Here is a 112,988-nt window from a genome sequence, read left to right as displayed (position 1 = left end):
TGTTGCGCCTCGTTGCCACGGGCAATACCCCAACCGGCACCACCCCCGAGACTACCCGCAACGGACTCTCCGCCCCGCGCCTTGTGGACATCAATGGAGACGGCCGGCCCGATGTGGTCTACGCAGGTGACATCCAGGGCAATCTGTGGAAATTTCTCATCGCCAGCGGTGCCTCCTCCCGCTGGGGCGTGGCCTTCGACGGCCGGCCGCTGTACACAGCCTGGGGTGGCAGTTCTCCATCGGCCACTCGCAACCTGCGTCAAGCCATCACCGCCCCTCCTTCCGTACGCGCCAATGACCGGCGCAGGGCCAGCAAAAATGCCAAAGAAGGGCGCGAGCGCTTGACGGCAGGCGGCATGCTGGTGGCATTCGGTACCGGACGCCACATCACGCGGCAGGATTCTGGCAACACAGCGGTCCAGAGCATCTATTCCATCCTCGACAGCACCCGCTACAGGCTGCTCGCGGACGGCAGAGTGCAAGCTTGCCTCGATGGCAAGGATTCGGACTGCAGGCAGCCTGACGGACAGCGAGCGGCACCCGTTTCAGGCATCGGAGAACTGGCCAGGCGCTCGGTGAACCATCAGCCGGCAGGGGCGGCCGGCCAAGGCTTCTGGCGCGTTGACTCCACGACCGACCTCGACTGGACGCGGCACAAAGGCTGGTACATGGACCTGCCCCTGCCGGGCGAGCGCTTGCTCAAGCCAATGGGCTTCCACGACGGCAGCAACATCCTCGCGATCTACAGCCAGATACCTGCCGGATCCCCCAGGCGCCCCGGCGAAAGCGCAAGCCCGCCCGACGCCTGCAATGCGAGCGAGGAGCGCCAATTCCTGACATTCATGAACATCATGGATGGCAAGCGACCCGGCGTTCCGTTGATGGACAGCAACGGCGATGGGGTCTACGGCACGGCAGATGAGGAGGTCTCGCGCGCAAGCGTCGCCAGGGGATCCCAGGCCCTGCTCCACAAAGGCCATCACGCCATCGGCTACGACGCCGAAGGCCGCCGCAATGTACTCGCCCGCATGCCGGAGCAATCCCTGCGCCCCAGCTGGCGCCAAATGAAATGAGGCACCACATGCGCCGCCCTCGATCCCCAGGATTCACGCTCATCGAACTCATGATCGTCGTGGCCGTCATCGTCATCCTCGGCACGGTCGCCGTCCCGAGCTACAACGAGTACATCCGCGCAGTCCACCGCGCCGACGCCCGCGCCGGCCTGCTCCAGGCCCAGCAATGGCTGGAGCGCGCCGCCACCGCCAACGGCACCTACCCCACCGAGCTGCCTGCAGACCTGACCTGGGCCCACGACTCCAGCAAGCGCTACACCATCGACTTCCTGTCAACCAGCGGCCACGACGACGACACCTATACCCTGATCGCCACACGCCGCGGCTCCCAGTTCGGTGACCGATGTGGCGATTTCACGCTGACCCATACGGGCGAGCGTGATGCGCTCGGCCTGGGTGTGAATACCACTGCGGTGGAGTGCTGGGGGCGGTAGTCTTACAAGTTCAGAGTGCCAGCTTCTTGACCTGTTGCTGCGCATCCGCGACACAAGGATCCAAGGAGATCCGAGCAAGTGCGTCTAACTGGGAGATTTACGCCCCTTCACTCCCTCTCGCTCAGCAATCGGCAAGTGACTGCCAGACGAACTGAGCGGAGGTTTACAAAGCGCACCACTCATCCCGCTGCCTGAGCCATCCATCCGGAATGAACTCCCAACGCGCATCCAGAAATCTAGGATGCGCCAATGTACGCTGCCCCTCCCACATCCAGCCTGTCCAGCCAACAACTAAGGCTGGCCACACGTGGCTTCACCACAATCGAACTGATGGTTGTGATCGCCATCATCACCATACTGGCTGCGTTGGCAGCACCCAGCTTTCGGCCACTCATCGAACGATGGCGTGTACGCGCAGCGACCGAAGACCTTCAGTCCATCCTCTATTACGCACGCTCAGAAGCCATCAAGCGCGGTGGAAAGATCGTCCTCAAAAAGATCGCCAGTGGCAATGGCTGCACCGCGGCCGACGCCAATACACAGTGGGGTTGCGGCTGGACTGTCTTTATCGATGCCAACAACAACGCCACCCAGGACTCCGGTGAACTGACGCTTCAGACATCTTCTGCCCCTACCAAGCTGGAAATCAATCTCGCAAGCAGCAACGGATATATCACGGTGGACCGTTGGGGCCAGCTTGCCAGCGCCGGAAGCAGCAGTTTCAATTTCCGCCTCTTCCCCCAAGGCTCAAATGCCACCAACTCGGCCGCTGCAACGCTTTGCGTGGCAGCAGGAGGAATGATCCGCCGATTGAATACGGGGGATGGCACATGCTGAATCCCAAAAAATCCTTCTTTCAATCCCGCGTTGCCAAAATCGGGCTACCTCCTTTGCTTTCCATGAATATCCATCATGGCTTGCAGATCTGCGATGCAGCACCAGTACCAAGAACCACCATGAAAACAATACGTGCGGCCAATATTCAATCCGGCATCAGCCTGATCGAATCTCTTGTTGCCATTGTCGTGATGTCGTTGGGAATTCTTGGGATTCTCGGCTTGCAACTGCGAAATCTCGCAGATACCCAAACCAGCCTCAACCGCGCCCAAGCCATTCGACTGATAGAGGATTTGAGCGAGAAAATTCAAGCCAACCCTAATGGACTGGGCAGTCTGAGTGCATATGAAAGCACCTGGAATGACACACCTACAGGCACGTGCGCAACAGACGGATGCACCTTGTCGGAGATGGGTGCCTACGACGTCAAACAATGGAAAGAGGCTGTCAAAGCAACTCTCCCCAAGGGAGACGCGGCCATTTTTATCAGCGCGGTAGACAGCGCCGCTGAAAACCGCCGACAACTGGGTGTAATGGTTGCCTGGAAGGCCAATGAAAAGGAACACAAGGCAGCCGATGGAAGCAACGATGAAAAATATACCGAGCCATTTGCACCAGCCAATACAGGGAGTGCCCGCATAAGCTGCCCAGATGGGTTGATATGCCACCTCCAATATATTCAACCTAACCAGCGCTGCACCCCCTTCCCCATGGGATCGTTAAATGGCAACGTACCCGTTTATTGCCCAGGCTGAATCCAGAAACTAAAGAGATAGTTCATGAGAACAAATACACACCACTCAACCAGAAAATTAGCTCCTCCGTTGCTTCAGGCGGGAGCTACACTTCTTGAGCTGTTGGTAGGCATCACCATAGGACTCTTGACGGTGGCAGTAGGCATCGGTGCCTTGATGATTTCTCGGGGTGTCTCAGGAACAGTCAGCGATGCCAGTAACATGCAGCAGCAAGCCGCTTATGCCTTTCGGGTAATTGGCTCACAGGTTCGCCAAGCGGGCACCATTCAACTGAGCCTTGATGCCACTGCATTCACACCTTCAGAGACGTCCTACGCCATGCTGCCCGTAGCATTCGACCCCCCAGATCCTGCTGGACAACGCCCGATGTTTAGCAGAGGAGAGAAAATGCTTAAAGGCATTGACACCCCCAGCAGCAGCGAGTATGCCTTGAGCATTGGATATCAAAATTATCAAGAACAAATAACACCTCCTCCCCCTGCAACGGCTCTGGTTTCCGGGAATCAGTTGCGAGACTGCCTTGGTGAAAACAAGGGCGTGTCATCAAACTATGTTATAGAGAGCAAATTTCGAATATCTAGCGATAACGAGCTTGTCTGCGAAGGTGTCGGCGGCACTGCAAAACCAATAATCCGCAATGTCAAAGACATGAAGATTCGCTATCTCATACAGGAACCTACCAGTGCAAAAACTGGGTTTCCCAAAACCATATATGCCAATGCCTCCACAGCCTCTTCATCGCCTAACGGTTGGCGCGATGTATATGCAATCGAAGTCTGCCTGGAGTTGGAAGGCACAGAAACCCTAGATACAGCGGGAGCCAACTACACGAAATGCGATGGCAGCTCTGTTTCTCGAGGGAATCGCCTGCGTATGGTCTTCAAAAACACTTTTCAAATTCGTAGCCAAGGCCAGGTGCAATCATGAATGGCACGCCCCATCCTCACCATTCACCCTCCGGTCTTCTTCGAAGGTCCAGGCAGCAGGGCATCTCGCTATACGTCATCATCGTGCTGGTTCTTCTATCCATGCTTTTGGCTTTGTGGGCATCGCGAACCACATTACTTAACGAAATGATTGTCGGCAATGATGCAGATTACCGTCGAGCCTTCGAGGCAGCACAAGCCATGCTGCAAGATGCAGAAATGGATATACGCGGCGTCAACACTGACGGCTCCTTCTGTGTCCCAGACTCTTCCAAAGGAGATATTTGTCGCAGAACAACTTCCGCGTATTTCGACATAGAGACAAAGGATCTCCCTAAGCTCATTAATTTCCTGGATACCCAGGATTCAAAATGCTACAAAGGCATCTGCCAGAAGTTCAAAGATCCACAGGATTTTTGGCATGACCCTGACCGCATTGCTCAGATGACTGCAGCAGATGTTGGCGCACGCTATGGACAGTTTACGGGAGCAAAAACTGGCGACGCAGGAAACCCGATACTCAACATCACAGCCACTCCAAGCGATATGAAGCAAAGGCGTGGAGCCTGGTATTGGGTTGAAGTCCTTCCCTATGTAGACCCCAACATTTCCCTGCTAGGTGGGGTTCCACCTGGCTCCAACGTGGAAACATTTTCACCCTCCCGAAAGAAAAGATGGGTATATCGCATTACGGCATTGGCCAGGGGACTAAAACCAGGAACAGAGGTTGTACTCCAATCTGCCCTTTCCCTCAGCTTGGCCGAATAAATAGACGGAGAAAATCATGAAACGTCCTTCATTTCCACAGCAAGCCCTCGTCTGCGCCTTGATCTCCGCATTCACGAATCCATCAGCATTTTCCGCAGAGATCCCGCTTGCACAGTACCCTGCAGGTTCGGCACACAAAATGCCCATACCGAACGTGGTGTTGTCGGTTGATGATTCGGGAAGTATGGCCTGGAATGATGCGGGAGGCAGTGCAACGAGCAGTCAGCCGTCACGCATCTCTTCACTGAAGAACGGTCTGAAAAATGTCCTGATCAATACCAGCAAGTATGACAACCAGTTTCGTCTGGCATGGCAGTCAATGTGGCGATGCAATGATATCCCCAGCAGCCAGTCAGGATGCGATGGCAAGAATGCCATGGCAGTTTTCTCCGGCACGCACAAAACAAATTTTTCCACATGGGTGGACTCCATATCCGCCAGTGGTGGCACACCATCTCATACGATGATGTGGAATGCAGGTCAATATATGAAGACCACTGGCAAGGATAGCCCGTGGAATGCGACTCCTGGCGTGGCCGATAGCAGGCCCATTTCATGCCGCAGGGCATACCACGTCTTCATGACCGATGGTGGCTGGAACAGTTATCTGCCAAGCACCAGCTTTGATGCATTCGACTTTCAAACCAAGATGATCAGCACCCATGCGGAGGCCATTGGAAATTCAGATGGAACAAGCAAGGCACTTCCACAGCCGGATGCATCGAAATATGGTCCCACACTGACCTATAGCACGACAAGCGACCAGACCAAGATATATAGAGACAACTATGGTGGGGGCACGAAAAAACAAACCATCAGCAGAAAAGACTATTATTACGCATACCCTACTCTTGCCGACATGGCTTTTCATTATTGGTCGACTGATTTACAACCCAACATCGGGAACCAAATACCCTTTGAGCCCAAAAAATCGACGGATGAGACATTCAAGATGGGCAACAAATCTGTGACCATCAAACCAGAATGGAATCCCAAGAATGATCCGGCAACATGGCAGCACCTTGTCACCCATACGATTGGGTATGGTGCACGCGCCAGCAATTGGGACAACAGTGGAAGCAATCCTATTTTCACGAATGGCATGTACGGAGACGGCTTCACAGAAGCCATCTTAGGCACCAAGACGTGGACGGATGCTACCGACACTGATTACGACGGCAGTTACACCAGCGGAAGTCGCCGCGGCCAAGCCATTACCGATTATGTCCGCCCTGAAGAGCTATGGCACATGGCAATTAACAGTCGTGGGAAATTCTTCCCCGTACAGACCGGTGCCGACCTGGAAAAGGCATTTGACGAAATTTTCACATCGATTGTCGCGGACAATACAAGTCCGCTGACAGGCTTCACCAGTGCTTCAAGCTCCATCAGCCGCAACAATACGGAATCCTTCCAATCAGGCTACGTTGCTGCCGAGGATCTCAACTCAAACAAGAACCGCTGGAGCGGCTTTGTCGCATCCGAGAAAATCTCTATCGTCGTAGATCCACAGAATCCTCAGAAAATTACTTGGACCACGGCCCCAAACCCATCATGGGGTACCAATCCAAACAAAACAGCTCCTAACAATCACATGACCACTGCTGACAAGCTTGATGCCTTGTCCCCGGCAGACATTACCTCTCGACTGATCCTGTCCCACGATGGAAGCGCCGGGATATCTTTTGAGTGGGGAACGACAACACCACTGAGCACCGCACAACAAGCACTCCTTAATCTCACGCCCAGCGATGGTCGCGGCAAAGACAGAGTCAACTATATTCGCGGAGATCGCAGTAAGGAAGAGAATCAGACTAATGGCGTTTTTCGCCAGAGAAAGTCCCGCCAAGCAGACATTGTTAACTCCAACATCTGGTACGCAGGCCCTCCATCGCTAAGCTACAGTGCGAATAGCTATATCAGCTATGTCGGCGTGCAGAGCAAGCGCATCCCAATGCTTTATGTAGGTGGCAATGATGGCATGTTGCATGGTTTCTCCGCAATTGATGGCTCTGAAAAAATAGCCTACGTTCCACGCGGAGTCATCAAGAACCTTCCAGAGTTCTCCAATACTGGATACACTCACAGATATTATGTGGATGGATCGCCTTTTACAGGTGATGTCAATCTTGGGACGCAGAATTCCGCCAATTGGGCCACCTACCTAACCGGCACACTGGGTGCCGGAGGAAAGGGTTATTTTGTTCTTGATGTCACAAAACCAGGAACCACCGACGGGTTGATTTCCTCGAACTTTACAAAGACCAATGCCAGCACCCTGGTTGTCATGGACAAAACAGATGCCGTTGACGACGATATTGGTCATATTTTCGGAACCCCGGTGGTTGATGAGGCGAACCCTCAAAGAGCATTGCAAATCACGCAAACTAACAATGGGCGCTGGGCAGTCATCATGGGCAACGGCTACAACAGCATCAATGAAAGGCCTGTTCTGCTGATTCAATATCTGGACGGCAACAAGGAACTCCAGAAAATCTCTGCCGTCCCAGTCACCAATCCCAAGAATGTGGAAGCAGATCAGAATGGTCTATCCACTCCACAGTTCCTTGACGTCAATGGAGATAGCATTCCGGATATCGTCTATGCAGGAGATCTGCGTGGAAATCTCTGGAAATTCGACATCTCCAGCAATAATGCTTCCAATTGGGGCGTCGCCTTCGATGGTCAGCCATTATTCACTGCCACCTATTCCACGGGGGTGACCGGCAGTGCCACAAGCCGGCAACCGATCACCACGCCACCAGTGCTACGCCCGAACAGACAGGTAGGCGGACTGATGGTTGCCTTTGGGACGGGCCGCAGTCTGACTGAAGGTGATCGCACGGACACCGACTCCAAGCAGACCGTCTATTCCGTTCTTGACAACACGCGCTATAAAATAAGCTTGACGGGAGAAAATAAAGGCAAGGTAGTCTCACAAACCTCAGATCCCACCCCTGCAACCGTATCCCGCTCCCAGCTAATGAGTCAAATGATCGAAGGCGTCAAGAAAAGTGGAGAAGGATCAAGCGCCAGCCGTGATTTCTGGGCGGTCACTGAAAATCGCGCCATTTTTGACTGCCAAGGAAAATCAAATTGCACTGCGGTCAAAGGATGGTATTTCGACCTACCAGAAGCTGGAGAGCGTGTCCTCAGGGCCATTGAGTTCTTTGACGGAAGCAGTGTTCTCGAAATCATGAGTGAAGTACCGGCATCTGGAGGCGCTACAGCTGGTTCTGAAGAAAGTTGTGAACCGACACCAAAGGCCGCGAAGCCTTTTCGCACCCTGCTCACAATTGATCAAGGAGCACGCCCACGGACACAGATTCTCGACCAAAATGGAGATGGTCTCTACAACTCCGGTGACAAATATGCCAACCGCATGACGGCAGATACCAAAGAACTTCGCTTCAGTACAAAGACACTGCAGATCCGTAAGGGCAGCAGCAGTGGTGGTGGTGGTGGTGGTGGTGGTGGTGGCTGCGGCACCAATTGCGATTCTTTAGCAAAAATCCCAGAGTTGCTGCTGCGCCCCAACTGGCGACAACTCAATTAATGAAGATTGATGAAAATAAAATCATGAAAACAAGATACGGTGGATTTACACTGATCGAATTGATGATTGTGGTCGCCGTGGTAGGCATACTTTCAGCCATCGCCATGCCGAGCTACAACGAGTACATCCGACGCGGGCATCGAGCAGAAGCCAGGGCGGGCCTATTGCAGGCGGCACAATGGTTGGAGCGTGCAGCCACCTCCAATGGAACCTACCCACTTACTGCCGCGTTCCCCGCTTCCTTGAAGACGGTTCCTTCCAGCCGCTACGACATTTCATTGAATTCAACAGATGGAAGTACTTTTACGCTGACAGCCACACCCAAGGGAGCCCAAGCCAACGACAAGTGCGGCAACTACACCTTGACGCAAAGCGGCCTGCGTGGAGCCAACGGAGCCACGACAGGCACCATCGTTACCGACTGCTGGGGCAAGTGAGCACCGGGTAGATGCCAATCCGCCAGGCGCTGATCGAGCCCAGGCTTGTTACCATCCCAGGCACCATGACAAACACCGTGCCACACATGCACCAAGCGCTTGGGCTCGCCGCCCAGGCGCTTTTTCTTTCCTCCCCCAATCCGCGCGTAGGCTGCGTACTGGTGGCACCTGATGGCCGGGTCGTTGGCCAGGGGTTCACCCAGCAGGCTGGTGGCCCACATGCCGAAGTGATGGCGCTGCGCGATGCCGCAGCACAGGGCGAGGATGTGCGCGGAGCAACCGCCTATGTGACGCTGGAGCCTTGCTCGCACCAGGGCCGTACAGGTCCCTGCTGCGATGCCCTGATCGCTGCAGGCGTTGCCAAGGTGGTAGGCGCACTCACCGATCCCAATCCCCAGGTAGCTGGCCAAGGTTTTGCGCGGATGAGTGCTGCAGGTGTACAGGTGGAGGTGGGACCAGGTGCAGCCGAATCGCGCGAACTGAACATCGGCTTCTTCAGCCGCATGCTGCGCGGCATACCGTGGGTGCGCATGAAGGCCGCCAGTTCCCTTGACGGCGCAACCGCATTGCACAACGGTGTCAGCCAATGGATCACCTCGCCCGAGGCACGTGCCGACGGCCATGCCTGGCGCGCGAGGGCCTGCACCCTGCTGACGGGCATAGGCACGGTGCTGGAAGACGATCCGCGTCTGAACGTGCGTGAAGTGCCTACCCAGCGCCAACCGCGCATCGCGGTGGTGGATAGCCGGCTGGACACGCCGCTCACCGCCCAGGTACTGAAGACGCCCGGCGGCTGCCTTATCTACACCAGCAGTCAGGATACTTTGCGGTCCGAAGATTTGCAGGCGGCTGGCGCGACGATCATCCACATGCCCAACGCGCACGGCAAGGTGGACTTGGCCGCCATGCTGCGTGACCTGGCCGCGCGCGGTACGAACGAGCTGCATGTGGAAGCAGGCTTCAAGCTCAATGGCTCGCTGATACGCGAAGGGCTGGTCGATGAACTGCTGCTGTACCTGGCCCCCAAGCTGCTGGGCACGGGTGGCATGGGCATTGCCAGTTTCGGGCCGCTGGACGCGCTGTCCGAGGCCCTTGCGCTGGAGTTGCACGATGTGCAGCGTATAGGGCCGGATCTGCGCGTTGTTGCTCGTGTTGAAGGGCGCGCCAGCTTCTGACGCGGACAGCAGCTTCCTGGACCAGCGGCTGGCGCAGCCGTCCGACACCCGATTGACCGATCCTTGGGCCAAATCTTCGAATCATGTCCGGCGCTCGCAACCTACAGCCTCTTCCATCCGTCAGCCTCTTCCGAGGCCTGCGGACCACGCTTGTCCTGCTGGTGTCCGCCGTGGTCTGCGGCTGCGCCAGCAGCTTGCCCTCTCAGGTCGATCGCCCCGTCACTGCCGCCTTGGAAGCTCCGCAAAGCACGCCATTGGGCTCTTTGGTGCAGCAATTGCGGCCAGCCAGCGTCAGGCCTCAAACCTCTGCCTTCACCCTCCTGTCCGGCGCCCAGGCCGCCTACGGCGCACGGCTGGCCCTGGTCGAGGGTGCGCAGCAGACGCTGGACCTGCAGTACTACGCCATCCATGCCGACGAGAGCACGCAGCGCCTGCTGCGCGGCGTGGTGGAGGCGGCGCGGCGTGGCGTGCGGGTGCGGGTGTTGCTGGACGACTTCCACAGCACGGGGGCGAATGCGCAGGTCATGCGGCTGGCCTTTGTGCCGGGCATAGAGATGCGCATGTTCAACCCGCTGGCGGGCGCACGCAGTTCCGTGCTGGGGCGGGCCTATACGCTGTTGACGGATTTCCAGCGGGCGCAGCAGCGCATGCACAACAAGCTCTTCATTGCCGACAACGCCATGGGCGTGATCGGGGGACGCAATCTGGGCGATGCGTATTTCGACGCGGACAGCGCCAGCAATTTCGTGGACCTCGACGTGCTGGCTGCGGGGCCGGTGGTCGGCGATCTGTCACGCAGCTTCGACAGCTATTGGAACAACCCGCGCGCCTATCCGGTTCAGTCGCTCATCAGTCTCAAGGAGCTCAAGCAGCTGCGCGAGCGCTTTGCCGATGATGGCGATCAGGCGCAGGACGAGGACCCTACGCCTGCCGTTGCCGCCAAAGAGGCAAAGACGGCTGAGCAGGCCGCCGCACACAGCCGCATCATCTGGGACCAGCAGCCCATGGATTTGCGTAAGGCGCCATGGACCTGGGCCTCGGCCGCCGTGCTGGTGGACCAGCCGGCCAAGATCCCACTGGACAGGGATGACAGCCCGAGCACCAGCGCGGACGCGTCTGCGCCAGCCACACCCGCCCCGAACAGCCCGCAGGCCAAGCCTGCTGGCACGCTGTCCATGGGCCAGCCAACTCCGGCCTTGCGCCAGGCGGCGCGCCCGGTGCTGGAGGCCGATTCGGTAGTGGACGGCCTGCTGGCCCTGGTCCGCAAGACGCGGCGCGATCTGCTGGTGGTCTCGCCCTATTTCGTGCCCGGTCCGGACATGATGGAGGCGTTTCGCGGCGCGCGGCAACGCGGGGTGCGCGTGCGCATCCTGACCAATTCACTGGCCTCCAATGACGCGCCCCTGGCCCATGCCGGCTATGCGCGCCACCGCAAGGCGCTGCTGGAGATGGGCGTTGAACTCTATGAGATGCGCAGCACAGCGGCCAGTGTCCGCTCTGCGTTTGGCTCGGGCAGCAGTGGCGGTGGAGGTCCTTCAGGCGCCACGGGTGCCTCGCGCGCCATGCTGCACTCCAAGCTGCTGGTGGTGGATGGTCACCTGGTGGCAGTCGGCTCGATGAATCTGGACCTGCGCTCGCAACTGCAGAACACCGAGATCGCCCTGCTCATCGCCAGCCGCGAGTTCGGCCGGCTGGCCACGCAAAGTATTGACGAGGGCCTGCAGGACGGCAGCTGGCGCGTGGAGATCGACAAGGATGGAGGACTGGTCTGGCGCGCCTCGGAAGCCAGCGACCGCGCCGACGAGCACAGCGAGCCCGATGCCAGCTGGGGCCTGCGCCTGATGCTCAAGCTCCTGGGCCCGCTGGCGCCGGACCACCTGCTGTAGGCGGGCGACAGCGCTACAACCCCGCCCACTCCTGGCGCCGAGCCAGCGCCTGGACCCAGAGGGTGATCTCGCGCTGATCGGTCTGGGTGCGCACCTCCTGATAGGCCTGCTCGGCCTCGGGAAAGCGGCGGCGCAGCAGGTTCAGCCATTGCTTGAGACGGCCTGCGCGCTGGCGCGGCTCCAGGTCCTCGCAGACCATGTCCCAGAAGCGCTGAACCTGGGGCACGAGGTCGCTCCAGTACACCTCGGCGGCCGGGGTCTGCTCACCTTCAACGGCGGCGCGAATGGCCAGCGCCAGGCCCGGGTCGGCAACGATTCCCCGCCCCAGCATCAGGTCGCTGCAACCCGATTGCTCGCGGCAGCGCAGCGCCTCCTGCACCGTCCATATCTCGCCGTTGGCCACCACGGGCACGGTCACGGATTCGCGGATGCGCGGGATCATCTCCCAGTAGGCGGGCGGGCGGTAGCCATCGAGCTTGGTGCGGGCATGAACGACGATTTCGCAGGCACCGCCGGCCTGCATGGCCTGGGCGCATTCGGTCATCAGGGCGGTGTCATTGAAACCCAGCCGCATCTTGGCCGACACGGGCATGGCCGCTGGCACGGCGGCACGCACGGCGCCCACCACGCGCGCAATCTGTTCCGGGTCCTGCAGCAGCGCAGCGCCGCCGCCGTGGCGGTTGACGACCTTGGCCGGGCAGCCGAAGTTCAGGTCGATGCCCTCCGGCCCCAGGCGCGCCAGATTGGCCGCGTTGGCCGCCATGCTGTCCGGGTCCGATCCCAGCAACTGGGCCCGCACGGGCACCCCCGCCAGCGTCCGGCTGCCATTGTTCAATTCCGGCATGGTGCGCAGGAATACCTTGTCGGGCAGCAGCGTCCCCGTGACGCGGATGAACTCAGAGACGCAGCGGTCCGCACCGCCCACGCGCGTGAGCACATCGCGCAGCACGAAATCAAGCAAGCCCTCCATGGGCGCCAGCAACAGTCTCATCAGCTGTGTTCCGGGGCCTGCAGCCCCGTCTTCCTGTTACAGATCAAACAATATTCCTGCGGCCCGTATTGGCCGCCTGCCCCTTCGAATCGCCCCTCATCAAGGCGGCGGCAGGCGATTGTGCCCTTGCCGCAGCAAGTTGCACCGGACCAGTTGTCATGGCTTTTTCACGCCACGGTCATTCATGTAACGTGCAATCGGGGCTTGTCGGACTCCCCTGCCCCAACCATGCTGCTGCAAAAAACCGCCAAGGCCCTTGAAGAGTTGCAGCCCGGCCGGCGCAGCCTGCCGCTGCGCGAGCGCTCGGTGCTGCTGATGGCCGATGGCCGCACCGAGGAGCAGCTGCAGCAGGTGCTGGGTGCCCAGGCCAGGGAGCTGGTACAGCAGCTGATAGACAGCGGCCATCTGCAGCGCCTGGCCGGCAATGCCATCGAAACATCGCCCCAGCCGCGGCCCCCCGCGATGGCGCCAGCCGCTGCCAGGGAACCCGCTTCACCAGGCCCTGCCGCCACGCTGAATCTGGCCGGCACACGCATGTATCTGTTCGACCTGTGCGAGCGCATGTTCGCCAACCGCCATGAGGACAAGGCCCAGGTGCTGCGCCATCTGCTGCGCGAAGCGCGCGACCTGGCGGCTCTGCAGGCCGCCGCCTTACAGCTGCTGCAGACCGTGCAGGAGCATGCCGGCAACGAGCGCGCGGATGCGCTGCGCGAGCGGCTGCAGCATCTGCTGCCCCAGGAGGCAAACGAGTCAATGGCAGCGCAAGGCGCCTGACCGGGATGAAAGCGTGGGTGCCGGCGATCAGCGAGGCGCCAGGCGCCACAGCGAGGTGACTTCGGCAGCGCGTGCGGCGTGCAGCGGATCGGCAGCGTCCGCAGCCTTCCCATGGCGTGGGCGGATGTCCTCTCGGCCCAGGACCTGCAGGCCAGCGGCCTCGATCCACTCTAGCAATTGCTCGCGCGAGCGCAGTTGCAGATGCTCGGCCAGATCCGACAGGATCAGCCAGCCTTCGCCGCCCGGCAGCAGATGCGCTGCAAGGCCTTGCACAAAGCCGCGCAGCATGCGGCTGCCTTCGTCGTAGACGGCCTGCTCCAGCAGGGAGCTGGCCTTGCCCGGCAACCACGGTGGATTGCAGACCACCAGGGCGGCCCGGCCTTCGGGGAACAGGTCTGCCTTGCGCAGGCTCACGCGCTGCGCCAATCCCAGTCGCTGCAGGTTGTCCTGCGCACAGGCCAGGGCCCGGTCGCTCAGGTCGGTGGCCACCACCTGCCGCACGCCACGGTACAGCAAGAGAGCGGAAAGCACACCCGTGCCCGTGCCGATATCCCAGACCGCGGCATCGGCCTGCTGGGCTGCGGCCGGCAGGGGCGCCTGCGCCACCAGATCCAGGTACTCGCCGCGCACCGGGGAGAACACGCCGTAGTGCGGATGAATGCTGAACTCCGGCATGCCCGGCACAGCCAGGGCCACGCCCTTCTTGCGCCACTCATGCGCGCCCAGCGCGCCCAGCAGTTCACGCAAGGGAACGATGACGCTGCGCGCACCCTGATCGGCGGGAATGTCGCCCCAGGCCTCGCGGCAGGCCTCGCTCCAGTCCGGGGCGCGGCGCAGGGCGCAATGCCAGCTGGCATCGAGCTCGATCATCACGCTGGACAGAATGCGTGCCCGCTGCGCCAGCGCCTGGCGGTGCAGGTGGAAGGCATGGGGAAAGACAGGCTTGGCGTCTTCCTTGCCGGCCCGCCGATGGCGAGCCTTGGCGGACGTCTCACGTGCAGGCTTGTCCAGGCGGCGGCCCAGCGCCGACAGCAATTGCCTGGCATTCTGGAAATCGCCACGCCACAGCATCGCCTGGCCTTCGCAGGCCAGGCGGTAGGCGCTGTCGGCAGACAGGCTGTCGTCGGCGATGACGATGCGGCGCGGTGCGGTCATGGTGCTGTCCGCGCGCCACAGCGCTGCCTGCGTGGCCTCGTTCTCCTGCCATTGCAGCAGGGACCAGTTCTGGGAAGAGGACAAGGCCTGCTGCTCCGTGAGTGATTTAGGGGGAAAGCGGGTCGGAGACCCGATCAGTTCAGTGCGCGCTTGAGCCGCACTTCCTCGATCTTGAGACCACCCACCTGGGCCGTCTTGGCGGTGGACATTTCGCGCTTGAAGCCGGCGAGCTCGTGAAAGCGCAGCGCGCGTTCATTGCGCAGCGGCACCCACGACGTGACATTGGTGCAGCCTTCTTCAAGCAGGCCGTCGCGTGCGGCGTCCCACAGGGCCACGCCCACACCCTGATTCCAGTGGGTAGGTGCAGCATAGATGGCCCAGATTTCACCGGTGGTCTGGCGCGACTTCTCATCGCGCGAGCGGTCGAAGCCGACGAAGCCGACGATCTTGTCGCCATCGATGGCGACCTGAACCTGGGGCTCGCAAAATTCAATGGCTTCGCGCCAATAGGCCTGGCGTTTTTCTACCGACGACATGCTCTTGAGCTGGTCATCGGGAACCAGACCTCGGTAAGCCTCCATGGCGGAAGCAGTATGGATCTGGGCAATCGCTTTTGCATCGCGGAGAGTGGCTGGACGAACCTGGATACTAGACATGGAAAAACCGAAACGAAAACAGGTGAAAATAGAAGGGCGTGATTTTCACCGGAATCGCGCTTTTTGCGTGCATCGAGCCCCTTAGCCATGCACGCAAGTACGGCTGTGCTCGTTTTCTTGCCCTCGGCTATCGGATGTGCTATGTGCTCTTCAAAAAAGAGCAGCTAGTGCATGCAACACAAGGCTCGCCAAGGAATCAGTTGACAATTCCTCACGATGCAGGCATGCCCAGCAGCACGCCCGATCGAGCCCTTGCTCACAGCCAGCGGCGCATCAGTTCCATGATGCGATCGAACTTCGCACCATAGGGCGGATACAGCATGGCGGCCCCTGACCAGCGCGACTGCACGAACACCGCCTTCTGATGGCTCAGCCGCGCAAAGCCCTGCTCCGAATGATAGGCACCCCAACCGCTGTCGCCCACGCCACCGAAGGGCAGGTTCTCGTGCGCGAAGTGCAGCAGGGTGTCATTGACCGTCACCCCGCCGCTGATGGTGCGTGACAGCACCGCATCACGCACCTTCTCGTCGCGGCCGAACCAGTACAGCGCCAGCGGCCTGGGCCCGGCGTTGATGGCCGAGACCACGTCGTCCAGCCTGTCGTAGCTGATCACGGGCAGGATGGGGCCGAAGATCTCCTCCTGCATGAGCTGCATCTGGCTGGTGGCATTGAAGACCAGGGCCGGTGCCATCTGGCGCTCCACGGCATCACCCCAGGCCATGTCCGCCCCCTCCTGGCTGGCGCCGCCGTCCTCCATCCATTCGACATGGGCGCCCATGCCCTGGGCCTGGCGCAGCATCTGCCGCAGGCGGGCCAGGTGGCGCTTGGTGAGGATGGCGGCATAGTCCGGGTTGCCGGCAAAGCGCGGGAACAGCCGCTGCGCGGCGGCGCGAAAGGCCTCGGCGAATTCGGCCTCCTGTCCACGCGGCAGCAGCACGTAGTCGGGGGCAATGCAGGTCTGGCCTGCGTTGACGAGCTTGCCATGTGCGATCTTGAGCGCCGCCTCCTTCAGGTCGCAGTCGGTGGAGACGATGCAGGGCGACTTGCCGCCCAGCTCCAGCGTGGTCGGCGTCAGGTGCGCTGCGGCCGCCTGGGCCACGCGCCGGCCCACGGCCGTCGATCCGGTGAACAGCAGATGGTCGAAGTGCAGGCCCGAAAACTGCGTGGCCACGCTCACATCGCCTTCGATCACGGCGAACTCCTCGGGCGCAAAGAACTGCCCCACCAGCGCGGCCAGTTGCGCCGACGTGTGCGGCGTGAGTTCGCTGGGCTTGAGCATGACGCGGTTGCCCGCTGCCAGGGCCGTGATGGCAGGCCCCAGCGCCAGCTGCACCGGATAGTTCCACGGAGAGATCACCCCCACCACGCCCAGCGGCTGGCGCTCTATCCACCCACGGCCCGGCATGAGCATCAGCGGCGTGCGCACCCGCTGGCGCCCCGACCAGCGCGCCAGATGGCGCAGCGTGTGCTTGAGCAGGTTGCGCAGCACGAACAGCTCCACCATCTCGGTCAACCGTGGCGAGCGCATGCCGAAGTCGGCCTGCACTGCGGCAGCCAGCACGGGGCCGTGCTCGTCCAGCAGCTTTTGCATGCGCAGCAGCCTCTCGCGGCGCACCAGCAGCGGCACGTCCACCTGCGCCCGGCTGGCCTGGTACTGAAGTTCGAAGACGCGATGAAGATCCATCTGGGTCATAGGGCTCAATGGTAAGAAGACGCGGCAGACGCTCTCGTGCTGCACAGGCCGCCTGCGGGTTGGCTGGATACGGCGGCAAGCAGCCAGAACGGCTCGGAGAAAAAAAAGGGAGCCTTGCACGGGCTCCCGAGGGTTACAGACTATACGGGCCGATATGCGCGGCCTGGGCGCGAAGATGCGCAGGCCGCGTAAAGGCTGCAGCAAGACGCTTCAGGGCTCGCGCACTTCACGGGGCTGAACGTCGGTCACCTCGCCCGCTCCCGGCAGCACGCCTGCGCCTGCACCTGCGCGACGGCCACCGCCTTCAGCCGCGCCGTAGGCGCGCTGCGGGCGCTGGGCCATCCACTCGGAGCCGGAGCGGTAGACGGTCTGCCAGCCAGCCCGCGGGCTCATGCGCATGGCCCAGGGCATGACCGGCTGGCCGGTGAGCCTGGCCCACAGCGCCCGCACGGCCCAGACCAGGGCCAGCAGCGCTGCTGCGGTGAGCAGGCTGACAAAGAAGACCAGGCCCACAAGCATCAGCAGGATGCGAACGGCCCAGCGGGTCAGGGTGGCGACGAAATCGTTCAAAGCAAAGCCTTTCTTGGCTGGCCCGGTGCGTCAGGCGGAGTCTGCCGCATCGAACCGGAATACGCCCGGTTCCTGTACCGGGTCCACATGCACCGCAATCGTGCTCTTGGGCGGGAAGCGCCCTTCGAGCAGCAGTTTCGACAACGGATTCTCGATCCGCTGCTGTATCGCGCGCTTGAGCGGCCGTGCCCCGAAAACGGGATCGAAGCCCACCTTGGCCAGTTCGGCCAGTGCCTGGTCGGACACCTGCAGCGCAAGGTCCATTTTCTCCAAACGCCGTTCCAGCAGCTTGAGCTGAATCCTTGCGATCGACTCGATATTCTTCGCGTCGAGCGCGTGGAACACCACGGTCTCGTCGATACGGTTGAGGAATTCGGGTCGGAAATGGTTCTTGAGTTCCCCCCAGACCGCGTCTTTCACATCATCGTAATCCTCGCCGACCATGGCCTGGATCAGCAAAGAGCCTATGTTGCTCGTCATCACGATGACCGTATTCTTGAAGTCCACGGTGCGGCCCTGGCCGTCGGTCAGCCGGCCGTCGTCCAGTACCTGCAGCAGCACGTTGAAGACGTCGGGATGGGCCTTCTCCACCTCGTCGAGCAGCAGCACGCTGTAGGGCTTGCGGCGAACGGCCTCGGTCAGGTAGCCGCCTTCCTCGTAGCCCACATAGCCGGGCGGCGCGCCGATCAGGCGGGCCACGGAATGCTTTTCCATGAACTCGCTCATGTCGATGCGCACCAGATGGTCTTCGCTGTCGAACAGGAAGCCGGCCAGCGCCTTGCACAGTTCCGTCTTGCCAACGCCCGTGGGGCCCAGGAACAGGAAGGAACCGGTGGGCCGGTTGGGATCGGACAGGCCCGAGCGCGAACGGCGGATGGCGTTGGCCACGGCCGAGATGGCCTCGTCCTGGCCGACGACGCGGTCATGCAGCCGGTCTTCCATGCGCAGCAGCTTGTCCTTCTCGCCCTGCATCATCTTGGCCACGGGAATGCCCGTGGCACGGCTGACCACCTCGGCAATCTCCTCGGCGCCCACATGGGTGCGCAGCAATCTGTGGGCGGGCGCACCGCCCTGCCCTTGCTCGCTGGCCTGGGCTTCATTGAGCTGCTTTTCCAGCGAGGGCAGCTTGCCGTACTGCAGCTCGGCCACCTTGTTGAAGTCGCCCTTGCGCTTGAGCTCGTCGATCTGGATACGGATCTGGTCGATCTCCTTGCGGATCTGCTCGGAGCCCTGGGCGCTGGCCTTCTCGCTCTTCCACACGTCTTCGAGGTCGGCGTACTCGCGCTCCAGGCTGCCGAGTTCCTCCTCGATCAGTTGCAGGCGCTTTTGCGAGGCCTCGTCCTTTTCCTTCTTCATGGCCTCGCGCTCGATCTTGAGCTGGATCATGCGGCGCTCGAGCTTGTCCATGACCTCGGGCTTGGAGTCGATCTCGATCTTGATCTTGGCCGCAGCCTCGTCGATCAGGTCGATGGCCTTGTCGGGCAGAAAGCGGTCGGTGATGTAGCGGTGGCTCAGCTCGGCCGCGGCCACAATGGCCGGGTCGGTGATGTCCACGCCGTGGTGGGCCTCGTAGCGCACCTGCAGGCCGCGCAGGATGGCGATGGTGTCCTCGACCGAGGGCTCCTCGACCAGCACCTTCTGGAAGCGCCGCTCCAGCGCCGCATCCTTTTCGATGTACTTGCGGTATTCATCGAGCGTGGTCGCGCCGATGCAGTGCAGCTCGCCGCGCGCCAGCGCAGGCTTGAGCATGTTGCCCGCATCCATGGCGCCATCGGCCTTGCCGGCGCCGACCATGGTGTGGATCTCGTCGATGAACAGGATGATGCGCCCCTCTTCCTGGGCCACTTCCTTGAGCACGGACTTCAGGCGTTCCTCGAAGTCGCCGCGGTACTTGGCGCCGGCCAGCAGGCCCGCCATGTCCAGCGACAGCACGCGCTTGTTCTTGAGGCTTTCGGGCACCTCGCCGGCCACGATGCGCTGGGCCAGGCCCTCGACAATGGCGGTCTTGCCCACGCCGGGCTCGCCGATGAGCACGGGGTTGTTCTTGCTGCGGCGCTGCAGCACCTGGATGGAGCGGCGGATTTCGTCGTCGCGGCCGATCACCGGATCCAGCTTGCCGATGCGCGCGCGCTCGGTCAGGTCCAGGGTGTATTTCTTGAGGGCCTCTCGCTGGCCTTCGCCTTCGGCGCTGTCCATGGTCTGGCCGCCGCGCACGGCGTTGATGGCCGACTCCAGGCTGGAGCGCGTCACGCCGCTTTCCTTGAGCAGTTGGCCCGCACGCGTGGAGGCGCCGCTGCTGTCGGTCAGCGCCAGCAGGAACAGCTCGCTGGCAATGAACTGGTCGCCGCGCTTGAGGGCTTCCTTCTCGGTCGCCTGCAGCAGCCGGCCCAGCTCGGAGCCGACCTGCACCTGGTCCTGGTGCTGCACGCGCGGCAGATCGGCCAGGGCCTTCTCGGCCGCGGCCTGCAGCTGGCCCACGTTGGCGCCGGCGCGCTGCAAGAGCGAGCGCGGACCGTCGTCCTGGCGCAGCAGCGCCACGAGCAGGTGCAGGGGTTCGATATTGGATTGGTCACCGCCCAGGGCCAGCGTTTGCGCGTCGGCCAGGGCTTCCTGGAACTTGGTTGTCAGTTTGTCGATTCGCATGGTGTTTCTTTTCGCTCCTGAAACAGGGTCATTGCGATTTATCTGATACCGGCAGGGCAAATTTCAAGCCATGCCCGGCCCGCAAGGACAGACGCTTGCGCCAGATCAAGGCCGGCGAGGCCGGCCATCCTTCTCAAGCATTGCGCTGAAAGATCGAGAACTGCGTAGGCGTAACGCCCAAATGCGCCCGGAAGCTGCGCACCAGGTGGCTGGCGCTGGAAAAGCCGCAATCCAGCGCCAGCTCGGCCAGCGGCGGCACGTTGCGCGCAGACAGGGCGCGCCGTGCCCGGGCCAGGCGCTGCTGCAGCACCCATTCGTGCACCGTGCAGCCCATGCTCTGGCGGAACATGCGTGCGAAATGGAATTCCGAAAGGCAGGCCTGTCTCGCCAGTGCCGGCAGCGACACGGCCTTGGAGTCATGCAGATGCGCCTCGATATGGGCAAGCACCCTGCGCCGCACGGCCGCAGAGAGCCCGCCCAGCGGCCGCTGCAGCGCCTGCACCTGGCGCGGCGTGGCGGACTGCAGCACCAGCCGGTCCACCAGTTGCTGGCCAATGGCATCGGCCGCCAGTTGCTGCTGCGGGTCCTGCCAGTCCAGTTGCATCAGCGCACGGGCACCGGCGTGGAAGGCCTGATCGTCCCCGTAGATCTGCGCACGCAAGGTGCGCGAGCGGGGCTCGGCATCCAGCATGCGGACCACGCGCCCCGCCCAAGCCAGGTCGGACACATACAGGTGTAGGAACTGCACGGGCGATCGCACCAGCCAGTGCGATTCGTCCTCTGGCGTGAAGATGCAGATGCGCCCCGGCGCCCCCATGGCCTCGGGCCGCGCCTTGAGTTGCGAGCCCTCGCCGCCGGCCAGGTAGACCGACAAGGTGTGGTGGCCTGGCTGGCAGTAGCGCACCTCGTCGTCCACATTGGCCCAGACGGCCAGCTCCACCCCCTCGCTCAGGCGCACGCGCCGCTGCAGCCTGGCCTTGGAGCGTGACAGCACCTGGCACAGGTGGCTGGATGGCAGCTCGGGCAGCGGCGTGGGCGTCATGGCAGCGATTGTGGTCCCGCGGCCATACCGACGCATGGCGCCAGGCCATCAAACCGCAGGAATCTGCCATGCCCGCCCAGCCTGCGGCGCCATCATCACCGGCCATGACTGCCACCCTCTATGCCCTGGTCGTGTTGATCTGGGGTTCGACCTGGATCGCCCTGAAGCTGCAGCTGGGCGCCGTGCCCGTGGAGCTGTCCATTGCCTACCGCTTTGCGCTGGCCGCCGTGCTGATGTTCGCCTGGCTGGCCTGGTCGCGCCAGCTGCGCGTGCCCCGCGGCCCGGCGCTGCCGCGCGTGCTGGCCCAGGGCCTGTGCCTGTTCAGCTTCAACTTCGTGTGCTTCATGCATGCCAGCGAGACGCTGGCCAGCGGCCTGGCCGCCGTGGTGTTCTCCAGCGCCAATCTCTGGAACGCGCTGCTGGCGCGCATCATCCACGGCCGCAGGCTCGCGCGCCATGTGCTGGCCGGCAGCCTCTTCGGCCTTGCAGGCCTGGTGGCGCTGTTCTGGCCCGAGCTGCGCGCAGGCCGGCATGCCAGCCTGCCCGGCCTGGCCTGGGCGGTGCTGGGCACGCTGTGCTTTTCCTGCGGGAACATGCTGTCGGCCTCGCTGCAGTCCATGGGCTGGCGGCCCGCACAGACCAATGCCTGGGGCATGCTGGCCGGCACGCTGCTGCTGACCGGCTATGCGCTGGTGGCAGGCCTGCCCTGGCGCTTCGATGCCAGCTGGACCTATGTGGGCTCCTGGCTGTACCTGGCCATTCCGGGCTCGGTGATCGCGTTCACGGCCTACCTGACCCTGGTCGGACGCCTGGGCCCCGAGAAGGCGGCGTATGCGACGGTGCTGTTCCCCATCGTTGCGCTCAGTATCTCGGCCCTTTTTGAAGGCTATGTGTGGACGCCGCTGGCCGTGGGTGGCCTGCTGCTGGTGATGTTCGGCAACCTGCTGGTGTTCCGGCCGCCGCAATGGTTGCGGGGTGCCGCACTGCGCAGGGCCTGAAGCGTCAGCTCACTGGCGCCAGCGCGCCAGCGCCTCTTCGTCGCTGACGCGCGCGTCCACCCAGCGCGCGCCCTCGGGCGTCTGTTCCTTCTTCCAGAAAGGCGCCAGCGACTTGAGGTAGTCCATGATGTATTCGCAGGCCTGGAAGGCCATGCCCCGGTGCGATGCGGTGACGGCCACGAGCACGATCTGGTCCATGGGCTGCAGCGGGCCGATGCGGTGGATGACGCGCGCGCCATGGATGCCGAAGCGCTGCACGGCCTCGTCGATGATGGCCTCGATGGATTTCTCGGTCATGCCCGGATAGTGCTCCAGCTCCATGCTGGCCACGGTGGCGCCCTCGTTGCGGTCGCGCACGGTGCCTATGAAGCTGCAGACCGCCCCCACGCGGGCGTCGCCGGAGCGCAGGGCGGCGAGTTCGGCCGATACGTCGAAATCCTCGGTCTGGATGGATACACGGGCTGCTTGCATGCCCGCATTGTCGCAGGGCGGCGGCGCGCCAGAAGGCGATGAACGCGGTAGCATTGCCCTCCCCCGCCCCCAGCGCTTTTTTGCTGCGGCGGGCCACGCATGGCCACACTCACGATCACCACCCCCGAATACACGCTCTATCCCTCGCCGCGCAACGAGCAGCGCGTGGTCTACGAGCACCAGCTGTTCGTGCCCCATCCCTACACCATCATCCACCTGCCCGACTACGGCTTTCGCGGCAAGGCCACGCTGTTTGCAGCCCACCGGCTGGGCGACGGCAAGATGGGCCAGTTGGTGAGCTGCGAGCTGGCCGAAGACATCGCACGCTTCGAACGCCTGTTCGAACCCGATTGAGGCGCGCCATGGACGACACCAGCCAGATACAGCCGCCGCCGAGCTTTGCCGCCCTGTATGCCGACCGGCACGGCCGGCTCAAGGCATCCATTGCAGACGTGGTCGGGCGCTATGAACTGTGCGAGGACCTGGCCAGCCACCTGGTCGAGCAGGCACAGACGCTTTACCACTCGGGCAATTCTTCGGAGCAAGGCGTGCTGCTGGGCATGCACGCCGGCCTGGCTGCCGAAGGCTCCATCGTCAGCCCCGGCGAGGCACGCTGGATCGTGCAGCGCCTGGCCGAGCTGCTGGAGTGGCAGGCACCGCTGCTGCCCGATGCATCAACCCCTCCCGGCGCCGAAGGCGCAGCCTGAAGGTCACCACCGAGGCGCTCAGGCGCGCTACACTGCGCGCCATGCCTGCAATCTTTGACTTCCCCACATGCCACGGTGATGCCGTGCGCCTGTGCCTGGGCAAAGCCTGCAAACCCCAGCTCGTCTGACCGGAGCTGAGGTTCCGTCCAGATGAGCGACGGAACCGGCCCGGCAGCCTCCATCTCCCCTTCCCGCATCCCTTCAGGCGCCTGCCTTTCCGCCCTCGGTCTGGCCGGTGGCTGCGTCCGGTCGTTCATTGTTTGAATCACCCGAAGGGATCTTCCATGTCTTTGCCATCCACCACCTCGCCGCAAGCCCGATTCCAGGGGCTGTGGCTTCCGCTGGTCACGCCCTTTCTTCCTGGAGATGAGGCGGCGGTGGACCACGGGGCGCTGCGCGCCCTGGTGCAGCACTACAACGCCAGCGGCATCGCCGGCTACGTGGCCTGCGGCTCGACCGCCGAGGCCGCCGCGCTGAGCGAAGCGGAGCACGATGCCGCCCTGTCCACCATCCTCTCAGCGGCCCAGGGCATGCCCGTGGTCATGGGCGTTTCGGACTGCCACCTGGGGCATGCGCTGGCCCGCGTTCAGGCACTGAACGCCCTGCCGCTGGCCGGCATTCTGGTGCCCGCGCCGCATTACATACGCCCGTCGCAGGCAGGCCTGCTGCAGTGGTTCACGGCGATTGCCGAGCGCAGCGCCCATCCGGTCATCGTCTACGACATTCCCTACCGCACCGGCGTGGTGCTGGAGCTGGCCACGCTGCGTGCGCTGGCCGCCCATGAGCGCATCGTGGCCATCAAGGATTGCGGGGGCGATGCCGCCAAGACCCAGGCACTGATCGCCGATGGGCAACTGCAGGTGCTGGCCGGCGAAGACGCGCAGATCTTTTCCACGCTGGCCCTGGGCGGCGCGGGAGCGATTGCTGCCAGCGCGCACGCGCATACAGGGCACTTCGTCGAGCTGATGCAATGCCTGGAGCGCGGCGACCTGCCCGCTGCCCGTGCGATGTGGCAGCCGCTGCAGCCGCACATCGCCGCCTGCTTTGCCGAGCCCAACCCCGCCCCCATCAAGGCCTTGCTGGCGCAGCAGGGCCGAATGCGGGCAACGCTGCGGGCGCCCATGCAGCCGGCATCGGCCGCGCTGGCGCAGCGGCTGGCCGGGATTCAGCTGCCGCTGCTGCCGTCCGCAGACGGTGTTGCCGAACGCAGGTCGGCGTAGCGGTTCAGGATGCGCTGCACCTGACCGTGCGTCCACTCGCCGCCCCGGGCCGCGGCAACGCCGCGCGCATTGAGTTCGGCGGCCATGGCGCGGTGCGTCAGGCCGCGCGCCTGCAGTTCGGCGAACAGCGCCTCATGCTGCTGGGCAAAGGCATCGGCCGTGGATTTGCGCTTTTCCACGGTGGCGCGCAGGTTGTCTGCGCCTGCGCGGCCCAGTTGCACGCCGCGCGCCTTGGCTTCGGACAGGGCCTTGCGCGTGCGTGCGCTGATGGCCTGGTCCACGGGCTTGTCGGTGGTCATTTGGGTCAACCTCCGGTCACGGGGGGGAAGAAAGCCACCTCGTCCCCCTGCCGAATGGCGGCACCGGCATCGCACAGGACCTGGTTCAGCGCCATGCGCACGGCCTTGCCAGGGGCCAGCGCTTCGGTGGCGGCACCGCCACGCGCAATCAGTTCCTCACGCAGCGCGCCCACGGTGGCGGCCTCGGTGGACAGGGTTTCGCTGCCCGTGCCCAGGGCTTCGCGGATGGAGGCGAAATAGCGCACGGTGATGGTGATGGCGGTGGGGACGGCCTGGCTCATGACAGCAGCTCCGAAAAGGCGATGAAGCGCACCCGGTCGCCCGGCGCTATGGCCTGGCCTGGCGGGTTGTCCACCACGCCATCGCCCCAGGCTGCCGAGGTCAGCACGCCCGAACTCTGGTTGCGGAACAGCTCCAGGCCACCGCCCTCGTTGTAGCGCACGCGCAGGAATTCGCGGCGCTTGTCCCCGCGAGGCCAATGGAAGTCGGCGCGCACCTCGACCGAGCGCGGCAGCGCCTGCTGCACGCCCTGCAGGCGCAGCACGAAGGGGCGCACCAGCAAAAGGAAGGTGACGAAGCTGGAGACCGGGTTGCCGGGCAGGCCGATGAAGTGGGCAAAGCCTTCGCCCTCGCGGTTCACGCGGCCATAGGCGAAGGGCTTGCCGGGCTTGACGGCGATCTGCCAGAGGTCGAGCTGGCCCAGCGCCTGCACGGCGGGCTTGACATGGTCTTCCTCGCCGACCGACACCCCGCCGCTGGTCAGGATCAGGTCATGCGCGCGGGCCGCCTCGCGCAAAGCATCCACAGTGGCCTCGCGCCGGTCGGGGACGATGCCGAAGTCGGTGACCTCGCAGCCCATGCGCTGCAGCAGGGCGCGAAGGAAGAATCGGTTGCTGTTGTAGATGCTGCCGGGCGGCATCTGCTCGGGCGCCACGGTGCCCGGCATGACCAGCTCGTCGCCCGTGGAGAACAGGGCCACGCGCGGCTTGCGTGCCACGCGCAAAGAGGCCAGGCCGATGCTGGCGGCCAGGCCCAGCTCGGCCGGCGACAGGCGCGTGCCGGCCGCGATGACGGTGGCGCCGCGCCGGATGTCTTCGCCCGAGCGGCGTATCCATTGCCCGGCCTCGGGCCGCGCCTTGATGCGCACGCGACCGTCTTCCAGGACTTCGCAGTCTTCCTGCATGACGATGGCATCGGCACCTTCGGGCACCGGAGCCCCCGTGAAGATGCGCGCCCCCGTGCCCACGGCCAGCGGCTGGCCCACGGCGCCTGCGGGGATGCGCTGCGAGACGGGCAGCTCGGCATTGCCCTGCGTGCATTCGGCGCTGCGCACGGCGTAGCCGTCCATGGCGCTGTTGTCCTGGGGCGGCACCTGCAGCGGCGAGACGGCGTCGACCCGCAGCACGCGGCCATCGGCGTCAAAGCAGTCCACGGTGTCATCGCCAGCCAGCGGCAGTGCCTGGGCCAGCAGTTCGGCCAGCGCTTCATCGAGGGGCTTGAGCGGGGCTCGCATGGTTTTTCTCCTAGTCTTGGCCGCTGTCAGGTGCACGGTAGCGCAGGCGCTCCCCCTGATCCAGCAGCCATTGCAGTATCTGCGCTGGCGCGTTGAGGTCCAGCACGGGCTGGCGCGGCGGCTCGGGCAGGCGGGCCGGCGCATCGGTTGCCACGGCCAGCACATGGGGATCGTGCGGGAACAAAGGCGCCTGGGTCTTGCCGGCGCTGGTGCGCTCGGGCTGCTCGCGCCAGATTTCTATCTTGGGCAGGTCGGCGTGCTTGAAACCTTCTACCAGCACCCAGTCCACGAGGGGGTCCAGCTCGGCCAGCATGTCGTGCACCGACAGCTCCGTGGGCCGGGGGAATTCGCGCATCAGCGCCAGACGGCGATCGGAAGCCAGCACCACCTCATAGGCACCCGCCTTGCGGTGGCGCCAGCTGTCCTTGCCCTCGTGATCGACATCGAAATGGTGGTGGGCATGCTTGACCACCGAAACGCTGAGCCCCTGCGCACGCATCAGCGTGATCAGGGGCTCCACCAGGCTGGTCTTGCCCGAGCCGGAGTAGCCGGCGAAGCCGATGACCTTCATCGCCATGCACTCCAGCTGCGGACCTGCGGACAGCCCGGCCGTGGCATCAGTCGCAATGCCGGGCGATGTAGGCCTTGACCTGCTCGGCGTCGGCCGGCAAGTCGGTCACGCGCTTGGGCAGGTCCTCGATGCCTTCGAACTTGGCCGGGCGATCGGGCAGGCGGCCCAGGGCCTCCTCGATGGTGGCGGCGAACTTGATGGGCAGTGCCGTCTCCAGCACGATCATGGGCACGCCGGCCTGCAGCTGCTCGCGCGCCACCTTGACGCCGTCGGCCGTGTGCGTGTCGATCATGGTGCCGAAGCGCTCGAAGGTATCGCGGATGGTGGCCAGGCGGTCGGCATGCGTGCTCTTGCCGCTGACGAAGCCGTAGCGGGCAGCAGCTTCCTGGAACAGCGGGTTGCCGCCCAGGTCGAAGCGGCCCTGGCGTGCCACGCCCTCGGCGAACAATTCGCGCGTGGCCTGTCCATCGCGACCCAGCAGGTCGAACACGAAGCGCTCGAAGTTGCTGGCCTTGGAGATGTCCATCGAGGGGCTCGATGTCTCGTAGGTGTGCTCGCTGCCGCGCACCACGTAGGCGCCCGTGCGGAAGAACTCGTCGAGCACATCGTTCTCGTTGGTTGCCACCACCAGGCGCGCTATCGGCAGGCCCATCTGGCGCGCCACGTGGCCGGCGCAGATGTTGCCGAAGTTGCCACTGGGCACCGTGAAGCTGACCTTCTGGTCATTGCCCTGCGTGGCCTGCAGGTAGCCGGCGAAGTAGTAGACGACCTGGGCCAGCAGGCGGGCCCAGTTGATCGAGTTGACCGTGCCGATCTTGTACTTCGCCTTGAAGGCGTGGTCGTTGGAGACGGCCTTGACGATGTCCTGGCAGTCGTCGAACACGCCTTCGATGGCGATGTTGTGGATGTTGGCATCCTGCAGGCTGAACATCTGGGCCTGCTGGAAGGGGCTCATGCGGCCGCGCGGGCTGGTCATGAACACGCGCACGCCCTTTTTGCCGCGCATGGCGTACTCGGCGGCGCTGCCGGTGTCGCCGCTGGTGGCGCCCAGGATGTTCAGCTCCTCGCTACGGCGGCCCAGTTCGTACTCGAACAGGTTGCCCAGCAGCTGCATGGCCATATCCTTGAAGGCCAGCGTGGGGCCGTTGGACAGGGCTTCGAGCCACAGGCCGTCTTCCAGCGGGCGCAGCGGCGTGATCTCGGCCGTGCCGAACACCTGCTGCGTATAGGTCTTGGCGCACAGGGCGCGCAGATCCTCGGCCGGAATGTCGTCGATGTACAGGCTCAGGATCTCGAAGGCCAGGGCCGCGTAGCCCTGCTCCTTGTAGATGCTGCGCAGCTCGCCCAGGCGGGCGGCATCGATCTGCGGATAGCGCTCGGGCAGGTACAGCCCGCCATCGGGCGCCAGGCCCTCGAGCAGGATGTCGCAAAAGCGCTTGCGGTCCGCGTGGCCGCGCGTGGAAAGATAAAGCATGTCGCTTCCTCGTCAGTATTCTGTGAGACGGGGCGCGGCCGATGCCAGGGATGCCGAGCAAGGGCCGCCCCGCAGCGAGGGCGTCGTCCCCCTCCCGCGTGCGAGAGAGGGGGAAGCGGCGCAGCCGCTCAGGGGGTGTCTTAGTTCAACTCTTCCTTGCGGATGCGGTTGATAGGGGCCAGCACCGTGGGCAACTGCTGGATCTGCGCCAGGGCAGCATCCATGTCGCCTTCGCGCGTGGCGTGGGTCAGGATGATCAGGTCGGTCTGCGGCACGCCCTGGCTGCCTTCGCTGTCGCCGCTCACCTCGCCAGCCTCGCGCTGCAGCAGGGCATCGATGCTGATGCCGGCACCGGCGAGGATGCTGGTGATCTTGGCCAGCACACCGGCTTCGTCGGCCACGCGGATGCGCAGGTAGTAGCTGGTGACCACCTCGCTCATGGGCAGCACGGGCAGCTCGCCACCTGCGGCGACCAGCGTGTTCGACTGGAAGGCCAGCGGGGGCACGCGGTGCTCGGGGTCGGCCGTGTGCAGGCGGGCAATGTCCACCAGGTCGGCAATCACGGCGCTGGCCGTGGGCTCGGAGCCCGCGCCCTTGCCGTAGTACAGCGTCGTGCCCACGGCGTCGCCATGGACGACGACGGCGTTCATCGCGCCTTCCACGTTGGCGATCAGGCGCTTGGTCGGCACCAGGCTGGGGTGCACGCGCAGCTCGATGCCCTTGTCCGTGCGCTTGGTGATGCCCAGCAGCTTGATGCGGTAGCCCAGTTGCTCGGCGTACTTGATGTCGGCCGCAGACAGCTTGGTAATGCCTTCCACATGCGCCTTGTCGAACTGCACGGGAATGCCGAAGGCGATGGCGCTCATCAGCGTGACCTTGTGGGCGGCGTCCACGCCTTCGATGTCGAAGGTCGGATCGGCTTCGGCATAGCCCAGGCGCTGGGCCTCCTTGAGCACCACGTCGAAGTCCAGGCCCTTGTCGCGCATCTCGGACAGGATGAAGTTGGTCGTGCCGTTGATGATGCCGGCCACCCACTGGATCTGGTTGGCCGTCAGGCCTTCGCGCAGCGCCTTGATGATGGGGATGCCACCGGCCACGGCCGCTTCGTAGGCCACCATCACGCCCTTCTCGGCGGCGGCCTTGAAGATTTCGCTGCCATGCACGGCCAGCAGGGCCTTGTTGGCCGTGACCACATGCTTGCCGGCGGCAATGGCCTCCAGCACCAGGGCCTTGGCAATGCCGTAGCCGCCGATCAGCTCGATCACCACGTCGATCTCGGGGTTGGCGATGATCTCGCGCGCATCGCCGACCACCTTGGCCGTGTCGCCCACGACGGAGCGTGCGCGTTCCGTATCCAGGTCGGCCACCATGGCAATCTCAATACCGCGGCCCGCGCGGCGGCGGATCTCTTCCTGGTTGCGCTGCAGCACGTTGAAGGTGCCGCTGCCCACGGTGCCAATGCCCAGAAGGCCTACTTGGATCGGTTTCATAAACTACTTGCCAGTCAAAAAATGCTGCGGCGCCCAGAGGGTGCGCGCCGGCAGCCGGTAAAAAGCGATGGTCGGCGCAAGGCCCTCTCCCCCGCCGGCCCCCGCACAGTTCAGCCGCGGTCCGTGCCGTGGCGCTTGCGGTATTTCTCGAGGAACACGGCCAGGCGGCGGATGGCCTCGCGCAGGTCGGTGTCGTGCGGCAGGAAGACGATGCGGAAATGGTCGGGGTGCGGCCAGTTGAAGCCTGTTCCCTGCACCAGCATGACCTTGGTCTCCTGCAGCACTTCCAGGAAGAACGCCTGGTCATCCTTGATCGGGTAGATCTCGGGGTCCAGGCGCGGGAACATGTACAGCGCGGCCTGCGGCTTGACGCAGCTCACGCCGGGGATTTCGGTGATCAGTTGGTAGGCCAGGTCGCGCTGCACGCGCAGCCGGCCGCCTTCCTGCACCAACTCGTCGATGCTCTGGTGTCCGCCCAGCGCCGTCTGCACGGCCCATTGGCCAGGCACATTGGCGCACAGGCGCATGTTGGAGAGCATGTTCAGGCCCTCGATATAGTCCTTGGCCGCCTTCTTGTCGCCCGAGACCACCATCCAGCCGGCGCGGTAGCCGCAGCTGCGATAGGCCTTGGACAGCGAGTTGAAGGTCAGCGTCAGCACATCGGTGGACAGGCTGGCCAGCGGCGTATGCACGACGTCGTCGTAGAGCACCTTGTCATAGACCTCGTCGGCGAAGATCACCAGGCCATGCTCGCGGGCCAGCGCCACGATGCTTTGCAGCAGCTGCTTGCTGTACAGGGCACCTGTCGGATTGTTGGGGTTGATGACGACGATGCCCTTGGTGCGCGGCGTGATCTTGGCGCGGATGTCGTCCAGGTCGGGCATCCAGCCGTTGGACTCGTCGCACATATAGTGCACGGGCGTGCCGCCGGACAGGCTGGTCACGGCGGTCCACAGCGGATAGTCGGGCGCCGGCAGCAGCATCTCGTCGCCGTCGTCCAGCAGCGCGTTCGTGGCCAGGCTGATCAGCTCGGATGCGCCATTGCCCAGGTAGATATCGTCCAGCGTCACGCCCAGGATGCCCTGGCGCTGGGTTTCGTGCATCACGGCCTTGCGCGCCGCGAAGATGCCCTTGCTGTCCGAGTAGCCTGCCGAATTGGGCAGGTTGCGGATCATGTCCTGCTGCACTTCCTCAGGAGCGTCGAAGCCGAACACGGCCAGATTGCCGATATTGAGCTTGATGATCTTCTGGCCGTCCTCTTCCATCTTCTTGGCCGCGTCCATGATGGGCCCGCGGATGTCATAACAGACGTTGGCTAGTTTTGCGGATTTGAGAACGGTTTTCATGCTGAGAATATGAAAGTGGCCGGCGCGGGCTTGCGGCCTTCATGCACGCCAAAGTGCCCCATGCACCCTGGTGAAACCTATAATTTGACCACAGTTCCGCAATGCAGCATCGCCCTGGCCCCGACCCATGTGGCGGCCACCCCCATCGCGCAGACCGCGCCACCCTCATCCATGAAATTCCACGCCGACAAATCCGAAGCACAGAGCATCACGGGCTATGGCCCCGGCTGGGTCGCCGTGGACCGGGAAAAGTTCGAACACAGCCTGCTTGTCGGCGCCAAAGGCCTGCGCCAGGCCTGGGACTGCGCCCGCTTCGAAGACCTGACGCCTGAGCATTTCGAGGCCCTGTCCCAGCTGGATGCAGAGGTCATCATCCTGGGCAGCGGCCAGCGCAACCGCTTCCCGCCAGCGGCCTGGCTGCGCCCGCTCATGGCCCGACGCATCGGCCTGGAAAGCATGGATACGCAGGCCGCGTGTCGCACCTACAACATCCTTGCCAGCGAAGGCCGTAACGTCGTCGCGGCCCTACTCTTGGAGTAGACTCCTGCCCCCCTGATTGGGAGAAATTCCGTTTTCAGGGTAAAATTGCAGGTTGCGGTTGGGGGCATTTCCGATAAAAGCAAAAACACAAACACGGCCCTCGGCATTTCAACGACTACACCCGAGAGATATAAGCGCATGGCGATCGTTGTCAACAAACCCCTTCCCGAATTTGAAGCCAACGCTACCGGCGGGATCAAGGTGACCAACACCTCCCACACGGGCCAGATTCTGATCCTGTATTTCTACCCCAAGGACAATACGCCTGGCTGCACCACCGAAGCCATGCAGTTCCGCGACAAGTACAAGGACTTCGTGAAAGCTGGCGCCACCGTGTTTGGCGTCTCGCGCGACAACATGAAGTCGCACGACGACTTCAAGGAAAAGCTGGAACTGCCGTTCGAGCTGATCGCCGATACGGAAGAGAAGATGTGCCACATGTTCGGCGTGGTCAAGAACAAGATCATGTACGGCAAGAAGGTGAAGGGCATCGAGCGCTCCACCTTCCTGGTCGGAGCCGATGGCCTGCTGGTGCAGGAATGGCGCGGCCTGAAGGTTCCCGGCCACGTTGACGAGGTCCTCAAGGCTGTCAAGACCCTGAAGGCATTGAAGCAGGCTGCCTGATAGCAACAATCCGACAGGTGACAGAGTGTCGGCCGACATATTCAGGCCGTCCGCCTATGCATAATGGGGCAATGCCTCTTAGCAAAGACGCTTTTCCCTGTCACCCCTCCAAAGCCGCCTCGGTTTCCAGGCGGCTTTGTGCTTTTTGATCCTTGTTGAGGAACGGTTCGTCCACCATGCCCCTGCCCCCCGCACCCGGCCGCCGTGCCGCCAAGCTCTCCCCCGAAGCCTTTCTTCCCGTGCGCGGTGCCCAGCACGCAGACCCCCTGCCCGCTGACGATCTTCCCGATGCAGTCGAGGCCGTAGCTGCCGCCGCGCCACGCAAGCGCAAACCGGCCCCGGCCCCGGCCTCCGCCTCCAACACCACAGCCGCAAAGCCCGCACCGGCGCGCGGCCGCAACACCAAGGCCGCATCACCGGCTCCTGCACCCGCGACTGCAGCCCCGGCCCATCGGCAGCGCCGCGCAACCGACAATTCCAACGCAACGGCAGCGCCGTCCAGCGCCCGGTCGGCCAACAGGTCGGCCACGGAAGCCAAGCCGGCAGCACTGCTGGCAGCGCCGGTTCGCCCACGCCGCACGCGCACAGGCCCGAAGACGCTGTTCGTGCTCGACACCAACGTGCTGCTGCACGACCCGACCAGCCTGTTCCGCTTCGAGGAGCACGACATCTTCCTGCCCATGGTGGTGCTGGAAGAGCTCGACGGCCACAAGAAGGGCATGACCGAAGTGGCGCGCAACGGCCGCCAGGTCAGCCGCACGCTGGATTCACTGGTCGCCTCCCAGCCCTCCGAGACGCTGGACAAGGGCCTGCCGCTGAATGCCACGGGCCAGCGCAGCGCCACCGGCATGCTGTATTTCCAGACGGAACCGCTGGAGACCTCGTTGCCCGACAGCCTGCCCCAAGGCAAGGCGGACAACCAGATCCTGGGCGTGGTCGCCGCGCTGCGCAAGAAGTTCAGCGAGCGTGAAGTCGTGCTGGTGTCCAAGGACATCAACATGCGCGTCAAGGCACGCGCCCTGGGCCTTGCGGCCGAGGACTACCAGAACGACAAGGTACTGGACGACGGCGACCTGCTGTACGCAGGCGCCCTGGCCCTGCCCCAGGACTTCTGGGCCAAGGCCGGCAAGAACGTCGAAAGCTGGCAGGAAGGCGCCATCACCTACTACCGCATCAGCGGCGCCATCGTCGACCAGCTGATGATCAACCAGTTCGTCTACCACGAGGCACCGGGCGAGCCCAGCCTGTTCATGCGCGTGACCGAGATCCGCGACAAGACGGCCGTGCTCAAGACGCTCAAGGACTTCGGCAATCCCAAGTACGCCGTCTGGGGCGTCACGGCGCGCAACCGCGAACAGAACTTCGCGATGAACCTGTTGATGAACCCGGACATCGACCTGGTCACGCTGACCGGCACGGCCGGCACGGGCAAGACCCTGCTGGCCCTGGCCGCCGGCCTGTCCCAGGTGCTGGACGACCGCCGCTACACCGAGATCATCATGACGCGCGCCACGGTCAGCGTGGGCGAGGATATCGGCTTCCTGCCCGGCACCGAAGAAGAGAAGATGGGCCCCTGGATGGGCGCCCTCGACGACAACCTCGAATTCCTGGCCAAGGGCGATGGCGGCAATGCCGGCGAATGGGGCCGCGCCGCCACCAACGAGCTGATCCGCAGCCGCATCAAGATCAAGAGCATGAACTTCATGCGCGGCCGCACCTTCCTGAACAAGTACGTCATCATCGACGAGGCCCAGAACCTGACGCCCAAGCAGATGAAGACCCTGATCACGCGCGCCGGCCCCGGCACCAAGATCATCTGCATGGGCAATCTGGCGCAGATCGACACGCCCTACCTGACCGAGGGATCGTCGGGACTGACCTACGCCGTGGACCGCTTCAAGGGCTGGCCCCACAGCGGCCACATCACGCTGGCGCGCGGCGAACGCTCGCGCCTGGCCGACTTCGCCAGCGAGGTGCTGTAAGCCATGGCGATCAGCTGGATCACGGCGCTGAAGCTGGTGCCCTGGGGCGATGTCATCGAGGCCACCCCCCAGGTCGTCAAGGCAGCCAAGAGCCTGCTGCGCAAAAAGGATGCGGAGCAGGCGGTCGGCGAGCCGCCGGCTGCAGCAGCCGGCGAGCCGCTGGCAGCTCCGCGCTCGGCTGGCGAACAGGCTCTGCTGCTGATCCAGGCCCAGGAAGCCCGCATCACGCAGCTGGAGCAGTCACAGCGCCAGTCGCTGGAACTGATCGAGAAGCTGGCCGAGCAGAATGCCCAGATCGTGGCCACCGTGGGTGCGCTGCGCACGGGCGCCCAGCGGCTGGCCTGGGCCTGCGCCATCCTCGGAGCCTGCGTGGCAGGCCTGCTGATCCATGCCTGGCGTACATAGACCGCCCACTGCAAAAAAACCAAACGGCCCCTCGGGGCCGTTTTTCATGGAAAGCCTGAAAGCCAAGCGCTGCAATCAGTACTCGTCGCCACCACCGTAGCCCACGGCCAGGTTCTCGAAGCGCGTCTGGTTTTTCTGGAAGAACAGCTTGACCGTGCCGGTCGGGCCGTTACGCTGCTTGCCGATGATGACTTCGGCAATGTTGGGCTCCTTGCTGTCCTTGTTGTAGTAGTCATCGCGGTAGATGAACATGATGATGTCGGCATCCTGCTCGATGGCGCCCGATTCGCGCAGGTCGGACATCATGGGGCGCTTGTCGGTGCGCTGCTCCACCGAACGGTTGAGCTGGGACAGGGCAATCACCGGGCACTGCAACTCCTTGGCCAGCATCTTCAAGCCTCGCGAAATCTCGCCCAGCTCGGTCGCACGGTTGTCGGAACTGGCGGCCGAACCCGAGCCGCTCATCAGCTGCAGATAGTCGACCACGATCAGGCCCAGCTTGCCGCAGGTACGCGCCAGGCGCCGCGCATTGGCGCGCAGCTCCGTGGGGGACAGGCCCGGTGTCTCGTCGATGTGCAGGGACACCGTGCGCAGCCGCTCGATGGCTTCCGTCAGGCGCGGCCACTCGTCATCGTTGAGCTTGCCCGTGCGCAGATTGCCCTGGTTGACGCGGCCGATGGAGCCGACGATACGCACCGCCAGCTGGGCCGCGCCCATTTCCATGGAGAAAATGGCGACCGGCAGGCCTTCGTTGAGCGCCACGTGCTCGGCGATATTCACCGCAAACGAGGTCTTGCCCATCGAGGGGCGTGCGGCCAGCACCACCAGGTCGCCAGCCTGCAGGCCACTGGTCATGCGGTCCAGATCGACGAAGCCCGTTGGCACGCCGGTCACGTCCATGGGGTTGTCGGCCATCTCCTGGACACGATCCAGCAGGTCCACCACCAGCGTGTCGAGCGACTGGAAGCCCTGCTTGTTGCGCGCCCCCTCCTCGCCGATGGCCAGGATCTTCTGCTCGGCCTCGTCAAGGATGCGGTCCACCGTCTTGCCCTGCGGATTGAAGGCATTGGTGGCGATGTCATCACTGGCCGTCACCAGCTTGCGCAGGATGGAGCGCTCGCGCACGATCTCCGCGTAGCGCCGGATGTTGGTGGCACTGGGCACGTACTGCGCCAGCTGGTTCAGGTACAGCAGGCCGCCAATTTCCTCGGCCTTGCCCATGCCCTGCAAATGCTCGTACACCGTGATCACGTCGGCCGGCTTGCTGGCATTGATCAGCTTGCCGATGGCCTCGTAAATCAGCTTGTGCTCATGGCGGTAGAAATCACCATCCACCAGCAGATCGCCCACGCGGTCCCAGGCACTGTTGTCCAGAAGCAGGCCACCCAGCACGCTGGACTCGGACTCCATCGAATGCGGCGGCACGCGCAACTGCGCGACCTGCTGGTCGCCAGCGGGCAGCAGCGGTGCGAACGCATCATCAAGATCGAGCGGGGGCATTACGGACGACATGGAATTCCTGGAGATGAGCCCGCCATCGTAGCGGCTGGCAAAAGGCCGCGCCACCCGGCGTCATCACCCGGGCGCGGCAAAGCAAAAAGCCGCCCGAAGGCGGCTTTTTGGTGATACGGGACAAGCCCCGGATCAGGAGTGGTCGCCGTAGACCGACACCGACACTTCGACGCTGACGTCGGTGTGCAGTGCCACGACCACGGTGGCGTCGCCCACGGTCTTGATGGGACCGTTGACCAGGCGAACTTGCGACTTGGCAACGGCGAAACCGGCCTTGGTCAGTTCTTCGGCGATGTCGGCATTGGTCACCGAACCGAACAGGCGGCCGTCAACGCCAGCCTTCTGGGTCAGCTTGACGTTCACGCCGTTGAGCTTTTCGCCCAGTTGCTGGGCAGCAGCCAGCTTTTCAGCCGCTTGCTTTTCCAGTTCGGCGCGCTTGGCTTCGAACTCAGCCTTGGCGGAAGCCGTGGCGCGACGGGCAGCGCCCGTGGGGATCAGGAAGTTGCGGGCGTAGCCGTCCTTGACCTTGACGATATCGCCGAGGCCACCGAGGTTCACAACCTTGTCGAGCAGAATGACTTGCATGGGTTGTATTCCTTAGATCTTGTGCTGGTCAGAGTAAGGAACCAGAGCCAGGAAGCGGGCGCGCTTGATGGCAGTGTTCAACTGACGCTGGTAGATGGCGCGCGTGCCGGTCAGGCGAGCGGGGACGATCTTGCCGTTTTCACCGATGAAGTCACGCAGGGTGTCCACATCCTTGTAGTCGATTTCTTCGACGCCGGCGACGGTGAAGCGGCAGAAGCGCTTGCGCTTGAACAGCAGCGACTGCGTGTTGCGCTTGGGGCGCTTGTCCTTGTTGAATTTCTTGAACGTGGCCATTTCTGGACCTCTTGAAAATTAGTTTTGTTGAATGTCCTGGATGTGAAGAACCAGCAATTTGCCGTTGCGGGGCGTTGCCAGGAAGCCTTGGAACTTCCACTGGCTGCCGAGCGCCTGGCGGGCCAGCTTTTCAGCCAGCGCGCCAAAGGCCACCGCCTTGACAGATGCCGTCACGCTGCGCTCGCTTCCTGCCTCTTTCTGCCGCGACGCATGCTCGAGTCGCAGTTCAAGGGCTGGCAGCCCTGCCGGCGTGTAGCGCAGTGCTTGAAGCTCTGCGATGGCGGCCGTCAGTACAACGTGGTTCTCCACTCCTTCAGGTTCTGACAGGGCTGGGCTCAGGCCTGTTCGGTCTGGCTGGCCTTGCGGGCCTCTTCACGCTCGACGGTCTTCATCATCGAGGAAGGAGCCGTATCGGCCTTCTTCTTCTGAACCGTCAGGTGACGCAGCACGGCATCGTTGAACTTGAAGGCATGCTCCAGCTCAGCCATCACAGCCTGGTCGGCTTCGATGTTCAGGCACAGGTAGTGGGCCTTGGCGAGCTTGTTGATCATGTAAGCCAGTTGGCGACGGCCCCAGTCTTCTTCGCGATGGACCTTGCCACCGCCAGCGGTGATCATGCCCTTGTAGCGTTCCAGCATGGCGGGAACCTGCTCGCTCTGATCCGGGTGGATCAACAAAACGATTTCGTAATGACGCATATCGACTCCTTTTGGGAAAACGCCGCCCACTGCGTCTTGTAGCGGTGCGGCAAGGCAAAGCATTGGATTCTAGCGCAGCCCTCTTCCATCTGTACACTTCGCACTGCCCGAGACCCCGGATCTGTGTGGGGCTTTTGCCCCGTCGCCCGGCTTTTGCCCTCACCGTGTACCTCTGCCGCGCGGATGCACATGCACAAAGCCCTTGAAAATACACCGATCCGCTCGCATCTCGATTCAAGATCGTGCAATCGCCTGGCCTCCAGTCTGGCGACCGCTTTGTTTTGTAGCTGAAGTCTCTATCCATGTCTGAACAAAACTCCAACCCCTTGCAAGACGCAGCCCCGGAAGAAATCGAAGCCGCCATGGCGGCCAATGCAGCCGACGAGCTGCAGCGCCTGCAGGCCGAGCTGGCCGAACTCAAGGCCAAGAGCGCCGAGCTGGCAGACCAGTTCCTGCGCGCCAAGGCCGAGGCCGAGAATGTGCGCCGCCGCGCAGAAGACGAAGTCTCCAAGGCGCGCAAATTCGGCATCGAGAGCTTTGCCGAAAGCCTTCTGCCTGTCTGCGACAGCCTGGATGCCGCCCTGGCCATTCAACAGGCCACGCCGGAACAGCTGCGCGAAGGCGCCGACGCCACGCTGCGCCAGCTGACCTCGGCCCTTGAGCGCAACAAGGTCGTGACCATCAATCCGGCTGCCGGCGAGAAATTCGACCCCAACCTGCACCAGGCGATCAGCATGGTGCCTGCACAGCAGGAAGCCAACACCGTGGTGTCGGTGCTGCAAAAGGGCTACCTGATCGCCGACCGCATCCTGCGCCCGGCCCTCGTGACCGTGGCCCAGCCCCAGTAAGCGGGCACTCACGGCAGCACTGACAAAAAAGGGGACAAGCCCCTTGAAGCTGCGCGAGCCGGCCACAAGTTAGCAGTCATTCAAACATTTCACAGAACGCGGAGAGAACTCAAAATGGGAAAAATCATCGGTATTGACCTGGGCACCACCAATAGCTGCGTGGCCATCATGGACGGCAACACCACGCGCGTGATCGAGAACAGCGAAGGTGCGCGCACCACGCCGTCGATCATTGCGTACCAGGAAGACGGCGAGATCCTCGTCGGCGCTTCGGCCAAGCGCCAGGCGGTCACCAACCCCCGCAACACCATCTATGCCGCCAAGCGCCTGATCGGCCGCAAGTTCGACGAGAAGGAAGTGCAAAAGGACATCGACCTGATGCCCTACACCATCTCGCGCGCCGACAACGGCGACGCCTGGGTGGAAGTGCGCGGCCAGAAGCTGGCCCCGCCGCAGATTTCCGCCGAAGTGCTGCGCAAGATGAAGAAGACCGCCGAGGACTACCTGGGCGAGCCCGTGACCGAGGCCGTGATCACCGTGCCCGCTTACTTCAACGACGCCCAGCGCCAGGCCACCAAGGACGCCGGCCGCATCGCCGGCCTGGAAGTCAAGCGCATCATCAACGAACCCACGGCGGCGGCCCTGGCCTTCGGCCTGGACAAGACCGACAAGGGCGACCGCAAGATCGCCGTGTATGACCTGGGCGGCGGCACCTTCGACGTGTCCATCATCGAAATCGCCGATGTGGACGGCGAAAAGCAGTTCGAAGTGCTGTCGACCAACGGCGACACCTTCCTGGGCGGCGAAGACTTCGACCAGCGCATCATCGACTACATCATCACCGAGTTCAAGAAGGAACAGGGCGTCGATCTGTCCAAGGACGTGCTGGCGCTGCAGCGCCTGAAGGAAGCCGCCGAGAAGGCCAAGATCGAGCTGTCGAACTCGGCCCAGACTGACATCAACCTGCCCTACATCACGGCCGATGCCTCGGGTCCCAAGCACCTGAACATCAAGCTGACCCGCGCCAAGCTGGAAAGCCTGGTCGAGGACCTGATCGAGCGCACCATTGCGCCCTGCCGCACGGCCATCAAGGACGCAGGCGTGTCCGTGTCCGACATCGATGACGTCATCCTGGTCGGCGGCATGACCCGCATGCCCAAGGTGCAGGAAAAGGTCAAGGAATTCTTCGGCAAGGATCCCCGCAAGGACGTGAACCCCGACGAAGCCGTGGCCGTGGGCGCCGCCGTGCAGGGCCAGGTTCTGTCGGGTGACCGCAAGGACGTGCTGCTGCTGGACGTGACACCGCTGTCGCTGGGCATCGAGACGCTGGGTGGCGTGATGACCAAGATGATCACCAAGAACACCACCATCCCGACGAAGTTCGCACAGACCTTCTCGACGGCCGACGACAACCAGCCTGCCGTGACGATCAAGGTGTTCCAGGGCGAGCGCGAAATGGCTTCGGGCAACAAGATGCTGGGCGAGTTCAACCTCGAAGGCATCCCGCCGGCCGCGCGTGGCGTGCCCCAGATCGAAGTGGCCTTTGACATCGACGCCAACGGCATCCTGAACGTGTCCGCCAAGGACAAGGCATCGGGCAAGGAAAACAAGATCACCATCAAGGCGAACTCCGGCCTGTCCGAGGAAGAGATCCAGAAAATGGTCAAGGACGCCGAGCTGAACGCCGCCGACGACAAGAAGAAGCTGGAACTGGTCCAGGCCCGCAACCAGGGCGAAGCTGCCGTGCACAGCGTCAAGAAGAGCCTGGGCGAGCATGGCGACAAGCTCGACGCTGGCGAGAAGACCGCCATCGAGAGCGCCGTCAAGGACCTGGAAGAAGCGCTCAAGGGCGAGGACAAGGACGCCATCGACGCCAAGACCACGGCGCTGATGACGGTCAGCCAGAAGCTCGGCGAGAAGATGTACGCCGATGCACAGGCAGCGGGCGCCCCCGAGGCAGCCGCCGCCGCAGCAGCCGCCGGTGCTGCAGGCGCCTCGGCCGGTGCTGCAGCCGCTGACGACAACGTCGTCGACGCCGAAGTCAAGGAAGTCAAGAAGGACTGAACCCAGCGCGTGGTCCCTTGACGACCGCTTGCCGCCGCGCTCGGCCCTGCCAAGGGGCTGACGCGGCGTTCCTGTTCTCACTGACTGGCTAGCAAACACCATGTCCAAACGCGATTTTTACGAGGTCCTCGGCGTTGCCAAGAACGCCTCGGACGACGACATCAAGAAGGCTTATCGCAAGCTGGCGATGAAGTACCACCCTGACCGCAACCAGGGGGATGCCGCACGCGAGGCGGAAGAGAAATTCAAGGAGGCCAAGGAGGCCTACGAGATGCTCTCCGACAGCAACAAACGCGCGGCCTACGATCAGTACGGCCACGCAGGCGTGGACCCCAACCGCGGCATGGGCGGCGGCGCAGAAGGCTTTGGCGGCTTTGCCGAGGCCTTTGGCGACATCTTCGGCGACATGTTCAACCAGGGCGGGCGGCGCGGCGGTGCAGGTGGCGGCCGCCAGGTCTACCGTGGCAACGACCTCAGCTATGCCATGGAGATCACGCTGGAAGAGGCTGCCCACGGCAAGGATGCGCAGATACGCATCCCCAGCTGGGACAGCTGCGACACCTGCCACGGCAGCGGCGCCAAGCCCGGCACCAGCGCCAAGACCTGCACCACCTGCAACGGCATGGGCAGCGTGCAGATGCGCCAGGGCTTCTTCAGCGTGCAGCAGACCTGCCCGCACTGCAGAGGCACCGGCAAGATCATTCCCGAACCCTGCACCAGCTGCGGCGGCCAGGGCAAGGTCAAGCGCCAGAAGACGCTGGAAGTGAAGATTCCCGCAGGCATCGACGACGGCATGCGCATCCGCTCCTCGGGCAATGGCGAACCCGGCACCAATGGCGGGCCTGCAGGCGATCTCTACATCGAGATCCGCATCAAGGACCACGACATCTTCGAGCGCGATGGCGACGATCTGCACTGCAACGTGCCCGTGAGCTTCATCACGGCAGCGCTGGGTGGCGAGATCGAGGTGCCCACCCTCTCGGGCAAGGCGGCCATCGACATCCCCGAAGGCACCCAGGCCGGCAAGCAGTTCCGCCTGCGCGGCAAGGGCATCAAGGGCGTGCGCTCCAGCTACCCCGGTGACCTGTACTGCCACATCGTGGTCGAGACGCCCGTCAAGCTGACCGAGTACCAGCGCAAGCTGCTGCGCGAGCTGGAGGAATCGCTCAAGAAGGGCGGCGCCAAGCATTCGCCCAGCGGCGAGAGCTGGACCGACAGGCTCAAGAGCTTCTTCAGCTGATGCAGCACTGAGCCCCCCAAAAAAAACGCCTCTTCCGAGGCGTTTTTCATTGGTGCATCCTCAACAGGGCTCAGGGAGCGGGTTTGGCCTTCCAGGCCGCCGCCTGCCGCTCCGCACGTGCGCGCTCTGCCGCGCTCAGCGGCTGGGCCATGCTGTCGCGCTTGGCCGCCAGAGAGCTGTCCTTGCCCGCTGCCAGCAGCATCCAGAAATAGGCCTGCGACGGGCTGCGCTCCACGCCCTTGCCCGAGGAATAGAGGCTGGCCAGATTGGACTGCGCCAGCGCGTCGCCCTGCTGGGCGGCACGCTCCAGCCAGCGCGCGGCCTGCTTGTCGCTGGCAGGCACGCCCTGGCCATTGGCATACAGAACGCCCAGGTTGGACTGGGCTGCGGCACTGCCCTGCTCGGCCGCCTTCTCCAGCCAGTGTGCGGCCTGCGCCATGTCGCGATCGACCACGCCACCCTCGGCATAGAGCATGCCGGCGTTGAATTGCGCATCGACATGGCCCTGGCCTGCCGCCGCCACAAACCAGCGCAGCGCCTGCGCCACATCCTCGGCCACGCCCCGGCCCGTGGCATACATCACGCCCAGGCTGTACTGGCCGGCCGCCTCCCCCTGTTCGGCCGAGCGCTGGAACCATTGCACGGCCTGGACGGGATCCTTGGCGGCTCCGCGCCCCTCGGCCAGCATCAGGCCCAGGTTGTTCTGTGCCACGGCGTCACCCTGCTCGGCCGCCTTGCGATACCACTGCACGGCCTGCGCATCGTCGCGCACCACGCCACGGCCATTGGCGTACATCAAACCCAGGTCGGACTGAGCCGGCGCATAGCCTTGCTGGGCCGATTTCTCATACCACCGGGCAGCAGTCTCCGCATCCAGGGCAACGCCCTGGCCGCGCTTGTACAGCGAGCCCAGCGCGTACTGGGCGCTGGCCTCGCCCTGCTCGGCATGCTGCTGCAGCGCTGCAAGCTCGGCAGCGCTCAGGCCGGACTCACCCTTGGACGCGCCGCCACCTGCGGCTGCAGCTGCAGCCCCCGCTGCGGCAGCGCCGCCCACCACGCCTGCAGCGGCGGCCGCCTTGGCAGGTGCGCTGCGGGTGGTGGCAGGTGCCGGCTTGCCCTTGGATTTGACGGCGGTCTTGCCTGTCGGCCTCGCAGCTGCCTTGGCCGCAGGCTTGGCGGGGGCCTTCGCGCCGCTCTTGGCCGTGTTCTTCGCCGGTGGCTGCGGCTTGGCAGACGCCGGGACGGCCATGCAGGACAGGGCTGCGGCCAGCAGCAATGACAGGCCTGCAGGCAGGGCTCGCAGGCCCGTCGGGTATCGATCGTTCATATGCTCTTATTTTTGCAGCAATCCATGCAGGCGACTGGCGCAAAGATTGACAAATTCTTTCAGTATGCAACCGGCGTTCCGGCGGGCATGGTTGCCCGCAGCCATCGCCACGAGGCATGACCCCCATCTCCATGAAATCGCACGACATCACCAAAGACATCGCGCTTGAAGATGACAGATCGATGACTTGTGCGAGAAAATCCATTCAACTTCTCCTAATGAGAAGCCTGAACCCCACCACATGAAGAATTCAGAGCGCAGTTTTGCACGGCGCATAGACCTTACCTCCTTGCAGCTGTTCGTGGCTGTCTGCGAACTTGGCAGCATCGGACGAGCGGCAGAGCGCGAGTTCATCGCCGCTTCGGCGGTGAGCAAGCGCCTGTCCGACCTCGAGGCCACCGTGGACACGGCCCTGCTGTATCGCCACAGCCGTGGCGTGACACTCACTCCTGCCGGCGAAAGCCTGCTGCACCACGCGCGCAACGTGCTGTATGGCCTGGAGCGCATGCAGGGCGAGCTGTCCGAGTACGCCGATGGCGTGCGCGGCCATGTACGCATCCACGCCAATATGTCGGCCATCGTGCAGTTCCTGCCGGAAGACCTGGGCGTCTTCGCGCGCAAGCATGGCCAGGTCAAGATCGACCTGCAGGAGCAGCTCAGCCCCGCCGTGCTGGCGGCGGTGCAGGAAGGCACGGCCGACATCGGCATCTGCTCCATGGCATACATGCCGCTGGGCAATGGCCAGGCCACTCCCGCGCTGCAGCACCGCCCCTACCGCGAGGACCGGCTGGTCGTCGTGGTGCCCGAGCAGCACGCGCTGGCGCACAGCGACAGCGTGGCCTTTGCCGATGTGCTCGAATGGGACATCGTCAGCCTGCAGGCCGGCTCCTCCATCAGCCTGGCCATGCGTGCGGCTGCGGCCCAGGCCGGGCATGCGCTGCACCAGCGCATCCAGGTCACCAGCCTGGATGCCATGTGCCGCATGATCGACAACGGCCTGGGCGTGGGACTGATCCCCGACCGCGCCTTCGAGCTCATGCACGGCGTGGGCCATCTGCGCGCCCTGGAGCTCAGCGACGACTGGGCACGGCGCGAGCTGAGCATCGTGGCGCGCGACTTCGACGCGCTACCCGTTACGGCCCGCCTGCTGGTCGAGCACCTGAGCCCGCCGGCCAGCGCATCCTGAAGGCCCCTTGGCCCCCGGATGCACATCCAAGAATTTCCCCACGACACCAACCATTCGAGAACGCCATGGGACGCACCCTCTACGACAAGATCTTCGACGAGCATGTCATCCACACCGAGGATGACGGCACCGCCGTCCTCTACATCGACCGCCACCTGGTGCACGAAGTCACCAGCCCCCAGGCCTTCGAAGGCCTGCGCATGGCCGGCCGCAAGCTGTGGCGCATCAGCTCCGTGGTGGCCACGGCCGACCACAACACACCCACCGACGGCTGGGAGCGCGGCTATGACGGCATTGCCGACCCCATCAGCAAGGAACAGATCACCACGCTGAACACCAACATCGGCGAGTTCGGCTCTGCGGCCTTCTTTCCCTTCATGGACAAGGGCCAGGGCATCGTCCACGTCATGGGTCCCGAGCAAGGCGCCACCCTGCCCGGCATGACCGTGGTCTGCGGCGACAGCCACACGTCCACGCATGGCGCCTTCGGCGCACTGGCCCACGGCATCGGCACCTCCGAAGTCGAGCACGTGATGGCCACCCAGACCCTGCTGGCCAAGAAGGCCAAGAACATGCTGATCAACGTCAGCGGCAAGGCGGCGCCCGGCATCACGGCCAAGGACATCGTGCTGGCCATCATCGGCAAGATCGGCACGGCCGGCGGCACGGGCTACACCATCGAGTTCGCAGGCGAGGCCATCCGCGACCTGAGCATGGAAGGCCGCATGACGGTCTGCAACATGGCCATCGAAGGCGGCGCACGCGCCGGCCTGGTGGCCGTGGACGATAAGACCATCCAGTACGTCAAGGGCCGCCCTCTGGCCCCCACCGGTGCCGAATGGGACGCCGCCGTCTCCTACTGGAAGACGCTGCACTCCGATGCCGATGCGAAGTTCGACCGCGTGGTCGAGCTGCAGGCCAGCGAGATCGTGCCGCAGGTCACCTGGGGCACCTCGCCCGAAATGGTGCTGGGCGTGGATGCCCGCGTGCCCGATCCCGACAAGGAAAAGGATGCCAGCAAGCGCGGAGCCATCGAGCGCGCGCTGACCTACATGGCGCTGGAACCCGGCAAGGCCATCGACGACATCTTCGTGGACAAGGTCTTCATCGGCTCGTGCACCAACAGCCGCATCGAAGACATGCGCGAAGCCGCCGCCGTGGTCAAGAAGCTGGGCCAGAAGGTGGCACGCAACATCAAGCTGGCCATGGTGGTGCCCGGATCGGGCCTGGTCAAGGAGCAGGCCGAGCGCGAAGGCCTGGACCAGATCTTCAAGGCGGCAGGCTTTGAATGGCGCGAACCCGGCTGCTCCATGTGCCTGGCCATGAACGCCGACCGCCTGGAGCCCGGCGAGCGCTGCGCCTCCACCAGCAACCGCAACTTCGAAGGCCGCCAGGGCGCGGGCGGACGCACCCACCTGGTGAGCCCCGCCATGGCCGCTGCCGCGGCCATCCACGGCCACTTCGTGGACATCCGCAGATTCTCCTGAACCCGCAACTGCCCCGCCAGCACACCATGAAGCCTTCCTTCTCGATCCTCCTGATCGGCCTGGCCTTCACCCTGGCCGCCTGCAATACCGTCAAGGGCATTGGCCAGGACGTGCAAAGCGCGGGCAGCGCCATCGAACGCGCCGCCCGCTGAACCCTGAATTCGATACTGCCATGCAACAATTCACCGTGCACAAGGGCCTTGTCGCCCCCATGGACCGCGAAAACGTCGACACCGACGCCATCATTCCCAAGCAGTTCCTCAAGTCGATCAAGAAGACCGGCTTCGGTGTGAACCTGTTCGACGAGTGGCGCTACCTGGACCATGGCGAACCCGGCCAGGACCCGGCCTCGCGCAAGCCCAACCCCGACTTCGTGCTCAATCAGCCGCGCTATGCGGGCGCCTCCATCCTGGTCGCACGCAAGAACTTCGGCTGCGGCTCCAGCCGCGAGCACGCGCCCTGGGCCCTGGACCAGTACGGCTTTCGCGCCATCCTGGCACCCAGCTTCGCCGACATCTTCTTCAACAACTGCTTCAAGAACGGCCTGCTGCCCATCGTGCTGCCCGAAGCCACGATCGACATGCTGTTCAACGAGATCGCCGCCTTCCCCGGCTACGAGCTGACCATCGACCTGGACCGCCAGGTGATCGTGCGCCCGCAGGGCGAGGAGATCCCCTTCGACGTCATTGCCTTCCGCAAGTACTGCCTGCTCAACGGTTTTGACGACATCGGCCTGACCCTGCGCCATGCCGACAAGATCCGCGCCTACGAGGCTGAGCGCCTGGCCACCAAGCCCTGGCTGGCCCACACGCTGGTGCAGCGCTGATCGATCTCCACTTGCGCGCATCAATGGGCCGCAGGCGTTGCTGAACCAGCCGCCGGCGGCCTTCCACCATCCGAACAGTCTCTCAAAAGGAACACCATGAAAATCGCAGTCTTGCCCGGTGATGGCATCGGCCCCGAAATCGTTGCGGAAGCCGTGAAGGTGCTGGGCGCCCTGGGCCTGGACTTCGACATGCAGACCGCCCCCGTGGGCGGCGCTGCCTACGAAGCTGCCGGCCACCCGCTGCCCGAATCCACGCTGAAGCTGGCCATGGAGTCCGACGCCGTGCTGTTCGGCGCCGTGGGCGACTGGAAGTACGACACGCTGGACCGCCCGCTGCGCCCCGAGCAGGCCATCCTGGGCCTGCGCAAGCACATGGGCCTGTTTGCCAACTTCCGCCCGGCCATCTGCTATGCGGAGCTGACCCATGCCTCCAGCCTCAAGCCCGAACTGGTCGCAGGCCTGGACATCCTCATCATCCGCGAGCTGACCGGCGACATCTACTTCGGCCAGCCGCGCGGCCGCCGCGTGGCCACCGACGGCCACTTCCCCGGCGCCGAGGAAGCCTTCGACACCATGCGCTACTCCAAGCCCGAAATCGAGCGCATCGCCCACGTGGCCTTCCAGGCCGCGCAAAAGCGCAGCAAGCGCGTGACCAGCGTGGACAAGGCCAACGTGCTGGAAACCTTCCAGTTCTGGAAGGACGTGGTCACCGAGGTGGGCCAGCAGTACCCCGACGTACAACTGGACCACATGTACGTGGACAACGCCGCCATGCAACTGGTCAAGGAGCCCAAGCGCTTCGACGTGGTGGTCACGGGCAATATGTTTGGCGACATCCTGTCCGATGAAGCCTCCATGCTCACCGGCTCCATCGGCATGCTGCCCTCCGCCTCGCTCAACGCCAAGGGCCAGGGTCTGTACGAGCCCAGCCATGGCTCGGCCCCCGACATTGCGGGCAAGGGCATTGCCAATCCGCTGGCCACCATCCTGTCGGCTGCGATGATGCTGCGCTTCTCGCTGAACCAGGAGGCTGCTGCACAGCGCATCGAAGCCGCCGTGCAAAAGGTCCTGGCCCAGGGCCTGCGCACGGCCGACATCCACAGCGAAGGCACGACCAAGGTCTCCACCCGAGAGATGGGCGACGCCGTGGTGGCCGCGCTGGCCTGACGTCCACGACAGCCGCGAGCCTCCGGGCTTGCGGCTGCCCTGCCTGACCAGGATTTTCCAGAACTTGGCAAAGCGTCAAAACAGACGTCTGCTTTTCGCCATTTCGACGAAGATATTCATCAAACAGACATTCTCTTTCCTGGCGTATTCGCTAGAATGAATGCTCTTATGTTTGCCGCCCGCCCGTTCCTCCTGCTGAACATTGCACCCGCCGCCCAGGCTGGTGTGGCCGTGCGCGCAATCACATCCACAACCATTACGACAATCAAAGGCTGACCCAGCCCGGTTCGTCGTGCGCCCTCACCTGGCCCAGACGAGCCGGGCGACAACAGTCTTGATCCAGCACTGTTTTCACACTGAAAGGGCGTTTCAAAAATGAGCAAGCAATTGGTAGGCCTGGTGGGCTGGCGCGGCATGGTCGGCTCCGTGCTGATGGACCGCATGCAGGCAGAGGGCGATTTCGACCTGATCGAGCCCGTTTTCTTCTCCACCTCCAACGCCGGCGGCAAGGCCCCGGCCATGGCGAAGACCCACACCGAGCTGCGCAATGCCAACGACATTGCCGAGCTGTCCAAGTGCGACATCATCATCACCTGCCAGGGCGGCGACTACACCAAGGAAGTCTTCCCCCAGCTGCGCGCCTCGGGCTGGAACGGCCACTGGATCGATGCCGCATCGTCGCTGCGCATGGAGGGCGATGCCGTCATCGTGCTCGACCCCGTCAATGAAGGCCTGATCCAGTCCAAGCTCGCCGCGGGCGGCAAGAACTGGATTGGCGGCAACTGCACCAACTCCATCCTGCTGATGGGCCTGGGCGGCCTGTTCAAGGCCGGTCTCGTGGAATGGGTCAGCTCCATGACCTACCAGGCAGCCTCCGGTGGCGGCGCCAACCACATGCGCGAACTGCTCAAGGGCATGGGCGTGGTGCATGCGGCCGTGGCCGACGAGCTGGCCACGCCCGCCTCCGCCATCCTGGATATCGACCGCAAGGTGGCTCAGACCATCCGCACCGATGTGCCCACCGAATTCTTCGGCGCGCCTCTGGCTGGCGGCCTGATCCCCTGGATCGACGCACAGCTGGACAACGGCCAGTCCAAGGAAGAGTGGAAGGGCCAGGCCGAGGTCAACAAGATCCTGGGCACGGAGCAGACCATTCCCGTCGACGGCCTGTGCGTGCGCATCGGCGCCATGCGCTGCCACAGCCTGGCGCTGACCCTCAAGCTCAAGAAGGACCTGCCCCTGCAGGAGCTGGAAGCCATCATCAAGTCCGGCAACCCCTGGGTGAAGTGGGTGCCCAATGAACGCGCCATCACCGTCAAGGAACTGACGCCCGCCGCCATCACCGGCGGCCTGGAAGTCGGCGTGGGCCGCGTGCGCAAGCTGAACATGGGCCCCGAATACCTGTCGGCCTTCGTGATCGGCGACCAACTGCTGTGGGGCGCCGCCGAGCCGCTGCGCCGCATGCTGCGCATCCTGCTGGCCGCCTGAGCACCGCCGGCTTGAGCCAACACAAAAAGCGCCATGTCCTGGCCCGGGACATGGCGCTTTTTTCGGCTTTAAACCCTGTGCGATTGGGCACAATGCCCAAGTCTCTTGTCCCCTGACTGTAGGCGGTTGCCTACAATCACCGAAGATACATTGTGTTTCTTCTCGTTGCCGTTCGACAACAACTGGCAGCGTTCACCGGCAACCAGACGCTTGCGATCCTATAGCGTGGCCGACAATGCGACCCAAGCACCTTGGTATATGGCGTGCCATCTATCCCCGGGTAAATTTCAATTACATGTGCAAACGCGGGCATCCTCACAATAACAATAGTGCCCGCCCAATTGCATCCACACAGGTTTGACGCTTTATGCATCGTTGGAAACTCTCTGTGCTGGCCGCTGCGGCCGTCGTCTCGGTCGCACTGCCCGCCTCCGAGGCCTGGGCACTGGCTCTGGGCCGGGTGAACGTGCAATCGGCCCTGGGCGAGCCCCTGCGTGCCGAAGTCGAAATCCCCCAGATCACGGCGGCTGAAGCCGAAGGCCTGCGCGTGGGCGTGGCCTCTCCCGGCGTCTTCCGCACCCAGGGCATGGAGTACAACGCCACGGCCAGCCAGGTGCGCGTCAGCGTGCAGCGTCGCGCGGACGGATCGGCCGTGCTGCGACTCACAAGCACCCAGCCCGTCAACGAGCCCTTTGTCGATCTGGTGATCGACGCCAGCTGGGCCTCGGGCAACCTGCAGCGCAACTACACCCTGCTGCTGGATCCGCCCACCCTGCAAAAGCTGCCGCCTGCCGTGACGGCTGCGGCCCAGGCCTCCGCCCCCGAACCGGGCGCCGCACCGCGCCGCGCCGCGCCGGCCCCCTCGCCAGCTGCCGCAGGCAACACCGAGGAAAGCCGTCCAGCCCCTGCTCCGGCAGCCCCGCGCCGGAGCACCGCATCAGCCCGCGAGCGCGCTGCTGCAGCGCCGGCGCCGTCCGAAGCATCCGAGGTCCGCATCAAGACCGGAGACACGGCTGGCCGCATTGCCGCCGCCCACCTGCCCGCAGGCGTTTCGCTGGACCAGATGCTGGTGGCCATGCTGCGCTCCAATCCCAAGGCCTTCATCAACGGCAATGTGAACCGCATGCGCTCCGGCGCCGTGCTCACCGTGCCTGACGAGGCCACGGCACAGGCCACCTCGCCGCGCGAGGCGCGCCAGATCGTTGCAGCCCAGTCCCGGGATTTCAACCAGTTCCGCCGCCAGCTGGCCAGCGCCGTACCGGCCGCGCCCGTGGCATCGGCCAATCGTGAAGCATCGGGCAGCGTCCAGGCCCAGGTCGAAGACCGCAAGCCCTCCACCGCCGCACCCGACAAGCTCACCCTGTCCAAAGGTGCTGTCAAGGGCGTGGAGGCAGACGAGCGCCTGGCCAAGCAAAAGCAGTCCGACGACCAGGCATCGCGCACGGCCGAACTGCAGCGCAACATGTCCGAGCTGAGCCAGATCGCCGCCGCCACCAAGCCCGCCGAAGGTGCTGCTGCAGCACCTGCCTCGGCAGCCAGCGGCACGGCAAACGGCGTGGCTGTGCCGGGCGCGCCGACCGTGCCTGCAGCGCCTGAAGCTGCAGCACCCCAGACAACGCCCCCGGCCCCGGCGGCGACTGCCGACGCAGCCGCCGCTGCGGCCGCTGCCGCCACCGCTGCTCCAGACGCCGCAGCCAATGCTGCCGGCCCGGCAGCGCCCGCGGCAGAAGCCGTGCCCGCCACGCCCGCTCCTGCCGAGCCGCCGAAGCCCAAGCCGGCACCCGCCCCCGTCGCACCGATCGCCGAGCCCAGCTTCATCGATACGCTGATGGAAGATCCCACCATCCCGCTGGCCGGCGCCGCCTTGCTGGCCCTGCTGCTGGGCTATGGTGGCTACCGCGTCATGCAGCGCCGCCGCGCTGCCGCAGCCTCCAGCGAAAGCGCCTTTGGCGACAGCCAGCTCGCGGCCGATTCCTTCTTTGGAGCCAGTGGCGGCCAACGCGTGGATACCGGCACATCGAGCCAGCTGTCGGGCACCTCCATGCACTACTCGCCCAGTCAGCTCGATGCCGGCGATGTGGACCCCGTGGCCGAGGCCGATGTCTACCTGGCCTATGGCCGCGACCTGCAGGCAGAGGAAATCCTCAAGGAAGCCCTGCGCACCGATCCCAGCCGCACCGCACTGCACCAGAAGCTGGCCGACATCTACGCCAAGCGCCATGACCGCAAGGCCTTCGAGGCCGTCGCGCAGACCCTGCACGGCCTGACCCAGGGCAAGGGCGTGGACTGGCAGCGCCTGGCCGACCAGGGCCGCATCCTGGACCCGGAAAACGCCCTCTACCAGCCTGCCGGCGCCGCGCCCCTGTCTGCTGCCGCCGTTGCCGGCGGCGCCGCAGCGGCAGCTGCCGGACTGGCGGCCGCCTCGCTGGCCAGCCGCCCCCTGGACATGGAGGCGCACCGCGAAGGCCCTGCCACCCTGCCCATGGACCTGGACATGGACCTCAACATGGACCTGCCCGGCGGCCTGGCCGACGCCAGCCTGCCCGCGCAGCACGCCAGCCCGCTGCCCGCACCGGCCCCCATGCCCAGCGAACAGGACTTCGCTGCGCTGGAGCCCACGCTGCGCGCACCACTGGAGCCCATGCAGCCCGCAGCAAGCGAGGCGCCTCGCATGGATCCCCGCGTGGAGCCGCCTGCTGCATCGCTGGACATGCCCGGCTTCCAGCCCACGGCCCATGCCTCGCTGACGGATGCGCTGAACCACAGCAGCGCCATGAGCGACATGCAGCCGACCGAGATGCTGCCGCTGGACATGCCCGTCACACGGCAGGTCACGGACAGCTTCCCGGCCACGGAACCTTCGCCCCTGACCGGTTCCACCACGGACGACAGCCACGCCAGTACCGATCTGCTGTCGCTGGACGCCATGGAGTTCAACCTGGAAGACCTGGGCACCGAGGCGCCAGCCCAAGCGCCGGCAGCAGCGCATTCGGGCGGCGTGCTGGAAACGGCGGCCAAGGCCAAGCCTGAACCGGCCGAATCGCTGGAATTCGACCTGGGCAGCCTGTCCCTGGACCTGGGCAATGACGCCCCCACGGCCGCAACGCCGCCTTCGGCGCCCGAGGACCCGCTGGCCACCAAGCTCGCCCTGGCCCAGGAATTCAATGCCATCGGCGACAGCGACGGAGCCCGTACACTCATCGAAGAAGTGATCTCCGAGGCCCACGGCGATCTCAAGGCCAAAGCCCAGCGCCTCCTTGCCGAGATAGACTGAAGCCCGACGGCGCCTGCCCAGGCGCCGCGTGCCGGTTTCGCGTTACAGGGTGGTACATGCCACCATGGAAAACTGACAACTTGATGCACACCCAACCCATGCCGGAGGCCTCGCCATGCGCGTAGCCCTCGGCGTCGCCTACAACGGCCAGCGCTACAGCGGCTGGCAAAGCCAGCTGTCTGGCAACACCATTCAAGACCATCTCGAAGCGGCCCTGGGCCGCTTTGCCGCTCAGGAGGTCCACACCCTCTGTGCGGGCCGCACCGATGCCGGAGTGCACGGCCTCATGCAGGTCGTCCACTTCGACACGCCGCTGGACAGGGCCCCGTTCTCCTGGGTCCGTGGCACCAACACCTTCCTGCCGCCGGACATCGCCGTGCAATGGGCCCAGCCCGTGCCCGACTCCTTCCATTCACGGGCCTGCGCCACAGCCAGGCGCTATGCCTATGTGCTGCTGCAGTCGCCCGTGCGGCCCAGCGTGGAGGCCGGGCGTGTGGGCTGGGTGTTCCATGCACTCAACGGTGACGCCATGCAGGCCGCCGCCCAGCACCTGCTGGGAGAGCACGATTTCAGCTCATTCCGCGCGTCGGGTTGCCAGGCCAAATCCCCCGTCAAGACACTGCACCGCCTGTCCATCACCCGCCGCATGGCAGGCGACGGCGCCCAGATGGCCGCGGCCAGCTCCATGCGTCCCGGGGATGCAGCCATGGAATGCTGCTACTGGCGATTCGAGTTCGAGGGCAGCGCCTTCCTCCACCACATGGTGCGCAACATCATGGGCTGCCTGCTCGCCGTAGGCCAGGGCACACACGCGCCGCAGTGGATGCAACAGGTGCTGGAGGCGCGCTCCCGCGATGCCGCCGCGCCCACCTTCTCGCCGGACGGCCTGTACTTTCTGGGTCCCGTATACGATCCTTCATGGGGCCTTCCTTCGCGCAGCCCGGCCTATGATTGGCTCCCGTGAACGAGCAGGCCTTCCCCCATTCTTCAGCCCCCATGCAGCGCACCCGAATCAAGATCTGCGGACTCACCCGCGAACAGGATGTGGACGCAGCCGTGGCCGCCGGCGCCGACGCCGTGGGCTTTGTCCTCTACGCCCCCAGCCCGCGCGCCGTGACGGTGCAGCGTGCCGCCGAGCTGGCGCGGCGCCTGCCGCCCTTCGTGACACCGGTGCTGCTGTTCGTCAATGAAAGCGCCGCCAACGTGATGGCCGCCTGCGCCGCCATACCGGGCGCCTGCGTGCAGTTCCACGGCGACGAGTCGCCCGAGGACTGCCTTGCCGCCACATCGGGCGGCACCCGCGCCTTCCTGCGCGCCGCGCGCATTCCCCTTGGTCCCGATGCCGCGCGCTTCGACCTCGTAGAATATGCCCAGCGTTACTCGAAAGCCCAGGCCATACTGCTCGACGCCCATGTCGACGGCTATGGTGGTGGCGGAAAAGCATTCAATTGGTCACTCCTTCCACCAAACGTCGCCTCTCACCTCGTTTTGTCTGGTGGACTCACGCCTGCAAACGTGACCGATGGCATCTTGCAAGTGCGCCCGCGAGGACTCTCGCTGGCCGTTGATGTCAGTTCCGGCGTCGAGGCCGATGGTCCCGACGGCAAGCCCCTCAGGGGCATCAAGGACGCCGGCAAGATACACCGATTCATCGCCGCCGTGCGCGCGGCCGATGACCAACTTTTGCAGACAAGCCATGTTCGAATACCAGTACCCTGACGCATCTGGCCACTTTGGCCGCTTCGGCGGCAGCTTTGCCAGCGAAACCCTGACACACGCTCTGACCGAGCTGCGCGACGCCTACGCCAAGTACCAGAACGACCCGGAATTCGTTGCCGAATTCCAGTCCGAGCTGGCCCATTTCGTCGGCCGCCCTTCGCCCGTCTACCACGCGGCACGCATGTCGCGCGAGATGGGCGGCGCGCAGATCTACCTCAAGCGCGAAGACCTCAACCACACGGGCGCGCACAAGATCAACAACGTGATCGGCCAGGCCATGCTCGCCCGGCGCATGGGCAAGCCCCGCATCATTGCCGAGACGGGCGCCGGCCAGCACGGCGTGGCCACGGCCACCATCTGCGCGCGCTACGGCCTCGAGTGCATCGTCTACATGGGCTCCGAGGACGTGAAGCGCCAAAGCCCCAACGTCTACCGCATGCGCCTGCTGGGCGCCACCGTGGTGCCGGTGGAATCGGGCAGCCGCACGCTCAAGGATGCGCTCAACGAGGCCATGCGCGACTGGGTGGCCAACGTGGACAACACCTTCTACATCATCGGCACCGTGGCCGGCCCCCACCCCTACCCCGCGATGGTGCGCGACTTCCAGAAGGTCATCGGCGAGGAATGCCTGACGCAGATGCCCGAGTTCCTGGGCGCCGACCGCCAGCCCGACGCCGTGGTCGCCTGCGTGGGCGGCGGCAGCAATGCCATGGGCATCTTCCACCCCTACATCCCGTTCGAGAACACGCGCCTGATCGGCGTGGAGGCTGCGGGCGAGGGCCTGGACAGCGGCAAGCACTCGGCCTCGCTGCAGCGCGGCAGCAGCGGCGTGCTGCACGGCAACCGCACCTTCATCCTGCAGGACGAGAACGGCCAGATCACCGAGACGCACAGCATCAGCGCCGGCCTTGACTATCCCGGCGTCGGCCCCGAGCACGCCTGGCTGCAGGAACTGGGCCGCGCCCAATACGTGGGCATCACGGACCAGGAGGCCTTGGACGCCTTCCACTACCTGTGCCGCACCGAAGGCATCATTCCCGCCCTGGAGTCCAGCCATGCCGTGGCCTATGCCATGCAACTGGCCAAGACCATGCGCGCCGACCAGTCCATCCTCGTGAACCTGTCCGGTCGCGGCGACAAGGACATCGGCACCGTGGCCGATCTCTCGGGCGCCGACTATTACGACCGGCCCTCCATGCGCGGGCTCACGGTCAAGGGAGGAGCAGCTCAATGAGCCGCATCACCACGACTTTCACCAAACTCCAGGAAGATGGCCGCAAGGCCCTGATCCCCTACATCACCGCGGGCTTCCCGTTCGCGGCCATCACGCCGTCGCTGATGCACGGCATGGTGGAGGCTGGCGCCGATGTGATCGAGCTGGGCGTGCCCTTCTCCGACCCCATGGCCGACGGCCCCACCATCCAGAAGGCTGGCGACCGTGCCATCGCCAACGGCGTGGGCCTGGTGCAGGTGCTGGCCTATGTGCGCGAGTTCCGCCAGAAAAACCAGACCACGCCCGTGGTGCTGATGGGCTATGCCAACCCGGTGGAGCGCTACGACCAGATCCACGGCAAGGACCGCTTCGTGGACGATGCGGCCGAAGCCGGCGTCGACGGCCTGCTCATCGTGGACTACCCGCCCGAGGAGTGCGAGGCATTCGCCGCGCAACTGCGTGCGCGCGACATGGACCTCATCTTCCTGCTGGCACCCACGTCCACCACCGAGCGCATGCAGCAGGTGGCGCGCGTGGCCAGCGGCTATGTCTACTACGTCTCGCTCAAGGGCGTGACCGGCTCGGGCGCGCTCGACACGGCAGCCGTGGAAGCCATGCTGCCGCGCATCCGCGAGCATGTGAGCATTCCCGTGGGCGTGGGCTTCGGCATCCGCGACGCGGCCACGGCACAGGCCATCGGCCGCGTGGCCGATGCGGTGGTGATCGGCAGCCGCATCATCGAGATGCTGGACGGCCAGCCCCACGAAAAGATCGTCCCCCTGACCATCGACTTCCTGCGCGGCGTGCGCAAGGCACTCGACGCGTAGGTCGCATAATGCAGCCCTTGCATGCGGCCCGGTGCCGCATGCCCTGCGCCTGAAAAGGAAACACCATGTCCTGGCTTGAAAAACTCCTGCCTGCCAAAATCCAGCAAACCAACCCTACGGATCGCCTCCAGCAGATCCCCGAAGGTCTGTGGATCAAGTGCCCGAGCTGCGAGACCGTGCTCTACAAGGCCGATCTGGAGAAAAACCAGAACGTCTGCCCCAGCTGCAGCCACCATCACCGCATCGGCGCGCGCGCCCGCCTGAACCATTTCCTGGATGCCGAAGGCCGCTATGAGATCGGCCAGGAAGTCATTCCTGTCGACGCCCTGAAGTTCAAGGACAGCCGCAAGTACCCCGAGCGCCTCAAGGAAGCGCTGGAGAACACCGGCGAGACCGATGCCCTGGTCGTCATGGGCGGCGCCATCAAGAGCGTCAATGTGGTCGCAGCCTGCTTCGAGTTCGAATTCATGGGCGGCTCCATGGGCTCCGTGGTCGGCGAGCGCTTCGTGCGTGGCGTCGAGACCGCCATCGAGCAGAAGGTCCCCTTCATCTGCTTCACCGCCACCGGCGGCGCGCGCATGCAGGAAGGTCTGCTGAGCCTGATGCAGATGGCCAAGGCCAACGCCGCGCTCACACGCCTGGCCAAGAAGGGCCTGCCCTACGTCTCGGTGCTGACCGACCCCACCTTCGGCGGCGTCTCCGCCAGCTTCGCCTTCGTGGGAGACATCGTCATTGCCGAGCCCAAGACCCTGGTCGGCTTCGCCGGCCCGCGCGTGATCGAAACCACGGTGCGCGTGAAGCTGCCCGAAGGCTTCCAGCGCGCCGAGTTCCTGCAGGACAAGGGCGCCGTGGACATGATCGTGGACCGCCGCGAGCTGCGCGACCGCATCGCCGCATCGCTTGCCATGCTGCAGCGCCTGCCGGCCGACGCTGTTCAGTAAAGCCTCGCGCAGACACAGAAAAGCCGCCGCAGGTGGGTGCCTGCGGCGGCTTTTTCACGTCCGGGAAACTGGGGAAATCAGGCCAGCAGCATCAGGCCCGAGCCCTGGATATAGCCCAGCACCATCAGCGCGATCTGCAGCAGCACCAGGGCCACCAGTGCCGACAGATCGATACCGCCGATCAGGGGCACGATGCGGCGAATGGGCCGCAGCATGGGCTCGGACAGGCGCTGCAGCACGCCGTACATCGGCGACTGCGGCTGCACCCACGACAAGATGACATAGATCAGCAGCACGCCCACCATGCCCGACAGCGCCACGCGCGCCAGGCCGCACAGGGCCAGCCACGGCAGGGCGACCACATTGGACTGCCCGCCCATCAGCAGCCACAGCAGCACGAACTGCAGCATCTGCAGCAAGAAGGCCGCGATCAGGCTGGACATGTCCCAGCGCCCGGCCGGCTTGATGACGCGGCGCAGCGGCATCACGATCCAGTCGGACAGCGCAAACACCAGTTGGCCGACCGGGTTGCCGAAGGGAATGCGCTGGGCCTGCATGTACATGCGCAACAGGCAGACGCCGGTCAGCAGGCCAACGACCACGTCGAGCAAAAAGGAAACGATCTGAAAAAGCATGGCGTTGTAGGACTGCGAGAGGAAGATCGGACCACGGCCAGCCGGCCTTGGCACAGCATGGGATGATAGCTGCCGCATCCCGCCCATCACATGACCGCCCATACCGCACTGCACTCCCTACCGCTTTTCCCTCTGGGCAGCGTCCTTTTTCCCCAAGGCCTGCTGAGCCTTCGCGTCTTCGAGGTCCGCTACCTCGACATGATCCGCAAGTGCGAGCGCACGGGAGCCCCCTTCGGCGTGGTGGCATTGCAGGCCGGCAGCGAAGTGCGCAAGGCCGGTGCGGCCGCCGAGCAGCTGCATGCCGTGGGCACGCTGGCACGCATCGTCCAGCTGCAGCAGCCCCAGCCCGGCCTGCTGCACCTGCAGTGCGAGGGCACGCAGCGCTTTCGCATGCAGGATCACCGGCAGCTGCCCCACGGCCTGTGGGTGGCCGATGTGCAGTTGCTGCCTGCCGACGCCGCCGTCCCCGTCCCCGATCACCTGCTCGCCACGGCCCAGGCCCTGGCCCAGGTGCTGATGCAGCTGCACGCACGATCCACCGACGCCGACCATGCCCGGCTGCCCAGCGCCGAACAGATGGGCGACTGCGGCTGGGTGGCCAACCGCTGGACCGAGCTGCTGCCCCTGCCCGTGTCCATCAAGCAGCAACTGATGGCCTTGGACAGCCCGCTGGTGCGGCTGGAGCTGGTGGCGGATGTGCTGGAACGCAGCGGCATAGGCAATTCGCAGGGGACGGCGCCCGGCTCCCCGCCCGCCGCGCACTGACGAATTGGCGGTCCTGCGGCGTCATACCGCAGCAAGGTCCGGCACATTGACGGCACCACGCACCGAAAGCGCGACAAAAAACTTAAAATCGCGGATTCAGCCCGCCAGCTGCGGGGCCTGCCGGTGGCATTTGCTGCTGCCGCTGCATTTTCCAGCCCTTCCCGCCTGGCTTTTTTTCGGCTTTCCCCGATTTCCCCCTCCGGCTTTTTTCCGGCCCCTCGGCGTTTTGCGCTGGCGCTCATTGTCATGACCGAACACAACACACCATCTGCAGCGGACCAGACCGCTCCCCAGGACGAAAACCAACTCATCGCCGAGCGCCGCGAAAAACTCAAGGCCCTGCGCGAACAGGTGCGTGAACAGGGCGGCGTGGCCTTCCCCAACGACTTCAAGCCGGCCGACCGCGCCGAGGCCCTGCAGCAGGCCCATGCCGACAAGAGCGCCGAGCAACTCGACGCCGAATCCGTGCAGGTCAGCCTGGGCGGCCGCATGATGCTCAAGCGCGTCATGGGCAAGGCCAGCTTCGCCACCATCCAGGACGGATCGCTGGGCCCCACGCACGGCCGCATCCAGCTGTACATCACGCGCGACACCGTGGGCGAGGAGGTCTATGCGGCCTTCAAGCGCTGGGACCTGGGCGACATCCTGGGCGCCGAAGGCACGCTGATGAAGACCAAGACCGGCGAGCTGTCGGTCAAGGTGCAGACGCTGCGCCTGCTCACCAAGAGCCTGCGCCCCATGCCTGACAAGTTCCACGGCATGGCCGATCTGGAGCAGAAGGTGCGCCAGCGCTACGTGGACCTGATGATGGACGAGCAGGCCCGCCGCCGCTTCATCGCGCGCAGCAAGGCCGTCTCGGGCATCCGCGAATTCATGGTGGAGCATGGCTTCCTGGAAGTGGAGACGCCCATGCTGCATCCCATTCCCGGCGGCGCCAACGCCAAGCCCTTCGTCACCCACCACAACGCGCTGGACCAGGAGATGTACCTGCGCATCGCGCCCGAGCTGTACCTCAAGCGCCTGGTGGTCGGCGGCTTCGAGCGCGTGTTCGAAATCAACCGCAACTTCCGCAACGAAGGCATCTCGGTGCGCCACAACCCCGAGTTCACCATGATGGAGTTCTACGCGGCCTACTGGAACTACCGCGACCTGATGGACTACACCGAGGCACTGGTGCGCGACGCCGCGCAAAAGGCCGTGGGCACGCTGCAGCTGACCTACGGCGGCAAGCCCGTGGACCTGTCCCAGCCCTTCCAGCGCCTGACCATTCCCGAAGCCATCGTCAAGTTCACCGAAGCCGGTGACAAGGTGGCCGACCGCGAATGGCTGACCAATGCCCTGCGCAAGCTGGGCATGACGGAAGAAAAGGACCGCCTGTCCACCCGTACCCTGGCCAGCCTGCAGGTGCTGTACTTCGAGGAAGTGGTCGAGGAAAAGCTCTGGCAGCCCACCTTCATCATGGAGCACCCCACCGAGATCTCGCCGCTGGCACGCGCCAATGACGAGCGCCCCGAAGTCACCGAGCGCTTCGAGCTGTACATCACGGGCCGTGAATTCGGCAACGGCTTCTCCGAACTCAACGACGCCGAGGACCAGGCCGCGCGCTTCAACGCCCAGGTCCAGGCCAAGGACGGCGGCGACGACGAAGCCATGTACTTCGACCACGACTTCGTGCGTGCCCTCGAGTACGGCATGCCCCCCACGGGCGGCTGCGGCATCGGCATCGACCGCCTGATGATGCTGCTGACCGACAGCGCCAGCATCCGCGACGTGATCCTGTTCCCCGCCCTGCGCCGCGAACAGTAAACCCCCGGCATACAGCGCCTGCGCGCATGGCCAACTGAAGCCGCCTGCGTTCCCTTGGGAGCCAGGCGGCTTTTCCCTATACTGGCTCGCCATGCACATCCCCACCTACTGGGCGCAGGCGCGCCTGCGGCATGAAAGCCGCCCCACCCACGGCATCACCGTCCAGCGCTGGGGATGGTCCGACACCAGCCAGGAGGCTGCCCAGGCCCACGCCCAGGAGCGTGCCGCCAAGGCCCTGCAAGACGCCCGCAATGCGGCGCTGCCCCCGGGCGAGCCGCGCATGGAATGGAAGAACGAGTACGCGCTCGACGGCTTCAGCACCCCCATACGCGAAGAGGTCCTGCAGCGGCGCGACGGCACGGTAATGACACGCAACAGCTACGGCGCCCACTGCCTGAACACCGAGCGCGTGGCCATCGCCGATATCGACCTGCCCGAGCCGCCCAGCGCTGTGCGCTTTCCCGTCGTGACCCTGCTTTTGCTGGCTTCGGCCGCCACCTGGCTGGCCCGGCTGGCACCGCACAAGAACAATTCGAGGATGGTGGCCACAGCTCTGGTCGTGCTGCTGCTGTTCCTGGCCATGCGGCGCGTGCAGCGCTGGTGGGAGGCGCGGCAGGCGCGCCGGCGCGCGGCCACGGACTCGCCGTCCGCACGCGCCATGGAGCGCGTACAGGCCTTCCACCAAAGCCATGCCGACTGGGGGCTGCGCGTCTATGAAACGCCCAAGGGCCTGCGTGTCATCGTCACGCATACCGATTTCGCACCCGACGACCCTGCCGTCGCGCAGTTGTTCGACGCCTTGCAGGTGGACCCGCTCTATGCCCTGCTGTGCGAGCGCCAGCAGTGCTTTCGCGCCCGCGTATCGGGCAAGCCCTGGCGCATGGGCCTGACCGGACTGTCCACCTCGCTGCGCCGCTGGCCCCAGCCCGAGCAGACGCGGCAAGAGCGCCGCCAGTGGGCGCTTGCCTATGACGAAAAAGCCCAGGGCTTTGCAGCTTGCAGGCTGCTGCAGCAACTGGGCAACCCACGCCTGTGTGCGGCCGCCGACGCCTTCGTGCAATGGCACGACGAAGCCAGCCGGGCCCGCACGGACCTGCCCCTGGCCTGAAGAAAGCCGGGCATCCACAATCGCACACGAATACAACGACCGACTTACACTGGCGCCACCCCCATGCCGCGTACTGCGCAGCCCCCTGACCCATTTCTGGTCTCACAACCCTGAAGGCCATGCCCGCTGCCCCACCACCTTCGCCCACCGACAGCACCGACTCTCCCGCCATCGAGCCCACCGGAGCGCGCTTCGCCAAGCCGACGGACGAGGCATCGCCGTTTTGCGTGCTGGTCGTGGAAGACCAGGCCTCGGTACGCACCAGTCTGGTCAGCGAGTTGCTGCATGCCGGCGTGACCCGCGTGCTGGAGGCTGCCGATGGCCCCAGCGCCCTGGCACTGTTCCGCGAGCAGCGCCCCGACCTCGTGCTGCTCGACATCCGTCTGCCGGGCGAGGACGGCTACTGGGTGGCCCGCCAGCTGCGCGAGGCCGAGCCCGGCGAGTGGACGCCCGTCATCTTCCTGTCCGGACTGGACAATGACCTGGACGTGTGGCGCGGCATCGAGGCCGGAGGCGACGACTACCTGGTCAAGCCCGTCAAGCCCATCGTGCTCGTAGCCAAGCTGCGCGCCATGCGCCGCCTGCTGGACATGCGCCGGCGCCTGGTATCGCTGTCGGCCGAACTGCATGAGGCCAACCAGAAGCTCAACGAAATGGTCGAGCTCGACCAGCTCACGGGCCTGGTCAACCGCCGAGGCTTCGACCGCATCCTGCATGCCGAGATCGCCTCGGCCCGCCGCGAGGGCCAGCCGCTGACGCTGATGCTCTGCGACCTGGACCATTTCAAGCGCTACAACGACACCTATGGCCATGTGCATGGCGATGAATGCCTGAAACAGATAGGCCGCCTGCTGCGCGAGGTCTGCGTGCGCCCGCGTGACGTGGCGGCGCGCTATGGCGGCGAGGAATTCGCGCTCATCCTGCCGCGCACGCCACGCTCGGGGGCCATGACGTTCGCGCGTGCCGTGGGCCAGATGCTGCGCGTGCTGCGCATACGCCACCCCGACTCACCCCATGAATCGGGCCTCACGCTGTCGGGCGGCATCACCACCTGCGTCCCCGACGAATACACCAGCGCCGAAGCCATGCTCATGCGCGCCGACCAGGCCCTGTACGCGGCCAAGGCGCAGGGGCGCGACCGCTTCTTCAGCTTCGAGATGCAGATGGACACGGTGGAGCAGCGCCGCACCTGACTGCCGGGCCTTGCGCCTGCGCTTACGATCGCAGCTCAATGCCGGGCGCGCGCAAGCCGCGCATCCGGGTCCTGAATGCGGATTGCTGTTTCCTGAATGTTTGAAGTTATGCGTCGTTTTCAAGCGCACCTGCCCGCCTGGATGCAGGATTGGCTGGAGTTCATCATCCCCGGTGCCCAGATCCTGCTGATCATCGGTGCGGCCTGGCTGCTCAATCGCCTGGTTCGCCGGCTGATCGCACGCGCGGGCAGGCACTACGGCCTGCCGCCGGAGCTGCTGGTGCCGCTGCGCGGCGTGTTCCGCTGGATTCTGATTGCCGCCACCGTGCCGCTGGTACTGGAGCGCCTGGGCGTCTCGGCCACCGTGCTGTGGACGGCCTTCACCGGCTTTGCCACCGTGGGCGCCGTGGCCTTCTTTGCGGCCTGGAGCGTGCTGTCCAACCTGTTCTGCGCCCTGCTCATCGTCATCGTCGGGCCCTTTCGCCTGGGCGACTACATCGAGGTGCTGGACACGGCCGAAAAGCCCGGTGCCAAGGGCCGCGTGATCGACATCAACATGCTCTACACCACCTTGCAGGACGCCCATGCGCCCGATGGCTCACCCAATCTGCTGCAGATCCCCAACTCGCTGATCTTCCAGCGCGTGGTCCGGCGCTGGAAGGGGGGCCTGGGCGCGGATGGCGAGCATGCCAGCCATGGCGAGGAGGAGCGCGCCATCCGGCTGACCACGCCGCATGATGCCCAGCCCTCGCAGCCTCCCATGTACACGACCAACTAAGGCCGGCACCCCATGAAAAAGCCGCCGCCCGGCAAAGGGACGGCGGCTTTGTCATTGGGCAGCGCCTCAGGGCTTGCGCGGCCGGACCTTGCTGGCGGCCAGCTTGGCGTTGGTGCGCGCCTGCTCCACATCCTGGGCGCGCGCCAGGGCCACGCCCATGCGGCGCTTGACGAAGCTCTCTGGCTTGCCAAACAGGCGCAGGTCCGTGCCCGGCACGGCCAGGGCCTCGTCCACGCCGTCGAACACCAGGCCTTCGGCATCCTGCCCGCCATAGATCACGGCGCTGGCGCCGGGGTTGCGCAGCGAGGCATCCACGGGCAGGCCCAGAATGGCGCGCGCATGCAGCTCGAACTCGCTTTGCCACTGCGTGGCCAGCGTGACCAGCCCCGTGTCGTGCGGGCGTGGCGAGACTTCGCTGAACCAGACCTGCTCGCCCTTGACGAACAGCTCCACGCCAAACAGGCCCAGGCCGCCCAGGTCGTCGGTCACCGCCTTGGCGATGTCGCGCGACTTCTGCAGCGCCGCCGGGTGCATGGGATGGGGCTGCCAGCTTTCCACATAGTCGCCGGACTGCTGGATGTGGCCGATGGGATCGCAGAAATGCGTCTGCACCTGGCCGTCCGCACCCTTGGCGCGCACCGTGAGCTGGGTGATTTCGTAGTCGAAGTCGATGAAGCCTTCGACGATCACACGGCCATGGCTCACGCGGCCGCCGGCCATGGCGTAGTCCCAGGCCTTGGCCACGTCGTCCGGGCCGTCCAGCTTGCTCTGGCCCTTGCCCGAGCTGCTCATCACGGGCTTGACCACGCAGGGAAAGCCGATGGCGGGCTGGCCATCCGTGCCGTCGATGGCAGCCTGCAGTTCCTGCTGCGAATCACAGAAGCGGTAAGGGCTGGTGGCCAGGCCCAGCGTCTCGGCGGCCAGGCGGCGAATGCCTTCGCGGTCCATGGTCAGGCGCGCGGCGCGGGCCGTGGGGATCACGGTGACCACGCCTGCCGCTTCCAGCTCTTCGAGCATGGGCGTGGCAATGGCCTCGATCTCGGGCACGACCAGGTCGGGTTTCTCGGCCTCGATCAAGGCCTTGAGCTGGGCCGGATCGCTCATGGTGATGGTGCGTGCGTGGTGGGCCACCTGCTGACCGGGCGCGTTCTCGTAACGGTCCACGGCAATGGTTTCCACGCCCAGGCGCTGCAGCGCGATCAGCACTTCCTTGCCGAGTTCGCCGCTGCCCAGCAGCATGACTTTGGTGGCATGGGGGGAGTAAGGGGTTCCAAGGGTGGTCATCTGCGCGTCCGGTGAGCCAGGCAGAGCCTGGGCAAGATAAGAAAGAGAGGGAGGCAGGCCTGCACGGCCCGCAGCAGCCCCCGATCATAGGATGCCGACACAGGCGCTGCCTACAAACCCAGCGCCTGCGCGAGGTTGCGCCGCGCCCGCACCTCCAGCCGTTGCCGGAACCAGTCGGTGCAGTAGATGGCCTCGCGCTGCATGAAGCCCAGCAGCACCTCGCGGCGCTTGGCGCGGTACAGCGGCAAGGGCACCCATTCGTACTCGGCCCGCACCTGCAGCTCGTATTCGGAAAACCGCAGAGGGTCGGCCGCCAGAATGCCCAGGTCGGCATCCACCAGCAGTTGGGCGTCGATCCCGGACGGCTGTGCAGCGTGGCAGGTCGCCATGATCAGGCCGTGCACGCGCCCGGCCACCTCCGCCGGCAGGCCCTGCCCGCGCACCACGGCCACGGCCCAGTCGGCGCTGCGCGCCTCGTTGTCCTTGGCCTGGGTTTCGTAGACGGCATCATGGAACCACAGCGCCAGCGCCACCTCGCCGGGACGCTCGGCCAGGCCCAGCGCCGGCTGCAGCAGGCCCAGGGCCTCCCCCAGGTGCTGCAGCGTGTGGTAGTGGCGCTGGGGCTCGCTGTAGCTTTGCAGCAACTCGGCCAGCACAGGCTGCGGAGCGCTGGCACCCAGTGCGGACCAGGCGCTATCCCAGGACGCCTGCCAGGTCTGCAGCGATGCATCGTTTGCGCTGGGCATTTCGGCCCCTGGTCCAACCTGGGTCATCGCCTGCTCCTTGGGTCTTCAGAAGATGCCGGGTGCCAGAGCCCGCAACGGCGCACCCGCCGGTGACAGCAGCCAGGCCAGCAGGCCGCAGTTGATCCCCACGGTGATCCAGAATACCAACTGGAACGAGGCCTTGCTGGACTTGTGCCGCAGCAGCCCTTGCGCGAGCAGCGCGCCAGGCCAGCCGCCCAGCAGCGCCAGCAGGTGCAGACGGCCTTCGCTGGTACGCCAGCGGTCGTGCACGGCGGCGGACTTGTCGAATCCGTAGACCATGAAGGTCACCAGGCTTGCCGCCGCATACAGGCCGACCAGTGCCCAGGGCATGCGGCCAATCCAGGCAACGGCCATCAGCACGCAGAAGAAGGCAGCGGCCAGCCCCACTGCCACCTGGCCTCGCACAGTTGACTGAGGCCGCGAGGAAATGCCGGCACGGCGTCGCCGCGCAGGCTGCGGATGGCCGCTCCTGGACTCGCCAATGAAGGCGACATCCTGCGCGCGCCATTTCCCCTGGGCGTTGCGGCCGGGCACGTAGCTGACGCACTCGCCCCCCTCGGGCCTGCGGCGGCGATCGGTGAAGGACTTGATGTGCACAAAGACCGGCGCCCCGCCGCCATCGGGCTCGATGAAGCCGAAGCCCTGCTCGTCCTTCCAGCCGGTGATGCGCCCCTGTTGCCGCATGGCAGGCTCAGTGGCGGCCAGCGGCGGCCGGCGACGCAGCAGGCTTGCGGGGCTCGCCCAGGCAAATGCCTATGTCGCGCGCCATGGTGAGCAGGCCGTGGTCCAGCGGCACGGTGCGCTGGGTGTTGGCCACGCGTGAGATTTCCACGCTGCCGATCTGCCCGCCCTGCAGCGTGACCATGCGCCCAAAGCCGCCGGACAGCACCAGCTGCGCCGCATGGTGGCCGTACTGGGTGGCCAGCACGCGGTCAAAGGGAGTGGGGTCGCCGCCGCGTTGCACATGGCCCAGCACCGTGGTGCGCACCTCGCTCCTGAGGTGGGGCTGCAGGCGCTCGCGCAGCACATGGCCGACGCCACCCAGGCGGACCGGGTCGGGGCTTTGCTCGATGCGTTCGCGCACCGTGAGGCTGGCGCCGCTTTCCTTGGCACCCTCGCCGATGCAGATGATGGTGTAGCGCTGGCGCTGCTCGCGCATGCGGCAGAAATCCACGATGGCCTGCAGGTCGTAGTCGATCTCGGGCAGCAGGATGACGTCGGCCGCACCGGCAATGCCGGCCTCCAGCGCCAGCCATCCGGCATGGCGCCCCATGGTCTCGACGATCATCACGCGGTGGTGGCTGTTGGCCGTGCTCTCGATGCGGCGCAGCGCCTCGGTGGCCGTGGCCACGGCGGTGTCGAAACCAAAGCTGCGCTCGCAGTTGGCAATGTCGTTGTCGATGGTCTTGGGCACGCCCACGCAGGTCAGTCCCACCTGTTCGGCCAGGCCATGCGCCAGGCTCATGGTGCCGTCGCCGCCGATGGCCACCACCACGTCCAGGCCCAGTGCCCGAACATTGCGGCCCACATGCTCCAGCGTGGCCGCATCGCGCAGGGGGTTGGCGCTGTTGCTGGTGCCCAGGATGGTGCCGCCCACATGCAGGATGCCCGAGACCTCGTCCCAGCCCAGGGGCTTGACGCCGGGCGGGTCGAGCATGAGGCCCTCGAAGCCGTCGGCAATGCCCAGCACCTCGCACTGGCCGTGGTTGATCAGGGACTTGGTGACCGCACGGATCACCGCATTCAGGCCGGGGCAGTCGCCACCTCCGGTCAGCACGCCAACGCGCATGGGAAAACTCTCCTGTGAAAACACTTGGCGTGCGCGTCCTCCATGGCCCGCACAGCCTTTGCAAAGCCCGCCAGGCCTCAGCCGGCCAGCCGCTGCGCTCGTCAATCCATCAAGGCAGCAGGTCCAGCGCCTGGAGATAGGCCGGCTGGCGCATGAGGTCGTCCCAGGGCTGGGGCACGGTCTCCGGCAGCAGGGCCAGGCGGCGCGATTCGCTGTCGGCATCGGGCTGCCAGCGGCCACTGCGCTGCGCGGCCTCCATGCCGGCCAGCAGCTCGTCCACATGCTCGCCCAGGCCCAGGCTCTGGTTGCACAGCAGCACCATGTCGCAGCCGGCCTCCAGCGCGGCCAGGGCTGCGTCGGTGTAGCCGATGAGTTGCCCGTCGATGCGGCGCGCGCCCTCCATGCTCAGGTCATCGCTGAAGATGGCGCCGTCGTAGCGCAGGCGGCTGCGCAGGATGTCCTTGAGCCACTTGGCGGAAAAACCGGCCGGGCGCCTGTCGACCTTGGGGTAGATCACATGGGCCGGCATCACGGCCGTGAGCACGCTGGACAGCCAGGGATAGGGCGCGGCGTCCTCGCCCAGGATGGCGGTGAGGCTGCGGCCATCGACCGGAATGTCCACATGCGAGTCGGCCTTGACGAAGCCGTGGCCGGGAAAGTGTTTGCCGCAGTTGCCCATGCCGGCCTGCAGCAGGCCGTGCATGAGGCTGCGGGCCAGCGCCGCCACCACGCGCGGGTCGCGGTGGAAGCTGCGGTCGCCGATGACGCTGCTGGCACCGTAGTCAAGGTCCAGCACCGGGGTGAAGCTGAAATCCACGCCGCAGGCGCGCAGTTCGGTGCCCAGCACGTAGCCGGCCGCCGTGGCGGCGTTCATGGCAGCCAGGGCGCCGCTGCCTTCGCGCTGCTTGCTGCCCTTGCCGTCGTCCATCCACATCTGGCCGAAGGCGCGCATGGGCGGCAGATGCGTGAATCCGTCGGCACGAAAACGCTGCACGCGCCCGCCCTCGTGGTCCACGCAGATCAGCAGGTCGGCTTTGACGCCCTTGATATCGGCGCACAGCTGCACCAGTTGCTCGCGGCTTTCCCAGTTGCGGGCGAAGAGGATGATGCCGCCGACCAGCGGATGCGCCAGGCGCCGGCGGTCCGCGTCGGTGAGCGCCTTGCCGGCGATGTCGATGATCAGGGGTGCGTGCTCGGTCATGCTATGAATCCTGTGGAGTCAAAAAAGCCAGCGCTGCGCCGGCCGGGTGTCAGGCGCGGCGCTCGACCACGCAGAAGCTGGCCGCGTAGTCGCTCTCGTCGGTCACGGACAGGTGCACCTGCAGGTTCCGTGCCTCGAACCATTCCTTGAGCGCGCCGTGCAGCACGATGGCTGGCTGGCCACTGGGCAGCTTGACGACCTCGCAGCTGCGCCAGGTCATGGGCATGACCATGCCCATGCCTATGGCCTTGGAAAAGGCCTCCTTGGCGGAAAAGCGCGTGGCGACGAAGCGGATGCCGCGCTCGGGCCAGCGCGCGCGGCGGGCTCGCCAGGTGGACAGTTCGCCTTCGGCCAGCACCTTCTCGGCGAAACGGTCGCCATGGCGCTCCAGGCTGGCGCGGATGCGGCGCACGTCGCAGATGTCGGTACCGATGCCGTAGATCATGGATTCGCTCCGCGAAAGCTTCAGGCGCGCGCCGCCATGCCCTGGTCTATGCACTGCTGGTAGGCGCGCACGGTTTGGGCGTAGCCCAGCTCCAGCGCGTCGGCGATCAGCGCATGGCCGATGGAGACTTCGAGCAGGCCCGGCACGCGCGCCACGAAGGCGGCCAGGTTGTCGCGGCTGAGGTCATGGCCGGCATTGATGCCCAGCCCGGCGTCCAGCGCAGCCTGGGCCGCCGCCGCGTAGGCCTGCAGTTGAACTTCCTGGTCTGCCGTGCCCCAGGCGGCCGCATAGGGCTCGGTGTACAGCTCGACCCGGTCGGCGCCCGCGGCGCGCGCAGCGGCCATCTGTGCGGGAACCGGGTCCATGAACAGGCTGACGCGCACGCCGAGTTGGCGGCATTCGGCGATCAGCGGCTTCAGGCGCTCGGCATCCTGCGGGAAGTTCCAGCCATGGTCGCTGGTGAACTGGTCCTCGCTGTCGGGCACGAAGGTGGCCTGGTGCGGGCGCGTGGCCCGGATGAAGTCCATCAGGTTCTGCGTCGGGTTGCCCTCGATGTTGAACTCCGCCTGCGGCCACTGCTTCATCAGCGCATGCAGTTCATAGACATCTTCGCTGCGGATATGGCGCTGGTCGGGACGCGGATGGATGGTGATGCCCTGGGCACCGGCCTCCAGGCAGATGCGCGCGGCGCGCGTCACGCTGGGAATGCCCAGATGGCGCGTGTTGCGCAGCAGCGCAACCTTGTTGACATTGACCGACAGCGCCGTGCGCTGCGAAGCGTGGGAAAGATTCATAGCGATTGCAGATCCATCATCAGCTGGCGGGTGCGCAGCATGGGACTGCCGCAATGGTATTGCAGCAAGGCCCTCAGTTGGGGCTTGAGGGCCAGCGCCGCCTCGGGCTGGGCCACCACATGCAGTGTGGCGTTGAAGGCCTGCCGTGCCTGCAGCGCGCTTTCAATGGCCTGCCATTGCGCAGCGCCCAGCACGGCGCGCTCGCCCTGCAGCGCCGGGCGCAGGCCGCCTTCGGCCACCAGCGCATAGCGACGCCCCTCGGCCAGCGGCGCCAGCGTGGCGCTTTCCTCATTCAAGGCAGGCAGATGGCCCAGTTCGCGCAGCAGCAGCAGCTCGAAGGTGCGCAGCACGGGCTCGATGGCATCGCCATGCTGGCCTGCCAGCACGCGCACCACGCCGGCATAGATGTCGAACAGCGCCGCGTAGGGATCGTCGCGCGCCAGCAGGCGCATCAGCAGCTCGTTGAGGTACAGGCCCGACAGCAGGGCGTCACCCTGGGGCATGACATGCCCGCCCACCCACTCTGCGCCCTTGAGGGTATGGATCTCGCCATTGCCCTCGCCGCCCAGGCTGTAGCTCAGGCTCAGCGGCTGCAGCGGCAGCAGCACGGGGCGAAAGTTCGAGGTCGGCCGCTTGACGCCCTTGGCCGCCAGCGCCACGCGGCCCCGGTGACGCGTGAAGACCTCAAGGATCAGGCTGGACTCGCTCCAGTCGTAGCTGTGCAGGACGAAGGCCGGCTCGTCCGAGACACGCTTGGCGCTAGCCATGGACGCAGGGCCTTGCGGTAAGGGTGCTCACTCGTAGCCGAACGAACGCACGCGGGCTTCGTCGTCGGCCCAGCCGGAGCGGACCTTGACCCAGACTTCGAGGAAGACCTTGGCATCCATGAGCTTTTCCAGCTCCTGGCGCGCCTCGGTGCTGATGCGCTTGAGGCGCTCGCCCTTCTCTCCGATGATCATGGCCTTGTGGCCGTCGCGCTCGACCACGATGGTGGCCGCCACGCGGATGAAACGCTTGTGCTGCTTGCTGGCCTCTTCCTCGAACTTGTCGATGACCACCGTGGAGGTGTAGGGCAGCTCGTCGCCCGTGAATCGGAACAGCTTCTCGCGCACGGTCTCCGAGGCGAGGAACTTCTCGCTGCGGTCGGTCAGCTCGTCGGCGGCATACATCCAGTCCTGCTCGGGCAAGTACTTCTCGCAGATGCCGAACAGGCGCTCGATGTCTCCCTTGTTCTTGGCCGACATGGGCACGAACTCGGCGAACGGATGGCGCTCCTGCATGCCCTTGAGCCAGGGGGCGATCTCGGCACGGCGGCCCACGGTGTCCAGCTTGTTGGCAATCAGCAGCGTGGGGATGCCGGGCTTGAACAGCGACAGCACCTTGGCATCGGCCAGCGTGAACTGGCCGGCTTCCACGACGAACAGGATCAGGTCCACATCGCCGATGGCGCCCATCACGGTCTTGTTGAGCGACTTGTTCAGTGCCGTGCTGTGCTTGGTCTGGAAACCCGGCGTATCGACAAAGATGAACTGCGTCGCGGCGCGCGTGCGAATGCCCGTGATGCGGTGGCGCGTGGTCTGCGCCTTGCGCGAGGTGATGCTGATCTTCTGGCCCACCAGCGCATTCATCAGCGTGGACTTGCCCACATTGGGCTTGCCGACGATGGCGATCAGGCCGCAGCGCTGCGGGCCGGTCGGCACCTGGGGTGCCGGGGTGTCATCAGCAGCGGATGCCGTGCGAGCTGCGCCAGCGCCGGGCTTGGCCGCAGCCAGCAGGGCGTCGAGTTCGGCGGCGGTCTGTGCCGGCGCCGGGGGTTTGTCTTGGTTCATGCGTGTCTTGCTTTCAATAGTTCCAGCATGGCTGTGGCAGCCGTCTGCTCGGCGGCCCTGCGCGAGGCACCCGTTCCCCGGGCCTGCAGTTGCAACTCGGCAATCGCGCAGGCCACCTCGAAGGTCTGGCGATGGGCGGCGCCCGTGGTGGCAACCACTTCGTACTGCGGCAGCTTCATGCGCCGCCCCTGCAGCCATTCCTGCAGGGCCGTCTTCGCATCCTTTTCGGCTGCGCGCATGTGGGGGTTGATGTCCACGCCCTCGAAGAGATGGTGTACCACCTTCTCGCCCGCAGCGTAGCCGGCGTCCAGATACACTGCGCCGATCAGGGCCTCGACCGCATCGGCCAGGATGGAGGGGCGTTGCTTGCCGCCCGACTTGGATTCGCCTTCGCCCAGGCGCAGCAGATCGGGCAACTGCAGCCTCAGCGCGATCTGGTGCAGCGTGCCTTCCTTGACCAGGTTGGCGCGCACGCGGGACAGATCGCCCTCGGGCATGGAACTGAGCCGCTGGTAGAGCAGGCTGGAAATGGCAAGATTCAGCACCGAGTCACCGAGGAATTCCAGGCGCTCGTTGTTGTCTGCCGAGAAACTGCGGTGCGTGACGGCACGCTGCAGCAATGCAGGCTCGGCAAATTGATGCTGCAGCCTCAGCTGCAGCGCATTCAGTAAGGGAGGCACCTATTGGGTCTGCTTCTTAAAACGGTAAGTCAGGTAGGCGGGGCCCACGAGATGGATCTCGCGCGAATATTCGAACCCCACCACCACACGGTCATTGATTTTGGTCACCTCGAGGTCTGCGCCCTTCACGGATGTGAAGTCATCGATGGCGGCTGAACGCTCGAAGCTGGCCTTGACCTCGGCCACGGAATTACCTTCGCGGGCCGCCTTGTTGGCGGCCTTGACGATGGCCTGATACTCCAGGAAGACCGGCACTGATTGTGCGCCCACGGCCACCACACCCACGCCCAGGGCAATCACAAACACCAGTCCCAGAAAGGACAGACCGCGCTGGCGCGAACGCCGGTTGTTCGATGTCAACATGCTTTTTCCTCCTCCGATGTGAATCCCTCGCGCATGCCTGGGGGCATCTGGCCCTCAGGCATGCATGTGATCAATGGAAGCCGCCGATGCGCTTGAAATCCCCGAAGTTCATCCAGACGAAGAAGGCCCGGCCAACGATGTTCTTGTCGGGCACAAAGCCCCAGTATCGGGAATCCAGCGAATTGTCGCGGTTGTCTCCCATCATGAAGTACTGGCCCTCGGGCACCTTGCAGGTGATGCCTTCGACGCTGTAGCGGCAGTTCTCGCGGAACTCGAAGCCGCTGGCACCCTGGATGAATGCGGGCACGTCCTGGTTCACGATCATGCGGTGCGGCTTGTCGCCCAGCGACTCCTCGTACTGCTTGAAGTAGCGCATCGCGTCCTTGTCGAAGAAGTCCGGCAGTTCGCTGACCGGGACTTCCTTGCCATTGACCGTCAGCCGCTTGTTCAGATAGGAGATCTCGTCACCCGGCAGGCCCACCACGCGCTTGATGTAGTCCAGGCTGGGTTGCGGAGGATAGCGGAACACCACCACATCGCCGCGCTGCAGCGGCTGGCCCTGGGTGATCTTGGTGTTGATCACCGGCAGGCGCACGCCGTAGGTGAACTTGTTCACCAGGATCAGGTCGCCCACGAGCAGCGTGGGGATCATGGAGCCCGAGGGAATCTTGAACGGCTCGAACAGGAACGAGCGCAGGACAAAGACGATGGCGATCACGGGGAACAGGCCCGCGGTCCAGTCCAGCCACCAGGGCTGCATGAGGATGCGGCCCTTGGCCTCTTCCGACACCTCGATGTCGGTCTTGGCGATGCCCATGCGGTCGAGTTCTGCGCGGCGCGCCACGGCAGCCTCCTCGATGGCCACGGCGGCGCGGCGGCGGCGGGGCAGGAAATACAGCCGTTCGGCCACCCAGTACAGGCCAGTGACCACGGTGGCCAGGAACAGCAGCAACGCGAAGTTGCCCTCGATGAAGCCCGTGTACCAGGCGCCGATATAGCCCACGAAAGCCGCCAGCACGACGGCCGTAATCCATTGCATAGCTTGCATCAATCCTCCACTTGCAAGATGGCCAGGAAGGCCTCCTGAGGCACTTCCACCGAACCGATCTGCTTCATGCGCTTCTTGCCGGCCTTTTGCTTCTCCAGCAGCTTGCGCTTGCGGGTGATGTCGCCGCCATAGCACTTGGCCAGCACGTTCTTGCGCATGGCCTTGACGGTTTCCCGAGCAATGATGTTGGCGCCGATGGCGGCCTGGATGGCCACGTCGAACATCTGGCGGCTGATGATCTCGCGCATCTTCGCCACCACGGCCCGGCCGCGGTACGTGGCCTGGGAGCGGTGCACGATGATGGACAGCGCATCGACCTTCTCGCCGTTGAGCAGGATGTCCACCTTGACCACGTCGGAGGCGCGGTACTCCTTGAACTCATAGTCCATGGAGGCATAGCCGCGCGAGACCGACTTGAGCTTGTCGAAGAAGTCCAGCACGATCTCGCCCAGCGGCATCTCATAGGTGAGCATCACCTGGCGGCCGTGGTACTGCATGTTGATCTGCACGCCGCGCTTCTGGTTGGCCAGCGTCATCACCGGGCCCACATAGTCCTGGGGCATGTACAGGTGAACGGTGACGATGGGCTCGCGCACCTCCTCGATACGGCCGGCATCGGGCATCTTGGATGGGTTCTCGACCTGGATGACCTCGCCATCGCCCTTGACCACTTCGTAGACCACGCTGGGCGCGGTGGTGATCAGGTCCTGGTCGAATTCGCGCTCCAGGCGCTCCTGCACGATTTCCATGTGCAGCAGGCCCAGGAAGCCGCAGCGAAAGCCGAAGCCCAGCGCCTGAGAGACTTCAGGCTCGAACTGCAGGGACGAATCGTTGAGCTGCAGCTTTTCCAGCGCATCGCGCAACTGGTCATATTCGCTGGCTTCGGTGGGGTACAGACCCGCGAACACCTGGGGCTTGATTTCCTTGAAGCCGGGCAGGGCTTCGGTGGCAGGGCCCAGATTGTTGGGAAGCTTCTTTTCCAGCGTGATGGTGTCGCCCACCTTGGCTGCCTTGAGCTCCTTGATGCCGGCAATGATGTAGCCCACCTCGCCGGCGCGCAGCGCGTCGCGCGGCACGTCGGCCGGAGTGAACACGCCCAGGTTGTTGGCTTCGTAGGCAGCGCCCGAAGCCATCATCTTGAAGCGCTCGCCACGCTTGAGTTCACCATCGACCACGCGCACCAGCATCACGACGCCCACGTAAGTGTCGAACCAGCTGTCGATGATCATGGCGCGCAGTTGGCCATTGGGATTGCCCTTGGGCGGCGGCACCTTGGCAACCACGGCTTCCAGGATCTCGTCGATGCCCATGCCGGTCTTGGCCGAGCAGGGAATGGCATCGCTGGCATCGATGCCGATGACGTCCTCGATCTCTGCCTTGGCGTTGTCGGGGTCGGCCTGCGGCAGATCCATCTTGTTGAGAACGGCCGTCACTTCCACGCCGAGATCCAGCGCGGTATAGCAGTTGGCCACGGTCTGTGCCTCTACGCCCTGAGAGGCGTCCACCACCAGCAGCGCTCCCTCGCAGGCCGACAGGGAACGCGAGACTTCGTACGAGAAGTCCACGTGGCCGGGCGTGTCGATGAGGTTGAGGTTGTAGACCTGACCATCCTTGGCCTTGTACTGCAGGGCAGCCGTCTGCGCCTTGATGGTGATGCCGCGCTCTTTCTCGATATCCATCGAGTCCAGCACCTGGGCTTCCATGTCACGGTCAGCCAGGCCTCCGCAACGCTGGATCAGGCGGTCGGCCAGCGTCGACTTGCCATGGTCGATGTGCGCAATGATGGAAAAATTTCTGATGTGGTTCATCAACGAGAAGGACTGCTAGTGAAAGTGGAAAACGACAGGGTCGGCGCGCAAGAAAAAAGGGCGCGTCCATGAACGACGCGCCCCGAACCAACAATCTCTGGCAACTGCGATAGTTGGGACTTTATTGTAGGCAAAAAGGGCTGGAAACCAAGCCCTGACAAGGCCTGCAAAGCTCCGGGCTTGATCTGTCACAATTATTTATCAACAGTTTATCAACAGACCCGACAAGCCATTTCTAGCCCGTCGATCACCGGATAGTGCGGTGCTTTTGCACCGCAACAATCCTCTTTGAAAACAGGTTTCTGACGCCTTGAGCCGTCACGCTTTGGTGGGGCATTTTACCCAATGCCCCAAGGGGCATGGACAGGCCTTGATCCGGATTCCGAGGGTATTCCCCAGGGCCCCGAAAAACCGGCCTGCCCCAACCCCTCAGCGGGCAGGACGGATAAGCACGTACTGAGCCCATTCGCCGCGGCGCACCAGAAGGTTCACCGGCTTGCTCTTGTCCACCTTGGCCAGCGTGGCCTCGAAGCTCTTGAGCCCCGTGATCTCGACATTGGCCAGTTGCAGGATCACATCACCTTCGCGCAGGCCTGCGCGTGCTGCTGCCTCGACAGCGGCCGTCACGCGGACACCGCCCTTGATGCCCAATTCCCTTTTCTGGGCATCCGTGAGTTCGGCCAGCGTCAGGCCCAGTGACTGGGAGACCAGGGTGCTGCCCTTGCCTGCAGCCTTTGCCTGGGGAGCGCCATCGGGCTCGACTTCGGCGATCACCATGGTCAGATCCTTGGCGGCTCCGCGGCGGAATACCGTGATGGTGCTGCGCGTTCCGGGCTTGGTGTTGCCCACCAGACGCGGCAGGTCGGCGACCTTCTCAATGGCCTTCCCATCGAACTTGATGATCACGTCACCCGCCTCGACGCCGGCCTTGGCGGCTGGGGAATCGGGTTCCACGGCAGAGACCAGCGCACCCTGCGCCTTGCCCAGGCCGATGGATTCGGCAATGTCCTTGGTGACCTGCCCGATTTGCACGCCGATGCGCCCTCGCGTGACCTTGCCGGTGGCGCGCAGCTGGTCGCTGACGCGCACGGCCTCGTCGATCGGAATCGCGAAGCTGATCCCCATGAAGCCGCCGGAACGCGAATAGATCTGGCTGTTGATGCCCACGACCTCGCCGCGCATGTTCAGCAACGGGCCGCCCGAGTTGCCGGGATTGATGGCCACATCGGTCTGGATGAAGGGCAGATAGTCTCCCGTGTCGCGCTGCTTGGCGCTGACGATGCCTGCGGTGACCGAGTTGTCGAGGCCGAAGGGCGATCCGATGGCCATCACCCACTCACCGACCTTGAGACGGTTCACGTCGCCGATCTTCACGGCGGGCAGTCCGGTGGCATCGATCTTGACCACGGCCACGTCGGTGCGCTTGTCGCTGCCCACGATCTTGGCCTTGAACTCACGCTTGTCGGTCAGCGTGACGATGACCTCGTCAGCACCTTCGACCACATGGGCATTGGTCATCACAAAGCCGTCCGCCGTCAGGATGAAGCCCGACCCCACGCCACGCGGCTGTTCCTCGTCAGGCTGTGAACGCGGCTGGGGGCGTTGGCGCGGCACATTGGGCACGGGCAGGCCGAAGCGGCGAAAGAACTCGAGCATGTCCTCATCCATGCCCAGCGCCTCGGCAGAGTTGGCCGACGCCTTCTCCAACGTGCGGATGTTGACCACGGAAGGCCCTACCTGCTCGACCAGGTCGGTGAAGTCCGGCAGACCCCGCACCACGGCACCGCTTTGCGCATGAGCGGCACTCACCGGCACCAGCATTGAGGCGCTGCCAGCAGCCAGCGCCAGAACGCCTGCCAGTGTGCAGGACTGCAGCGTCTTCCATCGAACTGTGGTCATGGTGATCCTTTCCTTCTCAATCATTGTGTTGCCCCCGTGCCCATTGCGCCCGGGCGGCCTGTTCAGATACGCGGTGCCGACTTGCATCTCGGACGAACGCCACATTCTGGCGCAGTCCCGGCATGCACCGGCCAGACGATGGCTCAGAAGCCTGAAAGACGCTGTTAGTTCCCGAATCGGCAGCATGCATGCGGCGCGAACCGCCGTGCATGGGCCACAAATGACTGCACCCGCGTCCATTTCAATGCCGAACGGCTGGACGCGGGTGCAAAAGAAGGTAGGAGAGTCATGCTCTCCTGCGGGATTCAGCGCTGGTTCGCGCGCGGTGCCGAGGCGAAGTTGGCATTGCGCAGGAAGCTGGCCGGCATCTGCAACGTGGCCGGACCACTGTATTGCGGATGGGAGGCCAGCAGCGCATCCAGGCGCGGATCACGCAGCATGACGCTTTGGCCGTAAGGGCCTGCCACAGCCACCACCGAAGAGGATTGGGCCGTATCTCCGAGAGGGAAGTCCTGGGCATTTCCAGCGACAGCAGCCGCTGCAGGCGCCCCCGTTTCAAGGGCGGCCAATGCCCGGCCCGGCGCCGCGCCGGGGCCTGCAGGCGCGCCGAGCATCACGCTCCAGCCAATGGCAGCCACGGCCGCCACGGAAGCAAAACCCGCAGCCATCTTCCAGCGGAATACCGACGCATTGGCTGCATCGTGCAGCGGCGCGCCATTGACGACGGCCCTGCCGTGCGCCGGGCGCGCGACCTGCTCCAGCTCGTCTGCGGCGACGGGAACCAGGGGGCGGCGCGGCTCATTGGCCAACTGGGAGCGGATTCCGGAAAGCAGATCGTGCCGGCTGTGGTGCGCCAGCTCAGGGGAGCGCAGCACATCGCCCACCAGGTGGTACATGCGCCATTCCTGCTGGCCTGCATCGCTTTGCGCATAGGCCAGCGCGGCCTGCAGCTCCGCGGCAGAGAGTTCGCCATCAGCCAATGCCGACAATTGTTCGCGCTTCGTCAGATCGTCATTCATGATCAATCACCTGCCTGTCTGCTCTGAGACCCTGTACCCAAAAAATGCGCCACCCGATGGCCATCACCCGTTGCTACCACCGCTTGCCAGACTGGCGCTCCAGCAAAGGCTTGACTCTCGCTGAAATCGCTTCGCGTGCACGGAAGATGCGTGAACGCACGGTGCCTATGGGACAACCCATGGCGTTCGAGATTTCCTCGTAGCTCAGGCCTTCGATTTCCCGCAACGTGACGGCTTGACGGAGATCTTCGGGCAAGGCCTCCATGGCGGCGTTGACTGCCTGGGCAATTTCCTGGGCCGCCAGGATCGTTTCGGGTGTTTCTTCGGTGGTTAGTTCCTGGCTGAGCCGGGAAGTTTCATCATCGTCATCCCCGTTGTGTAACGCGCTTTCGGTGATCAGCGGCGAGCGCTTCATGTCCAGCAGCGCCTTCTTGGCGGTATTCACGGCGATGCGATACAGCCAGGTGTAGAACTGGGCATCACCCCGGAACTGGTGCAGCGCCCGATAGGCCCGGATGAAGGTTTCCTGCGCAATGTCAGGCACCAGGTCCACGTCGCGCACCATGCGGCCAATGAGGCGCTCGATGCGGCGTTGGTACTTGATGACCAGCAGCTCGAAGGCCCGCATGTCTCCTGCGTTGGTGCGCTCGACCAGAGCCAGGTCGCTGTCGGCAGAAGAAGGCGGGAATTCGGGAGGCGTCATGAAATCGGTGAAGACGGGCCGTGGCGGCCCTGGCGCAGTCACTGCGCGCGTTCTGTAGGTCTGGGCGGGAAATATACAGCACGCCGCAAATCACCCCAGGTTTCAGGACTCTGCCTGTAAGACAGCAGCAGCCAGCGGGAGCTTCGCCAGCGCAAAGACCCCGTCGTAACGGGTCTGGCCTGCGCCCATAGCCATTGACCACCGTCAGCGCGCACCTGCAGCAGCACCGGCTGCGCATCGTGGGCAGCGGCTGCCTCACCAAGCCACCACTGCGCGCCATCCCATGCAACAAAGCCTCTGCCCAGGGCGCGCCATCCATGCCACATGCCTGCAGCTGCAACCAGAGAGCCCGTGACAGCCACGACGGCAGGCCCCCATCCGGACTGTAGATCAAGCGCCCACGCCAGCAAAAGCATGGCCGCCAGCAGCCAAAGCGCGCACAGGCATGCGACCGACCCCCGTGGTGGATTCAGCGGATGGCGGACTGCGGGCGGGGCATGGCGTGACGTCATGCCTGCAGTGTCGCAAAACCGCAGCATGTCTGACATGCATCCCACCCCTGCCGGACGCGCCCTGACCCATGGGAGAAATAAAAAAGCCCGCTCCCTTGCGGGGCGGGCTTTTCATGGTGAGGCGTGCAGGCCTCAGATTCGCTTGAACACCAGCGTTCCGTTGGTGCCGCCGAACCCGAAGTTGTTTTTCACTGCCACTTCGATCTTCGCATCCCGTGCCGTGTTGGCGCAGTAGTCGAGATCGCACTCGGGATCCTGGTTGTCCAGATTGATGGTCGGGGGAATCTTCTGCTCGTGCAGTGCCAGCACGGTGAAGACGCTCTCGATGCCGCCAGCGCCACCCAGCAGGTGACCGGTCATGGACTTGGTCGAGCTGACAACGATTTTCTTGGCGTGATCGCCCAGAGCCGCCTTGATGGCATTGGTCTCGTTGAGGTCGCCTAGCGGCGTGGATGTGCCGTGCGCATTCAGATAATCGATCTGGTCGGCGTTGATGCCGGCGTTGCGCAGAGCTGACAGCATGGCGCGGCGCGGGCCGTCCATGTTGGGCGCCGTCATGTGGCCGGCATCGGCACTCATGCCGTAGCCGCACAGTTCAGCATAGAACTTGGCACCGCGGGCCTTGGCATGCTCGTACTCTTCCAGCACCAGCACGCCTGCACCTTCGCCCAGCACAAAGCCGTCGCGGTCCTTGTCCCAGGGACGCGAGGCGGCCTTGGGATCATCATTGCGCGTGGACAGTGCGCGCATGGCGGCAAAGCCGCCGACGCCCAGCGGGGAGACCGTGGCTTCCGTGCCGCCAGCCACCACCACATCGGCATCGCCGTATTCGATCATGCGTCCTGCTTCGCCTATGCAGTGCAGCCCGGTCGTGCAGGCAGTCACCACGGCGAGATTCGGCCCCTTGAAGCCAAACCGCATGGACACATGGCCAGCCACCATGTTGATGATGGAGGCAGGCACGAAGAACGGCGTGATGCGGCGCGGTCCGCGCGCAGCCAGTTCTGCGTGGGTGTTCTCGATCAGCGGCAAGCCGCCGATGCCCGAACCGATCACACAGCCGATGCGCGTAGCCAGATCATCCGACAAGGCCTCGCCCGTGGGCAGACCTGAGTCCTGCACGGCTTGCGCCGCAGCAGCGATGCCGTAATGGATGAAGGTGTCCATGGAGCGCGCATCCTTGGCGCTCATGTACGACTCCACATCGAATCCCTTGACCTCGCCCGCAATCTTGCAGGCAAAGTTCGAGGCATCGAACTTGGTGATGAGGTCAATGCCGGACTGGCCGGCCAAAAGATTGGCCCAGGCGTCGCCCACCGTGTTACCCACGGGGGAGATGCAACCCAGGCCGGTCACGACAACGCGACGACGGCTCATGCGTAAAACCTTCTGCTGATCGCTCGGGTCAGGGCCCTGTCAGGCCTTCTGGTGGGTGTTGGCGTAGTCGATGGCGTTTTGCACCGTCGTGATCTTTTCCGCGTCTTCGTCGGGGATCTCGATGCCGAATTCATCTTCCAGGGCCATCACCAGCTCCACCGTGTCCAGGGAGTCAGCACCCAGATCAGCCACGAAGGCCTTTTCGTTGGTGACTTGAGACTCTTCAACGCCGAGTTGTTCGGCAATGATTTTTTTGACACGTGCTTCGATATCGCTCATGGTTTCCCTCTGGGGGTTGTGAATGAACCCGCGATTCTAGCCGTTTCGGACCTTACGCCCTCTTCAGCCGGCCGTCGCGAGGAAACGGCCTCTTCGGTTGCAAGCAACGGCGGCTTCTGGCAGGGATCTGCCCGCAGCCGCCGCAGCGCTTACATGTACATGCCGCCGTTGACGTGCAATTCCTGGCCGGTGACGTAGCCTGCGCCCGCCGATGCGAGATAGGCCACGGCATGGGCGATGTCGCTGGGCTGGCCCAGATCACCCATGGCGATCTGCGATTTCAGGGCATTTTTCTGCTCTTCAGGCAGCTCCGCCGTCATGTCGGTGGCGATGAAGCCCGGAGCCACGCAATTGACCGTGATGCCGCGGCTGCCCAGTTCACGGGCCAGCGCACGCGTCATGCCGGCAACGCCGGCCTTGGCAGCTGCATAGTTGGCTTGACCGGGGTTTCCGGAGGCACCAACGACGCTGGTGATGTTGATGATGCGTCCGAAGCGCTGCTTCATCATGGGCCGAATGGCCGTACGGCTGACTCGGAAAACCGCCTTGAGATTGGTGTCGATCACCGCATCCCAGTCATCGTCCTTCATGCGCATGGCCAGGGTGTCGCGCGTGATGCCGGCATTGTTGACCAGCACATGCAGGCCACCGTCATTCTTGACGATGCTGTCGATCAGGGCATCGACGGCGGTCACGTCCGTGACATTGAGGTTCACGCCACGGCAGCCCTCATGGGCCGACAGGGCCTGGCTGATCTTCTCGGCACCACCATCGGTGGTGGCCGTGCCGATCACGCGGTAGCCGCGCGCTGCCAGCTCCTGGGCAATGGCGGCACCGATGCCGCGCGAGGCACCCGTCACCAGGGCAACCTGGGGCTTGTTCTGGTTGTCAGTCATGCGAGGGATTCTTTCACGTCGGCCAGCGTGGCCGGGTCATAGAGGGCAGCGGCCGTCAGGTCCGCGTCAATCCGCTTGGTCAGGCCCATCAGCACCTTGCCGGGACCGCACTCGACGAGGTGGACGACGCCGCGAGCCTTCATGGCCTGAACGCATTCCACCCAGCGCACCGGGCCGAAGGCCTGGCGATACAGCGCATCGCGAATGGCGTCGGCGTCCTGCTGCACAGTCACGTCGATGTTGTTGAGCACTGGGATGCGCGGTGCAGCCAGCACGGTGGCAGCCAGCGCCGCCTTGAGCTTTTCGGCCGCAGGCTTCATCAGGCTGGAATGGAAAGGCGCCGACACCGGCAGCGGCAGCGCGCGCTTGGCGCCTGCGGCCTTGAGGGCCTCGCAGGCCTTCTCGACAGCCGCCTTGCTGCCGGCAATCACGGTCTGCGAGGGGTCGTTGAAATTCACGGCCTCTACGACTTCCGCACCACCCAATGCCGCCGTGACTTCTGCGCAGCCTGCGCGCACCTTGTCGGCATCCAGCCCCAGGATGGCAGCCATGGCACCGGTTCCCACGGGAACGGCCTCCTGCATGGCAGCCGCGCGCAGCCGCACCAGCGGCGCAGCCTGGGCCAGGGTCAGCACACCTGACGCGACCAGGGCCGAGTACTCACCCAGCGAGTGGCCCGCCACAACGTCGGGCAGCGCGCCGCCTTCGGCCTGCCAGACGCGCCAGGCAGCCACACCGGCCACCAGCATCACGGGCTGGGTATTGGTGGTGAGCGCCAGAGCTTCCTTCGGCCCCTGCTGGATCAGCTGGCCGATGTTTTCGCCGAGGGCATCGGAGGCTTCGACCAAGGTCTGGGCCACGACGGGATGGTCACCCCATCCGTCGAGCATGCCTACCGATTGCGAACCCTGACCAGGAAAAACGAATGCAAACTTCTTCATGATTTTCAAAAATAAAGGCCGCGCCATGGGCGCCTGCCCTCAGGCAGGCATCCCGCATCACATCTTGAGAAGTACCGCGCCCCAGGTGAAGCCGCCGCCAACACCTTCCAGCAGCACGGTCTGACCGGGCTTGACCTGGCCACTGCGCACGCCGTGGTCCAGCGCCAGGGGGATCGAGGCAGCCGACGTGTTGCCATGCTGGTCCACCGTCACCACCACCTTGTCCATGGACAGCTTGAGCTTGCGCGCCGTGCTTTGCATGATGCGGATGTTGGCCTGATGGGGGATCAGCCAGTCGATGTCGGCATCGGTGAGCCCTGCCTTGTCCAGCGTGGCGCGAGCGGCCTTCTCCAGCACGCCGACCGCCAGCTTGAACACGGCCTGCCCATCCATCTTCAGCAGCGGATCACCGAGGATCTGGCCACCGGAGACATTGCCTGGCACGCACAGGATGCCGACATGCTTGCCGTCGGCATGCAGGTCGGAAGCCAGGATGCCTGGCTGCTCGGACGCCTCCAGCACCACGGCTCCGGCACCGTCACCGAACAGCACGCAGGTCGTCCGGTCGTTGAAGTCCAGGATGCGGCTGAATACTTCGGAGCCCACCACCAGCGCGCGGCTCGCAGCGCCGGACTGGATCATGGCGTCGGCCACGGTGAGGGCGTAGACAAAGCCGCTGCATACGGCTTGCACATCAAAGGCTGCACAGCCATTGGCGCCGAGCTTGTTTTGCAGGATGCATGCCGTGGACGGGAAGACCATGTCCGGCGTCGATGTGGCGACGATGATCAGATCGATATCCTGCGGCTGGCAGTCGGCGGCTTCCAGCGCCTTCTTCGATGCCTCCAAGGCCAGATCGCTGCTGGCCACTTCTGGCGCGGCAAAGTGTCGGGCATGGATGCCGGTGCGCTCGACGATCCACTCGTCCGAGGTCTCGATTCCGCGCTGGGCCAGTTCGGCTGCCAGATCGTGATTGGTGAGTCGGCGGGGTGGCAGGTAACTGCCCGTGCCGGTGATGCGTGCGTAGCGTCTCATCTGTATTAGGGCGCCGACGGTCCCGATTCCGACTGCGCAGCCAGCAACAGAGGCAGGGCTGCGGAGATACGGGTACGGACACGGTCGAGCAGGTTGTTGCGGGCCGCATCATACGCGCGCTTCAGCGCGTGCTCGAAAGCCAAGGCATCGGCCGATCCATGGCTTTTGAAGACCAGCCCGCGAAGGCCCAGCAGCGCCGCGCCGTTGTAGCGGCGATGATCTACGCGCCTCATCAAAGCAGTTAGCACCGGATAGGCAACGATGGCCGCCATTTTGGTGAAGATGTTGCGCTTGAACTCCTGCTTGAGGGCATTGGAGATCATGGACGCCACGCCCTCGGAAGACTTGAGAGCCACGTTGCCCACAAAGCCATCACAGACCACGACCTGGGTCGTGCCCTTGAAGATGTCGTTGCCTTCGACGTTGCCGTAGAAATTCAGATGACCGGCCTTGCCAGCCGCGCGCAGCAGTTCGCCAGCGCGCTTGATGACCTCGCTGCCCTTGATCTGCTCCTCGCCAATGTTGAGCAGACCCACCGAGGGCGCCTCTTCGTTGTTCAGGGCAGACACCAGGGCCGAGCCCATGACGGCGAACTGCAGCAGATGCTCGGCCGAGCAGTCCACATTGGCACCCAGGTCCAGCACCGTGGTGGCCTCGCCCTTGGCATTGGGCAACTGGGGCGCGATGGCAGGGCGATCAATGCCATCGAGCGTCTTGAGCAGGTAGCGCGAGATGGCCATCAGCGCACCCGTGTTTCCAGCCGACACAGCAGCGGCAGCCGCGCCATCCTTGACTTGCTGGATGGCGATGCGCATGGAGGAATCCTTCTTCCTGCGCAGCGCCATCTCGATCGGATCATCCATGCCGACCACTTCCGAGGCCGGCACCACACTGGCGCGCTCATGCGCAAAGCCAGCCAGCGCATCGGGCTGGCCGACCAGCAGCAGCCGGGCATCGGGGTGGGAATCGAGGAACTGGCGGCACGCCGCAAGCGTGACGCGGGGGCCGTGATCACCCCCCATGCAGTCAACGGCCAAAGTGATCATGTGCGACTGGCAAGCCTGTTGCAAGGCCTGGAAAGATAGGAGCAACCATCAGAAAAAACAAAAGCCCGCGCTACGAAAACTGTAGCCGCGGGCCCTGCGGGAACGGTCGAAGATCAGGCTTCGGACTTGTTCTTCAGCACTTGACGGCCGCGGTACACGCCGTTGGGGCTGATGTGGTGACGCAGATGGGTTTCACCGGTGGTGGGTTCCACGGCAATGCCAGGCACATTCAGTGCGTTGTGCGAACGGTGCATACCGCGCTTGGAGGGGGACTTCTTGTTCTGCTGAACAGCCATGATGGCTCCTGTGTATCTGAAAAGGGTTGGTAAAAAACGCGATCAGCCCATTAAAGACACGAGGGGGTTTCGCGCGAAGCCCTTGATTATAGCGCAATCGCTTTTCCCGGCCTCGGCCTTTTTTCCGGACATCGCAATCAGTCGGCTGACTTGCCCACATCCAGCCCGCGCAGCACGGCAAATGGATTGGGCTTGTCCTCGCTGGCCTGCTCGAAGTCTGCGTCGCTGGACTGCATGCTCACCGGCTCGGGGCAGCTGTCGTGGCGTGGCACCACGGGCAACTCCATGAGCAGCTCATCCTCTATGAGTTCAAGCAGGTTGAATTCGCGGCTGAGCACCAGCAGGTCCTCGTCGCTCTCGTCATCCTCGGACTCGGCCGTGGTCTCATCCGCAACAAAGCGGAAAGACCTATCGACCTGGAGGGAGATGGGTGCCACAGTGAGGCAGCGTTGGCACACCATCGGAACGACAGCATCGGCCTGCAGATGCAGCCAGACCTGGCCCGAACCGCCGGTTTGCTCGACCAGTTCGCCGTCAGCCTGCCAGTGCACCTCGCCGTGCCCATCAGCGGCATCCGGCTGCGCATCCTCGGCCAGACGAGGAAAGGCCGAAAGCGCCGACTGACCCTGGAGATGGCCCGCCGATTGCGCAAAAGCGCGAACATCGAGACGGACCGCAGAAAATTCCTTGCTCATGCGGGCAGTGTAAGAGAATCCGGGCATGCAAGCTTCCCACCTCGCCTTAGCCCAGGCTCCCGGCCTGGCACGCCCCCTGATCCTTGGCTCCACCTCACGCTACCGCCGCGAACTTCTGGAGCGGCTGCAACTACCATTCCAGACCGTGTCCCCGGAAGTCGATGAGACACCGCTGACCGGCGAAACACCGCATGCACTTTCGTTGCGACTGGCCCTGGCCAAGGCACAGGCCGTGGCGGCGCTGCACCCGGGCGCCGTCGTCATCGGCTCCGACCAGGTACCCGAACTGGATGGCATGCCGCTGTCCAAGCCCGGCACCCACGAGCGCGCCACCGAACAACTGCGCCAGATGAGCGGGCGCCAGATGAATTTCCACACCGCCGTGAGCGTGGTCTGCCGGGAAAGCGGCTTTGCCGAGACCGATGTGGTCACCGTCCAGGTCCGGTTTCGTGATCTCAACGACGCGGAGATCGAACGCTACCTGCGCGCCGAACAGCCCTATGACTGCGCAGGCAGCGCCAAGAGCGAAGGACTGGGCATCGCGCTGCTGGATGCCATCGTCAGCGACGACCCCACGGCGCTGATCGGCCTGCCGCTGATCCGCACCTGCCAGCTGCTGCGCGCCGCAGGAGCCGTGCTGCCATGAACGATGCTGCAACCCAACCCACCAAAGGAACGCTCTATCTGGTGCCCGCGCCGCTGGACTTCGGCTGCGACGAGCAAATGCCGCTGACGCAGGTCCTGCCCGATGGAACACTGCGCACCGCTGCACGCCTGACCCACTGGATCTGCGAAAACGCCAAAAGCACGCGCGCCTACCTGAAGCGCATTGACGCACTGCACGCCCTGGCCCAACCCTTGCAAGCCCAGCAGATCACAGAACTGCCGCGCGAGGCCCACAAGAAGGGCGACCACGGCGACAAGGGCGCAGCGGTCTTCGATGCCAAGCCACTGCTCGCCCCCTTGCTGCTGGGCCACGACATGGGACTGGTCAGCGAGGCCGGAATGCCCGCCGTGGCCGACCCCGGCAGCTCCATCGTGCGCGCCGCGCATGATCTGGGCATACGGGTCGTGCCCCTGATCGGTCCGGTGTCGTTGCTGCTGGCCCTGGCCGCCAGCGGACTCAACGGACAGAACTATGCTTTTGTGGGGTACCTGCCGCAGGACGCTGGCGGGCGGGTTCAGCGCATCAAGGAGCTTGAAACCCTGGCATTGCGCCAAGGCCAGACCCAGCAGTTCATAGAGACGCCCTACCGCAACGCCGCGCTGTGGCAGGCCCTGCTGCAGACGCTGCAACCCCATACGCGCCTGGCGCTGGCCTGCGGCCTGACACTGGAGAGCGCCCGCATCGAAAGCCGTCTGGTGCGCGAATGGCGCCAGCACAAGGAAGTGCCGGACAACCGCACGCCGGTGGTGTTTTCCATCGGTCGCTGAGACTGTCTTCCTCGATGAGCAAAAAAAGCCCGCCTTCCACAAGAAGGCGGGCTTTTTGCATCTTGGCCGACGCCAGGGAAATCAGCGCAGAGACGGAAGGCTGGAGCGCAGCGCCTGAACGGCACCTCCACCGAAGGCCGCGCCAAAACGCTTGGCCAGGCGCTCGGCCACGTTGTCGCGGCGCGTGTAATCCACCACCTCTTCCGCCTTGACCACTTCACGGGCCACATAGTCAAGACTGCCCAGCTTGTCGGCCAGGCCCATCTCCACGGCCTGCTGACCCGTCCAGAACAGGCCGCTGAACGTCTCGGGCGTCTCGTGCAGGCGATCGCCACGGCCGGCCTTGACCACATTGATGAACTGCGAGTGGATCTGGCCCAGCATCTGATGGGCATGGGCGCGCTGTGCTTCGGACATGGGACTGAACGGGTCCAGGAAGCCCTTGTTCTCGCCAGCCGTCAGCAGGCGGCGCTCCACGCCCAGCTTTTCCATGGCGCCCGTGAAGCCGAAGCCATCCATGAGCACGCCGATGCTGCCCACGATGCTGGCCTTGTCGACAAAGATCTCGTCGGCCGCCGCAGCAATGTAATAAGCAGCCGAAGCGCAGGTTTCCTCCACCACGGCATACAGGGGCTTGTCGTACTTGCCCTTGAGCCGCACGATTTCGTCATTGATGATGCCGGCCTGCACCGGGCTGCCGCCTGGCGAGTTGATCAGCAGCACGACGGCACGCGAGCCCGAGTCCTCGAAGGCGCTGCGCATGGCGGCCACCACGAATTCCGCGCTGGCGTCGGCGCCTGCAGCGATCTCGCCCTTGACCTCGACCACTGCGGTATGCGGAGAGGAGCTGGTCGTGGTCGCCGTGTCCTTGGCAAACAGCACCCACAGGACCACCAGGATGAGTGCCGTCCACAGCAGGCGGCCGAAGAGGCGCCAGCGGCGCGAGGCGCGCTGCTCGTTGATGGTGGCGAAGACCAGCTTTTCCAGCACGTCCCGCTCCCAGCCGCTCGATGCCGCCGTTCGCGCATCGGCAGCCGCCGCGGCGGGCGTGGCCCGGGCCCACAGGTCCGCACCCGGGGAAGGGTGCGATGCGGAGCCAGGATTTTCCGGGGGTATGGGGGAAGTCATGTCAGAACTCGACGGGTTTCAGGTTATCGGCAGTATGCCAGTGCACCACCCCCGCGCTTTCGCTCAGGGAGATTTTCACCAGGCCGCCACGGCAGGGGCCGCCAGCGCAGGCGCCGCTGTCCGGCGCATAGACCGCACCATGGGTTGCGCACAGCAACCAACGCCCGGAATCATCGAAAAAGCGGTCTGGCTGGTAGTCCATCTCCATGGCCACGTGCGTGCAGCGGTTCAGATAGGCATGCGCCTGTCCCTCGAAGCGGATGGCGAATGCGCGACAGGCATGCCCCGCGTAGACCACGTCGAAAGGCACGGCATTCGCACCTTCCTGCAAGGCCTCGCTGGCACACAAAACGATGCGATCAACGGTCACCAGCGCACCTCACAAGCATGGATTCCCGCGCTGACGCGGGCATGACGACTCAACCATGGGCCAGCAGCCACTGATGCAAATCCGCAACACTCTGCGCCACATGCAACGGCTGCAGCACGCCAAAGCCGTCGGTGGGATGCGCGCCATAGCCCACGCCCACGCTGGCACAGCCAGCATTGCGGGCCAGTTCCAGGTCGTGCGTGGTGTCGCCGATCATCAGCACGCGGCCAGGCTCCACGCCGAATTCGGCCATCAGCTCCTGCAGCATCAGCGGGTTGGGCTTGCCGGCGGTTTCGTCCGCCGTGCGCGAGCTGTCGAACATGCCGCGCAGTTGCGGGTCCTGCAGCGCATCGTTCAGACCGCGCCGGCTCTTGCCCGTGGCCACGGCCAGCAGGTGGCCGCGCTCGCGCAGCGCCGCCAGCATGGGCAGCACGCCGGCGAACAGGCTGATGTCGTCCTGGTGCTTGATGAAATGGTGGCGATAGCGGTTGCCCAGCTCCGGGTATTTCTCGGGCGACACATCGGGCGCCGCACGCGCCAATGCCGGCATCAGCGCCATGCCGATCACATAGGAGGCCGCCTCATTGCTGGGGGGCGTGCCTCCCACATCGGCCACGGCCGCCTGAATGCACTTGACGATCACCGCGGTGGAATCCGACAGCGTCCCATCCCAGTCGAAGGCAATGAGGTCGAAGCGGCGCGCACGGTATATCTCGGAAGAACCAGGAGTTGTCATGTCTGCAAGGAGTCAAATCCGGCGTCAGCCGGCGAAACGGGCCAGCTCCTCGGGAAGCTCGGCGCGCAATTCCACCCGCTCACCACTGGACGGGTGTGTGAACTGTAGCCGCCATGCGTGCAGGAACATGCGTTTGAGCCCCTGTTTCTGCAACCGGCGGTTCAGGTCGAAATCCCCGTACTTGTCATCCCCCGCAATCGGGTGCCCCTGGCTGGACAGGTGCACGCGGATCTGGTGCGTGCGCCCGGTCTTGATGGTCACCTCCAGCAGGCTCATGGCCGGCAGACCCAGCAGGGGCTGGGGCGCCAGCGTGCTGCGAACGCGCACCAGCGTGACGGAGCGCATGCCGTCAGGATCATCGGCCGTGGTCACCCGCACGCGGCGCTCGCCGTCGGCCTGCAGGTATTTGTGCAGCGGCAGATCAATCACCTTGCGGTTGGCAGGCCAGGTGCCCTGGACCAGCGCCAGATAGGTCTTGCCGGTTTCGCGCTCGCGGAACTGGTCCTGCAGATGCGTCAGCGCCGAGCGCTTCTTGGCCACCAGCAAGATGCCGGATGTCTCGCGGTCGAGCCGATGCACCAACTCCAGAAAGCGGCTTTGCGGCCGCGCCTGGCGCAATTGCTCGATGACGCCAAAACTCACGCCCGAGCCCCCGTGCACGGCCACACCGGCAGGCTTGTCGATGGCAATCAGATGCTCGTCTTCCAGCAGACTGGGGAAATCCCTGGCGGGCGCAGGCCGCTCGGCCTTTTCGGCGACTTTTTCGGAAATGCGCACGGGCGGCACGCGAACGACATCGCCGGTCGAGACGCGGGTTTCCGCACTGACGCGCCCCTTGTTGATGCGCACTTCTCCACTGCGGATGATGCGATAGACATGGGTTTTGGGAACGCCCTTGAGATGGCGTATGAGAAAGTTGTCCAACCGCTGTCCGGCCGAATCGTCATCGACTTCGATCAGCCGCACTGCGGCAGTGGCTGCGTTCAGGGAACGGTCGTCTGCCGGTTTGCCCTCTATAATGTGTTTCACCTGTGCCGAACTATTTATAAGTGGTTGATTCTCATGGAGTTTAGTCCAAACAACCATTTCCCCGCACAGGCAGGTCGATGCCATCCGGTGTCATGCACGCGAAACAGCAGGAAAAGATGGCCTGCGAAGTTCGTCGTTGCATCGGTTGTGGCTGACGAATTGAAACACTGATACGGAATCTCAAGCTGGCAGAAGGGGTCGGACCCGGCGTCCGCCGCTGCCAGCGGATCAAAAGCGAGCATGTGGATCTTTTGGGCATGGATGGTCACGCTGTGGAGCAGGAAAACGCCTGCGCCCAGGATCATTGCCGCCCCCAAGCCTCCCGCCTGCCCTGCACGTGCAGCAGCTTCGCTTGAAGCTGGACGGCGTGCCTCTCTCATCGCTCTCGTCCCCCTGCCCTTGCCCCCATTGCTGACTTGAGCCAGGTCTCAAGAAGCAAGGCATTCGGCGATTCCTTTCGTTTCAATGCGTCAGTCCGGCATCTCGGCTCCCTCGCGAGCCTGTCTTTGATTACAAGTCAAAGGCGTGACGGTCTGGCAGCAGAGGCTGCACCCCGGCGCGCCCCAGAGAAAACGAATAAAGGAAACGCATCATGAAACGGATGCTCATCAACGCCACGCAGTCGGAAGAGCGGCGCCTTGCCATCGTCGATGGACAAAAGCTCCTCGACTACGAGATCGAGATCGAAGGACGCGAGCAGCGCAAGGGCAACATCTACAAGGCCGTGGTCACGCGCGTGGAGCCCAGCCTTGAGGCCTGCTTCGTCGACTACGGCGAGGACCGCCACGGCTTCCTGCCCTTCAAGGAAATCTCCAAGCAGTATTTCGCCGAAGGCGTCTCCCCCAGCCAGGCCCGCATCAACGAAGTCATCCGTGAAGGCCAGGAACTGATCGTCCAGGTCGAGAAGGAAGAGCGCGGCAACAAGGGCGCGGCCCTGACCACCTTCATCTCGCTGGCCGGCCGCTATGTGGTGCTGATGCCCAACAACCCGCGCGGCGGTGGCGTCTCGCGCCGCATCGAGGGCGAGGACCGTGCCGAACTCAAGGAGGCGATGGACCAGCTCGAGTACCCCAAGGGCATGTCCATCATTGCGCGCACCGCCGGCATCGGCCGCACCGCGCCCGAGCTGCAGTGGGACCTGAACTACCTGCTCAAGCTGTGGAACGCCATCGACGGCGCAGCCAAGTCGGCCAAGGGCGCCTTCCTGATCTACCAGGAATCGAGCCTGGTGATCCGCGCCATCCGCGACTACTTCAACGGCGACATCGGCGACATCCTCATCGACACCGACGACATCTACGAGCAGGCGCAGCAGTTCATGCAGCACGTCATGCCCGAGCATGCCGCCCGCGTCAAACGCTACCGCGACGATGCCCCCCTGTTCAGCCGTTTCCAGATCGAGCACCAGATCGAATCGGCCTACGCGCGCACCGTGACCCTGCCCTCGGGCGGCGCCATCGTCATCGATCACACCGAGGCCCTGGTCTCCATCGACGTGAACTCGGCCCGCGCCATCAAGGGCGGCGACATCGAGGAAACCGCCACCCGCACCAATCTGGAAGCCGCCGACGAAGTCGCGCGCCAGATGCGCCTGCGCGACCTGGGCGGCCTGATCGTCATCGACTTCATCGACATGGAGGAGAGCAAGAACCGCCGCGAAGTCGAGAATCGCCTGCGCGACGCGCTGCGCCAGGACCGTGCGCGCGTGCAGTTCGGCACCATCAGCAAGTTTGGCCTCATGGAAATGAGCCGCCAGCGCCTCAAGCCCGCCCTGTCCGAAGGCGCGCACATCAACTGCCCGCGCTGCGGCGGCTCCGGTCATATCCGCGATACGGAAAGCTCTGCGCTGCAGATCCTGCGCATCATCCAGGAAGAGTCCATGAAGGACAACACGGCCGCCGTGCACTGCCAGGTGCCCGTGGAAGTGGCTAGCTTCCTGCTCAACGAAAAGCGCGGCGAGATCACCAAGATCGAACTCAAGCAGCGCGTCAACGTGATCATGGTCCCCAACAAGTCCATGGACACGCCGCACTACAAGCTCGAGCGCCTCAAGCACGACGATGCGCGCCTGGAAAGCATGGAAGCCAGCTACAAGCTGGCCGAAGAGCTGGACACCGAAACCACGGTGACACGCCGCTCGCAGGAGCCCACCAACAAGCAGACACCCATGATCAAGGGTGTGCTGCCGGACATGCCGGCTCCCATTGCCGAGCCCCGTCCCGAAGGCAGCCGCAACCGCCCGGCCAACGGCCAGCAGCGCGACGCCAAGCCTGCAGCCACGGCGGCAGCGCCCGCACCGGCCGCCGCCCCCGTCGTGGTCCGCGAACAAGGCTTCTTTGCCTGGCTCAAGAGCCTGTTCGGCTTTGGCGCGGCACCTGCGCCGGTCGCAGCGCCCGTGCCGGCTGCCGAAGCCCCCGCACGCGAAGGTCGCCGTGACGGCCGCAACGACAGCCGTGGCCGCCGCAACGAACGCAATGGCGAGCGTGGTGGTGAACGCACCGAGCGCAGCGGTGAGCGCGCAGGCGCCCCCAACGCCGAGCGCCAGGCTGGCGGTGGCGATCGCAACCGCCGCAATGCCGAGCGTGGCGAGCGCACGGAACGCGGTGAACGTGGTGAGCGCCCGGATCGTGGCGAGCGCGGTGAACGCACCGACCGCGGCGAACGCCGCGGCCGTGGCGAGCGCAGCCGCGACGGCGAAAACCGCCAGCCGCTGGAGGCCGTGAACGCCTCCGCAGCCCTGGCGGCAGATGGCAGCACCCTCGAGCAGCGTCCCGAGCGCGCGCCGCGTGGCGACCGCCAGGAACGCGGCGAAGGCCGCCGCGAGCGCGGTGAACGAGGCGAGCGTGGAGATCGCGCCGAACGCGGTGAACGCAGCGAGCGCCAGCCCCGTCAGTTCGAAGTCGCGCCCGAGTCCGAAGAAAAGCTGGACAACCAGGCCCAGCAGCAGGACCAGTCCCTGGACAACGCTGCTCCCGCCTCCGGCGAAGAGCAGCCGCGCCAGCGTCGTTCGCGCGACCGCTACGGCCGTGACCGCCGCGAGCGTGGCGATCGCGGTGACCGTGCAGAGCGCGCGCCGCGTGAAGCCGAAGGCGAAGCCGTGCAGTCCTTCGAGGCCTCCGTGCCCGAGCAGGACCAGCAGCCAGCCCGTCGCAGCTACTTCAACGCCGCCAACTCTGCTGCCGAAGTCCAGGCCCCCGAAGCCGTGGCCGAAGCCACAGTGGCCGCACAGCCTGCGGCAGTTGTGGAAGTGCAGCAACCCGTCGCGGTGCCCGAGCAGCAGAGCGCGGCCTTCGCGCCGGTCGCACCGGCCCCTGTGGCGGCCCCTGCCGTGACGGCAGACGTGCCAGCACCTGCTGCACCTGCCGCTTCTGCTGCTTCTGCCGCAGCCGAGCCCGCTGCAGCCAAGGCCTCTGAGGCAACCGCAGAACGCGGCCTGCCCAAGGTCCAGGCCTACCAGTTGCCCGTGTCCGAGCTGCAGGCGCTGGCCGCCGCCTCGGGCCTGCAATGGGTGGGCTCCGATGCCGACAAGGTGGCCGCTGCGCAGGCAGCCATCGCGGCCGAACCGCAGCCCGAGCGCGTCGTGCGCGAGCGCCCGCCCATGGTCGTGCTGGATGATGGTCCTCTGATCCTCGTGGAAACACGCAAGGACCTGAGCGACCTGCAGCTGCCATTCGAGCAGCAACCGCAGGGCGTGGCCCATGTCTGACCACAGACAGTGACGACACAGGGGCCCTCGCGGCCCCTGTTTGTTTCTGCCGCCACCCCCGTCCATCTGTCTTTCCTCCCTCTCTATCCTGGAGCTTGCGTCCCGCCATGCTGTTGCTGCTCTCCCCCGCCAAATCGCTGGACTACGACACACCGCTGCCGCCGAAGCTGCCACACACGCTTCCCGTCTTCTCCGAACAGCCGCTGGAGCTGATCGAAGTGCTGCGCCGCCAATCGCCGCAGCAACTGTCGGAACTCATGGGCATCAGCGACAAGCTGGCTGCGCTCAACGTGGCGCGCTACGAGGCCTTCAGCCCTCGCTTCACGGCCACCAATGCCCGCCAGGCGCTGCTGGCCTTCAACGGTGATGTCTATGAAGGCCTGCAGGCGCGCAGCCTGGACGCCGAAGACCTGGACTGGGCGCAGCAGCACATCGCCATCCTCAGCGGCCTGTACGGCGTGCTGCGTCCGCTGGACCGCATGCAGCCCTACCGCCTGGAAATGGGCACCCGGCTGGAGACCGCGCATGGCAGCAACCTCTACCAGTTCTGGGGCAGCCGCATTGCCGAGTACCTGAACCAGCGCGCGGCCCGGCAGCCGGCGGGCGAGCGCGTCGTCGTCAACCTGGCTTCGCAGGAATACTTCAAATCGGTAGACTTGAAGCACCTCAAGCCCCCGGTGGTGGAATGCGCGTTCGAGGATTACAAGAACGGCGCCTACAAGATCATCAGCTTCCATGCCAAACGCGCGCGCGGGCTGATGGCACGATTTGCCATACAGCAACGCGCTCGCAGCGCGGCTGAACTCGAAGCCTTCGATCTGGAAGGCTACGCACTGGCGCCAGCTTCCTCGACGCCTGCGCGCCTGGTGTTCCGCCGCAAGACCGCTGACTGAGCCTCGCCGGCCACCGGCCGGCCCCGGCCTCGATGCCTTTGGAGTCCATTCACTGCGGCAAGGGCCGCACTGCACGCCATGAGCCTCAAATCCTCACCAGATTCCCCGAGCACCGCGCAGGACCTGCCGGCGGGTCTCACGCCTGAACTCATGCAATGGGTACGCGACCAGCGCGCATCCGGCATAGGGCCTGCGGCCCTGCTGCGCTCCATGCGCGACGTGGGCTGGAGCGAAGAACTGGCCCGGCGGGCGTTGGACCTGCCCCACCAAGGCGAAGCGGCGCCACCGGCCGTCGTCGTCTCGGCCTCCTCGCTGCCCGAGCCGGACCTCTCCCAGGACCCCACCAGCATCGATGTCGGCGACCGCAAGGTCCAGGTACTGGTCAGCATGCGCAACCCGCGCATCGTGGTCTTCGGCAACCTGCTCTCGCATGAGGAGTGCGACGCCATCATCGCCGCCGCGCGTCCGCGCATGGCGCGCTCGCTCACCGTGGCCACGCAAAGCGGCGGTGAAGAGATCAATGACGACCGCACCAGCAACGGCATGTTCTTCCAGCGCGGGGAAACCGGCATCGTCCGCCAGCTGGAAGAACGCATCGCCCGCCTGCTGCGCTGGCCGCTGGACCACGGCGAAGGCCTGCAGGTGCTGCACTACGGCCCGGGCGCCGAGTACAAGCCCCACCACGACTACTTCGCGCCCGGCGAACCCGGCACGCCTACCATCCTCAAGCGCGGCGGCCAGCGCGTGGGCACCCTGGTCATCTACCTGAACGAGCCCGAGCGCGGCGGCGCCACCATCTTTCCCGAAGTGCCACTGCAAGTGGTTCCGCGCCGGGGCAACGCCGTCTTCTTCAGCTACGAACGCCCCGACCCCTCCACGCGCACCCTGCACGGCGGCGCGCCCGTGCTGGCCGGCGAAAAATGGATCGCCACCAAATGGCTGCGCGAACGCGAATTCCACTGAGCACCATCGAACCCGGGCGCACCAACCCTTATTGACCTTATATGGCCGCCCATGCCTGCGGGCATGGAAATTCAGTTAGCTTCAAAGCCTGGGTCCACGCGCTCCGCGCGGACCGTCCAGGCCTGACCAGCGCCGGCACGGCCGGCCCTTTTTCCATGAACACTCCCGAACAATCCCAGCTGGGCAAAAGCTCTGCCTACATCGACCAGTACGCCCCCTCGCTGCTGTTCCCCCTGCCCCGCGCGCCCAAGCGCGAGGAAATCGGCATTCAGGGAAGCCAGATGCCCTTCTTCGGCGCCGACCTGTGGACGGCGTTCGAACTGTCCTGGCTCAACCTGCGCGGCAAGCCGCAGGTGGCGCTCGTGCATTTCACGATTCCCTGCGAGACCCCCAATCTCATCGAAAGCAAGTCGTTCAAGCTCTACCTCAACAGCTTCAACAACACCCGCCTGGCCGACGCGGCCGAAGTCCAGGCACGCCTTCGCACCGACCTGGCCGAAGCACTATGGCGAGGCAGCGAGCAAAAGGGCAGCATCGGCGTGAAGATCATCGGCCTGGACCGCTTCGACCAGGAAATGGTTCAGGAACTGGACGGCCTGCTGCTGGACCGCCTGGACGTGGAATGCACGCAGTACCAGCCCGCCCCAGAGCTGCTGCACGCCAACCACGAGGAAGCGCCCGTCACCGAGACCCTCGTCAGCCACCTGCTCAAGAGCAACTGCCTGGTCACGGGCCAACCCGACTGGGGCAGCGTGCAGATCCGCTACAGCGGCGCGCAGATCGACCAGGAAGGCCTGCTGCAATACCTGGTGAGCTTCCGCAACCACAACGAATTCCATGAGCAATGCGTGGAACGCATCTTCATGGACATCTGGACCCGCTGCCGCCCCATCAAGCTCTCGGTGTACGCACGCTACACGCGCCGTGGCGGCCTGGACATCAACCCATTCCGCACCAGCCATCCTGGCGCGCTGCCGGCCAACGTGCGCTCTGCACGGCAGTAAAAGAGGCGGCCGGCCATCCTCAGGCCGGCCGTCATTTCAAGCTTTTCACCGGCATGCCGACGCCGCAGCGGCATGCCCGCACTCCTGCCCATCGAGCCCCGCGCCCAGGCTCCTGTCGGCGGCCCGCACCTGAATTCTGAAAAACAGGAATCGTCCTGCATCGATTCAGATTGACTTTTCAGATCACCCTATTTGAGCCTATTTCGCCTCGATTTATCTGCCACGGATGGATCATCGAAAACACGGAATTCACTAAATAGCTTGCTATTGAAATGGCAGCAAAAATCTCCGTCGATGCATTCAGAAACATCGTCAGGAGTTGTCTTAGAGACAAGCGAGAAAAAAGTTCATAGGCTTGGCGGCACAAGAAATGACTTCAGGCAGCAATGAATCGCCGCCTGAAAGTCAGGCATAGGCAGGTGCCTTTTTCCTGCCAATGCCCCACGCAGAACTGTCCTGGCGCGCAGCGCCAAAGCGGCAGTCCACCGCCAACCTTGAGGGAGAGACCATCCATGCATCGCTTTCATTCAGCGCCTTGACGCAGTGCGCTGACGCCAAGGCCCTGTGCCTGGGCACGGCTGATTCCCTGCACATGCGCAATTCGGAAGAACCGCCAGCCACCGCCCTGGTGCCCGCTTATTCCTGAATTGCGTTTTCCCTTTTTCCCGTTTCCGTGATGCACGGCTGCAGCCCTGCGTCCGCCTGCTTACGTCCCTACAGATTCTTCCACCAGCACAGGAGCTTTTGCATGACCACCTTCAATACCTCACTTCAATCTCGCAAGCAACGCGGCCAGGGCATGACCGAGTACATCATCATCGTGGCCCTGATTGGCGTGGCCGCCATTGCCGTCTACCAGTACTTTGGCGAAACCATCCGCGCCCAGACTTCCGGCATTGCCAATGAAGTGGCCGGCAAGTCAGCCAAGAAGGCCATCCAGGCGGCAGAAGCTGCCGCCGGCAAGGCTGATGGAGAGCGCAAGGAAAAGGGCCTCGACGCCTACGAGAACAAGTAAGCGGGCCTGCCCATGCACACCATCACCACCCTGCGCGGCGGTCGGATACGGATACGGAGGCGGGACGGGCAACGCGGGCAGGCTCTGATCTACGGCATCTTTGTCCTGATGGGCGCACTGGCCTCGCTGTTCTTTCTGTTCAACACCGGCCAGCTCTCGCAGGAAAAAACCAAGCTCGTCAGCACGGCCGATGCCGTGGCCTACAGCGCCGGCGTGATGCACGCGCGGGCGCTGAATTTCACGGCCTACGGCAATCGCGCCCTGATCGCCAACGAGGTGCTGGTGGCGCAGATGGTGAGCCTGTCCTCGTGGGCGCAATACGCACAGACCCACGCGGAGAACCTGCCCACGCAGTTCCCCGAATGTGCTGACTACACCGGTTGGGGCGCATTGATCGGTGCTGCATTCCACTACAACGAGATGTACGCGATCATGTGCTACGCCACCGTGCAGTACGCGGGCCAGTACATCCAGCAGATGGCCAAGATGGTGCCGTCGCTGGCATTCGATACGGTCACAGCCGTGGAGGCCAACAAACAGGCAATACAGAAGGCGCACAACCTGCTGCACGCCCGCTCCTACCTGCAGGACATACGCAGCAGTGTGATGAAGGACGTGGCCCAGGCCAACTACGCAGGCGATGGCAGCGTAAAGGTGGAGCCCATAGGCCCCGGTGCCGCCGTAGCGCTGACCGACGACCTTGATGGCTTCACCCAAAGCTACAGCGGCAAGGACCGAGGCCGCATGGCCAAACTGGCTGTGTATGCGGCGCATAGCGACAGATTCACCAAGGAGCGTGTCTGGACGGCCGAGGCAGAAGTGCCTGGCCCAGACGAAATCTGCATCCTCATGTGGCGCAAAAGCGAGGTGCGCCGACGCGGCGGTACCGAACTGGTCAACTACGACGAGTGGATCGCTGAAGACACCGAGTCGTTCTGGCGCGCGCAGCGAAAGGGCGGGCTCATTCCACGCTGCCGACTCAGGGAAGAGCCCATCGCCTGGGGCGAACAGCAGGCCCATCCCGAGGATCAGGATGATTCAGGCGCATGGTTGGGAGGTGCGCGCACCAACGCAAAGGCGTCCAGCCAGGCCTCATCCAACAAGTGGCGCCAATACACCGGCCTGCCCAGCTACTACGACCTGAGCAAGCCGCAACTGACCAAGGACGACGACCCCACGCTGCGGTTCAGCGTGCGCCTGTCGCGGGCGCGCAGCGAATTGCGCACCTCCGATGGCGCCAGCGAAATAAGCAGCACGCCGGACAGCCGCATCAACGCCTATCAGAGCCAGGTCGCCCAAGGCGAAATGGTGGCCGTTGCCACGTCCGAAGTGTTCTTCGAACGCCCTTTGGCACAGCGTCATAACCGCTATGGCGCAAGCCAGGGGCTCCCGCTGGAGCTGCCCAGCCTGTTCAACCCCTACTGGCAGGTACGCCTTATCCACTCCCAAACCGATGTACTTGGCCAGCAGATACGCCAGGGAGGGCAGATCCCATGAACCTCCTGAACCGCGCCCGCTACCCAAGGCGGCAGGCAGGCCAGGCCCTGGTCGAATTCCTGGCCATGGCAGCGCCCCTGCTGGGCCTGTTCCTGCTGATGCCCATGATCGGCAAGTACCAGGACATTGCCCATGCCACCCAGATGGCCAGCCGCTATGCGGCCTTCGATGCCACGGTGCACAACGACGCGGCAGGCAGCTCCAAGCAGCCTGACCAACTGGCAGCCGAAGTGCGCAGGCGCTACTTCAGCCGCCCCGATGCCCCCATCAAGACGGGCGACACGGCAGGTGATTTCGACGCGCACCGCAATCCGCTGTGGACGGACCCTGCAGGCAATCCGCTGATCCCGCGTTTTTCAACCATCTCGGTCAGCTTTGGCGAAAGCCAGTCCACAGCGCACAGCAATGCCTTCAAGGCCAGCAGGGACGGCGTGCCATTTCGCATAGTCCCCCTGGCCAGCCACACACAGCTTGACCTGCGCGCCCAGGGCATATACCGCGCCAACATCTCCGTGCCCCTGGCCAACCTGCCCGCAGGCATCCAAAGCTACACCCCCTTCGACCAACTGAACCTGCGCGTCACACGCCACACCAGCGTGCTTATCGAGCCCTGGGCCTCGCGCTCCGTGGAGCAGACCATGGATCGGTTCGGCCGGCTGGCGCCGCTCAACAGCCTGTTCTCCCCGGTGGAGACGCTGCTGGATGTGGCCATACCGGTCTTCGAGTTGATGGAGGTGCCGGCCCCCAAGTTCGGACGCCTGGACAAGTGGCAGGACATTGTTCCGGCAGACAGGCTCAGGGCCGAATGATGACAACGGCCCGCATGCTCCGTTCCATCTGCCTGGGCCTGCTGACGCCAGGGCTCACCCATGCCTTTGCGCAGGCCAACTGGCCCGAGATCCCGCTGCCCGAACATGCCAGGAGCTACCACATCGGCCAGCAGATGGACCTGGACGGCCTGCCCATGCGGCTGACCGGCTTCGCCACCCGCAGCACACCCAGGCAGACCGGCGACTGGTTGGTGCGCACCCTGGGCCAGCCCCTGATGGACGACCAGCGCGATGGCCGCCGCATTCTGGGCCGCGCCCAGGGCGAGCACTACCTCACCATCCGACTGGAACCCGCCCCCGACGGCGGCACGCGTGGCCTTGTCGCTGTCACCCACCTGCGCGCAGCCTTGAGCGGCAAGGCCCGCAGCCAGGGGGAAAGAGCCCGATGGCGGCGCCTGCTGCCAGCGGGAACCGAGATCGCCAGCCTGCTGAACACCCAGGACGGTGGCCAGCTGTCCACCCATCTCGTTGCCACGAACAGGCACGGCGAGGCGCTCAATGCGCAACGCCTCACTGCGGCGCTGCAGGAGCAGGGCTATGCGCTGGAACGCCGCTTCGACGCCGCCACAGACACCAAGGCCCACGCGTTCGGCTCTGAGACCGGCGCCATCACGGTGCTGATGCGCGGCCCGGGCAAAGAGGCGACGGCCGTCATTTCCCGCAATGCGCTGGGCCTCACCAGCATCGTTCTCGTCACCAGCGTGGCGGTGGAGACCGCGCCATGAAGCTTGCCCATCGCCTGCGCGGCCAGTCCTCGGTGGAGTACGCCGTGGTCTGCGCGGCCCTGGCCTTCGCGCTGGGCGTCGGCATGGTGGACAGCAACAGCGTGCTGCACCAGTTGCTGCTCGCCCTGCAGGCTGCCTACCAGAAGTTCAGCTTCGCCCTCTCCCTGCCCATTTGACCCGTCAGCCATGAACTCCGCACTCGCCCGAATCACCGCCCTGCGTCCCAACAAAACCTGGGTCGCTCTTGCCATGGCCCTGGCCATCGGCCTGGGCGCAGCCGTCATTGCACGCAGTTACCTGCATCGCCAGATGGAGGCCATAGAAGCGCGCGGAAAAAGCAAAACCCGGCCGCTGATCGTTGCCAAGCGCAATCTCAGCAAAGGCGAGCCCATCTCCAAGGAGACCATTGCCGTGCGCGACGTTCCCCACGACTACGCGCACTCGCTGGCCATCGGCCCCGAGGATTTTTCCCGCATTGCAGGCCGCGCGCTGGAGCATGGCATGCAGCACGGCGACATCCTGCTGTGGAACCTGCTCGAAGGCGACAAGGTGCCGACCTTCTCGGCCCGTATCGAGGTAGGGCGGCGCGCCATCACCGTGCATGTGGACGAGATCAACTCCATCTCGGGCCTGCTGGAGCCGGGGGATGCCATCGACCTGATGCTCACCCTGGATCAGAAAGGCCGCAAGACCACCTTTCCACTGCTGCAGAACGTCCAGGTCATGGCCACCGGCCAGCGGTCCGTGGATGACCCCAGAAGCGGTGAGCGGCGCCAGTACTCCACGGTCACGCTGGACACCTCCAAGGCGCAGGCCCGCAGCGTGATCATCGCGCGCGAGGCGGGAAAGATCACCGCCTTGCTACGCAATCCCAAGGACTCGGAGGTTGTCGAAGAAGACAGCGCTGCCATGGCCGCCCTGCTGGGCCTGGCAGGCGACGTGCAGTCCCTGATTCAGACAGCGGGCGCAGCGCAATCACCGGGCCGAGCCGTTCCCGTGCTCTATGGCGGACGCCGCATGGACTTCAAGCCCGAAGACCTGCTGCTGCGCCAGGACAAGGCCCACGATGCCGGCGAAGGCCCGCCCGAGGCAGCCGCAGCCCCCACGCCTGTGCAGCCAGCCCCGCAAGCCGCACTGCAACCAGGCCAGGCTCCTCTTTTCCCTGCGTCCTTCCCGATCCAGCCAAGCGCGTTGCCTCGCTGAAGGCGTCTCACCCGCTCCTGCCTTTTTCATCGCTCCATGCGCCTGATCCCAATGTCCATCCGTTCAGCCCACACTGCATCCCTGTCCGCCCGCTCCAGTCCAACGCCCTTTCTGCATGCCTTGCGCTGCGGCTTCGTGCTGGCACTGGGCTGGAGCCTGGCCGGCCCGGCAACAGCCCAGATACCAGAGGATGCAACAAGCTCTGCGCAGTCCCTAGGCATGCCGGGTGGATTCGCGCCCATGCTGCAGGGCGTGCCCAGCCGCGAGGCAGCGGCGGGCCAGCCGTACCGCCCCATACAGAAACCGGACGACCAGGCTCGGGTGCCGGAAATCGAGATGTTCGTGGGCGAATCGCGCGTCTTCCCCAGCCCCGGCGTGGCGCGCATTGCCGTGGGCAATGGCCGGGTGCTGACGGCCGCCGCGCTGGACGAGCGCGAGGTCATCATCTTCGCCAACGAGATCGGCACCTCCTCGCTGTTCGTGTGGAACGCCGACGGCCGATATCAGCGCGTCAAGATCCATGTGGTGCGCGGCGACACAAGCCGCCATGCGCGCGAGATCGCAGCCTTTCTCAGCACCATCCCCAACGCGCGGGCCTCCATCATCGGTGACAAGGTCGTGGTCGAAGGGGACCATCTCAGCGATGTCGATCTCAAGAAGATCGAAGACCTCAGAAAGCACTACCCGCAGATCATCAACTTCACCAACCAGATCGGCTGGGAGCAGATGGTGCTCATGGACGTGAAGGTGGTCGAATTCCCGGTCAATGAGCTGCGCGAATTCGGCTTGCGCTGGACCGCCCAGGGCGGGGCCAGCGTGGGAGGCATCTGGGCGCCGGCGCGGCGCGGCCATCAGCCCGGTCTGGTCATCGGCGTCCAGAATCCGCCAATCACCCCGGACAGCGGTGACAAAGGCCCGCTGCCCCAAGGCCTGAACATCCTCACCGCCGTCAACATGGGCCTGACCGCAAAGCTGGACCTGCTGGCCCGCGACGGAAAGGCCAGCATTCTTGCCCAGCCCCAGCTGTCGGCTCGCAACGGCTCCAAGGCCGAGTTCCTGGCCGGTGGCGAATATCCGTACTCCGTGGCCACGATCTACGGCCCCGTGGTCATGTTCAAGCCCTACGGCGTCAAGCTGCGCATCACGCCGCGCGTGGACCGCAACGGCGTCATCAGGGCCGAGATCGACAGCGAGGTCAGCAACATCGACCCGTCGTTCTCCACGCCCTCGGGGCCCGGGTTGAGCACTCGGCGCACCTTCACCGAATTCAACGTCCAGGACGGCGAGACCATGGTGCTGGCCGGCTTGCTGTCGCGCAAAGGTGGCGACAACGTCGACAAGGTTCCCTTCCTGGGAGACCTGCCCGTGCTGGGTGCCCTGTTCCGGTCCCAGCGATTCCAGAACGAAGAGACCGAATTGGTGGTCTTCGTCACGCCCACGGTGATCAACAGCCGATCGCCGGGCCTGCTGCAGCGCGTGGAAGACGCCGGTGCGCGCCTGGGCCAGCGCTACGGTCCCCAGCCCTACCTGACCGAACCCGGCCCTGCGCCCGAGCATCCTCCCCGGCTGGCGCCCCTGCCTGTGGCCAGCGCAAGCGCCAGCATCGCGGCGCCTGTGCAGGAACTCCCCGCGCCAGTGCGGCCCCTGCCCGCACCGGCCACCGCGACCCTGCCCGAACACTGGCCCGCCCTGCCGCACACCGGCAACCCGCTGGCCTCCGCGGCAGCAGCGGACCAGCCGCTGGTCAACCACTGGCGCGTGGTGCATGACGGGCTGGCCTTGCATGCCGAACCTCGGGCGCAAAGCGACACCCTGCTGCAACTGGGCCAAGGCAGTTTCGTGCGTGCCGCACCCGGTTCATCTGCCGCCCACAACCCGCACTCCGGCTGGCGCGCGGTGGCGGTCGCAGCCCTGACGGGCTGGGTGCGCGATGAAAGCCTGCAGCCCGTCGCGCACGTCCCCGGCATGAAGCCCGCACCCGACGGACCCCATGCGCGCCAGGCGCGGCAAGGCCGGGCTCTCACGCCCCATGAATCCGGCGCCACCACGGGCCACTCCGCACCAGGCACCTACCGTGTGGGCCTTGATCGGCTTGCCCTTCGCGTGTCCCCCGACATCAACGCCCCCGTCCTCCAGAACCTGCCCGTGGGCAGCCTTGTGCAGGTGCTGCCCCAGGCCCCGCAGGCCCAGTTCTCGGCCGTGCGCATCAATGACCGGCTGGGCTGGGCCGAGACCCAGTGGCTTTCTCCCCTGACCTCCGCAACCGGCAGCCCCCCATGATCGACCTTGAAATCATCCACCCCGACGGCCGGCACCAGCCGTTGAGCGTGCCCGATATGTGCTCCATCGGCAAAGGCTCCCAGTGCGAAGTCCGCCTGGACAACTGGCGCCTTGCCAAGGAGCATGCACGCCTTTTCACCAGCCCCTCGGGCGTGCTGATCGACGACGCAGGCAGCTTCGGCGGCGTGCTGGTCAACGGTCAGCGCATCACCGCCCAATACGGCCCGCTGCAAAACGGCGACCTCATCGGCATTGGCCCGTTCCAGTTGCGCATCCTGAACAGCGGTGAAGAGCCGCAAGCCGCGCCTTTTCCTGTACCGGCCGCAGCGCATGCCGCCACCACAGCGCCCATGGAGAGCACACAGGACACGGCGCTGGCAGCGCCTGCCGACGCGCCCGAGCCTGCGGCAGCCGAGCCCGGGGACGCCCACTTTCAGGCGCTGCAATTCGAATGGCGCAAGCGCCTGCACACCAAGCTCATCGACACCATGGACCTGCGCCGCCATGACGTCTCCAGCATGTCCGACGAACACCTGCGCGCCGAGGCGGACCGGCTCATCGCCAGAACGCTGCAGGACATGGACGACGAGATACCGGCCCAGCTGGACCGCAACGCGCTGCGCAGGCAGGTTCTGGACGAGGCCGTGGGGCTGGGGCCGCTGGAGGAATTGCTGGCCGACGAAACGGTCAGCGAAATCATGGTCAACCGCTTCGACGAAATCTATGTCGAGCGCGCGGGGCGCCTGCAAAAGCATGCCCTGAGCTTCACCAGCGATCGCGCCGTCATGGGCGTGATCGAGCGCATCGTGGCACCGCTGGGCCGGCGCATCGACGAATCCTCGCCCATGGTCGATGCACGGCTCAAGGACGGCTCGCGCGTCAACGCCATCATCGCGCCGCTGGCGCTCAAGGGCTCCACGCTGACCATCCGCAAGTTCGCCAGGCGCAAGCTCAATGCCGCCGACCTTGTGCAGTTCGGCGCGCTCAGCCCGGCCATGGCCGACTTCCTGCGCATCTGCGTGGAGGCCCGCAAGAACATCATCGTCTCGGGCGGCACGGGGTCTGGCAAGACCACGCTGCTCAACATCCTGTCCAACTTCATCCCGTCCGGCGAACGCGTGATCACCGTCGAGGACGCCGCCGAACTCAAGCTGGCCCACGAGCACCTGATCAGCCTGGAGTCGCGCCCCGCGAATGTCGAAGGCAAGGGCGGCGTGCCCATCCGAGAACTGGTGCGCAACACCCTGCGCATGCGCCCGGACCGCATCGTGGTCGGCGAATGCCGCGGCGCCGAGGCGCTGGACATGCTCCAGGCCATGAACACGGGCCATGAGGGATCTCTGACCACGCTGCACGCCAACACCCCGCGAGACGGGCTCGCCCGGCTGGAGACCATGGTGCTGATGGCCGGCATGGAACTGCCCTTGGCGGCCATACGCGAGCAGATCGCCAGCGCCGTGGACATCATCGTGCAGCAGACCCGCTTTGCCTGCGGCACACGCCTGGTCACCCACATCTGCGAAGTCAGCGGCATGGAAAGCGGAAAGATCCAGCTGCAGGAGCTGTTCCGCTTTGCCAACAAAGGCTATGCCGCCCAGGCCAACGGCCTGGCCAAGGTGCAGGGCCTGTTCACCGGCTGCGATGTCGTTCCCCACTTCTACGACGAACTGCGCGCCAGCGGCCATGCGCTGGACCTGGATATCTTCCGTCCGGGCTCCGAGAGCGCGGACCTGCATGCCGGAGAGCGGCCATGAGCGGGCTCTCGCCAGACACCGTCCTGGCCCTGATCACGGCCGTGGTCGCCCTCTGCGTCGGTCTGCTGACATGGCTGGCCTTGGACCTGGGAGGCTCCACGCTCAGGCGCTACCGGGCCGGCTTCACGGAGCGCGCCGGCTTTCAGGCCGCGGAATTCTTCCTCTTCATCGACCCGCGCAAACTCTTCCTGGCCAACCTGGCAGTCATGTCGCTGGGCGGCGTCCTGGTGTGGCTGGTCAGCGGCAGCCATCTGCTGGCTGTGCCCGCCTTCTTCGCGCTGGGGCTGCTGCCCCGGCTGCTGTACCGGCACATGCGCAAGCGCCGGCTGCGCAAGTTTGAAGAGCAGTTGCCCGATGCGCTGATGATGCTCAGCGGCGGCCTGCGCGCCGGCATTGGCCTGAGCAGCGCCATCGCCCAGCTTGTGGCCGAGTCCCGCCCGCCGCTGAGCCAGGAGTTCTCGCTGATGCTGCGCGAGCAGCGCCTGGGCGTATCCCTGGAACAGGCACTCAATCACCTGAGCCTGCGCGTGCCCACCCAGAGCACCGTGCTCATCACCTCGGCCATGCGCATCGCCAGCGAAACCGGAGGCGGCCTGGCCGAGACCATGGAACGCACGGCCTCCACCGTGCGCAGCCGGCTGCAAATGGAAGCCAAGATCGGCTCCCTCACCGCCCAGGGAAAACTGCAGGCCTGGGTCGTTGGCGCCCTGCCCCTCGTCCTCATGCTCATCCTCGACCGGATGGAGCCGCAAGCCATGTCCATGCTCTGGCACTCCCGCGTGGGCTGGGGGGCGCTGGCCGTGATCGCCTGCTTCGAGGCCATGGGCATCTATGTCATCCGAAAGATCGTCGCCATCGACGTCTGAAGGCCGCACCATGGACTCCAACACCGTGATACTAGCCCTGATCGCTGTGGCAGCCGGACTCAGTGCTGCCCTGGTGGCCTGGCTCCTGGGCCACTCGATGAGCAGCGTTCCCGCCGAGGACCGCAGCTACAAGGATCCGCCGCCACTGGCCCTGCGCATGGTCTGGTGGCCCATCCAGTGGATCAGCCACCACCTGTCGCCCCGGCTCGGAACGGGCAGAACCGCGCAAGCCGTGCAACTGCGGCTGCGACAGGCGGGACTGGACTACGCGCTCAGTCCTGCGCAGTTCATCGCCAGCCGCATCGTCGGCGCCGGGGTGGCCGCGCTGGCGGCCTGGTGGCTGGTCTCCAGCTTCGACGGCCTGCCCCGGGGCGCCGATGGCGGTGCACGCCACATCGCCCTGCCCATCTATCTGCAGGCCATGGCCGCAGGCGCACTGCTGGGCTGGGCCTACCCCGCCATCTGGCTCAGGGATCGCATCGCCGTGCGCCGGCGCGAACTGCTGCGCATGCTGCCCTTCTTCCTGGACATCATCACGCTGTGCGTGGAAGCCGGCCTGAACATGCAGGGCGCCATGACCCAGGCCGTGGCCAAAGGCCCCCAGGGACTGGTGCGCGACGAATTCCAGCGCGTGCTGCGCGATATACGCGCCGGCAAGGCGCGTGCCGAAGCACTGCGCGGCATGGCCGAGCGCCTGAACGAGCCGAGCGTCGCCAACTTCACCTCCGCCGTGATCCAGGCAGAGAGCATGGGCATGAACCTCGGCCCCGTGCTGCGGGCACAGGCCGATCAGCGCCGCTCCGAACGCTTCATGCGCGCGGAAAAACTCGCGATGGAAGCGCCCGTGAAGATGCTCTTTCCGCTGATCGCCTTCATCTTTCCCTGCACCTTCATCGTCTTGCTGTTCCCCATAGCGATGAAGCTGTTGAACTCGGGTCTGTGATGCGGATGCCGCCCTCCCCCTTCCTGGTGCGCCAGGCCTGCGGCTTCTGGCAGCGCCTTGCCGGCCTCATGGGCCAGGCCCAACCCGCCGCCCGCTGCGCATTGCTCATCGCGCGCTGCACCAGCGTGCACACCTGCTTCATGCGGCAGGCCATCGACATCGTCTACCTCGACCGGCAGGGCCGCATCACCGGCCTGCGCCCTGGCGTTGACCCCTGGCGCTTCAGCCGGGGCGGACGCGGCAGCGCCCATGTGCTGGAGATGCGTGCAGGTGCCATCGCCTGCCAGGGCCTGGTGCCGGGCATGCAGTTGCAGCCCTGGCCCATCGAAGGTGCCGGGGCTGCGCTGAACGTCTGCGCCTTCACCCCTGACGGGTCCAACTCCTAATACAACGCCGCGGAGGTGCCCACACAACGCATTGCCCAGAACACACCAAAGTGAATTGCCAGCCGGCCCTGCCGGCCTTCCTCCACTACGCATTGAAAAACCGACGGACATGCACCATCCATCCATCACCTCTCCCACAGACCACGGTGCCACGCACATGCGGCTGACACACCCTTCATCCTGGCTACTGGCCTGCGCCGCTGGCCTGGCCCTGACCGCCTGCGGTGGCGGCTCCGGCAACGAAGGCGGCGCGGGAGACCCAGGCCCCGGAGGCACCGCCAGTTCCGGCGTCTTCATCGCCCCCTCAGGCCCGCTGTGCACCAAACTCAGCAGCACGGGCAGCTGTCTGCAACCCACCTCATCGGCCATTGAGGAGTCTGACCTGATCAAACTCATCACCGATCCCGATGCACAAACGTCGTTGATCGATTTCAGCGGCATGGGTGTGATCCACAACACCACACTCACCTATAGCCAGCAGCCGGGCCAGGCCATCGAAAGCAGTTTCATCTACAGCTCCTACGGCATGGCAAGGCGCGACTTCCAGGTAGGGCGCAACACCTTCATCGTGCAGGGCAGGCAGTACCCGCAAGTCACGCACTACCCGGAGGCGGGCCAGAGCCACTACAAGAACATCAGCGGCGATGCAGGCGTCATCTTCCTCGTAGGACCACCGGACCAGCACGAGGAAGGCATCTGGGGCACCACCTTCTCGGAAGGCCAGAACCTCAGCATGGTCGGCCGCATGCCCAACATGCGCAGCGAAAACACCAACTGGATTTCCGCCATCAGACTGCTCACCGACCAGAGCCAGGCGCCGAGCGAGCCGACCGTGACCTATATCGGCAGTGTCAGCACGCTGGCCGGCACGGCACAACGGCTGGACCCGTACACCACCGACATACTGGACACCGGCGTCAACTACGAGGCGGAATTCAATACGGCCACGGGCAAGCTCACTGGCGTAAAGATCGACTACACAGACCCCAAAAGCCAGAGGCGCACAGTGATGGAAGTGCCAGAGCTGACGTTTGTGAACTCGCAGTTGATCCCTGACTCGCGCAGCCAACGCATCAACGTCGTGCTGGAAGGCCCTGCGAGCGACGTCCGCGCAGATGCTCCACGGCCCGACACACCCCTCACCCGGCAGGACTACACCCTCGATGGCCTCGAAGGCGAAATCACCGGCAAGCAGGCCGAGATCATCCACATCCTCGGCGCCGGCCCCCAGGGCACCATGCAATTGATGCTGATGCGCAAGGACAAGGCCGGACCGGACGTGCCCATCCACATCCCCCTGCCACACCCAAACAGGCCCTGAAGCATGGCCAGCGGGTGGATACAAGCCCGTCCGCTGGCCGCAAACCTGCAGGCATCCTCATGCGCCAGAGCACCTCATTCCGCAGGCCGCGCCAGCGCGGCAGCGCCATGGTCGAGTTCACCGTGGTCGGCCCCATCATCACCCTGCTGGGGCTGGCCCTGCTGCAGTACGGCCTGGTTTTCTTCAACAAGAACCAGATCAATCACGCCAGCTTCATGGCCGCCCGCGCGGGCACCATGGCCCATGCGCGCATGGACGATATCCGTGACGCCTATCTGCGCGCCATGGTTCCGCTGTATGGCGGTGGCAGCAACAGCACCGAACTGGCGGATGCCAAGGCCAAGGCCAAGGCCGACCTTAAAGACCACCTGCGCATCGACCTCATCAACCCCACGCGCGAGAGCTTCGAGGACTGGAGCGAGCCCCACCTGAAAGAGAAATATGGCGTGCCCGCCATCCCCAACGCCGGCCTGGCGCACCGGGACAAAAAAGACATTGGCAGCAAGTCGGGCCAGAGCGTGCAGGACGCCAACCTGCTCAAGATCCGCGTCACCCACGGCTACGAACTCAAGATCCCGCTGGTGCGCGGCATCTACCAGCACTACCTGCGCTGGCTGGACGACGGCAGCGACCCCTTCCACACCGAACTCATCCAGCACGGTCGACTGCCCATCGTCGCGCAGGCCACCTTGCACATGCAAAGCGACGCCATGCAAAGCGATGCCACGGTATCCATCCCCGACACAGGCAACAAGGGCAATCCGCAGGACCCAGGCCAGCCCGATACATCGGAACCCGGTGAACCGCCCGATTGCGAAACCGTGGGCTGCACCACGGTCGGGCCGCCGGGGCCGGGCGATGAGGGCGATGAAGACGACGGCGGCGATGGCACCGGAGATGGAGGAGATGGAAATGGAGATGGAGGCAATGGAGATGGAAACGACAACGACTGTAAAGGGGCTGACTGCCCCAACTGCACGGGAGACGCATGATGTTGAATAGACCCCATCTCACCCCCCTGCTGGGCAGCGCCCTGCTGTGCATCGCCTCACTGCTGGCCCAGGCCTCCCCCGCAGCCGCCGCCCCCAACCTGGGCGGCGGCTCCAGCAAATGCGACCCCACCGTGCAAAGCTGCGCCCCCGGCACGGGCGGCGGCATCGACCTCGGCGGTGGCGGTGGCGGCTCGGGCGGCGGCACCTGCACCCCCACGCCCGGCGGCAGCCCCTGCGGCGGCGCCGGCCCCGCCACCCAGGGCAACTCCAGCAGCACCAACCAGGGCGCAGGCAACCCCATCCACCTCATCAACGGCAACAAATACCAGCGCGAAGTGGACATGCCCGCCTTGCCCGGCGTGCTCGGCCTGGAAGTCGTGCGCCACTACAACAGCAGCTACAGCCGGGCCTACGTGCCGCCAGGCCTGCTCGGCCGCGGCTGGCTGCTCAGCTACGAGGCCCGCCTGTACGACCACCCCACCAACCTGCAGATCGTGCAGGCCGACGGCACCCGCATCATCTTCAGCAAGCTGCGCGAGCACCCCAGCCTGTGCGCCAGCGAGCAGCCGGGCAACGGCATCGTGCGCATCGAAGGCACGGATACAAAGGGCACCAAGGAAACCACGCCCGGCCAGGAACGGCACTACACCTGGCAGTGGATGGACGGGCGCGAGCTGCGCTTCAACCACCGGGGGCGCCTGACCCGCATCAGCCTGCCCTCGGGCGAACAGGTCCGCCTGGACTACAACGCCAAGGGCAACCGCCTGCTCAAGGTCACCGACCCGCAGGGGCGCAGCCTGCGCCTGCACTACGCCCAATCTTCGGGCGAGGACAGCTTCACCGGCGTGCAGGCCATCGACACCCCGCTGGGCCGCATCGGCTACCGCCACGGCAGCGCACCGTTGCCCGGCAGCACCCAGCCCCAGGCCAAGCTGAACGCCAGCCTCGTGCAGGTCAGCCTCCCGTCGGCCGATGGCCAAGCCCCGGTCCAGCGCCACTACCACTATGAGGACCCGCGCCACCCCACCTTGCTCACGGGCATCAGCGTCCAGGGCCAGGGCAGCGACGGCAAGCCCATGGACGAGCGCATCGCCAGCTACGCCTACGGCGACACCGGCCGCGCTATCTTGAGCGTGCGCGGCCCGCCGGACAGCCAGCAGGAAAAAGTCACCCTGGACCTCAGCCAGCCCTGGAAGAACACCCTCACCAACAGCCT

General features: G+C 64.8%; 109 protein-coding genes (1 of these 109 running past the window's edge). 59 read left to right on the top strand and 50 right to left on the bottom strand.

What is annotated here, in order from left to right; genetic code table 11:
* The 10 genes from ACF8LI_RS06070 to ACF8LI_RS06025 all read left to right on the top strand — a co-directional run.
* Positions 1-1,073, top strand: the final stretch of a protein-coding gene (locus ACF8LI_RS06070; RefSeq protein ID WP_392414744.1) for a pilus assembly protein. 1,414 nt of this gene lie to the left of the window's left edge; 1,073 of the gene's 2,487 nt are visible here — the last part of the coding sequence; its start codon lies beyond the left edge, outside the window; it ends in the stop codon at positions 1,071-1,073.
* Positions 1,074-1,081: 8 nt separating this feature from the next.
* Positions 1,082-1,507, top strand: a complete 426-nt coding sequence (locus tag ACF8LI_RS06065) for a type IV pilin protein (protein ID WP_026062047.1) — start codon at positions 1,082-1,084, stop codon at positions 1,505-1,507.
* A 249-nt stretch (positions 1,508-1,756) separates the two neighbouring features.
* Positions 1,757-2,344 carry a GspH/FimT family pseudopilin gene (locus ACF8LI_RS06060; protein ID WP_052947221.1) on the top strand — a complete coding sequence of 196 codons (588 nt, stop codon included), beginning with the start codon at positions 1,757-1,759 and terminating at the stop codon, positions 2,342-2,344.
* Positions 2,338-3,099, top strand: coding sequence for a type IV pilus modification protein PilV (pilV, locus tag ACF8LI_RS06055; protein ID WP_154833703.1), 762 nt, complete (start codon positions 2,338-2,340; stop codon positions 3,097-3,099). Before ACF8LI_RS06060 ends, pilV begins: the two co-directional genes overlap by 7 nt.
* A 24-nt stretch (positions 3,100-3,123) precedes the next feature.
* Positions 3,124-4,026: a PilW family protein gene (locus tag ACF8LI_RS06050; protein WP_209801646.1), complete on the top strand. Its 903-nt coding sequence runs from the start codon at positions 3,124-3,126 to the stop codon at positions 4,024-4,026.
* Entirely contained in the window at positions 4,023-4,793 is a 771-nt protein-coding gene (locus tag ACF8LI_RS06045; RefSeq protein WP_392414745.1) for a pilus assembly protein PilX, read from the top strand. Before ACF8LI_RS06050 ends, ACF8LI_RS06045 begins: the two co-directional genes overlap by 4 nt.
* Positions 4,794-4,809: 16 nt before the next feature.
* Positions 4,810-8,349, top strand: a complete 3,540-nt coding sequence (locus ACF8LI_RS06040) for a pilus assembly protein (protein WP_392414746.1) — start codon at positions 4,810-4,812, stop codon at positions 8,347-8,349.
* Between the two features lie 23 nt (positions 8,350-8,372).
* Complete coding sequence (locus ACF8LI_RS06035) at positions 8,373-8,786, top strand: type IV pilin protein (RefSeq protein ID WP_154836330.1); 414 nt, start codon at positions 8,373-8,375, stop codon at positions 8,784-8,786.
* Positions 8,787-8,872: 86 nt separating this feature from the next.
* Positions 8,873-9,961, top strand: coding sequence for a bifunctional diaminohydroxyphosphoribosylaminopyrimidine deaminase/5-amino-6-(5-phosphoribosylamino)uracil reductase RibD (gene ribD, locus ACF8LI_RS06030; RefSeq protein WP_392414747.1), 1,089 nt, complete (start codon positions 8,873-8,875; stop codon positions 9,959-9,961).
* 83 nt (positions 9,962-10,044) lie between these two features.
* Positions 10,045-11,847 (top strand): phospholipase D family protein, encoded by a 1,803-nt coding sequence (locus tag ACF8LI_RS06025; protein ID WP_392414748.1) that lies wholly within the window; start codon positions 10,045-10,047, stop codon positions 11,845-11,847.
* Between the two features lie 13 nt (positions 11,848-11,860).
* On the opposite strand, the gene ACF8LI_RS06020 is transcribed toward ACF8LI_RS06025, so the two are convergent.
* Positions 11,861-12,838, bottom strand: a complete 978-nt coding sequence (locus tag ACF8LI_RS06020; RefSeq protein ID WP_047217374.1) for a tRNA-dihydrouridine synthase — start codon at positions 12,836-12,838, stop codon at positions 11,861-11,863.
* Between the two features lie 228 nt (positions 12,839-13,066).
* Here ACF8LI_RS06020 and ACF8LI_RS06015 point away from each other — a divergent pair, with 228 nt between their 5' ends.
* The gene (locus ACF8LI_RS06015) at positions 13,067-13,612 is read left to right on the top strand and encodes a hypothetical protein (RefSeq protein WP_047326631.1); all 546 of its coding nucleotides are present in this window, start codon (positions 13,067-13,069) and stop codon (positions 13,610-13,612) included.
* 27 nt (positions 13,613-13,639) lie between these two features.
* Here ACF8LI_RS06015 and ACF8LI_RS06010 read toward each other — a convergent pair whose 3' ends face one another.
* The 6 genes from ACF8LI_RS06010 to ACF8LI_RS05985 all read right to left on the bottom strand — a co-directional run bounded on the left by ACF8LI_RS06010 (position 13,640) and on the right by ACF8LI_RS05985 (position 21,371).
* Positions 13,640-14,851 carry a methyltransferase gene (locus tag ACF8LI_RS06010; protein ID WP_392414749.1) on the bottom strand — a complete coding sequence of 404 codons (1,212 nt, stop codon included), beginning with the start codon at positions 14,849-14,851 and terminating at the stop codon, positions 13,640-13,642.
* Positions 14,852-14,901: 50 nt separating this feature from the next.
* Entirely contained in the window at positions 14,902-15,423 is a 522-nt protein-coding gene (locus ACF8LI_RS06005) for a GNAT family N-acetyltransferase (RefSeq protein WP_026062042.1), read from the bottom strand.
* A gap of 256 nt (positions 15,424-15,679) precedes the next feature.
* Positions 15,680-17,116 carry an aldehyde dehydrogenase family protein gene (locus ACF8LI_RS06000; protein WP_016447735.1) on the bottom strand — a complete coding sequence of 479 codons (1,437 nt, stop codon included), beginning with the start codon at positions 17,114-17,116 and terminating at the stop codon, positions 15,680-15,682.
* Positions 17,117-17,326: 210 nt separating this feature from the next.
* Positions 17,327-17,686 carry a hypothetical protein gene (locus ACF8LI_RS05995; RefSeq protein ID WP_016447736.1) on the bottom strand — a complete coding sequence of 120 codons (360 nt, stop codon included), beginning with the start codon at positions 17,684-17,686 and terminating at the stop codon, positions 17,327-17,329.
* 30 nt (positions 17,687-17,716) lie between these two features.
* Entirely contained in the window at positions 17,717-20,329 is a 2,613-nt protein-coding gene (clpB, locus tag ACF8LI_RS05990; RefSeq protein ID WP_209672496.1) for an ATP-dependent chaperone ClpB, read from the bottom strand.
* Positions 20,330-20,462: 133 nt separating this feature from the next.
* On the bottom strand, positions 20,463-21,371 hold the full coding sequence (locus tag ACF8LI_RS05985) for an AraC family transcriptional regulator (protein ID WP_017404082.1): 909 nt from the start codon (positions 21,369-21,371) through the stop codon (positions 20,463-20,465).
* 104 nt (positions 21,372-21,475) lie between these two features.
* Between ACF8LI_RS05985 and ACF8LI_RS05980 the strand changes: the two genes are divergently transcribed.
* Complete coding sequence (locus tag ACF8LI_RS05980; protein WP_236884552.1) at positions 21,476-22,369, top strand: DMT family transporter; 894 nt, start codon at positions 21,476-21,478, stop codon at positions 22,367-22,369.
* 9 nt (positions 22,370-22,378) lie between these two features.
* Here the strand turns inward: ACF8LI_RS05980 and moaE are convergent, their stop codons facing one another.
* Positions 22,379-22,840 carry a molybdopterin synthase catalytic subunit MoaE gene (gene moaE, locus ACF8LI_RS05975; RefSeq protein ID WP_017404080.1) on the bottom strand — a complete coding sequence of 154 codons (462 nt, stop codon included), beginning with the start codon at positions 22,838-22,840 and terminating at the stop codon, positions 22,379-22,381.
* A gap of 99 nt (positions 22,841-22,939) precedes the next feature.
* On the opposite strand from moaE, the gene ACF8LI_RS05970 reads away from it, so the two are divergent.
* The 3 genes from ACF8LI_RS05970 to dapA all read left to right on the top strand — a co-directional run bounded on the left by ACF8LI_RS05970 (position 22,940) and on the right by dapA (position 24,767).
* Complete coding sequence (locus ACF8LI_RS05970) at positions 22,940-23,194, top strand: hypothetical protein (RefSeq protein ID WP_016447741.1); 255 nt, start codon at positions 22,940-22,942, stop codon at positions 23,192-23,194.
* An 8-nt stretch (positions 23,195-23,202) separates the two neighbouring features.
* The gene (locus ACF8LI_RS05965; RefSeq protein ID WP_252651898.1) at positions 23,203-23,547 is read left to right on the top strand and encodes a hypothetical protein; all 345 of its coding nucleotides are present in this window, start codon (positions 23,203-23,205) and stop codon (positions 23,545-23,547) included.
* A 284-nt stretch (positions 23,548-23,831) separates the two neighbouring features.
* Positions 23,832-24,767 carry a 4-hydroxy-tetrahydrodipicolinate synthase gene (gene dapA, locus ACF8LI_RS05960; RefSeq protein WP_392414750.1) on the top strand — a complete coding sequence of 312 codons (936 nt, stop codon included), beginning with the start codon at positions 23,832-23,834 and terminating at the stop codon, positions 24,765-24,767.
* Here dapA and ACF8LI_RS05955 read toward each other — a convergent pair.
* The 7 genes from ACF8LI_RS05955 to ACF8LI_RS05925 all read right to left on the bottom strand — a co-directional run bounded on the left by ACF8LI_RS05955 (position 24,713) and on the right by ACF8LI_RS05925 (position 31,460).
* Positions 24,713-25,066: a recombinase family protein gene (locus ACF8LI_RS05955; protein WP_392414751.1), complete on the bottom strand. Its 354-nt coding sequence runs from the start codon at positions 25,064-25,066 to the stop codon at positions 24,713-24,715. The genes dapA and ACF8LI_RS05955 overlap by 55 nt on opposite strands.
* 5 nt (positions 25,067-25,071) lie before the next feature.
* Positions 25,072-25,347 (bottom strand): molybdopterin converting factor subunit 1, encoded by a 276-nt coding sequence (moaD, locus tag ACF8LI_RS05950; RefSeq protein WP_277848864.1) that lies wholly within the window; start codon positions 25,345-25,347, stop codon positions 25,072-25,074.
* Complete coding sequence (gene glp, locus ACF8LI_RS05945) at positions 25,344-26,579, bottom strand: gephyrin-like molybdotransferase Glp (protein WP_392414752.1); 1,236 nt, start codon at positions 26,577-26,579, stop codon at positions 25,344-25,346. Before glp ends, moaD begins: the two co-directional genes overlap by 4 nt.
* Positions 26,580-26,589: 10 nt before the next feature.
* Positions 26,590-27,150, bottom strand: coding sequence for a molybdopterin-guanine dinucleotide biosynthesis protein B (mobB, locus tag ACF8LI_RS05940; RefSeq protein WP_016447747.1), 561 nt, complete (start codon positions 27,148-27,150; stop codon positions 26,590-26,592).
* A gap of 46 nt (positions 27,151-27,196) precedes the next feature.
* Positions 27,197-28,624 carry a threonine synthase gene (gene thrC / locus ACF8LI_RS05935; protein WP_392414753.1) on the bottom strand — a complete coding sequence of 476 codons (1,428 nt, stop codon included), beginning with the start codon at positions 28,622-28,624 and terminating at the stop codon, positions 27,197-27,199.
* A 140-nt stretch (positions 28,625-28,764) separates the two neighbouring features.
* Positions 28,765-30,114 carry a homoserine dehydrogenase gene (locus tag ACF8LI_RS05930; RefSeq protein ID WP_016447749.1) on the bottom strand — a complete coding sequence of 450 codons (1,350 nt, stop codon included), beginning with the start codon at positions 30,112-30,114 and terminating at the stop codon, positions 28,765-28,767.
* Positions 30,115-30,224: 110 nt separating this feature from the next.
* Positions 30,225-31,460, bottom strand: a complete 1,236-nt coding sequence (locus ACF8LI_RS05925) for a pyridoxal phosphate-dependent aminotransferase (RefSeq protein ID WP_016447750.1) — start codon at positions 31,458-31,460, stop codon at positions 30,225-30,227.
* 171 nt (positions 31,461-31,631) lie between these two features.
* Between ACF8LI_RS05925 and ACF8LI_RS05920 the strand changes: the two genes are divergently transcribed.
* From ACF8LI_RS05920 to ACF8LI_RS05905, 4 genes are all read left to right on the top strand, one after another.
* On the top strand, positions 31,632-32,000 hold the full coding sequence (locus ACF8LI_RS05920; protein WP_017407848.1) for an Mth938-like domain-containing protein: 369 nt from the start codon (positions 31,632-31,634) through the stop codon (positions 31,998-32,000).
* Between the two features lie 138 nt (positions 32,001-32,138).
* On the top strand, positions 32,139-32,624 hold the full coding sequence (locus ACF8LI_RS05915) for a peroxiredoxin (protein WP_012207021.1): 486 nt from the start codon (positions 32,139-32,141) through the stop codon (positions 32,622-32,624).
* 176 nt (positions 32,625-32,800) lie between these two features.
* Entirely contained in the window at positions 32,801-34,606 is a 1,806-nt protein-coding gene (locus ACF8LI_RS05910) for a PhoH family protein (RefSeq protein WP_017407847.1), read from the top strand.
* Between the two features lie 3 nt (positions 34,607-34,609).
* Complete coding sequence (locus tag ACF8LI_RS05905) at positions 34,610-35,011, top strand: hypothetical protein (protein ID WP_016451193.1); 402 nt, start codon at positions 34,610-34,612, stop codon at positions 35,009-35,011.
* 75 nt (positions 35,012-35,086) lie between these two features.
* Here the strand turns inward: ACF8LI_RS05905 and dnaB are convergent, their stop codons facing one another.
* From dnaB to rpsF, 5 genes are all read right to left on the bottom strand, one after another.
* Positions 35,087-36,523, bottom strand: coding sequence for a replicative DNA helicase (gene dnaB, locus ACF8LI_RS05900; protein ID WP_016447754.1), 1,437 nt, complete (start codon positions 36,521-36,523; stop codon positions 35,087-35,089).
* A gap of 132 nt (positions 36,524-36,655) precedes the next feature.
* Positions 36,656-37,108, bottom strand: a complete 453-nt coding sequence (gene rplI, locus ACF8LI_RS05895) for a 50S ribosomal protein L9 (protein ID WP_016447755.1) — start codon at positions 37,106-37,108, stop codon at positions 36,656-36,658.
* A 12-nt stretch (positions 37,109-37,120) separates the two neighbouring features.
* The gene (gene rpsR / locus ACF8LI_RS05890) at positions 37,121-37,402 is read right to left on the bottom strand and encodes a 30S ribosomal protein S18 (RefSeq protein WP_012207026.1); all 282 of its coding nucleotides are present in this window, start codon (positions 37,400-37,402) and stop codon (positions 37,121-37,123) included.
* Positions 37,403-37,420: 18 nt separating this feature from the next.
* Positions 37,421-37,711, bottom strand: a complete 291-nt coding sequence (gene priB, locus ACF8LI_RS05885) for a primosomal replication protein N (protein WP_016451191.1) — start codon at positions 37,709-37,711, stop codon at positions 37,421-37,423.
* 26 nt (positions 37,712-37,737) lie between these two features.
* Positions 37,738-38,100 carry a 30S ribosomal protein S6 gene (gene rpsF / locus ACF8LI_RS05880; RefSeq protein ID WP_012207028.1) on the bottom strand — a complete coding sequence of 121 codons (363 nt, stop codon included), beginning with the start codon at positions 38,098-38,100 and terminating at the stop codon, positions 37,738-37,740.
* 302 nt (positions 38,101-38,402) lie between these two features.
* On the opposite strand from rpsF, the gene grpE reads away from it, so the two are divergent.
* The 3 genes from grpE (at position 38,403) to dnaJ (ending at position 42,252) form a co-directional block, all read left to right on the top strand.
* Positions 38,403-38,948, top strand: coding sequence for a nucleotide exchange factor GrpE (gene grpE, locus ACF8LI_RS05875; protein WP_016447757.1), 546 nt, complete (start codon positions 38,403-38,405; stop codon positions 38,946-38,948).
* Positions 38,949-39,062: 114 nt separating this feature from the next.
* Positions 39,063-41,012: a molecular chaperone DnaK gene (gene dnaK, locus ACF8LI_RS05870; RefSeq protein WP_016447758.1), complete on the top strand. Its 1,950-nt coding sequence runs from the start codon at positions 39,063-39,065 to the stop codon at positions 41,010-41,012.
* 100 nt (positions 41,013-41,112) lie between these two features.
* Positions 41,113-42,252 (top strand): molecular chaperone DnaJ, encoded by a 1,140-nt coding sequence (gene dnaJ, locus ACF8LI_RS05865; protein WP_017405356.1) that lies wholly within the window; start codon positions 41,113-41,115, stop codon positions 42,250-42,252.
* A 70-nt stretch (positions 42,253-42,322) separates the two neighbouring features.
* Here the strand turns inward: dnaJ and ACF8LI_RS05860 are convergent, their stop codons facing one another.
* Positions 42,323-43,579 carry a tetratricopeptide repeat protein gene (locus ACF8LI_RS05860; RefSeq protein ID WP_223275145.1) on the bottom strand — a complete coding sequence of 419 codons (1,257 nt, stop codon included), beginning with the start codon at positions 43,577-43,579 and terminating at the stop codon, positions 42,323-42,325.
* Positions 43,580-43,820: 241 nt separating this feature from the next.
* On the opposite strand from ACF8LI_RS05860, the gene ACF8LI_RS05855 reads away from it, so the two are divergent.
* From ACF8LI_RS05855 to accD, 12 genes are all read left to right on the top strand, one after another.
* A complete protein-coding gene (locus ACF8LI_RS05855) occupies positions 43,821-44,765 on the top strand; it encodes a LysR substrate-binding domain-containing protein (protein ID WP_016447761.1) in 945 nt (314 codons plus the stop codon).
* A gap of 65 nt (positions 44,766-44,830) precedes the next feature.
* Positions 44,831-46,252, top strand: a complete 1,422-nt coding sequence (gene leuC / locus ACF8LI_RS05850; RefSeq protein ID WP_034396655.1) for a 3-isopropylmalate dehydratase large subunit — start codon at positions 44,831-44,833, stop codon at positions 46,250-46,252.
* 26 nt (positions 46,253-46,278) lie between these two features.
* Entirely contained in the window at positions 46,279-46,404 is a 126-nt protein-coding gene (locus tag ACF8LI_RS05845) for an entericidin A/B family lipoprotein (protein WP_012207035.1), read from the top strand.
* Positions 46,405-46,424: 20 nt separating this feature from the next.
* Positions 46,425-47,078, top strand: a complete 654-nt coding sequence (gene leuD / locus ACF8LI_RS05840; RefSeq protein ID WP_016447763.1) for a 3-isopropylmalate dehydratase small subunit — start codon at positions 46,425-46,427, stop codon at positions 47,076-47,078.
* 96 nt (positions 47,079-47,174) lie between these two features.
* Positions 47,175-48,245 (top strand): 3-isopropylmalate dehydrogenase, encoded by a 1,071-nt coding sequence (leuB, locus tag ACF8LI_RS05835; RefSeq protein ID WP_016447764.1) that lies wholly within the window; start codon positions 47,175-47,177, stop codon positions 48,243-48,245.
* 375 nt (positions 48,246-48,620) lie between these two features.
* Positions 48,621-49,733 carry an aspartate-semialdehyde dehydrogenase gene (gene asd, locus ACF8LI_RS05830; protein ID WP_016447765.1) on the top strand — a complete coding sequence of 371 codons (1,113 nt, stop codon included), beginning with the start codon at positions 48,621-48,623 and terminating at the stop codon, positions 49,731-49,733.
* A gap of 367 nt (positions 49,734-50,100) precedes the next feature.
* Positions 50,101-53,007 (top strand): FimV/HubP family polar landmark protein, encoded by a 2,907-nt coding sequence (locus tag ACF8LI_RS05825; protein WP_392414754.1) that lies wholly within the window; start codon positions 50,101-50,103, stop codon positions 53,005-53,007.
* A 115-nt stretch (positions 53,008-53,122) separates the two neighbouring features.
* Positions 53,123-53,971 (top strand): tRNA pseudouridine(38-40) synthase TruA, encoded by an 849-nt coding sequence (gene truA, locus ACF8LI_RS05820; RefSeq protein WP_016447767.1) that lies wholly within the window; start codon positions 53,123-53,125, stop codon positions 53,969-53,971.
* Positions 53,972-54,003: 32 nt separating this feature from the next.
* Entirely contained in the window at positions 54,004-54,726 is a 723-nt protein-coding gene (locus ACF8LI_RS05815; RefSeq protein WP_016447768.1) for a phosphoribosylanthranilate isomerase, read from the top strand.
* Positions 54,704-55,960 (top strand): tryptophan synthase subunit beta, encoded by a 1,257-nt coding sequence (gene trpB, locus ACF8LI_RS05810; RefSeq protein ID WP_016447769.1) that lies wholly within the window; start codon positions 54,704-54,706, stop codon positions 55,958-55,960. Before ACF8LI_RS05815 ends, trpB begins: the two co-directional genes overlap by 23 nt.
* A complete protein-coding gene (gene trpA, locus ACF8LI_RS05805) occupies positions 55,957-56,766 on the top strand; it encodes a tryptophan synthase subunit alpha (RefSeq protein WP_016447770.1) in 810 nt (269 codons plus the stop codon). The genes trpB and trpA overlap by 4 nt, the downstream gene beginning before the upstream one ends.
* A gap of 65 nt (positions 56,767-56,831) precedes the next feature.
* Complete coding sequence (gene accD / locus ACF8LI_RS05800) at positions 56,832-57,707, top strand: acetyl-CoA carboxylase, carboxyltransferase subunit beta (RefSeq protein WP_016447771.1); 876 nt, start codon at positions 56,832-56,834, stop codon at positions 57,705-57,707.
* Positions 57,708-57,784: 77 nt separating this feature from the next.
* Here the strand turns inward: accD and ACF8LI_RS05795 are convergent, their stop codons facing one another.
* Complete coding sequence (locus ACF8LI_RS05795) at positions 57,785-58,342, bottom strand: YggT family protein (protein WP_016451188.1); 558 nt, start codon at positions 58,340-58,342, stop codon at positions 57,785-57,787.
* A gap of 90 nt (positions 58,343-58,432) precedes the next feature.
* On the opposite strand from ACF8LI_RS05795, the gene ACF8LI_RS05790 reads away from it, so the two are divergent.
* The 5 genes from ACF8LI_RS05790 to ACF8LI_RS05770 all read left to right on the top strand — a co-directional run bounded on the left by ACF8LI_RS05790 (position 58,433) and on the right by ACF8LI_RS05770 (position 63,991).
* The gene (locus ACF8LI_RS05790) at positions 58,433-59,107 is read left to right on the top strand and encodes an LON peptidase substrate-binding domain-containing protein (protein WP_043789834.1); all 675 of its coding nucleotides are present in this window, start codon (positions 58,433-58,435) and stop codon (positions 59,105-59,107) included.
* 246 nt (positions 59,108-59,353) lie between these two features.
* Positions 59,354-60,913: a lysine--tRNA ligase gene (lysS, locus tag ACF8LI_RS05785; RefSeq protein ID WP_016447774.1), complete on the top strand. Its 1,560-nt coding sequence runs from the start codon at positions 59,354-59,356 to the stop codon at positions 60,911-60,913.
* A 91-nt stretch (positions 60,914-61,004) separates the two neighbouring features.
* On the top strand, positions 61,005-62,021 hold the full coding sequence (locus ACF8LI_RS05780; protein WP_046239858.1) for a hypothetical protein: 1,017 nt from the start codon (positions 61,005-61,007) through the stop codon (positions 62,019-62,021).
* Positions 62,022-62,140: 119 nt separating this feature from the next.
* Positions 62,141-63,214: a diguanylate cyclase domain-containing protein gene (locus ACF8LI_RS05775; protein WP_016447776.1), complete on the top strand. Its 1,074-nt coding sequence runs from the start codon at positions 62,141-62,143 to the stop codon at positions 63,212-63,214.
* Positions 63,215-63,322: 108 nt separating this feature from the next.
* On the top strand, positions 63,323-63,991 hold the full coding sequence (locus ACF8LI_RS05770) for a mechanosensitive ion channel family protein (protein WP_392414755.1): 669 nt from the start codon (positions 63,323-63,325) through the stop codon (positions 63,989-63,991).
* Between the two features lie 66 nt (positions 63,992-64,057).
* Here ACF8LI_RS05770 and purT read toward each other — a convergent pair whose 3' ends face one another.
* The 24 genes from purT to ACF8LI_RS05650 form a co-directional block, all read right to left on the bottom strand.
* Positions 64,058-65,275: a formate-dependent phosphoribosylglycinamide formyltransferase gene (purT, locus tag ACF8LI_RS05765; RefSeq protein ID WP_016451185.1), complete on the bottom strand. Its 1,218-nt coding sequence runs from the start codon at positions 65,273-65,275 to the stop codon at positions 64,058-64,060.
* Positions 65,276-65,385: 110 nt separating this feature from the next.
* The gene (locus tag ACF8LI_RS05760) at positions 65,386-66,048 is read right to left on the bottom strand and encodes an N-methyl-D-aspartate receptor NMDAR2C subunit (protein WP_392414756.1); all 663 of its coding nucleotides are present in this window, start codon (positions 66,046-66,048) and stop codon (positions 65,386-65,388) included.
* Between the two features lie 18 nt (positions 66,049-66,066).
* Positions 66,067-66,726 carry a DUF1294 domain-containing protein gene (locus ACF8LI_RS05755; protein WP_392414757.1) on the bottom strand — a complete coding sequence of 220 codons (660 nt, stop codon included), beginning with the start codon at positions 66,724-66,726 and terminating at the stop codon, positions 66,067-66,069.
* Between the two features lie 7 nt (positions 66,727-66,733).
* On the bottom strand, positions 66,734-67,831 hold the full coding sequence (locus ACF8LI_RS05750) for a 6-phosphofructokinase (protein WP_374006982.1): 1,098 nt from the start codon (positions 67,829-67,831) through the stop codon (positions 66,734-66,736).
* A gap of 109 nt (positions 67,832-67,940) precedes the next feature.
* Complete coding sequence (nagZ, locus tag ACF8LI_RS05745) at positions 67,941-69,032, bottom strand: beta-N-acetylhexosaminidase (protein WP_016447782.1); 1,092 nt, start codon at positions 69,030-69,032, stop codon at positions 67,941-67,943.
* Between the two features lie 49 nt (positions 69,033-69,081).
* Complete coding sequence (acpS, locus tag ACF8LI_RS05740) at positions 69,082-69,477, bottom strand: holo-ACP synthase (protein ID WP_016447783.1); 396 nt, start codon at positions 69,475-69,477, stop codon at positions 69,082-69,084.
* A gap of 20 nt (positions 69,478-69,497) precedes the next feature.
* Positions 69,498-70,271, bottom strand: coding sequence for a pyridoxine 5'-phosphate synthase (locus ACF8LI_RS05735; protein ID WP_160852070.1), 774 nt, complete (start codon positions 70,269-70,271; stop codon positions 69,498-69,500).
* Positions 70,268-71,038 (bottom strand): DNA repair protein RecO, encoded by a 771-nt coding sequence (gene recO, locus ACF8LI_RS05730; RefSeq protein WP_016451180.1) that lies wholly within the window; start codon positions 71,036-71,038, stop codon positions 70,268-70,270. Before recO ends, ACF8LI_RS05735 begins: the two co-directional genes overlap by 4 nt.
* 27 nt (positions 71,039-71,065) lie before the next feature.
* Positions 71,066-72,100, bottom strand: a complete 1,035-nt coding sequence (gene era, locus ACF8LI_RS05725; protein ID WP_392414758.1) for a GTPase Era — start codon at positions 72,098-72,100, stop codon at positions 71,066-71,068.
* Complete coding sequence (rnc, locus tag ACF8LI_RS05720) at positions 72,097-72,780, bottom strand: ribonuclease III (RefSeq protein WP_012207060.1); 684 nt, start codon at positions 72,778-72,780, stop codon at positions 72,097-72,099. The genes era and rnc overlap by 4 nt, the downstream gene beginning before the upstream one ends.
* Positions 72,781-73,143 (bottom strand): DUF4845 domain-containing protein, encoded by a 363-nt coding sequence (locus tag ACF8LI_RS05715; RefSeq protein ID WP_016451179.1) that lies wholly within the window; start codon positions 73,141-73,143, stop codon positions 72,781-72,783.
* A 70-nt stretch (positions 73,144-73,213) separates the two neighbouring features.
* Complete coding sequence (lepB, locus tag ACF8LI_RS05710; protein WP_016451178.1) at positions 73,214-74,191, bottom strand: signal peptidase I; 978 nt, start codon at positions 74,189-74,191, stop codon at positions 73,214-73,216.
* The gene (lepA, locus tag ACF8LI_RS05705) at positions 74,191-75,999 is read right to left on the bottom strand and encodes a translation elongation factor 4 (RefSeq protein ID WP_016447789.1); all 1,809 of its coding nucleotides are present in this window, start codon (positions 75,997-75,999) and stop codon (positions 74,191-74,193) included. Before lepA ends, lepB begins: the two co-directional genes overlap by 1 nt.
* A gap of 429 nt (positions 76,000-76,428) precedes the next feature.
* Positions 76,429-77,898, bottom strand: a complete 1,470-nt coding sequence (locus ACF8LI_RS05700) for a DegQ family serine endoprotease (RefSeq protein WP_026062374.1) — start codon at positions 77,896-77,898, stop codon at positions 76,429-76,431.
* Between the two features lie 305 nt (positions 77,899-78,203).
* Entirely contained in the window at positions 78,204-78,917 is a 714-nt protein-coding gene (locus tag ACF8LI_RS05695) for a sigma-E factor negative regulatory protein (RefSeq protein WP_016447791.1), read from the bottom strand.
* A gap of 73 nt (positions 78,918-78,990) precedes the next feature.
* Complete coding sequence (gene rpoE / locus ACF8LI_RS05690; RefSeq protein WP_016447792.1) at positions 78,991-79,620, bottom strand: RNA polymerase sigma factor RpoE; 630 nt, start codon at positions 79,618-79,620, stop codon at positions 78,991-78,993.
* A gap of 644 nt (positions 79,621-80,264) precedes the next feature.
* Entirely contained in the window at positions 80,265-81,509 is a 1,245-nt protein-coding gene (gene fabF, locus ACF8LI_RS05685) for a beta-ketoacyl-ACP synthase II (protein ID WP_392414759.1), read from the bottom strand.
* Between the two features lie 39 nt (positions 81,510-81,548).
* Positions 81,549-81,788, bottom strand: coding sequence for an acyl carrier protein (acpP, locus tag ACF8LI_RS05680; protein ID WP_003058049.1), 240 nt, complete (start codon positions 81,786-81,788; stop codon positions 81,549-81,551).
* A 149-nt stretch (positions 81,789-81,937) separates the two neighbouring features.
* Entirely contained in the window at positions 81,938-82,684 is a 747-nt protein-coding gene (gene fabG, locus ACF8LI_RS05675) for a 3-oxoacyl-ACP reductase FabG (protein WP_016447794.1), read from the bottom strand.
* Positions 82,681-83,625: an ACP S-malonyltransferase gene (gene fabD / locus ACF8LI_RS05670; RefSeq protein WP_026062373.1), complete on the bottom strand. Its 945-nt coding sequence runs from the start codon at positions 83,623-83,625 to the stop codon at positions 82,681-82,683. The genes fabG and fabD overlap by 4 nt, the downstream gene beginning before the upstream one ends.
* Positions 83,626-83,682: 57 nt before the next feature.
* The gene (locus ACF8LI_RS05665; protein WP_392414760.1) at positions 83,683-84,660 is read right to left on the bottom strand and encodes a beta-ketoacyl-ACP synthase III; all 978 of its coding nucleotides are present in this window, start codon (positions 84,658-84,660) and stop codon (positions 83,683-83,685) included.
* Between the two features lie 5 nt (positions 84,661-84,665).
* The gene (gene plsX / locus ACF8LI_RS05660; RefSeq protein ID WP_016451174.1) at positions 84,666-85,706 is read right to left on the bottom strand and encodes a phosphate acyltransferase PlsX; all 1,041 of its coding nucleotides are present in this window, start codon (positions 85,704-85,706) and stop codon (positions 84,666-84,668) included.
* A 113-nt stretch (positions 85,707-85,819) separates the two neighbouring features.
* On the bottom strand, positions 85,820-86,002 hold the full coding sequence (rpmF, locus tag ACF8LI_RS05655) for a 50S ribosomal protein L32 (RefSeq protein ID WP_012207072.1): 183 nt from the start codon (positions 86,000-86,002) through the stop codon (positions 85,820-85,822).
* A 137-nt stretch (positions 86,003-86,139) separates the two neighbouring features.
* Positions 86,140-86,697, bottom strand: a complete 558-nt coding sequence (locus ACF8LI_RS05650) for a DUF177 domain-containing protein (protein WP_016447798.1) — start codon at positions 86,695-86,697, stop codon at positions 86,140-86,142.
* A 25-nt stretch (positions 86,698-86,722) separates the two neighbouring features.
* Here ACF8LI_RS05650 and ACF8LI_RS05645 point away from each other — a divergent pair, with 25 nt between their 5' ends.
* Together ACF8LI_RS05645 and ACF8LI_RS05640 are read left to right on the top strand one after the other, a co-directional pair.
* Positions 86,723-87,343, top strand: coding sequence for a Maf family nucleotide pyrophosphatase (locus ACF8LI_RS05645; protein ID WP_016447799.1), 621 nt, complete (start codon positions 86,723-86,725; stop codon positions 87,341-87,343).
* On the top strand, positions 87,340-88,131 hold the full coding sequence (locus ACF8LI_RS05640; RefSeq protein ID WP_046985932.1) for an SAM-dependent methyltransferase: 792 nt from the start codon (positions 87,340-87,342) through the stop codon (positions 88,129-88,131). The genes ACF8LI_RS05645 and ACF8LI_RS05640 overlap by 4 nt, the downstream gene beginning before the upstream one ends.
* 81 nt (positions 88,132-88,212) lie before the next feature.
* Here the strand turns inward: ACF8LI_RS05640 and ACF8LI_RS05635 are convergent, their stop codons facing one another.
* The 4 genes from ACF8LI_RS05635 to ACF8LI_RS05620 are packed head-to-tail and all read right to left on the bottom strand — an operon-like array spanning position 88,213 to position 91,451.
* Entirely contained in the window at positions 88,213-89,259 is a 1,047-nt protein-coding gene (locus ACF8LI_RS05635; RefSeq protein ID WP_016451171.1) for a S49 family peptidase, read from the bottom strand.
* Between the two features lies 1 nt (position 89,260).
* Positions 89,261-89,629 carry a Rieske 2Fe-2S domain-containing protein gene (locus ACF8LI_RS05630; RefSeq protein WP_016451170.1) on the bottom strand — a complete coding sequence of 123 codons (369 nt, stop codon included), beginning with the start codon at positions 89,627-89,629 and terminating at the stop codon, positions 89,261-89,263.
* A 49-nt stretch (positions 89,630-89,678) separates the two neighbouring features.
* The gene (locus tag ACF8LI_RS05625; protein WP_016451169.1) at positions 89,679-90,365 is read right to left on the bottom strand and encodes an HAD family hydrolase; all 687 of its coding nucleotides are present in this window, start codon (positions 90,363-90,365) and stop codon (positions 89,679-89,681) included.
* A gap of 24 nt (positions 90,366-90,389) precedes the next feature.
* Entirely contained in the window at positions 90,390-91,451 is a 1,062-nt protein-coding gene (locus ACF8LI_RS05620; RefSeq protein ID WP_016447804.1) for an RluA family pseudouridine synthase, read from the bottom strand.
* Between the two features lie 535 nt (positions 91,452-91,986).
* On the opposite strand from ACF8LI_RS05620, the gene ACF8LI_RS05615 reads away from it, so the two are divergent.
* From ACF8LI_RS05615 to ACF8LI_RS05530, 18 genes are all read left to right on the top strand, one after another.
* On the top strand, positions 91,987-95,100 hold the full coding sequence (locus ACF8LI_RS05615) for an Rne/Rng family ribonuclease (protein WP_034363825.1): 3,114 nt from the start codon (positions 91,987-91,989) through the stop codon (positions 95,098-95,100).
* Between the two features lie 107 nt (positions 95,101-95,207).
* On the top strand, positions 95,208-95,993 hold the full coding sequence (yaaA, locus tag ACF8LI_RS05610; protein ID WP_016447806.1) for a peroxide stress protein YaaA: 786 nt from the start codon (positions 95,208-95,210) through the stop codon (positions 95,991-95,993).
* Between the two features lie 78 nt (positions 95,994-96,071).
* Positions 96,072-96,956 carry a 2OG-Fe(II) oxygenase gene (locus ACF8LI_RS05605; RefSeq protein ID WP_016447807.1) on the top strand — a complete coding sequence of 295 codons (885 nt, stop codon included), beginning with the start codon at positions 96,072-96,074 and terminating at the stop codon, positions 96,954-96,956.
* Positions 96,957-97,111: 155 nt separating this feature from the next.
* Positions 97,112-97,960 carry an NADPH-dependent 7-cyano-7-deazaguanine reductase QueF gene (gene queF, locus ACF8LI_RS05600; protein WP_016447808.1) on the top strand — a complete coding sequence of 283 codons (849 nt, stop codon included), beginning with the start codon at positions 97,112-97,114 and terminating at the stop codon, positions 97,958-97,960.
* A 748-nt stretch (positions 97,961-98,708) separates the two neighbouring features.
* Positions 98,709-98,975, top strand: a complete 267-nt coding sequence (locus tag ACF8LI_RS05595; protein ID WP_016447810.1) for a Flp family type IVb pilin — start codon at positions 98,709-98,711, stop codon at positions 98,973-98,975.
* A 12-nt stretch (positions 98,976-98,987) separates the two neighbouring features.
* Positions 98,988-100,472, top strand: a complete 1,485-nt coding sequence (locus ACF8LI_RS05590) for a pilus assembly protein TadG-related protein (RefSeq protein ID WP_392414761.1) — start codon at positions 98,988-98,990, stop codon at positions 100,470-100,472.
* Entirely contained in the window at positions 100,469-101,281 is an 813-nt protein-coding gene (locus ACF8LI_RS05585; protein WP_392414762.1) for a hypothetical protein, read from the top strand. Before ACF8LI_RS05590 ends, ACF8LI_RS05585 begins: the two co-directional genes overlap by 4 nt.
* A 14-nt stretch (positions 101,282-101,295) precedes the next feature.
* On the top strand, positions 101,296-102,027 hold the full coding sequence (locus ACF8LI_RS05580) for a hypothetical protein (RefSeq protein WP_392414763.1): 732 nt from the start codon (positions 101,296-101,298) through the stop codon (positions 102,025-102,027).
* Positions 102,024-102,203, top strand: a complete 180-nt coding sequence (locus ACF8LI_RS05575; RefSeq protein WP_016447814.1) for a hypothetical protein — start codon at positions 102,024-102,026, stop codon at positions 102,201-102,203. The genes ACF8LI_RS05580 and ACF8LI_RS05575 overlap by 4 nt, the downstream gene beginning before the upstream one ends.
* A 10-nt stretch (positions 102,204-102,213) precedes the next feature.
* Positions 102,214-103,230 carry a Flp pilus assembly protein CpaB gene (cpaB, locus tag ACF8LI_RS05570; RefSeq protein WP_061287410.1) on the top strand — a complete coding sequence of 339 codons (1,017 nt, stop codon included), beginning with the start codon at positions 102,214-102,216 and terminating at the stop codon, positions 103,228-103,230.
* Positions 103,231-103,281: 51 nt separating this feature from the next.
* Positions 103,282-105,510: a pilus assembly protein N-terminal domain-containing protein gene (locus tag ACF8LI_RS05565; RefSeq protein ID WP_392429808.1), complete on the top strand. Its 2,229-nt coding sequence runs from the start codon at positions 103,282-103,284 to the stop codon at positions 105,508-105,510.
* Entirely contained in the window at positions 105,507-107,264 is a 1,758-nt protein-coding gene (locus tag ACF8LI_RS05560) for an ATPase, T2SS/T4P/T4SS family (RefSeq protein ID WP_392414765.1), read from the top strand. The genes ACF8LI_RS05565 and ACF8LI_RS05560 overlap by 4 nt, the downstream gene beginning before the upstream one ends.
* Positions 107,261-108,130, top strand: coding sequence for a type II secretion system F family protein (locus ACF8LI_RS05555; protein WP_016447818.1), 870 nt, complete (start codon positions 107,261-107,263; stop codon positions 108,128-108,130). The genes ACF8LI_RS05560 and ACF8LI_RS05555 overlap by 4 nt, the downstream gene beginning before the upstream one ends.
* 10 nt (positions 108,131-108,140) lie before the next feature.
* Entirely contained in the window at positions 108,141-109,073 is a 933-nt protein-coding gene (locus ACF8LI_RS05550) for a type II secretion system F family protein (protein WP_034363837.1), read from the top strand.
* Positions 109,074-109,078: 5 nt separating this feature from the next.
* Positions 109,079-109,459 (top strand): DUF192 domain-containing protein, encoded by a 381-nt coding sequence (locus ACF8LI_RS05545; RefSeq protein WP_227469496.1) that lies wholly within the window; start codon positions 109,079-109,081, stop codon positions 109,457-109,459.
* Between the two features lie 157 nt (positions 109,460-109,616).
* On the top strand, positions 109,617-110,780 hold the full coding sequence (locus ACF8LI_RS05540; RefSeq protein WP_016447821.1) for a hypothetical protein: 1,164 nt from the start codon (positions 109,617-109,619) through the stop codon (positions 110,778-110,780).
* A 59-nt stretch (positions 110,781-110,839) separates the two neighbouring features.
* A complete protein-coding gene (locus tag ACF8LI_RS05535; RefSeq protein ID WP_151019794.1) occupies positions 110,840-111,772 on the top strand; it encodes a TadE/TadG family type IV pilus assembly protein in 933 nt (310 codons plus the stop codon).
* On the top strand, positions 111,772-112,988 hold a 1,217-nt coding region (locus ACF8LI_RS05530), incomplete at its 3' end, for an RHS repeat domain-containing protein (RefSeq protein ID WP_392414766.1). The genes ACF8LI_RS05535 and ACF8LI_RS05530, both read left to right, overlap by 1 nt.

This window comes from Delftia sp. WSY_12 (assembly GCF_043104645.1).
GTDB lineage: Bacteria > Pseudomonadota > Gammaproteobacteria > Burkholderiales > Burkholderiaceae_C > Comamonas > Comamonas tsuruhatensis.
This window is presented reverse-complemented; position numbering and strand designations above follow the sequence as displayed.

Excerpts from the sequence above, each read along its gene's own strand:
- ACF8LI_RS06065 (WP_026062047.1), top strand. The coding sequence starts at position 1,082 with ATGCGCCGCCCTCGATCCCCAGGATTCACGCTCATCGAACTCATGATC.
- ACF8LI_RS06060 (WP_052947221.1), top strand. The coding sequence starts at position 1,757 with ATGTACGCTGCCCCTCCCACATCCAGCCTGTCCAGCCAACAACTAAGG.
- pilV (WP_154833703.1), top strand. The coding sequence starts at position 2,338 with ATGCTGAATCCCAAAAAATCCTTCTTTCAATCCCGCGTTGCCAAAATC.
- ACF8LI_RS06050 (WP_209801646.1), top strand. The coding sequence starts at position 3,124 with ATGAGAACAAATACACACCACTCAACCAGAAAATTAGCTCCTCCGTTG.
- ACF8LI_RS06045 (WP_392414745.1), top strand. The coding sequence starts at position 4,023 with ATGAATGGCACGCCCCATCCTCACCATTCACCCTCCGGTCTTCTTCGA.
- ACF8LI_RS06040 (WP_392414746.1), top strand. The coding sequence starts at position 4,810 with ATGAAACGTCCTTCATTTCCACAGCAAGCCCTCGTCTGCGCCTTGATC.
- ACF8LI_RS06035 (WP_154836330.1), top strand. The coding sequence starts at position 8,373 with ATGAAAACAAGATACGGTGGATTTACACTGATCGAATTGATGATTGTG.
- ribD (WP_392414747.1), top strand. The coding sequence starts at position 8,873 with ATGCACCAAGCGCTTGGGCTCGCCGCCCAGGCGCTTTTTCTTTCCTCC.
- ACF8LI_RS06025 (WP_392414748.1), top strand. The coding sequence starts at position 10,045 with ATGTCCGGCGCTCGCAACCTACAGCCTCTTCCATCCGTCAGCCTCTTC.
- ACF8LI_RS06020 (WP_047217374.1), bottom strand. The coding sequence starts at position 12,838 with ATGAGACTGTTGCTGGCGCCCATGGAGGGCTTGCTTGATTTCGTGCTG.
- ACF8LI_RS06015 (WP_047326631.1), top strand. The coding sequence starts at position 13,067 with ATGCTGCTGCAAAAAACCGCCAAGGCCCTTGAAGAGTTGCAGCCCGGC.
- ACF8LI_RS06005 (WP_026062042.1), bottom strand. The coding sequence starts at position 15,423 with ATGTCTAGTATCCAGGTTCGTCCAGCCACTCTCCGCGATGCAAAAGCG.
- ACF8LI_RS06000 (WP_016447735.1), bottom strand. The coding sequence starts at position 17,116 with ATGACCCAGATGGATCTTCATCGCGTCTTCGAACTTCAGTACCAGGCC.
- clpB (WP_209672496.1), bottom strand. The coding sequence starts at position 20,329 with ATGCGAATCGACAAACTGACAACCAAGTTCCAGGAAGCCCTGGCCGAC.
- ACF8LI_RS05985 (WP_017404082.1), bottom strand. The coding sequence starts at position 21,371 with ATGACGCCCACGCCGCTGCCCGAGCTGCCATCCAGCCACCTGTGCCAG.
- ACF8LI_RS05980 (WP_236884552.1), top strand. The coding sequence starts at position 21,476 with ATGACTGCCACCCTCTATGCCCTGGTCGTGTTGATCTGGGGTTCGACC.
- moaE (WP_017404080.1), bottom strand. The coding sequence starts at position 22,840 with ATGCAAGCAGCCCGTGTATCCATCCAGACCGAGGATTTCGACGTATCG.
- ACF8LI_RS05970 (WP_016447741.1), top strand. The coding sequence starts at position 22,940 with ATGGCCACACTCACGATCACCACCCCCGAATACACGCTCTATCCCTCG.
- ACF8LI_RS05965 (WP_252651898.1), top strand. The coding sequence starts at position 23,203 with ATGGACGACACCAGCCAGATACAGCCGCCGCCGAGCTTTGCCGCCCTG.
- dapA (WP_392414750.1), top strand. The coding sequence starts at position 23,832 with ATGTCTTTGCCATCCACCACCTCGCCGCAAGCCCGATTCCAGGGGCTG.
- ACF8LI_RS05955 (WP_392414751.1), bottom strand. The coding sequence starts at position 25,066 with ATGACCACCGACAAGCCCGTGGACCAGGCCATCAGCGCACGCACGCGC.
- moaD (WP_277848864.1), bottom strand. The coding sequence starts at position 25,347 with ATGAGCCAGGCCGTCCCCACCGCCATCACCATCACCGTGCGCTATTTC.
- glp (WP_392414752.1), bottom strand. The coding sequence starts at position 26,579 with ATGCGAGCCCCGCTCAAGCCCCTCGATGAAGCGCTGGCCGAACTGCTG.
- mobB (WP_016447747.1), bottom strand. The coding sequence starts at position 27,150 with ATGAAGGTCATCGGCTTCGCCGGCTACTCCGGCTCGGGCAAGACCAGC.
- thrC (WP_392414753.1), bottom strand. The coding sequence starts at position 28,624 with ATGCTTTATCTTTCCACGCGCGGCCACGCGGACCGCAAGCGCTTTTGC.
- ACF8LI_RS05930 (WP_016447749.1), bottom strand. The coding sequence starts at position 30,114 with ATGAAACCGATCCAAGTAGGCCTTCTGGGCATTGGCACCGTGGGCAGC.
- ACF8LI_RS05925 (WP_016447750.1), bottom strand. The coding sequence starts at position 31,460 with ATGAAAACCGTTCTCAAATCCGCAAAACTAGCCAACGTCTGTTATGAC.
- ACF8LI_RS05920 (WP_017407848.1), top strand. The coding sequence starts at position 31,632 with ATGAAATTCCACGCCGACAAATCCGAAGCACAGAGCATCACGGGCTAT.
- ACF8LI_RS05915 (WP_012207021.1), top strand. The coding sequence starts at position 32,139 with ATGGCGATCGTTGTCAACAAACCCCTTCCCGAATTTGAAGCCAACGCT.
- ACF8LI_RS05910 (WP_017407847.1), top strand. The coding sequence starts at position 32,801 with ATGCCCCTGCCCCCCGCACCCGGCCGCCGTGCCGCCAAGCTCTCCCCC.
- ACF8LI_RS05905 (WP_016451193.1), top strand. The coding sequence starts at position 34,610 with ATGGCGATCAGCTGGATCACGGCGCTGAAGCTGGTGCCCTGGGGCGAT.
- dnaB (WP_016447754.1), bottom strand. The coding sequence starts at position 36,523 with ATGTCGTCCGTAATGCCCCCGCTCGATCTTGATGATGCGTTCGCACCG.
- rplI (WP_016447755.1), bottom strand. The coding sequence starts at position 37,108 with ATGCAAGTCATTCTGCTCGACAAGGTTGTGAACCTCGGTGGCCTCGGC.
- rpsR (WP_012207026.1), bottom strand. The coding sequence starts at position 37,402 with ATGGCCACGTTCAAGAAATTCAACAAGGACAAGCGCCCCAAGCGCAAC.
- rpsF (WP_012207028.1), bottom strand. The coding sequence starts at position 38,100 with ATGCGTCATTACGAAATCGTTTTGTTGATCCACCCGGATCAGAGCGAG.
- grpE (WP_016447757.1), top strand. The coding sequence starts at position 38,403 with ATGTCTGAACAAAACTCCAACCCCTTGCAAGACGCAGCCCCGGAAGAA.
- dnaK (WP_016447758.1), top strand. The coding sequence starts at position 39,063 with ATGGGAAAAATCATCGGTATTGACCTGGGCACCACCAATAGCTGCGTG.
- dnaJ (WP_017405356.1), top strand. The coding sequence starts at position 41,113 with ATGTCCAAACGCGATTTTTACGAGGTCCTCGGCGTTGCCAAGAACGCC.
- ACF8LI_RS05860 (WP_223275145.1), bottom strand. The coding sequence starts at position 43,579 with ATGAACGATCGATACCCGACGGGCCTGCGAGCCCTGCCTGCAGGCCTG.
- ACF8LI_RS05855 (WP_016447761.1), top strand. The coding sequence starts at position 43,821 with ATGAAGAATTCAGAGCGCAGTTTTGCACGGCGCATAGACCTTACCTCC.
- leuC (WP_034396655.1), top strand. The coding sequence starts at position 44,831 with ATGGGACGCACCCTCTACGACAAGATCTTCGACGAGCATGTCATCCAC.
- ACF8LI_RS05845 (WP_012207035.1), top strand. The coding sequence starts at position 46,279 with ATGAAGCCTTCCTTCTCGATCCTCCTGATCGGCCTGGCCTTCACCCTG.
- leuD (WP_016447763.1), top strand. The coding sequence starts at position 46,425 with ATGCAACAATTCACCGTGCACAAGGGCCTTGTCGCCCCCATGGACCGC.
- leuB (WP_016447764.1), top strand. The coding sequence starts at position 47,175 with ATGAAAATCGCAGTCTTGCCCGGTGATGGCATCGGCCCCGAAATCGTT.
- asd (WP_016447765.1), top strand. The coding sequence starts at position 48,621 with ATGAGCAAGCAATTGGTAGGCCTGGTGGGCTGGCGCGGCATGGTCGGC.
- ACF8LI_RS05825 (WP_392414754.1), top strand. The coding sequence starts at position 50,101 with ATGCATCGTTGGAAACTCTCTGTGCTGGCCGCTGCGGCCGTCGTCTCG.
- truA (WP_016447767.1), top strand. The coding sequence starts at position 53,123 with ATGCGCGTAGCCCTCGGCGTCGCCTACAACGGCCAGCGCTACAGCGGC.
- ACF8LI_RS05815 (WP_016447768.1), top strand. The coding sequence starts at position 54,004 with ATGCAGCGCACCCGAATCAAGATCTGCGGACTCACCCGCGAACAGGAT.
- trpB (WP_016447769.1), top strand. The coding sequence starts at position 54,704 with ATGTTCGAATACCAGTACCCTGACGCATCTGGCCACTTTGGCCGCTTC.
- trpA (WP_016447770.1), top strand. The coding sequence starts at position 55,957 with ATGAGCCGCATCACCACGACTTTCACCAAACTCCAGGAAGATGGCCGC.
- accD (WP_016447771.1), top strand. The coding sequence starts at position 56,832 with ATGTCCTGGCTTGAAAAACTCCTGCCTGCCAAAATCCAGCAAACCAAC.
- ACF8LI_RS05795 (WP_016451188.1), bottom strand. The coding sequence starts at position 58,342 with ATGCTTTTTCAGATCGTTTCCTTTTTGCTCGACGTGGTCGTTGGCCTG.
- ACF8LI_RS05790 (WP_043789834.1), top strand. The coding sequence starts at position 58,433 with ATGACCGCCCATACCGCACTGCACTCCCTACCGCTTTTCCCTCTGGGC.
- lysS (WP_016447774.1), top strand. The coding sequence starts at position 59,354 with ATGACCGAACACAACACACCATCTGCAGCGGACCAGACCGCTCCCCAG.
- ACF8LI_RS05780 (WP_046239858.1), top strand. The coding sequence starts at position 61,005 with ATGCACATCCCCACCTACTGGGCGCAGGCGCGCCTGCGGCATGAAAGC.
- ACF8LI_RS05775 (WP_016447776.1), top strand. The coding sequence starts at position 62,141 with ATGCCCGCTGCCCCACCACCTTCGCCCACCGACAGCACCGACTCTCCC.
- ACF8LI_RS05770 (WP_392414755.1), top strand. The coding sequence starts at position 63,323 with ATGCGTCGTTTTCAAGCGCACCTGCCCGCCTGGATGCAGGATTGGCTG.
- purT (WP_016451185.1), bottom strand. The coding sequence starts at position 65,275 with ATGACCACCCTTGGAACCCCTTACTCCCCCCATGCCACCAAAGTCATG.
- ACF8LI_RS05760 (WP_392414756.1), bottom strand. The coding sequence starts at position 66,048 with ATGACCCAGGTTGGACCAGGGGCCGAAATGCCCAGCGCAAACGATGCA.
- ACF8LI_RS05755 (WP_392414757.1), bottom strand. The coding sequence starts at position 66,726 with ATGCGGCAACAGGGGCGCATCACCGGCTGGAAGGACGAGCAGGGCTTC.
- ACF8LI_RS05750 (WP_374006982.1), bottom strand. The coding sequence starts at position 67,831 with ATGCGCGTTGGCGTGCTGACCGGAGGTGGCGACTGCCCCGGCCTGAAT.
- nagZ (WP_016447782.1), bottom strand. The coding sequence starts at position 69,032 with ATGACCGAGCACGCACCCCTGATCATCGACATCGCCGGCAAGGCGCTC.
- acpS (WP_016447783.1), bottom strand. The coding sequence starts at position 69,477 with ATGATCTACGGCATCGGTACCGACATCTGCGACGTGCGCCGCATCCGC.
- ACF8LI_RS05735 (WP_160852070.1), bottom strand. The coding sequence starts at position 70,271 with ATGAATCTTTCCCACGCTTCGCAGCGCACGGCGCTGTCGGTCAATGTC.
- recO (WP_016451180.1), bottom strand. The coding sequence starts at position 71,038 with ATGGCTAGCGCCAAGCGTGTCTCGGACGAGCCGGCCTTCGTCCTGCAC.
- era (WP_392414758.1), bottom strand. The coding sequence starts at position 72,100 with ATGAACCAAGACAAACCCCCGGCGCCGGCACAGACCGCCGCCGAACTC.
- ACF8LI_RS05715 (WP_016451179.1), bottom strand. The coding sequence starts at position 73,143 with ATGTTGACATCGAACAACCGGCGTTCGCGCCAGCGCGGTCTGTCCTTT.
- lepB (WP_016451178.1), bottom strand. The coding sequence starts at position 74,191 with ATGCAAGCTATGCAATGGATTACGGCCGTCGTGCTGGCGGCTTTCGTG.
- lepA (WP_016447789.1), bottom strand. The coding sequence starts at position 75,999 with ATGAACCACATCAGAAATTTTTCCATCATTGCGCACATCGACCATGGC.
- ACF8LI_RS05700 (WP_026062374.1), bottom strand. The coding sequence starts at position 77,898 with ATGACCACAGTTCGATGGAAGACGCTGCAGTCCTGCACACTGGCAGGC.
- ACF8LI_RS05695 (WP_016447791.1), bottom strand. The coding sequence starts at position 78,917 with ATGAATGACGATCTGACGAAGCGCGAACAATTGTCGGCATTGGCTGAT.
- rpoE (WP_016447792.1), bottom strand. The coding sequence starts at position 79,620 with ATGACGCCTCCCGAATTCCCGCCTTCTTCTGCCGACAGCGACCTGGCT.
- fabF (WP_392414759.1), bottom strand. The coding sequence starts at position 81,509 with ATGAGCCGTCGTCGCGTTGTCGTGACCGGCCTGGGTTGCATCTCCCCC.
- acpP (WP_003058049.1), bottom strand. The coding sequence starts at position 81,788 with ATGAGCGATATCGAAGCACGTGTCAAAAAAATCATTGCCGAACAACTC.
- fabG (WP_016447794.1), bottom strand. The coding sequence starts at position 82,684 with ATGACTGACAACCAGAACAAGCCCCAGGTTGCCCTGGTGACGGGTGCC.
- fabD (WP_026062373.1), bottom strand. The coding sequence starts at position 83,625 with ATGAAGAAGTTTGCATTCGTTTTTCCTGGTCAGGGTTCGCAATCGGTA.
- ACF8LI_RS05665 (WP_392414760.1), bottom strand. The coding sequence starts at position 84,660 with ATGAGACGCTACGCACGCATCACCGGCACGGGCAGTTACCTGCCACCC.
- plsX (WP_016451174.1), bottom strand. The coding sequence starts at position 85,706 with ATGATCACTTTGGCCGTTGACTGCATGGGGGGTGATCACGGCCCCCGC.
- rpmF (WP_012207072.1), bottom strand. The coding sequence starts at position 86,002 with ATGGCTGTTCAGCAGAACAAGAAGTCCCCCTCCAAGCGCGGTATGCAC.
- ACF8LI_RS05650 (WP_016447798.1), bottom strand. The coding sequence starts at position 86,697 with ATGAGCAAGGAATTTTCTGCGGTCCGTCTCGATGTTCGCGCTTTTGCG.
- ACF8LI_RS05645 (WP_016447799.1), top strand. The coding sequence starts at position 86,723 with ATGCAAGCTTCCCACCTCGCCTTAGCCCAGGCTCCCGGCCTGGCACGC.
- ACF8LI_RS05640 (WP_046985932.1), top strand. The coding sequence starts at position 87,340 with ATGAACGATGCTGCAACCCAACCCACCAAAGGAACGCTCTATCTGGTG.
- ACF8LI_RS05635 (WP_016451171.1), bottom strand. The coding sequence starts at position 89,259 with ATGACTTCCCCCATACCCCCGGAAAATCCTGGCTCCGCATCGCACCCT.
- ACF8LI_RS05625 (WP_016451169.1), bottom strand. The coding sequence starts at position 90,365 with ATGACAACTCCTGGTTCTTCCGAGATATACCGTGCGCGCCGCTTCGAC.
- ACF8LI_RS05620 (WP_016447804.1), bottom strand. The coding sequence starts at position 91,451 with ATGGTTGTTTGGACTAAACTCCATGAGAATCAACCACTTATAAATAGT.
- ACF8LI_RS05615 (WP_034363825.1), top strand. The coding sequence starts at position 91,987 with ATGAAACGGATGCTCATCAACGCCACGCAGTCGGAAGAGCGGCGCCTT.
- yaaA (WP_016447806.1), top strand. The coding sequence starts at position 95,208 with ATGCTGTTGCTGCTCTCCCCCGCCAAATCGCTGGACTACGACACACCG.
- ACF8LI_RS05605 (WP_016447807.1), top strand. The coding sequence starts at position 96,072 with ATGAGCCTCAAATCCTCACCAGATTCCCCGAGCACCGCGCAGGACCTG.
- queF (WP_016447808.1), top strand. The coding sequence starts at position 97,112 with ATGAACACTCCCGAACAATCCCAGCTGGGCAAAAGCTCTGCCTACATC.
- ACF8LI_RS05595 (WP_016447810.1), top strand. The coding sequence starts at position 98,709 with ATGACCACCTTCAATACCTCACTTCAATCTCGCAAGCAACGCGGCCAG.
- ACF8LI_RS05590 (WP_392414761.1), top strand. The coding sequence starts at position 98,988 with ATGCACACCATCACCACCCTGCGCGGCGGTCGGATACGGATACGGAGG.
- ACF8LI_RS05585 (WP_392414762.1), top strand. The coding sequence starts at position 100,469 with ATGAACCTCCTGAACCGCGCCCGCTACCCAAGGCGGCAGGCAGGCCAG.
- ACF8LI_RS05580 (WP_392414763.1), top strand. The coding sequence starts at position 101,296 with ATGCTCCGTTCCATCTGCCTGGGCCTGCTGACGCCAGGGCTCACCCAT.
- ACF8LI_RS05575 (WP_016447814.1), top strand. The coding sequence starts at position 102,024 with ATGAAGCTTGCCCATCGCCTGCGCGGCCAGTCCTCGGTGGAGTACGCC.
- cpaB (WP_061287410.1), top strand. The coding sequence starts at position 102,214 with ATGAACTCCGCACTCGCCCGAATCACCGCCCTGCGTCCCAACAAAACC.
- ACF8LI_RS05565 (WP_392429808.1), top strand. The coding sequence starts at position 103,282 with ATGTCCATCCGTTCAGCCCACACTGCATCCCTGTCCGCCCGCTCCAGT.
- ACF8LI_RS05560 (WP_392414765.1), top strand. The coding sequence starts at position 105,507 with ATGATCGACCTTGAAATCATCCACCCCGACGGCCGGCACCAGCCGTTG.
- ACF8LI_RS05555 (WP_016447818.1), top strand. The coding sequence starts at position 107,261 with ATGAGCGGGCTCTCGCCAGACACCGTCCTGGCCCTGATCACGGCCGTG.
- ACF8LI_RS05550 (WP_034363837.1), top strand. The coding sequence starts at position 108,141 with ATGGACTCCAACACCGTGATACTAGCCCTGATCGCTGTGGCAGCCGGA.
- ACF8LI_RS05545 (WP_227469496.1), top strand. The coding sequence starts at position 109,079 with ATGCCGCCCTCCCCCTTCCTGGTGCGCCAGGCCTGCGGCTTCTGGCAG.
- ACF8LI_RS05540 (WP_016447821.1), top strand. The coding sequence starts at position 109,617 with ATGCGGCTGACACACCCTTCATCCTGGCTACTGGCCTGCGCCGCTGGC.
- ACF8LI_RS05535 (WP_151019794.1), top strand. The coding sequence starts at position 110,840 with ATGCGCCAGAGCACCTCATTCCGCAGGCCGCGCCAGCGCGGCAGCGCC.